A 113,076-nucleotide genomic window follows, 5' to 3' on the forward strand; every position below is an offset into this window, starting at 1 on the left:
GGTCGTAGAGGAGGCCGCCGATCTCCTGCGGGTCGCCCGACTCGCGCCAGCCGCCCTTGAGCTGCGGGCGCCAGCGCTCGAAACGGGACTCGAAGCGCTGCACCTCGCCGAACTCGCTGGCCTCGATGAGCCCTCGCAGGGTCAGGAAGTCGTTGTCCCAGCGGCGGTTCTGGAACACGGAGAGCACGAGACCGCGCTCGGCGGCCAGGGCGGCGAGCGCCCGTGCCTCTGCGGCCGTACCGGCGATGGGCTTGTCGACGACGACCGCGGTATCCGCCTCGAGGGCGGCGCGGGCGAGCGGGACATGCGTCTTGTTCGGTGTGGCGACGACCATCAGGTCGAACTCGTCGGCGCGGGCCCACAGACGGTCCGGCGATGCCTCGACGCGGACCCCGGGGAACGCGGCGCGGGCCTGCTCCTGCCGCTCCGGGCTGGAGGTGACGACCGTGTCGAGGACGAGTCCCTCGGTGGCGGCGATCAGCGGGGCGTGGAAGACGGAGCCCGCCAGGCCGTAGCCGATGAGTGCGACGCGGAGGGGAGAGCCGGTACCAGTCATGCCGTCCACTTAAGCAACGGTGTTGCCAAAGTGCAAGCGGGGCGGACAATGGAGGGGTGAACAGGAGCATGGCGGGAGTGGGAGCCAATCTGCCCGCGCTGCGCAGCCACAATGCGGCGCTCGTCCTCGACCTGCTGCGAACAGCGGGGGAGGGCGGCATCAGCAGGCTCGAGCTGGCCGAGGGCACGGGGCTCACGCCCCAGGCCGTCAGCAAGATTGTCGCCCGATTGCGTGAGGAGGGCACGGTCGGGGAGGCGGGCCAGCGTGCGTCGACCGGCGGTAAACCGCGGACAGTGCTGCGCCTGGTGCCCTCGGCGGGGTACGCGCTGGGCGTCCATCTGGACCGCGACGAGCTGACGGCGGTCCTGGTCGACCTCGCCGGCACCCGTGTCGCCTACCGGAAGGTCCCACTGGACCTCGGCGCCGGCACCGAGGCGGTCGTCACCAAGGCGGTGGCCGAGGTCGGGGTCCTGCTGGCGGACGCGGACCCGGCCGGACCCGCCGGTCCCGTCCTCGGTGCCGCGGGTCTGCGGGTGCTCGGGGTCGGCGTCGCCATGCCGGGGCCGCTCGACCACTTCAACGGCGTGACCCAGCGCGTCACCGGGTACCCGCAGTGGGAGGGCTTTCCGCTGCGTGACGTGCTCGCCGGACGTCTCGGGCTGCCCGTCGTCCTCGACAAGGACACCAACGCCGCCGCCCTCGGTATCGCTCTGCGCGGCCCCGGTGACTCCTTCGCCTACCTCCACCTCGGCACCGGGCTCGGCGCCGGACTCGTCCTGGGCGGCGTGCTCTACCGGGGCGCACGCACCGACGCGGGCGAGTTCGGCCACCAGGTGATCCAGCTCGACGGGCCGCTGTGCACCTGCGGCAGACGCGGCTGCATAGAGGTGCTCTGCCTGGAAGCGGTCGCCCGTGGCGACATCGCGGGCGCCGCCCGCGTCCTCGGCGTCGGGGCCACCAACCTCGTGGAACTCCTCGACATCGAGCGGGTCCTCCTGGGCGGCCGTGTCGTCGACGCCGCGGCGGACGAGTTCGTCCAGGGAGTGCGTGCCGTGCTCGCACCGCGCGCCGATGTCCCGGTGACGGCCGCAGCGGGGGACGGCGAGCAGATCGTCGCCGACGGCGCCGCCCAGCTCGTGCTCGCCCCGCTCTTCGGCCGGTCGGAAGCGGTCGCCGCCGTGTCCCAGGAGGGGCCGCAGGCCAATCATCCGGCGCCGGAAATACGCTGACAGGAGGGGCGTTCAGCCGCTGATCGGCCGTACCGGGCCTGCCATGCCCGTGCCGGCGGGCACACATGGCACGGTCCCGGGCCACGCCCGGGCGATCCCGGCAGTACGCGAGCAAGCAAAGGCCTGCCTCTCATGCGAACGCGCAATGCCCTCGCCCTCGGAGCCGCCGCGGCGCTGATCGCGTCCGCGGTGGTCAGCGGCTCCGCCGCCATCGCCGCCCGCGGCCCCCACCGACCGGTCTCCGCCCCGTCCGCCGCGTCCACCACGCCGGCCGGGGACCGGTCCGGCGACCGGCCCGCCGACCGTGCGCCCACCTGCGGCAAGACCTCCGACCCGGTGTTCCCGATCAAGACCCGGCTGCACGGCGGACCCGGGACCGTCCGGGCGGGCTCTGGCTTCCACCCCTGGTCGGTGGACCTCACGAACAGCACCCGCGAGACCTGTCACCGGATCCACCCGGTGCTCGTCCTCACCGCCCAGGACCGGGGACTCACCGAGGACCGCGTCACCCTCGAGTTCTACGACGAGGACGTGGACCGCTGGCGCCCGGTCGTGCTCGAGGAGACCAGCGAGGACGAGATCGTCGGCGTCTTCGACGGCTTCCAGGGATTCGTCGTACCGGCCGGCGGGACGGTCACCGTACGGACAAGGCTTTCGCTCGACGCCGGCACGCCCTCGAACACGGTCACGGTCAACGCCGCCGTCGTGCAGCGCAAGGGGGACGACGGCGACTGGGTGGGGGCGTCGGGGGACCACCGCTTCACCGTCGTGGCGGGAGAGGGGGACCGGTCCACCGAGCCCAGCCCCGCCCGGTCCAGCGCGGACCCGTCCGCCAGCGGGTCGCCGACCCCGGCAACCACGCCCGCCGGGGTGTCGCCGAGCCGTTCCGGTCAGCTCGCCACCACCGGCTCCGGACCGCTCACCCGTATCGGCATCGGGGTCGGCGGCGCGATCCTGCTGGGCGCCGGGGCCCTGGCGCTCCTCACCCGCCGCCGGCGCACCCGGCCGCACCGGCGCTGAGCCACGCCGGCAGCTCGTACCACGTCGGTGCCGAGACGGGCCGCCGACCGTGCGGGTCAAGATTCCAGACATCCTGATTAGGCTGTGCCCAGTCGCCACAGCGCAGTCGCGGCGCCCCAGCACGCACACATGCACCGGCAGGAGTCCGTCTGATGGCAGAGCGCAAGCCGATCGAATCCTGGCTCACCGACATGGACGGTGTCCTCATCCACGAGGGCGTCCCGATTCCCGGCGCCGACGCCTTCATCAAGAAGCTGCGGGAGACCGGGAAGCCGTTCCTGGTGCTCACGAACAACTCCATCTACACCGCGCGCGACCTGCACGCCCGCCTGGCCCGCATGGGTCTCGACGTGCCGGTGGAGAACATCTGGACATCGGCCCTGGCCACCGCGCAGTTCCTCGACGACCAGCGGCCGGGCGGCACCGCCTATGTCATCGGCGAGGCCGGGCTGACCACGGCGCTCCACGACATCGGCTACATCCTCACCGACCACGACCCCGACTACGTGGTGCTCGGCGAGACCCGCACCTACAGCTTCGAGTCGCTGACCAAGGCGATCCGGCTGATCAACGGCGGCGCCCGGTTCATCTGCACCAACCCCGACAACACCGGCCCCTCCGCGGAGGGGCCGCTCCCCGCGACGGGCTCGGTCGCCGCGCTGATCACCAAGGCCACCGGCAAGGACCCGTACTTCGCGGGGAAGCCCAACCCGCTGATGATGCGGACCGGACTGAACGCCATCGGCGCGCACTCCGAGACCAGCGCGATGATCGGCGACCGGATGGACACCGACGTGCTCGCGGGACTCGAGGCCGGCATGGAGACCTTCCTGGTGCTCACCGGCTCCACGACCCCTGCGCTGGTCGACCGCTACCCCTTCCGGCCGTCCAAGGTCGTCGACTCGATCGCGGACCTCGTCGACCGTATCTGAGCAGGTCAGCGACGTCGGTAGGGACCGGCGGCCGGCCCTGCGGATGCGGAAACGACCCAGACGCGTGACTCTGGCGGTATCAGGAGGTTCACGATGCGTACTGGTTCCATAGCTTTCCGTGTGGCAGGGGTGGCCGCCGTGCTGGTCATGGCGCCCGCGACCGCCGCTTTCGCCGGCAACTCCGTGAAGGCCACGGTGAACCCCGCCGCCACCCGGCCCGGCGGCGAGGTCGAGATCCGCGTCGTGGGCTGCCGGGACAGATCCGGCGTCGCCCGGTCCCACGCCTTCGTCGCGGACGCCGAACTGTCGGCGAAGGGCGGGCACGGCTGGCTGACCGGCAGGGCGAAGGTCAGAGCCGACGCCGAGCCCGGCACCTACGCCCTGCGGGTCACCTGCGACCTCCGCGACCACCGGGACGCGGGCAGCGTCCAGGTCGAGCGCCACCCGCACCGGCCGTCCCACCCGGCGCAGCCGTCGCACCCGTCCAGGCCGAGGCCGTCGCACACCGCCGGGCACGAGGAACCACCGGGCCGCCCGTCCCCGAGCGCGTCACGGCCCCACGAATCACCCGTCGCCCCCGTACGGGCCGGCGGAGGCGGCGCCGCCGTGCTCGCCGCCCCGGTCTCGACCGTCGACGCGGAGGACGCCGGGCCCAGCACCCCGCAGACCGTCATCGGCCTCGCCCTCGCGGGTGTGGCCGCCGTCGTCGTGGCCCTGCGCAGCGCCCGCCGCCGCCGGCGGACGGGCGCCGACTAGTCATGTCCGGCGCCGACCGTCCCGCGCCCTCGTCAGCCCCCGCCGCGACCCCCGGCAACGGCCGGCTCGTCACCGGAGTGGCCTGGGCGGTGCTGGTCCTCGGACTGTGGCTGTGGGGGAGCGAGGCCCCGGGCGCGCACCTCGGCAGTTCCGCGCCGACCACCGGCGACATCGCCGCGGTGGGCCGCCCGCCAGGCATACCGATGCCCGCCCCGCACCGGCCGATCGACGCCGCGGAGCCGCGCCGGGTGTCCGTTCCCGCCGTCGGCATCGCCGCGCCCGTCGTGCCTCGCGGCCTCGACGCCGCCGGAGCGGTCGACCCGCCCCCGCTGGACTCGCCGCAGACCGTGGGCTGGTACGGCGACGGCACCGAGCCCGGGGAGCCCGGCGCCGCGCTGCTCGTCGGGCACGTCGACACGGAGACGAAGCCCGCCGTGTTCTACGGGCTGAGCGCCGCCCGGCCGGGCGAGAAGGTCGAGGTGACCCGGGCCGACGGTTCTGTCGCGGAGTTCACCATCGACGACGTCAAGGTCTTCTCGCGCGACCGGTTCGACCCGCAGAAGGTCTACGGCCCGCGTCAGGAGGGCCGGGCCGAACTGCGCCTCATCACCTGCGGCGGCACCTTCGACCGTGTGGCCGGCACCTACACGGCGAACGTCGTCGTGTACGCGTATCTGACGGGCGTCTCCGCGCCCTGACGGACCGCTCCGCCCGCGGCCGGCGGCGCGTGCCGGGTGCTCGTCAGGGTATGCCGACGGCAGCGGGCGGGCTTCCGGAGCGGTGCACGGTGTGTGCCAGGATGGATCGACCGGTCCTGTCCGGGGGGACCCACAGGGCCGGACCGTACGCACTGTGCACCAAGGGGGAGTGGATGTACCGCAGTTTGGTCGGCCTGGGTGCCCGGACGGGAGCGTGCCTGGCCGCCGCGGGAGCGGTGCTGCTGACGGCGGGCTGTTCCTCCGACGGCGACGGCGGCAAGGACGACCGGCCGGTCGTCAGCCAGCAGCCCAAGGGCGACGACCCGTACTGGGTCAACCCGGACGGCAAGGCGGCCCGGCAGGTCGCCGCCTATCGCGAGAACGGCGAGAAGGAGAACGCCGCACTGATCACGAAGATCGCGGAGCAGCCGGCCGGGGAATGGATCGGCCCGGACGACCCGGAGGCGGAGGCCGAGGGCATCACCGAGGCGGCGGCGAAGGCCGACCGGGACGCCGTGCTCGTCCTCTACAACATCCCGCACCGCGACTGCGGACAGTTCTCCAAGGGCGGCGCCGCCGACGGGAACGCCTACCGGGCATGGGTCGACAGCGTCGCCAAGGGCATCGGCGACCGGCGTGCCACGGTGATCCTCGAGCCGGACGCGGTGCTGCACCTGGTGGACAGCTGCACGCCGCAGGAGTTCCACGAGGAGCGGTACGACCTGCTCAAGGGAGCCGTGGAGAGGCTGAAGCAGCAGCCGGGGACGAAGGTGTACCTGGACGCCGGCAACGCGGGCTGGTCCAACCCGGACGCGCTGTACGACCCGCTGAAGCGGGCCGGTGTGGAGCAGGCCGACGGTTTCGCGGTGAACGTCTCCAACTTCTATCCGACCGACGCCAGCAAGCAGTTCGGCAAGAAGCTCTCGGAGAAGTTCGGCGGCAAGCACTTCGTCATCGACACCAGCCGCAACGGCAACGGCCCCTACACGGAGGGCGATCCGGCGGAGAACTGGTGCAACCCGCCCGGCCGTGCGCTGGGTGAGCCCCCGACCACCAGGACGGGCGACCCGCTCGTCGACGCCTATCTGTGGGTCAAACGGCCCGGCGAGTCCGACGGCGACTGCAAGGGCGGCCCCAAGGCGGGCGACTGGTGGCCCGAGTACGCGCTCGAACTGGCCCGGAACACCAAGTAGAGGTACGGGAAGGGGTCCGGCAGCCGGGGACGCGCTGCCGGGCCCTTCCACGTGCAGGGGTCCGTTACGGGACCTCGACCCACACCGCCTCGGACGGTGTGCCGGCCTCGTCCGTCACGAAGAACATGTAGTGACCGGACGGCACGAGTGCCCTGTTCCCGGGCACCGTGATCTCCACGCCGTCCGCGGTCTTCTTCATCTCCAGCGCGATCGAGCGCTGGTCGACGTCGGTGACGTGCGTGACCGCGCTGGGCCGCATCAGCTTCGCCGTCTTCAGCGCCTTCTCGCTCTTGACCTTGAAGGTGCCCTTCTCACCGCGCTCGATCGTCTTCGGGCCGCCGGTCACCTCGGGCCTGCTGTCCCGGTAGAGGTAGGGCGGGGTGTAGATCTCGATGCGCTGCTCGAAGACGCCCGGCCGGGTGTTGGCCTTGTCGGAGAAGAGCGAGTCCGAGCCGAAGATCATGACCCGTCCGTCGGGCAGCAGCACAGAGCCGGAGTGGTAGTTGCGGCCCACGGCCGGGTCGGCGACGCGCTTGTACGTCCCGGTTTCGGGGTCGTACGTGCGTGCCTGGAGCACATTGGAGCCGCCGCGCCCCCGGTAGTCCTCCGAGCCGCCGGTGACGAGCACGGAGTCGTCGGGCAGCAGCGAGGCGCTCGGGTAGCGGGTGCCCTTGTCCAGCGAGGGTCCGTCCTTGAAGCGGGGGTTGTCGGCCTTGAGGTCGACCAGCCGGGACTTCTCGCTCGACTTCTCCGACTCGCCGACCCCGCCACCGCCGATGACCATGAACTTCTGGTCCTGGGCGGGCGGCAGCATGACCGTCGCCGAGGTCTCCATCCGGTCGGGGTCCGACAGGCCGGGAATCTTGGTGAACTTGTTGGTGTCCAGGTCCCAGACGCCCGGGTCGCGGCCCACGTCGGCCGGCCCGTAACCGGCGTTGGAGCCGGAGTAGAACAACTTGCCGTTGTCCATCAGGAAGATCGCCGGATACGTGGGGAACTTCCTGATGACCCCGGTGTACTCCCAGGTCTTCGTCTTCGGGTCGTAGATCTCGTCCTTGCCGGGAACGATCTGACCGATCTCGTCGAGGCCGGAGAGCGAGAGGACCTTGCCGTCCTCGAGGGTGGTCAGCGTGGGATACCAGCGGGCCTCGTTCATGGGGTCGACGGGGACGTACTTCTCCGCGACCGGGTCGAACTCGAAGGCCTCCTTGATGCCCTGGAAGTCCTTCTTGTCGAGGGCGAGTTTCTGGGCGATGCCGTACACGTTGCGCGCGTCGGAGCCCCCCAGTCCCTGCACCCGGTAGTTGTCCTCGGTGCCCGTCTCGTACTGCTTGCCCGACTGCTCGGCCTCGACGTAGATACGGCCGAGGCCCGCCTCGGTGCGCAGGAAGCGGCCGGTCTTCGGATCGAAGACCTTCTTCGCCTTCTCCACCAGGACCGGGTCCTTGGAGACGAACGTCTTGCCGTTCTTCTTCCCGGTGAACTTGGTACCCGCGGGCAGGGTCTTGGGCGCGTCAGGGTCCTCGTTGTGGACGATCATCAGGCCGCCGGCCTTGGTGACGTCGCCCTTGAGCTTCTCGTACCGCTTGGTGCCGCCCGCGACCAGCAGCTTGCCGTCGGGCAGCTGGGTGTGCCCGGCGCAGAACATGTCCTTGGGGGTGGGAATCTTCTTGAACTTGTTCGTCTCCGGGTCCCACAGCACCGACTCGAACTTCTTGGCGTCGAAGTTCTTCTGGTTGTTGCCGGAACCGGCGATCAGCAGCACCTTGCCGGTGTGCAGCAGCGCGGCGTGGATGCTGTTGATCCTGAACTCGGAAGGGACGTCGAGGAAGTCCCAGTGTCCGTTCGCCGCCTTGTACTCCGGCTTGTTGATCTCGTAGTCGTGGTACTGCTCCGAGCCGAAGCGCCAGATGGCGGGCCCGTTGAACCCGGCGACCACCACGATCACCGCCGCGCCGATGGATATTCGGCGGGCGCGGTTCTTGCGGTGGTTCGGCCGCGCGGGCATCGTGCTCATTTCTTACGTCCCCCAAGGGCGATCTGCATGGTCTGGTCCGTGGCCGCTTCGGGACCTGGTCGGGGGTCCGCGAAGTGGGGCCGTTGCTGCGGCACATGAGGGCCGCCGGAGCCGGGCCCGGCCTGGGGCCCGTCTCCCGCGTGTCGTCTCCTGCGCTTCTTCTTCTCCGCGGCGATGCCGTACCGCCAGGCGAAGATCGGCGCGGCCGTGATCAGCAGCGCCAGCGAAGCCCAGGTGATCATCGCCGGATGGTTGTGCCCGAACCAGAACGAAGAGGCGAGCGAGCCTCCGAAGACGGCGATGAAGAACAGGTGGATGCGGAACGTGCCGAACAGGGTGTCGGGGCTGGACGAGTCACCCTTGGGGGTCACCACGAACGAGCTCTTGCGCCGCAGTACGGCGTCCATCAGCGAGCGGGCGTAGATGGGCGCGGAGAGCGCCGACATCACCATGCCGGCGAGGCCGCCGGAGCCCTCCGGCTCGTGCGGCGACACGTTGTGCCGGCGGTTCCAGATGTACAGGCCGATCTGGAGGGCGGAGGCGTTGCCGTAGAGCATCATCCAGATGGCCGGGTCGATCTGCACACCGGAGGCGCCCATGCCCAGGAACAACGCGCAGCTCAGCGCCGCGAGGATCCAGTTGAGGGCGGACATCGGATAGAAGATGATCATCATCGTGTAGTTGAAGAGCTTGCCGGGCGGCAGGGTGCCGAAGCCCTTCCAGTACTGCTTGAGGATCGTCTCGTACGTGCCGCGGGACCAGCGCAGCTGCTGGGTGAAGAAGTCGGTCCAGGCCGTGGGGCCCTCGCCGACGGCCAGTACGTCGGGCGTGTAGACCGAGCGCCACTTGTGGCCGGTGGCCGGGTTCGTGGCACGGTGCATCTCGAAGCCGGTGGCCATGTCCTCGGTGATCGAGTCGTACAGGCCGCCGATCTGTTTGATGGCCCTGATGCGCACGGCGTTGGAGGTGCCGACGAACATCGGGGCGCCGTAGCGGTTGCCCGCCCGCTGGATCAGGGCGTGGAAGAGGAACTGCTGCGACTCGGCGGCCTTGGTGACGAAGGTGTCGTAGTTGCCGTAGACCTGCGGGCCGATGACGAAGCCGACGTCCGGGTCGCGGAAGTAGCCGAGCATCCGCTCCAGGTAGTTGGGCAGCGGGACGTGGTCGGTGTCGACGGAGGCGAAGAAGTCGTAGTCACCGCCGTGCGCCTCGAGCCAGGCGTTGTAGTTGCCGTGCTTGGTCTTCGCCCGGTGCGCGCCCTTCTCCTGGTTCCATCTGGCGACGCCCTTGCGCGAGAAGTGGTGGACACCGAGACGGGCGCAGACCTCCTTGACGGCCGGGTCGTCGCCCTCGTCGAGCAGCCAGACGTGCATCAGACCCCGGTGCCTGATCTTCACCGCCGCCTCGAGGGTCTTCGTCACCATCTCCAGGGGCTCCTTGCCCGGCACGAAGGAGGTGAGGAAGGCCACGCGGGTGCCGGACTCCGGCACCACCGGCACCGGGTCGCGTGCCACCAGCGTCGCGTGGGCGTTGGACAGCACGTTCATCGTCCGGAACAGCTCGATCAGGCCGATCGAGACGAGCATGACGATGTCGAGGACGAGCAGCAGGTCGTTGTCGAGGTTCGGGTCGCGGTCGGTCCAGTGCTGCGGCTGCATCAGCCAGGCGAACAGGCCGAGCGACAGCAGCGGCGCGGCGCCGAGGAGCAGCGCGGCACGTATCCGGTGGGGTTCCTGCGAGAGCAGCGAGCGGTACCGGACCCTGTACGGCCGGTTCGGGTCGGGCTGCGTGAGGGGGCCCGCCAGCCGGCTGTAGTGCTCGTAGTCGTAGCGCGGCAGCGCCTTTCTGGGGCGCAGCCGCGCGGTGGCGGCACGCAGGTGGGCGGGCACCCGCAGCTGTGTGGTCCGCGAAGAGTCTTCCGGCTGCCCGGTGCCGTCCGGCGTCGAGGTCATTGATCATCCCCCCGCACGCGGGGTCGGCGCGTGCTGTGGTCGGTCGTGTCACCTGGGGCCGCAGGATCCCCTGTACCTGCTGTCCCGGGCGTTCAGTGGTGGCTGGCCACCGTTCCTACAGACATGAAACGGTCACCCTTCGGTTGCATGATGCCCGTCGCGTGTTCCGACCGTGACAGGGCCCCCGCCCCTTGCTCCGCGCACCGGAAGCGGCCCCCGAAACCGCGCCCAACTGCCCAAACCGGGCTTCCAATTGGGGTGACCGGCTCCACCATAAGTTCTCGGAGCCCAGTCATGATCGCAAGGGCGAAACGGGCCGTTAACCGATCGTATGCGCGATTTGGAACCCTCTCGGGCCGGAGGTTTCCGACCGGTAGGCATTGGCTGGAAATGATCGTACGCACGGCCAAGGGGGCGCCGATGGTACGACCGAGGCCCCCTCGCCTGTGGCGAGGGGGCCTCGGTTCCGCGTGCGCCGCCAGGGACTCGAACCCCGGACCCGCTGATTAAGAGTCAGCTGCTCTAACCAACTGAGCTAGCGGCGCCTGCTGACCTGGAGAACTCTACCGGAACTCCGGTGGTGCTCCGTGCCGCCGCCCTGGCCGTCGCGAGGACGCGCCACGGCCTGTCGAATCATCCTTTTTAACCTTTGATCCGTCAAAATGCGTTATGTCCATACCGCTGGGACACTGGCGCCCGTGAAACATCGTCAGAAGATCTTGCTGAGTGCGGAGGGGACAGACATGGCTGCCGTACCGGTCTTCGAGGAGTTCGAGCCCGCCGCGGACTGCGACTGCGCGGGATGCGCGCACCGGCGCCGCACGCTCGCCGCCGGGGAACACCCCTCGGCGCAGGGCTGCCGCAGGGCGCTGGTCGTGGTCACCGCCGCCGGGGTCGTCCTGGGAGCCACGGGAACGGGGGCGACGGCGAAGAACGCCTCCCCCGCCGCCGTGCGATCGGGGGAGCGGACCGGGGAGCGGACCGTGGAACCGGGGCCGACCACCGAACAGGGCGGCACCGCGCCGCTGCACGGCCCCGCCGGCCGGCCCACCGCGGCGAAGGCACCGCTGCGCGCCAGCACCCGCGCGGAGATCATCAACCGCGCCAAGAAATGGGTCGACGCCAAGGTGCCGTACAGCATGTCGAAGTACTGGTCCGACGGATACCGCCAGGACTGCTCCGGCTATGTCTCGATGGCCTGGCACCTGGCGAAGAACGAATGGACCGGCAGCCTCGCCCAGTTCGGCGACCGGATCATGCGTGACGATCTCCAGGCCGGGGACATCCTGCTCTTCCACAATCCCGCCGACCCGACGGGCGGCTCGCACGTCACGATCTTCGGCGGCTGGACCGACTACACGCACACCTCCTACACGGCGTACGAGCAGACCAAGCCGCACACCCGCAAACAGGCCACGCCGATGGCCTACTGGAACAACTCCGCCTCCTACGTCGCCTACCGCTACAAGGGCCTCGCCACCGGCGCCGGCGGGGGACAGCGGGAGGCCGCTGCGTTCCCGGGCGTCTCCCGCTTCGGAACGGGCAAGAACAACGCGTCCGTCACGCGCCTCGGCGAGATGCTCGTGGCGCGCGGCGGCAAGCGGTTCTACCGGGTGGGGCCGAATCCGCGCTGGACGGAGGCCGACCGGCGGGCGACCCGGGCCTTCCAGCGCGCCCAGGGCTGGCGCGGCAAGGAGGCGGACGGCCTGCCGGGACCGCACACCTGGCGGCTGCTGGTGAACAAGCAGGGCAGGAACATCCCCGCCAAGAAGCCGGCGGCCAACGGCCCGAACGCCGGTAAGCCGGCCTTCCCTGGGCGCGCCCACTTCCGGCCCGGCCGCTCCAGCGCGTACGTCACCCAACTGGGCAAGCGCCTCGTCGAGCGCGGTTACGGCAAGCACTACACGTCCGGACCGAGCCCGCGCTGGCGCGAGGCGGACCGCCGCAACGTCCAGGCGTTCCAGCGCGCCCAGGGCTGGCGCGGCAAGGAGGCGGACGGCTATCCGGGGCCGGAGACCTGGAGGCGTCTCTTCTCCTAGGACCCCGGTCCCACGGCACCGGGGAGAGCACACCCGACGACACAACAGAGCGACCAGCTAAGGCGGCAGGCATGAACACCACGACGTCGGAGCCGGAGGGCACCGTGCCGTCCGAGAGCCCGCGGCGCAACTTCGTCATCGCGAGCGAGACGACGACCGAGATCCCCGTCCACCTGCTGTTCAGGGACGACACGGCCCCGCTGCGGCCCACCGTCGTGTCCCGGCGGCAGGGCACGGGCGAGCAGCCGAGGGTCGGGGACGAGCCGCCCGCCACGCACGAGCCCCAGCAACGGCAGAGCGCCGAGCCAGGCACCCTCGACCCGCGGACGCAGGTCCCGCAGAAGCCGGACCTGCGGAAGGCCGACGCGCGGAAGGCCGACACGGACAAGCCCGATCCGACGAAGCGCCGGCCCCACGAGCACCTGGACGAGCCCGATCCGCGGCAGCCGCGCCAAGACGGGTCCCGACAGCAGAAGTCAGGAGAGCGGAAGCCAGGACCGCAGCAGCCGGGACCGCGGAAGTCCTCCGCCGCGGCCCGGCAGGTGCCGTCCGTCGATCCGCAGCTCGCCGAGCGCCCCGGACCCGTACTGCCGGGCTGGACGGCGCTCGTCGCGGGCGGCTGCTCGCTCGCCGGGATCGGTGCGGTGATCTGGGGGACCGGGGCGGTGCCGGACGTGCTCGCGGCAGTGTTCGGTCTGACCCCGCCGCCTTACGCGGGCATCGGGATCTGGCTGTGGTGCCTGCTCACACTCGGGGTGATCCTGGCGCTGTTCGCGCTCGGCGGGCTCGGGCGGGGCCAGGTCGGCCGGGCGTGGGTGCTCACGCTCTGCGGCGACTACCGCGGCAGTGTGCGGCGTACCGGGCTGGTGTGGGTCAGCCCGCTGGTGCTGCGCCGGGGGATCGACGTACGGCTGCGGCACTGGCGCAGCGAACCGATGGCCGTCGTCGACGCCGAGGGAACGCCGCTGCGCGCGGTGGTGCTGGTGGTGTGGCGGGTCAAGGACACGGCGCGTGCCGCGCTCGGCGTGGCCGACCACGAGGCGTATCTGCGGGAGCAGGTGGAGGCGGTCACCGCGCGGGTCTTCTCGCAGCTGCCCGCCGACGTCTTCCTCCCGGCGGTGCCGACACTGCGCAACGCGGAGGCGGTCGGGGACCGGCTGGCGAAGACGCTGGCGGCACAGTGCGCGGCGGTCGGGGTCGAGGTCTTCTCGGCGCAGCCGGTGGCCATCGACTACGCGCCGGAGGTGGCGGCCGCGATGCAGCGCCGCCGGGTCGCGGCGATCGACGCCAAGCACCGGAACGCCGTGCTGACTTCGGTGGTGGACGCGGTCGAGGAGACGGTGGGCCGGCTGACCGCGCGTGGTCTGGTCGATCTTGACGACTACGAGCGCAAGGCGTTGGTGAAGGATCTGACCGTTGCCTTCTACACGGGTCGGGCGGGTGCTGTCGAGGCCCCGTGATTGGTCTGGACATCTCCAACTGGCGTCAATACATTGGAACTTGGTCTAGACCGGAACAAGCAATACCGCACGCGTGCAGCAAGTGCCTCGGAACTCCCCCACGTTCTACCAGGAGCCAAGCATGCGAAAGAAGATAGGCGCGGCCGCGGTCGGCCTCGTCGTGACGGGTGCGACCCTGCTCGCCACCGGCAGTGCGAGCAGCCACGGCTACACCGACTCACCGATCAGCCGGCAGAAGCTCTGCGCCAACAAGACGGTGAGCAACTGCGGTCAGATCCAGTGGGAGCCGCAGAGCGTCGAGGGCCCGAAGGGCTTCCCAGCCGCGGGTCCGGCCGACGGCAGGATCTGTGCGGGCGGCAACGGCCAGTTCGCCGAACTGGACGACCCGCGCGGCGGAGCCTGGCCCACCACCAAGGTCAGTTCGGGCCAGAACTACACCTTCCGCTGGCAGTTCACCGCCAGGCACCGCACCACCGACTTCAAGTACTTCATCACCAAGGCCGGCTGGAACCCGAGCCAGCCGCTGACCCGGGCCGCACTGGAGTCGCAGCCCTTCCTGACCATCCCCTACGGCGGTCAGCAGCCGCCGGCCACCCTGTCCCACTCCGGCAACCTTCCCCAGCGGTCGGGCCGCCATCTGATCCTGGCGGTGTGGACGGTGCACGACACGGCGAACGCCTTCTACGCCTGCTCCGACGTGCAGTTCTGACGGCAGGCCGGTCACGCCGCGGCGACCCCTTCCGCCGGGGGTCGCCGCGGTCGTGTGCCCGCCTTGCCCCGCGATGTTCATGGAAAGCGGGTGCACCTGGCAGGATCATCGGATGACCGTGAATCGATCCCTCCTCCGCCGTCCGGAGGGCCGCCCGCAGCCATGCTGATCGATCTGGAGAGAACCGAACAGCTCCCCGGCGGACTGTGCCTCGCTCACGCGCGCACTCTCATCGGACCGGTCGTCGCCCGCTGGTGCGGTGACCCCGACGCGCTGCCCGGCCGGTACGACGCCGAGTGGACGGTCGACGAGGACGTGGCCTGGCTGGCCAACACGCACCCCGCCCCCGAGCAGTCCTACCGGATCGGCCCGCGGCCGGACGGTCTGCTGCTGCGCGGCCGGCTCGACGAGGTCGCCCGTGCCGCCGCCGTCCTGGACCTGGCGGGGACCTTGATCCTGCTGGACCTGGCCGGCCCGCTGCCGGACGGGGCCCTCGGAACATGGATCGACATCCACGCGGAGCGGGAGAAGGTGGCCCTCTATCCGTACGAGCTGTGAGGAGCGCCACGTCGGCGCAAGCCGGCCCCGCGCGGCACGGGTATGCCGCACACGGAAAAGCCCTGTGGGGCATCCCGGATCACCGGAATGCCCCACAGGGTCTGGTTGTGCGCCGCCAGGGACTCGAACCCCGGACCCGCTGATTAAGAGTCAGCTGCTCTAACCAACTGAGCTAGCGGCGCCTCTTTCGTCTGCCGCTCCGCGGCTGACTCATTAATAGTACCTGGTCCGAAGGGGTGCTCCGGACCAGGTGCGAGGCAGGCGCCGCGGACGGCTCTAGATCGCGAGCGAGAGCACCACCGGGGCCGCCCGGCGGTTCAGGGTGTCGGCGGCCGAGCGCAGCCGGTGCGCGTGCTCGACCGGGAGGGACAGCGCCAGGCAGCCCACGGAGGAGCCGGCCGTCAGCGGTACGGCGGCGCACACGGTGCCCACCGCGTATTCCTGGAGGTCCAGGACGGGGACCGTCGGCGGCTGGCTGTCCAGCTTGGAGAAGAGCAGCCGCTCGCTGGTGATCGTGCGCGACGTCAGACGGGCGATCTTGTGCCGGGAGAGGTGGTCGCGGCGGCCGTTCACGTCGAGCTGGGTCAGCAGGCACTTGCCGACCGCACTGGCGTGGGCGGCGGAGCGGAAGTCCACCCACTCGTTCACCTTCGGCGTGCCGGGGCCGTCGGCGAACTGGGTGATCTTGACCTCGCCGTCGATGTAACGGCTGATGTAGACGGCGGCGCCGACCGAGTCGCGCAGCTCGGTCAGGGTGTCCTGGAGCTTGGCCGCCAGCGCCTCCTTGCGGGTGGCGCCGGAGCCCAGCAGGACCAGCGACTCGCCGATCACATAGGCGCCGTCGGCGACCTGCTCCACATACGCCTCGCGGCGGAGCATGGCCAGCAGTGGGGTGAGGTGGCCGGTCGGCAGGCCGGTCTCCCGTGCGATCTGGACGTCGGTGACCCCGCCACTGTGCTTGGAGATCGTCTCCAGGACGCGCAAGACGTATTGCACCGAGTGGAACGGCGCGGTCGGCTCGGGCTTCAGCGCCACGGTTTCCCCCTAGCAGGTTGTTACCGCAAGCTTCCCTACCACGATAGCGGCCAAGACCCGTTTGATGGGCGCCTGTTGGCGTAAATGATGAGGCGCCCCGCGTCACACGCTGGGGCGCATCACCATGGCATATGCCAGGGGCAGGCTTGACCGACGGAGTGAGAGGTCAGAGCACCGCACCGAGGAATTCGCGAGTACGTTCGTGCTCCGGATCCGAGAAGATTTTTTCCGGCGGACCCGACTCGATCACCTTCCCGGCGTCGAACATGAGCACGTCGTCCGAGATGTCACGGGCGAAATTCATCTCATGGGTCACACAGAGCATGGTGATGTCCGTGGTGCGCGCGATGTCACGCAGCAGGGCCAGCACCCCGGCGACCAGCTCGGGGTCGAGCGCCGAGGTCACCTCGTCGAGCAGCAGCACCTGCGGCCGCATGGCCAGCGCCCGGGCGATCGCCACCCGCTGCTGCTGGCCGCCGGAGAGCTGCGTCGGCTTCGCGTCGCAGCGGTCGGCCAGGCCCACCAGGTCGAGGAGCTCCTTGGCACGCACCTCCGCCTCGTCCTTGGAGAGGCCCAGCACCCGCACCGGGGCCTCCGTCAGATTCCGCAGCACGGTCATGTTGGGGAACAGGTTGAACTGCTGGAAGACCATACCGATCTTCTTGCGCGCCTCGCGGCGCTCCTTCTCGGGGGCCGGGAAGAGCCGGTTGCCGTTCACCTGGATCGTGCCCTCGTCGGGCCGCTCCAGGGTCATCAGCAGCCGCAGGATCGTGGTCTTGCCCGAGCCGGAGGGGCCGATCAGCGTGACGTGCTTGCCCGGGCGGACCGAGAAGCAGAGATCGTCGAGGACCGTGTTGTCGCCGAATCTCTTGGTGACGTTGTCGAACCGGATCAGGGTGTCGGGCGTGGTGCCGGTGAGGTCAGCGGACAAGGCGGCGCTCCAGGGTTCGTACAAGAAGAGAAGCCGGATAGGCGATGAGGACGAAGGCGATGCCGATCAGGGTCAGCGGCTCGGTGTACTGGAACGTCGACGCGCTCTCCAGCCGTGACTGCTGGAGCAGCTCCAGCACGCCGATCGCGGCGAGCAGCGGAGTGTCCTTGAGCATGGCGATGACGTAGTTGCCGAGCGCGGGCGTGATCCGGCGCACGGCCTGCGGCAGGACGACCGCGATCCAGGTGCGGTGGGCGGGCAGGCTCAGTGCCGTCGCCGCCTCCCACTGCCCGGGCGGCACCGCTTCGATGCCGGCACGGTAGACCTGCGCGGTGTACGTCGAGTAGTGCAGCCCGATCGCGATCGTGCCCGTGGTCAGGGCGGAGAACTGCACGCCCCACTCCGGCAGCACGAAGTAGAGGAAGAACAACTGCACCAGCAGCGGGGTGGTGCGGATGAACTCGGTGACGAGGTTCACCGGCCACCGGATGAAACGGGTCGGCGCCCGGAAGGCGATCGCCCAGACGAGGCCGAGGGTGAAGGAGATCAACGAGCCGAGCACCAGCACCTGCAGCGTGATCAGCACGCCGTCCCAGAAGCGCGGCATGAAGTCCGCGACCGCGGACCAGTCCCAGGTCACTTCGAAGCACCCCCCGCCACCGCGGTACCGGCGAGCTTGTCCTCGGCGCGCTCCCTGCCCGGGTCCTTGGCGAACAGGCCCCCGAGCAGACCGGGCGGCGACTCGATGCCGACGTTCCGTTTGGTCCTGCGCTCCAGAGCCTTCATGGAACGCGTCAGGGCGAAGGCGAGCACGAAGTAGATGACCAGGCTGATCGTGTAGATCTGCGCACTCTCCTGGGTGGCCAGCCGCACCAGGTAGGCGGCGAAGGAGACGTCACCCACGCCCAGCAGCGACACCAGGGCCGTGCCCTTGAGCAGCTCGATCAGCAGGTTGCAGAACGACGGAATCATCTCCGGCACCGCCTGCGGCAGCAGGATCAGCCGCAGCCGCTGCCACGGCGTGAAGCTCAGCGCGATGCCCGCCTCGCGCTGCGCGACGGCCACCGAGTTCAGCGCGCCCCGCACGATCTCGGCGCCGTACGCGCCGTACGACAGGCCGAGTGCCAGCACCGCGGCCCACATGGGGACGAGCTGCCGACCCATGAGCGGGGGCACCACGAAGAACAGCCAGAACATCAGCACCAGCGCGGAGGTGCCCCGGAAGATCTCGGTGTAGAAGCCCGCCAGGAAGCGGACGGTCCGCGAGCGGTGGGTGCGTGCCGTGCCGACGGCGAAGGCGACGACGGCCGCCAGCGCCGCGCTGTAGACCAGCAGTTGAACGGTGATCCAGATACCGGGCAGCACCCAGTTCTGCCAGAGTCCCGCTGTCATCGGCACAGCTCCTCGGCAGTGAGCGTGGTCATCTCGTTCTTGGTGAAGCCGAACGGCTTCAGGATGCGGAAGAGCTCGCCGCTCTTCTTCATCTTGTGGATCTCCACGTTGAAGGCGTCACGCAGTTCGGTGTCGGTCGGCCGGAACGCGAACCCGCCGCCGTCGATCTGCTTCTCGCCGTCGACCACGGCCGCGAACGGCTCGGTCGCCTCCGCCTTCGTGCTCTTCCTCACCACTTCGCGGGCGGTCAGCGCGGTGCCCGCGAAGACGTCCACGCGTCCGGACTCGACGGCGTTCAGCCCGGCCACCTGGTCCTGGAGGATGACGATGTCCTTCTCCGGAATGCCCGCGGCGACCGCGTAGGCGATCTCGGCGTAGCCCGTTCCGGTGGAGAATCTCGCCTTCGCCTTCACCACGTCCTCGTAGGTGCGCAGGTTCTTCGGGTTGCCCTTGCGCACGATGAACGAGTCGAGCATCTGGTACTCGGGGTCGGCGAAGATGACCTGCTCGCACCGCTCCTTGTTGATGTACATCCCTGCGGAGACCACATCGAACTGCTGCGAGTTCAGCCCGGGTATGAGCGAGGCGAAGTCGGTCGCGACCGGCTGGACACTGTCTATCCCGAGCCGCTGGAAGATGACCCGGGCCAGCTCAGGGGCCTCGCCCGTGAACTCGCCCTGCTCATCGACATAGCCGTAGGGCACCTCGCCCGCGATGCCGAGGCGCACGGTGCCCTGGGACTTCAGCCGGGCCAGCGCGTCGCCGGACGGCACGCGACTGCACCCCGCCGCACCGGCGACGGTCAGCGCGCCGGCGGCCGCCGTGCCGAGCAACAGGGCGCGTCTGCTCATCGATCCTGGTTGTCTTGTACGAGCCATGGGCGCGCGGCTACCCGTGCGTTCGCGGGGTATGCGTATGAGATGGCCGACCGATACCTGACCGTTGCCTTGAGCAAGCGAGGGGTGGAGTGCACCGCCCGTCTGCTCTTCGACAAAGCCCCGCTGACCTGCGCGGCGGTGTGGGCGGCACTGCCGCTCGCCGGAGATGTCTACCACGCGAAATACGCGCGGAATGAGATCTATGCGCTGCTGCCGGCGTTCGCCGCGCAGGAGCCGCCGCTGGAGAACCCGACGGTCACCCCCATCCCGGGTGATCTGTGCTATTTCACCTTCACGGACATGCAGTTGGGCACGGACTCCTACGGCTACGAGTCCGCCGCCGCGCACCGGGGGCGGGCGACGGTCGTGGACCTCGCGCTGTTCTACGAGCGCAACAACCTGCTGCTGAACGGGGACACCGGGTGGGTGCCGGGCATCGTGTGGGGTGAGGTTGTCGAAGGGCTCGACACGATGGCCGACGCCTGCCAGGACCTGTGGCGGACGGGCGCGGCGGGCGAGACGCTCTCCTTCCGGCGGACGTAGGGGTCACCGGCCCGGTACGCCCGACTCGTACAGCGCGTGCGCCGCGCGCAGCACCACCGCGTCCCCGTGCCGCGGACCGACCAGTTGGACGCCGATCGGCAGGCCCGCCTCGTCCGTGCCGCACGGCACCGACGCCGCGGGCTGCTGCGTCAGGTTGAAGGGGTACGTGAAGGGCGTCCACCCCGTCCAGCGATGGTGCGGTGAGCCCGCGGGGACCTCCGCGCCCGCCTCGAACGCCGTGATCGGCAGCGTCGGCGTGACCAGCAGGTCGTACGACGTGTGGAAGCGGCCCATCCGCCGGCCCAGCGCCATCCGCGTGTCGACCGCCGCCAGATAGTCGAGCGCGCTGTACCGTGCCCCGGCCGCGACGATCTCCCGGAGGCCGGGGTCGAGCAGTTCGCGCTGCTTCGTTCCGAGGTGCTGCACCAGCCGGGCCGCGCCGCTGAACCACAGGGTGTGGAAGGCCTCGACGGGGTCGGTGAAGTCGGGGTCGGTCTCCTCGACGTACGCCCCGGCCTCCGCCAGCGCGCCCACGGCCCGTCGTACCGCCGCGGCGACGGCGGGCCGTACCGCGACCTGGCCGCCGAGCGACGGGGAGTACGCGATCCGCAGGCCCTTGACGCCCTCGGCGAGGCCCGCGGCCACCGAGGAGGAGGGGCCCAGGTGGGACCAGTCGCGCCAGTCCTCGCCGGTGATCACGTCGAGCATCAGCGCCGCGTCCGCCGCGTCCCGGGTCAGCGGCCCGACGTGGGCCAGCGTCCCGAAGGGGCTCGACGGATACATCGGCACCCGCCCGTACGTCGGTTTGAGCCCGAAGACACCGCAGAAGGACGCCGGGATGCGGACGGAGCCGCCGCCGTCCGTCCCGAGCGACAGCGCGCCCGCGCCCAGCGCCACGGCCGCGGCGCTCCCGCCGCTGGAGCCGCCCGCGGTGCGCGACGGGTCCCTGGGGTTGCCGGTCACCCCGTGCCGGGGCGAGTCGGTGACGCCCTTCCAGCCGAACTCGGGGGTCGTCGTCTTGCCGAGGAACACCGCGTTGTGGGCGCGCAGCCGGGCGACCGACGGCGCGTCCTCGTCCCAGGGGCCGTCGCTGCCGATGGTCCATGAGCCGCGCAGGGTCGGGCCGCCGCGCTGCAGCAGGAGGTCCTTCACCGTGACGGGCACCCCGTCCAGCAGCCCTTCCTGCTCACCGCGTTGCCATCGCCGCGCCGACGCCTCCGCCTGGGCCACGGCCTCCTCCGCGTCGACCCGGACGAAGGCGTTGACCTGCGGTTCCGTCTCCTCGATCCGGTCCAGTGCCGCGCGGGTCGCCTCGACGGGGGAGAAGTCGCCCTTTCGGTAGCCGGCCAGCAGTCGACGTGCGGTGAGGTCAGTCAGGCGAGTCGTCATGCATGGGGACGTACCCACGTTTCTTGTCCACCACGTTCGGAAGGGGCTTTCCGGCGGACCACAGCTCGTACATGTCGACGAACTGTTCCCCGAGCCGGTCGCGCCAGCCGACCGTGTCTCCGCTCATGTGCGGCGAGACGATCAGGCCCGGCGTGTCCCACAGCGGACTGTCGGGCAGGAGCGGCTCCTGCTCGAAGACGTCCAGGGCCGCCCCGGCGATCCACCGTTTGTCGAGGGCGGCGATCAGGTCGCTCTCGACCACGAGCGGCCCGCGTCCGACGTTCACGAAGCGCGCGGAGGGCTGCATCAGGTCGAAGCGCCGGGCGTCGAACATGCCCCGGGTGTCGTCGGTGAGCGGCGCCGCGCACACCACCCAGTCCGCCCGGGCCAGCAGCGGATCGAGGTCGCGGACGCCGTGGATGCCGTCGCGGGGCGTCCGGCCGACGACGGCGGTGCGGATCCCGAGCGCCCTGAGCGTGCGGGAGATCGCCCGGCCGATGGGTCCCGCTCCGACCACCGCGGCCCGTGTCCCGGCCACCGACAGGCCCTCGCGGTGTTGCCAGCGCCGCTGCCGTTGGAGGTCCAGGGTGCCGGGCAGGTCCTTGGCCATGGCCAGGACCAGGGCGGCCACGTATTCGGCGATGGGCGCCTCGAAGATTCCGCGGGCGTTGGTCACCACGGTGTCGGATTCGGCCAGTTCCGGGCAGAGCAGCCGGTCCACGCCGGCGCTCGGGGTGTGCACCCATCGCGGCCGCGGGCCGTCGCCCGGCCAGGCACGGCGGACCGCGTCGGAGGTGAAGTCCCATACCAACAAAGCGTCTGCCGAGGGTAGTTGGTCAGCGAGAGTGTCCTCGTCCGCGTAGGCCACACGGACCTTTCCGGTCAGCCGGCCGAGCCGCGGCAAGGGGTCGGCGGCCAGTACGAGAAGTTTCGGTTCGGACATCGGGCGGAAACCGCTCCCTCACGTCTGACATGTACGGATTGACCACGCTCGCACCCGAACCTACCGTCGTCAACAAGACACCGAGGGGGCCTGCGATGGATGTCTCCTTTCTGGGTGGACCGCAGCCGCAACACGGCGTCGGTGTGGTCGCCCCGTTCGACTTCGCGCTCGACCGTGAGCTGTGGCGCTGGGTCCCCGACGACGTCTCGCTGCGTCTGACGCGCACCCCTTTCGTGCCCGTCGGGGTCTCCCTCGACCTGGCCCGTCTGGTGAGTGAGCACGAGACGCTGCGTGAGGCCGTACGGGCCCTCGGCGCTTCCGAGCCCGAGGTCATCGCGTACGCCTGCGCCTCGGGCAGTTTTGTGGGGGGCCTCGCCGGGGAACGCGCCATGTGCGAGGTGATGAACTCGGCGGGCGAGGTGCCCTCCCTCACCACCTCCGGGGCGCTGCTGCAAGCGCTGGAGGAGCTCGGCGCCTGCCGGATCGCCCTGGTCACGCCCTATACGGAGTCTGTCACCCGCTCACTGGAGGCATATCTGGGAGAAGCTGGAGTGACGGTGACGGGCTGCGCCTTTCTGGGCCTGACCCGCCACATCTGGAAGGTGCCGTACCGGGCGGTGGTCGACATGGCGAGAACGGCGGTGGTCGGAGCGGCCGACGCCTTGTTCATCAGCTGCACCAACCTGGCGACGTACGACACGATCCCGCAGCTGGAGGCCGAACTGAGGATGCCGGTGCTGTCCGCCAACCAGGTGACGATGTGGGCCGCGCTGCGCGCCATCGGCTCCCGGGCCGTCGGCCCTTACCAGACACTTCTCATGGAGCCGGAGGCACTCGCGGGGACGCTGCCGGACGCGCAGCCGGATCCCGAAGAACAGGAAGGCTGGACATGACGACGGTCGGACTTCTCTACCCGGGACACTCCGCGGAGGACGACTACCCACGGCTCGAGGTCCTGCTGGACAGCGACATCAGGCTGCCCATCGTCCACACCGACATCGGCGAGGACGCGCACCGCCTCGACGCGCTGCTGAAGATGGGCTCGCCGGAGCGGCTCGCCGCCGGTGTGGAGGCGCTGCGGCTGGAAGGGGCCGAGTCGGTGGTGTGGGCGTGCACCAGCGGAAGCTTCGTCCTCGGGTGGGAAGGCGCCCACGAGCAGGTGCGTGAGCTCGCCAAGGCGGCGGGGCTGCCCGCGTCCAGCACCTCGTTCGGCTTCGTGAACGCCGTGCGGCACCTGGGTACGCCACGGGTCGCGATCGCCGCCACCTACCCGGCGGACGTCACCGAGTACTTCGCGGCGTTTCTCGAGAAGTCCGGCGCCGTGGTCGTCTCCGGCCGGGACGCCGGCATCCTGACCGCGGAGGAGGTCGGCACCTGGGACCGCGAGCAGGTGCTCGACCTCGCCCGTTCGGCCGACCATCCGAACGCGGACGTGGTGCTGATGCCGGACACGGCCCTGCACACCGTCGCCCATCTGGCCGACCTGGAGGAAGCGCTGGGCAAGCCGGTGCTCACCGCGAACCAGGTGACCGTGTGGGAGGGACTGCGGCTGGCGGACCGGCGTGCCTGGGGCGACAAGCTGGGCCGGCTCTTCGCCCGCCCCGACTGAGCCGCGTGCCCCTTACCGTGACGGCCGGCCGGCGCTTCCCTCCAGGGGACGCCGGCCGGCCGTCGAGCGGGGCCGCCCGCCGGTCACGCGGACCGGGCGAGGGCTTCCGGGTGGACCGGATCGGCGAACGGCAGTCCGCGCCCGTACCGCTCCAGCTCGTCCAGCGCCGCGTGCGTGATACGGCCCAGCTCGTTGCCGAGGGAGCCGGCCACATGGGGGGTGAGCAGCACGTTCGGCAGGTCGTACAGCGGTGAGCCGGCCGGCAGGACCTCCGGGTCCGTCACGTCGAGGACGGCGTTCAGCCGGCCGGAGACCAGTTCGTCGGTGAGGGCGGCGGTGTCCACGAGCGAGCCCCGCGCCGTGTTCACGACGGTGGCACCGTCGGGCAGCGCCCCGAGCCGGGCACGGTCGAACAGGTGGCGGGTCTCCGGCAGCTCGGGGGCGTGCAGGGTCACCACGTCGCTGCAACGGGCGAGGGTGTCCAGATCCACCGGGCGGACGCCGAGCCGTTCCGCCTCGTCCGCCGGGAGGTACGGATCGTGCAGCAGGATCCGCAGGTCGTAGGGGCGCAGCAGCTCGACGACCCGCCGCCCGATCCGGGACGCGCCGACGACCCCGACCGTGCGGCCGTAGTTGCCGCCGGAGCCGATGACGTCGATGGGGCTCACCCAGCGGCGCTGCTCCCGGTACACGCGTGCCGTGTACAGCACCCGCTTCCCGGCGAAGAGGATCGCCGCGACCGTGTACTCGGCGACCGGCAGGGCGTTGGCCTGCGCCGCGGAGGCGACCGTGAGGCCCCGCTGCCAGCAGGCATCGGTGATGTGGTGCTTCACGGACCCCGCCGCGTGCACGACCGTACGGAGCTGTGGCATCCGCTCGAGTGCCCCGGCGGTCAGCGGTGGGCAGCCCCAGCCGGTGAAGAGGGCCTCCGCCTCCGCGAGCCGGTCCGCGACCGCCGGGTCGGCGAAGTCGCCGACCACGCATGACGGGTCGGTGTCCGCGACGGCGACGAGCCGGGCGAGTGCCGCGTCGTCGAACAGGGCCCGGCGGACCGGCAGGTCCATCGCGAGGACGGTACGGGGACGGCGGTACGGGCGGTGTACGGACCTCACTTGACGGCTCCCGCGGTCAGGCCGGAGCGCCAGTAGCGCTGGAGCGCGACGAAGGCGGCGGCGAGCGGCACGATGGACAGCAGCGATCCGGTGATGACGAACGCGTAGAACTGCGGCTCCTGCGCGAGGGTGGCGTTCCAGTTGAACAGGCCGAGGCCCACCGGATAGAGCGCGGAGTCGTTCAGCATGACCAGCGGCAGGAAGAAGTTGTTCCAGCTGCCGGTGAAGGAGAAGAGGAAGATCGTCATGAACGCGGGCGACAGCATCGGCAGTGCCACGGAGCGGAACGTGCGCAGCTCTCCGGCGCCGTCGATCCTGGCGGCCTCCAGGGTCTCGCCGGGGACGTAGCTCTCCGCGAAGACCCTCGCGAGATACACGCCGAACGGATTGACCAGGCCGGGGACGAGCACGGCCCAGTAGGTGTTCACCAGGCCGATCTCCGAGGCCATCAGGTACATGGGCAGCGAGATCACCGTGTGCGGGACGAGGATGCCCAGCAGCACCAGCCCGTAGAGCTTCTCCTTGCCCCGAAAGGTGTACTTGTCGAAGGCGTAGCCCGCGAGGAGCGAGATCAGCGTCGAGGCGAGAGCGCCGGCGACCGAGTACAGCATGCTGTTCGCGAGCCAGCGGCCGAAGATCCCGTCCTGGTACGCGAAGAGATCGGCGAGGTTGGAGAAGAGGTTGAACTCGGCGAGCCGGAATCCCGGCCGGCCGAACAGGTCGCCGTTGTCCTTGGTGGCGTTGACCAGCAGCCAGCTGAGCGGCATGAGGGTGTAGAGGGCGACGAGGGCGAGCAGCGTGTTGACGACGGTGCGCGACGCCCAGGTGCTCGTCGAGGCCGGGGAGGTGCTCGGGGCGGGCATGCTCACGCCTCCTTCCAGCGGTTGCCGAGCCGTGTGATGACGAACGAGAGCGCGGCGCCGAGCACCGCCAGGATCAGTGAGGCGGCGGCGGCCAGGCCGTAGTCGTGTTCGGTGAAGGCGGCCTGGTAGATGAACATCACCGGGCTCCAGTCCTGGGATATCGAGGAGGCCCTGGTCCGCAGCACCTCCGGCTCGTTGAAGAGCTGGATCGCGCCGACGGCGGTGAACAGCATGGTGAGCACCACGGCGGACCGGATCATCGGGAGCTTCACGGACCAGCCGGTCCGCAGCTCGCCCGCGCCGTCCACGGTGGCCGCTTCGAGGGTCTCCCTCGGCACCGCCTGAAGGGCCGCGTAGAAGATCACCATGTTGTAGCCGATCCACTGCCAGGCGGCGGCGTTGACCATCGAGAAGATCACCGCGTCCGGGCCCAGGAAGTCCCAGTCGGCCCCCAACGAGGAGAGCAGGTCGATGACCGGGCTGAGTCCGGGCGTGTAGAGGAACCCCCAGATGATCGCCGCGATCAGGCCGGGCACGGCGTGCGGCAGGAAGTAGGCGAGCTGGAAGAACTTCTTCGCCCGGGCCATCGCCGAGTCCACCAGCAGCGCGAGGAGGAGGGCGCCGCCCACCATGACGGGGATGTAGATCACGCAGTACAGGGCGACATGCAGGAAGCCACGGCGGAAACCGGGGTCGTCGAAGGCGCGCAGGTAGTTGTCGACGCCGACGAAGAGGGTCTGCGTACCGCCGAACCCCAGGCCGGACGTGGCCTGTTCACGAAAGAGGCTCATCCACACCGCGTAGCCGACGGGGGCGACGAGGGTGGCGAGGAAGAGGATGAAGAAGGGGGCGATGAAGAGCACCGGTGTGCTGCGCCGCCCGATGCCGGGCCGGGGTGTCATCGGCGGTAACTCCTTGGGACGATCGGCTCGTCGGGCCGGGCGCGAGTGCCCGGCCCGACGCGGGGACTACTTCGCGAGCTTCAGACCCCGGTCCGTGATCGCCTTCTCCGCCGCCGCCTGTCCGGCCTGGAACGCGGCCCAGAACTCGCCGCTCTTCTGCGCCTTGCCGAACTCGGCCTGCATGGTCATGGTCGTGGAGTTGTGCACGGGGCTCCAGCTCCAGCCCGTGACGATGGTGGGCACCTGCTCGCCCGCGACCGCGTAGATGTCCTGGCCGCCGAAGAACGAGGCGTCGAACGTCGACTTGGCGGTGGCGCGCAGCTTCTCCGCGGCGGGCAGGGCGCTGGACGTCCCGGCGGCGAGACGGGCCTTGACCGCCTCCTCGTCCGTGGTCGCCCACTTGATGAACTCCGCCGCGGCGGTGGCCTTCCTGCTGTCCTTGGTGATCGCGAAGGCGGAACCGCCGACGGCGCCCGTCACGGGCTCGCCCCAGTGGGGGAGCGGGGCCTCGGCCCACTTGCCCTGCTGCTTCGGGTACGTCGTCCTGATCGAGCCGGCGCTCCAGGAGGCGCCGATCAGGGCGATCGCCCTGCTGTCGGTGACGGCCTTGGTGGCCTCGGGGCTCCACGCCTTGTGGTTGAGGACGAGGTCCTGCTCGACCAGGTCCTTCCAGTAGTCGGCGACCTTCTTGGTGGCCGGGTCGGTGATGTTCACCTTCCAGGCGTCGCCGCTGGAGCCGTACCACCGGGCGCCCGCCTGCTGGGCGAGGCCGGCCCAGGTGGCGGTGTCGTCGCCCCAGAAGTCGAGGAGGCGGGCCTCGCCCTTGGAGGCGGTCTTCACCTTCTCGGCCGCCGCCTTGAACTCGTCCCACGTCTTGGGGACCTCGACGCCGTACTGCTTGAACAGGTCGGTCCGGTAGTAGAGCGTCTGGGGGGCCACGTCGTAGGGGGAGGCCCAGGTCTTGCCGCCGAGTTCGACCAGGCCGCGGACGGCCTCGGGGGAGTAGCTCTCGACGGAGTCGCCGAGCTCTGCGGAGGAGTCGCGGATCAGGCCCTGAGTGACGAGGTCCGGTACGGCCTGGTACTCGACGTTGACGACGTCGGGCGCGTTGCCCGCCTTCACCGCCTTGGAGATCTTGTCGTAGCCGCCGTTCAGCCCGGCGGGGATCTCCGCGAAGGTGACCTTGATGCCGGGGTGGCTCTTGTTGAACGCGGCGGCCATGTCCTTGGTGCCGGGCATCCAGGACCAGTAGGTGATCTCGACGGGCTTGCCGGCGGTGCCGGTGCCGGCGTCCGCCTGGGCCCCGCCGCCGTTGCCCCCGCACGCCGTGGCGAGGACCGCGAGGGACACGACGGCTGCCGCGAGGGCTATGGAGGACGTACGGGAAGTGGTGTGCATGAGCGCTGCTCCTACGGGAGGCCTGGGGGCTCGTCCGGCCCTGACCCGCCGGACAGCCCCTGAAGGGGCGGCGAGTTGCTGCACATCTTTCGGTCAGCTCCGAACAGAGTCAATAGCAAATGAACAAACGAGCAGAAACGATCGAACTCTCGATCTCTTGTGTCCGGTCGCTCAGCTCCCACCCGTCCGACCCGGCCCGGCTCAACCCAGCTCGGGGGCCTCACGCAGCTCCACGACCGGACGGCGGTCCTGGGGCAGCGGCCCGTCCAGCTCCAGGACGACGATCTCGTTGCGGCCCTGCCGCAGCAGCGGCCACGGCAGATAGAGGGTCCGCTGCGGGCCCCGCTCCCAGTAGCGCCCGAGGCAGAAGCCGTTGACCCAGACGTAGCCCTTGCGCATGCCGGGCAGCGCCAGACAGCCGTCGGCCGGCTCCGCGACGTCCAGGAACCCCCGGTGGAAGACCGGCCCTGGGCCGGAGGCCGCCGTCCCCCACGGCAGGCCGTCCGGCGTCCCGTGGCCGAGCTCCACGGCCCGCGCCGACCAGCCGTGCAGCATCTGCTGCGTGTGCAGCACCCGGGCGACCCCCTTGCGATCGCCGAGGGCCGTCCCGTAGTTGACCCTGCCCATCGACTCGACGAGCAGCTCCACCCGTGCGTGCGGCCCGCCCACGGCGACGTCGGGCAGCGACTCGGCGGCGTCCCGTTCCAGCACGCCCGCCGCCTCGCCGTCCACGAAGACGTGCGCCCGGTCGGCGAGCCCCTGCACCGAGAGCGGGTACGGGCCGCGCGGACCCGGTATCCGGCTGCCGTACAGCACCAGACCGTGGCCGATGCCCAGCTCCTCGAACGACGGCGGCTCCGCGGCCCGCACCTCGGGCCCCGCCAGCAGGTCCAGCACGTCGAAGAGGCGCACGGACTCCTCGAGCGCCACCTCGCCGGCCGGCAGCAGCGGCGCCGGCGGCTCGGGAGCGGGCAGCGGCCCGTCCGCGTACCGCTCCAGCACCTTGCGGAACGCCCAGAACTTCTCGGTCACCGCTCCCCGCTCGTCGACGGGTGCGTCGTAGTCGTACGAGGTCACGGTGGGCCGGTAGCCCGTACCGGCCGCCGGGTCCTCGGTGTTGGCGCCGGCCCAGGTGGAGAAGTTGGTGCCGCCGTGCGCCATGTAGATGTTGACCGAGGCCCCCGCGGCCAGCAGTTCCTCCAGGACACCCGCGGCGTCGGCCGGGTCGCGTACGACGTGGTCGGTGCCCCAGTGGTCGAACCAGCCGCACCAGAACTCCATGCACATCGCGGGATCGTCCGGGCGCAGCCGCGCCAGGTCCGCGAGGGCCTCCGCCGGGCGGCTGCCGAAGTTGACCGTGGCCAGGTGCCCCGGGAGGGTGCCGCCGGTCAGGAAGAAGTCGTCGGGGCCGTCGGAGGTGAACAGCGGCACGTCGATGCCACGTGCCCGCAGCCCGGTCGCCAGGTGTTCCAGGTAACCCGTGTCCGTGCCGTAGGACCCGTACTCGTTCTCGACCTGCACCATGAGCACGTTCCCGCCGCGGCCGACCTGGTGGGCGGCGACCACGGGGATCAACCGGTCGAACCAGCGGTCCACGTGCGCGAGATAGGCCGCGTCCTGGCAGCGCAGCGCCCGTACCTCCGGGTCGGCGAGCAGCCACCAGGGCAGTCCGCCGTTCTCCCACTCGGCACAGATGTACGGCGAGGGCCGGACGATCGCGTGCAGCCCGGCCTCGCGGGTCGCGTGCAGGAAGCGGTCGAGGTCGGCGATCCCGTCGAAGTCGTACACACCGGGGCGCGGTTCGTGGAGGTTCCACGGCACGTACGTCTCCACGGTGTCGAGGCCCATCGCGCGCAGCATGCGCAGCCGGTGGGGCCACTGTTCGGGCAGCACCCGGAAGTAGTGGAGCGCGCCGGACAGCAGGCGCAGGGGTCGGCCGTCGAGGGAGAAACCCTCGGTGGAAACACGGAACATGAGGGTCTCTCCGTCGGAACGTGGTGGTCGCCGGTCGATCAGACGCTGGAGGAGCGGACGTGCAGCTCGGGCAGGATCGCCAGCCGGTGCCTGGCCCTGCCCGGGTCGGCGAGGCGGCGGGCGAGCAGTTCTACAGCCGCCGCCCCGACGGCGTGCTTGGGCGGGGCGACGGCGGTGAGCGGGATGTCGGCGAGGGAGGCGACCTCGTCGTCGTAGGCCACGATGGCGACGTCACCGGGCACGTCGATGCCACGCGCCCGCAGGCGCTGGAGCACGACGATGGCGTCGTGGTCGTTGTGGATCAGCGCGGCGTCGAGCCGCCCGTCGGTGACCGCCGTGGTGAAGTCCGCGAGCAGCCTCTCCCGTTCGGCCGCCTCGCCGGCCGGCGGCGGCAGCCGGTACGGTCCGGCGCCGGGCGCGTCGAGGCCGGCCACCGCGAGCCCGCCGACGTAGCCCTCCAGTACCGGTTCGCCGTGCGGACTGTCGTCGCGGAGCATCAGGCCGATGCGCCGGCGCCCGGTGCCGGCCAGATGCTGTACGGCGAGCCGCGCGCCGTGGACGTGGTCGGTGACCACGCGCTCGGCGCCGGAGGCGTCGTCCCCGGGACGGCGCTCCACCAGCACGTGCGGCACGGCCAGTTCGGCGAGCCAGGGCTGGGCGACGGCGAAGCTGCACGGGGTGATCAGCAGCCCGTCGATGCCGTCGGCGAGCATCTGGCGCGCCTGCGCCCGTTCCTCGTCGGAGCTGTACTGGGAGATGCCGAGGACCAGCCGGACGCCGTGTTCCGCGGCCGCCTCCCGGGCGCCCTTGATGACCTCGGGGTAGTAGTAGTCGGCGGCCGGCACGATCAGTCCGAAGACCGGCTCCTCACCGCGGGGGCGGGGCCGCGGCTCGCCGGCGGCCCCTGCGCGGGTCTCCGGCAGGACGGCCCCGCCGTGCACCCGGGCGACGAGGCCGCGTTCGGCGAGGGCCTCCACGTCCCGGCGGACCGTGACGGGTGACACCTGCAACTCCTCGGCGAACTCGGTGACGCGCAGCGAGCCGTGCTCGCGCAGCCTGCGGAGTATCGCCTGATGCCTCTCTTCGGCGTGCATCTGCTCCGGTTCCCCTTCCGTCGGGCTGAGCTGCAGTGTAGCCGCCCTCTGATCGACTGTGCACGTTTCTGCTCGATCAATCAATTCGAGCAAAGAATGCGCGATTCATTGACTCGTTGTTCGAGCCTGTGGGAGAAACCGCTCACCCGAGCGTGGGCCCCGAGGCCCACGATGCCCCCCAGGCTCCGGAGGTTCCTCCGCCATGCCCTCCCACGTCCCCGCCGCCTTCCTGTCCCGCCGCGCCGTGCTGCGCGCCGCTTCGATCGCCGCCCTCGCCGCAGCCGCGGCCGGCCCGCTCGCCACGGCCGCGGCTCCGACCGCGCACGCCGCCGACGCCTACGACGCACTCCGCCTCACCTGGCGCGATCTGATTCTCGGCACCGGTTTCAGCCCCACGGCGGAACCGTACGCCTCCAAGCTCGCCGCCCTCGGCCGCACGGCCGCCGCCCTCCGCTCGGCGATGGCGCCCGCGAACGGCTCGCTCTGGCCCGAACTCCCGTACGCCGACCCGGAGCCGGACACCGACGCCGAGTCGTACACCTACTCCGGCAACCTGGGCATCAGCTTCAACCGGCTGCGCACCCTCGCCGAGGCCCACAGCAGGCCCGGCACCGGCCTGACCGGCGACGCCGGCCTGCTCGCCGACATCATCACCGGCCTCGACCACCTGCACGACGAGGCGTACCACGCCGACGGCGTCCGCTACGGCAACTGGTACAACTGGCAGATCGGCATCCCGCAGGCGCTCCTCGACGTCGACGTCCTGCTGCACGACCACCTGGGCGCCGCCCGGCTCGCCGCACACTGCGCGGCCGTCGACCGTTTCGTCCCGGACAGCGTCGTGGCCCAGTACACCGGCACCTCCACCGGGGCCAACCGTGTGGACCTGTGCCGCGTCCTCGCCCTCCGCGGGGTGATCGGCAAGAACTCGGCCAAGCTTGCCCTCGCACGCGACGCGCTCTCGCCGGTGTTCCCTTACGTCACCTCGGGCGACGGCCTCCACGCCGACGGCAGCTTCATCCAGCACACCTACGTCCCCTACGCGGGGTCGTACGGCGCCGTGATGCTCGGCGGCCTCTCCCTCATGTTCGCCCTCCTCCAGGGCTCTGCCTGGGAGATCACCGACGCCGGCCGGCAGATCGTCCTCGATTCGGTCGAGAAGGCGTACGCGCCCTTCCTCTTCAACGGGCTCGCCATGGACGGCGTGTCGGGGCGGGCCGTCAGCCGAGGCGTGCAGAAGTCGGACACCACCGCCCTCCACCAGGACGACCACCAGCGCGGCCACTCGATCATCGCCTGCATCGCGCTGCTCGCCCGCAGCGCCTCCGCCGCGGAGAAGGCCCGCTGGGACTCGATGGTCAAGGGCTGGATCGACCGCGACCACTACCGCCCGGTCCTGACCAGCCCGGCGCTCGGCGTGGCGCAGCTGTCCCGGCTGAAGGCGGTCGCCGACGGCCCGGCGGTGCCGGGCCCGGAGCCGGTCGGCCACCGTCTCTTCCCGGGCATGGACCGGGCGGTGCACCGCCGCCCCGGCTGGGCCGCCGCGCTCTCCATGGCCTCCAACCGGATCACGTACTACGAGAACGGCAACGGCGAGAACCTCCGCGCCTGGCACAGCGGCTCCGGAATGCTCTACTGGTGGGGCGACTCCTTCGCCAACGGCCAGTACTCGGACGACTTCTGGCCCACGGTCGACCCCTACCGGCTGCCGGGCACCACCGCCTCCCGCAAGCCGCTGGCGGACGGTGAAGGAGGCACCTGGGGAGCGGCCCGCCCCGATGTCCGCTGGGTCGGCGGCGCGAGCGACGGGACGTACGCGGCGGTCGGCCAGTACCTGAAGGGGCTGTCCTCCACCCTCCTCGCCAAGAAGTCGTGGTTCTTCCTCGACGACGCGGTCGTCTGCCTCGGCGCGGGCATCCACGGCAGGGACGGCACGGGCGTCGAGTCCGTCGTCGAGAACCGCAACCTCGGCGCGGACGGCGGGCACGGCTTCACCGTCGACGGCACGCCCCGGCCCACCGCGCCCGGGTGGAGCGCCACCCTGACGGGGGCCCGCTGGGCCCACCTCGCGGGTCACGCCGGCTACGTCTTCCCGGGCGGCGCCACCGTGAAGGCCCTGCGCCAGGCCCGTACCGGCGCCTGGTCGGACATCAACAAGGGTGCTGTGACGGACCCGGTCACCCGCCGCTATCTGACGCTGTGGTTCGACCACGGCACCGACCCGACGTGGGCGACGTACGCGTACGTCCTGATGCCCGGGGCGAGCGAGGCGCAGACCGCCGCACGCGCCGCCGACACGGACTGGCTCACCGTCCTCGCGAACACCGCCGACCACCAGGGAGTGCACGTCCCCTCGGTGGGCTTCACCGGCGTGAACTTCTGGTTCGGCGGCACGGTCGGCGCGCTGACCGCGAGCGCGCCGGCCTCCGTGATGATCCGCGAGAGCGGGGCCGGCACCGCGACGGTCTGTGTCTCCGGCCCGCTGCGGGACGGCGCCGCCATCGACCTGACATGGGACCGCCGCGTCTCCTCCGTGACCGCCCAGGACAGCTCCGTGCGGGTGCTCGCCACCGGCCCGTCCCTGAAGCTGCGGATCACGCCCGGCACGCTGGGCGCCGTGCACAGGGCGGTGGTCCGGACGGCCTGAGCGGGTCCGCCGCCGGCGCGGACCTCGGGGGGCGCGGGGAATAACCGGAGACGCCCTCCTGTTGGCTGTCGAGGCTACGTACGACAGACGCAGGAGGGCCCAGCGGTGAACGCAGACGCAGTGGACGAGATCCGAGGCACGGCGGCCGGGACCGCCCCCGTACCCCTGTCCGTGCTCGACCTCGTCACCGTCGGCAGCGGGCGCACCGCCACCGACGCGCTGCGCACCAGCGTGGAGCTGGCGCGGCTCGCGGAGAGCCGCGGCTACCACCGGCACTGGGTGGCGGAGCACCACTCCATGCCCGGTGTCGCGTCGTCGTCCCCGGCCGTGATCCTCGCCCACCTCGCCGCCCACACCGAGCGCATCCGGCTCGGCTCCGGCGGTGTGATGCTGCCCAACCACGCCCCGCTGGTGATCGCGGAGCAGTTCGGCACCCTCGAGGCGCTTGCCCCGGGCCGGATCGACCTCGGTCTCGGCCGGGCCCCCGGCACCGACGGCGCGACGGCGGCTGCCCTGCGCCGCACCGACCGGCTGAACGAAGGCGCGGACGACTTCCCGCAGCAGCTCGCCGAGCTGACCCGCTTCCTGGACGACGACTTCCCCGACGGGCACCCGTACGCCCGCATCCACGCCGTCCCCGGTCCCGTGCAGGCCACCTCACCCGGCGGTGTCCAGTCGCCGGCCCGCCCGCCGCTGTGGCTGCTCGGCTCCTCCGGCTTCAGCGCACGGCTCGCCGGCGTGCTCGGGCTCCCGTTCGCCTTCGCGCACCACTTCTCGGCACAGAACACCGTCCCGGCGCTGGACCTCTACCGCGAGTCCTTCCGGCCGTCCGCGGTGCTCGACGCCCCGTACGCCCTGATCGGCGTGTCCGCGCTCGCCTCCGACGACGAGAAGGAGGCCCGCCGGCAAGTCCTCACCGGCGCGCTGTCCATGGTGCGGCTGCGCACGGGCCGGCCGGGGCTGATCCCGACGCCGAAGGAGGCGGAGGCGTACGACTTCGGCCCGATGGAGCGCGACGTCGCGGAGAGCTGGCTGCGCAACGTGGTGCACGGCACGCCGGACGCCGTCCGTGCCGGACTCGACGACCTCCACAAGCGCACCGGCGCCGACGAGTTGATGATCACGGCCAACGCGCACGGCGGCGATGTCCGGCTGCGCAGCTACGAACTCATCGCCGACGCGTACGGACTTCCGACCGCGCCGGTTCCTTCCTGAGCCTTTCGGCAGTGGCTCATTAAAGAGGGCTTAAACCGCTCGTCACCCATGGTGGCGAGCGGTTTTTCGCAACGGGTGCGGGCCTCTGACACGGGCTTTCTGGCCCAAATTGGTCTAGTCCTCATTTGGTGCAGACCATTGACGTGGACTTCGGGCGACGGCTATCACTGCTTCAACTCCCGTACCACGCACCCCCCTCGGAGGCCGCACGTGCACGTCCGCAGACCCTTGCTCGCAGCGCTCACCAGCGCGGCACTCGCCGCCGGAGCGCTGGCGGCCGTCGTCGGCCCCGGTTCCGCCCAGGCCGCCGACGTGGCCCCCGCGGCCGCTTCGGCCGGTGGCGTCAAGATCGCCTACTACGACCAGTGGAGCGTGTACGGCAACGCCTTCTACCCCAAGCACCTCGACACCCGGGGCATCGCCGAGAAGCTCGACGTCATCAACTACTCGTTCGGCAACATCCACCCCACCGAACTGACCTGCTTCGAGGCCAACAAGGCCGCCGGCGACGACGCCGACCCCAACGCCGGTGACGGCGCGGGCGATTCGTACGCCGACTACCAGCGCTCGTTCTCCGCGGCCGACAGCGTGGACGGCGTGGCCGACACCTGGAACCAGCCGATCGTGGGGGTTTTCAACCAGTTCAAGGAGCTGAAGGCCAAGCACCCGCACCTGAAGATCAACATCTCGCTGGGCGGCTGGACCTACTCCAAGTACTTCCACGACGCTGCCAAGACGGACGCGAGCCGCAAGAAGTTCGTCGCCTCGTGCGTCAAGCAGTACATCGCCGGAGACCTGCCCGTCGAGGGCGGCTACGGCGGCCCCGGCACCGCCGCCGGCATCTTCGACGGCATCGACATCGACTGGGAGTACCCGGGCTCGCCCGACGGTCACCTCGGCAACCACTACGGTCCCGAGGACAAGCAGAACTTCACGCTGCTGCTGGCCGAGTTCCGCAAGCAGCTCGACGCGTACGGTGCCGCTCACGGCGGCAAGAAGTACCTGCTCACGGCCGCCCTGCCGGCCGGCCAGGACAAGATCAGGCACATCGAGACCGACAAGATCGGCGCGTACCTCGACTACGCGAACATCATGACGTACGACATGCACGGTGCCTGGGACGGCGACGGGCCCGCGTACCACCAGTCGCCGCTGTACTCCCCGGCGTCCGACCCGACCGACCCCGTCAAGCCGGGCACCCAGAAGTACTCGATCGACAACGCCATCGACGCGTGGATCGACGGCAACAGCGCCTACGGCATCGCCGGCGGGTTCCCGGCCGGCAAGCTCACGCTCGGGTACGAGTTCTACTACCGCGGCTGGAAGGGCGTCCCGACGGGCACCCGCAACGGCCTCGGCGGCAGTGCCACCGGCGCGTCGGCCGCCCGTCCCGTCAGCCAGCAGGCGGGGATCGCGCACTACAAGGAACTCGGCGGCATCGTCGACAACCCGGCGACCACCTTCTGGGACGACGAGGCGAAGGCCGCGTACTTCTACAAGGACGGCGAGTTCTTCACCGGACTCGACCGGCGGGCCGTCCAGGCACGGGCGGACTACGCGCACGAGCGTGGGCTGGCGGGGGCGATGATGTACTCGCTGCTCGGGCTGGACACCCAGGCGACCCTGTTCCACCAGATCGTGACCGCGGTCGGTTCGTCCCCGACGGACCCGCAGCCCACCCCGACGCCGACAGACCCGCAGCCCACCCCGACGCCGACGGAGCCGACGCCGACCCCGACCGAGCCGACCCCCACCCCGACGGACCCGCAGCCCGGTTGCACCGCCGCGGCCTGGACCTCCACCGCCGTCTACAACAACGGCAGCGAGGCCTCGCACAAGGGCCGTCTCTGGAAGGCCAAGTGGTGGACGCAGGGCGAGGAGCCCGGCACCACGGGCGAGTGGGGAGTCTGGCAGGACCTCGGCGCCTGCTGACCCGGACCGTCGCCCCACCACGCATCTGATCCTCCACGGCCCGGCGGCCGTGGGGGATCCCCGTGTCCTGGCCATGGCACCCACGGCCCCTGCGAGCGGCGGCGCCGACCCTCAGCCGGGCGCCGTCGCCGGCTGAGGGCAGGGTCCCGCGCCCAGCATCTCCGCGATGCGTTCCGGGCCGACCGCGCGTGAGTAGAGCCAGCCCTGGCCCGTGTCGCAGCCGATGCGGCGCAGGCGGGAGGCCTGGCCCGAGGTCTCCACACACTCCGCGGTGACGGTCAGGCCCAGCCGGTGGGCCAGTTCCACCAGGGCCTGGACGATCGTCTCGTCGGCAGGGTTGGCGTGGGCCTCGTCCTGGAAGCCGCGGACAAACGTTCCGTCGAGCTTCAGTACGGATACCGGCAGCCGGCTCAGGTACGCGAGGTTGGAGTAGCCGGTACCGAAGTCGTCGATGGCGATGTGCACGCCCATGTCGCTCAGCGCCTGGAGCGCCTGGAGCGGCCGGCCCGCCGAGCCCATCACCGCGGACTCGGTGAGTTCCAACTGCAGCAGGTGCGCGGGCAGGCCCGTCTCCGCGAGGATCTCGGCGACGTCGGCGACCAGGTCGGAGTCCCAGACCTGCCGCACGGCGACGTTGACGCTGACGAACAGCGGCGGGACGTCCGGATGGTCGAGCTGCCACTGCCTGGCCTGCCGGCACGCCGTGCGCAGCACCCACTGCCCGAGCTGCACGATCGAGCCGTCCTCCTCGGCGATCGCGACGAACCGATTCGGCGTGAGCGTGCCGAACTGCGGGTGGTTCCAGCGCACCAGCGCCTCCACACCCCGCGTCACTCCGTCGGCCATGCCCACCAGCGGCTGGTACTCGAGGGTGAACTCCCCGCGTTCCACGGCCGGACGCAGCATCGAGGAGAGCGCCTGCCGGGTCATCCGGTGCGCGTTGCGCTCCGGGTCGAAGAGTGTCCAGCGGGACTTGCCGTCCTCCTTCGCCCAGTACAGCGTCGTGTCCGCGGCCTGCATCAGGCCGGTCGCGCTCGTACCCGACACCGCCCGCTCCACCACGCCGATCGACGCGGACACCGACAGCCGCTGGCCCGCCAGGTCGAACGGCTCCTGGAGTGCCTCCAGTACGGACCTGGCGAGGTCGGCGACCTGCTCCGTGCCGGTGGAGTCCTCGACGAGGATCGCGAACTCGTCGCCGCCGAGTCTGGCGACCAGATGGCCGCCGCCCCGCGCGGCGCCGCCCGCGTCCGCGCACTCGGCCAATCGGGTGGCGACGGCGGCGAGCAGCCGGTCGCCGACGCGGTGCCCGAGGGTGTCGTTGACGGCCTTGAACCCGTCGAGGTCGAGGTAGCACAGGCCGATCCGGCCGCTGGAGCCCAGGTCATAGGGGGAGGACTCCAGCGCGGCGGTCAGCCGCTCGAAGAAGAGCGCCCGGTTGGGCAGCCGCGTCACCGGGTCGTGCATCTGGAGATGCCGCAGCCTGGCCCGCAGCTCGCGACGGTCGCTGATGTCCGCGACGGACAGCAGCACGGTGCCGCTGTCGGGGACAGGGGAGACGGTCACCTCTGCCCACAGCGCACGGCCGTCCGGGTGCTTGAGACGGCGGGTGCAGCGGAACCGCGAGCGGCGGCCACGCAGCACCTCGCGGTACGCGTGCCAGGTGCGGACGTCGGAGGCGAGGTCGATGAGATCGGCCGCGTACCGGTCGCGCAGCTCCACGGGCCGGGTGCCCAGCAGCGCGGCGAGCGCCTCGTTGGCGCTGATCACCAGGCCCTGGTGGTCGACGACTGCCATGGCCAGTTGTGCCGCGTTGAAGGCGGCCCGGTAGTCGTGCAGTTCGGACGACTTCCGGCCGAAGTTGTGACGCTCCGTGACCGAAGGTCGGATGCTTCCGGGGACTGCGACGCCCGCGGGCCCTTGTCCTTCGGAGGTTCCGCTCACCGCTCACTCCCGCAGTGCAGTTGTGTCGTACAGGGTCGTACAAATGTGGTCGGGGGACGGCCCGCCAAGGCAGTCGGCGAAGAAATCCAGCAAGAACTCGGGGAAAGTGTGCCGATCATAGAGGCAGCCGAGGCGGCCCTTCCAGCGTGACCATCATGCGACAGGGCCTCCAGAGGGAACGGCCGATCGTTTCTGCGCGGGTCCGGACCGGGCTCTGGCGACCCTTGACCGAATGTGACTTTCCGTGAGCCATCGGAGTGTCGCCGGGTCTCGGAGCGGCATCGGCCCGGTGTCAGGTCGGTCACCCGAGTGGGGCACCGGAACAGGGCGAACCATCAGAAAACATCACAAGGTGGGTGACGCAACCTGCATTCCGCAGCCGGAGGTCCACGTGGAGGGTCAGCAGTCGCCCGAGGGAACACCCGGGAGAGTGGAAAGGGTGCGGCTGCGGAGTGCCGCTGCCGCGCTCACTTCCCTCATGGCGTTCGCGGCCACCTCCCTCGTGGCCGGCCCGACCGTCGCCGACACCGTGGGCGGTCCCTGCGCACTGCCCCGGACCACGGCCCACCACTCGCTGGGCCTCGACACCTGGAACGCCGCCTACACCAGGCCGGCCACCGGCCTCGACGCGGTGATGATCTTCCTGTCGTTCCCGGACTCCGAGCCGCTGAACACCCCCCGCGAGCTCGCCGCCGACCACTTCCCCGCCACCAGCGACTTCTTCCGGCGCGCCTCGTACGGGAAGTTCTCGCTGCGCGCCGATCCGCTGACCGAGTGGCTGCCGATGCCCAAGTCCTCCGTCGCCTACGGGATACAGCGCGACTGGGAACCCGAGAAGCGCGCCGCCTATCTGCGGGACGCGATCGACGTGGCCGACCGCGAGGTCGACTTCTCCGAGTACGACATCGTCTACCTGGTCGCCGACCCCGACGCGCCCGGCGTCGACTCCGACGCGACCAAGGTCGTCAACTTCGACCGGCCGCTGAGCGCCGACGGCACGGACATCCGGCGCGTGGTCACCGTCTTCGAGCGCCATCCGCCGGACCGCAACGTGCTCGCCCACGAGACCGGCCATGTCTTCGACCTGCCCGACCTCTACCACCGGCCCGTCGACGGCAACGGCGACTGGGACACCCACGTCGGGGACTGGGACGTCATGGGCAGCCAGTTCGGACTCGCCCCCGACCTGTTCGGCTGGCACAAGTGGAAGCTGGGCTGGCTGAGCCGGCAGGAGGTGCGGTGCGTCTCCGCGGAGCGCGGCGGCGGCATCGTGACCCTCGAACCCGTCGCGGCCGCGCCCATGGGCGGCGGGAGCATCGGCACCCGGCTGGCGGTCGTCCGCACCGGGCCCGACAGCGCGCTCGCGATCGAGGCCCGCGGCGCCACCGGCAACGACACCTACACCTGCACGGAGGGTGTCCTCCTCTACCGGGTGAGGGCCGAGACGGCGTCCGGCGCCGGGCCCGTCGAGGTCGTCGACACCCATCCGGACACGGACGCGTGCTGGGAGGAGTCGGTCTACCCGCCGCTCGCGGACGCGCCGCTGGGGGTCGGTGAGACCTTCACCATGCCGGGACCGCCGGGCGGACGGGCACGGGTGGAGGTCGCGGAAAGGTCGCGGACAGGGGCGTGGACGGTGAAGATCACCACTGCCTAGCGCCGGCCTGTTCCGGACACGAAAAAGGCCCCCCGCTCTCGCGAGGGACCTTCTTCCGTCTGTGCGCCGCCAGGGACTCGAACCCCGGACCCGCTGATTAAGAGTCAGCTGCTCTAACCAACTGAGCTAGCGGCGCCTGCTGACGTCGTAGACCTTAGCATCCTGATCGGCGGGAGGAAAAATCGATACCCGCACCCCCGCGGAGGCCTTCGCGCGGACCGCCCGTACACACGCCCACAGCAGGACCTCCGGGCCCGGGAGCCAGGGCCGGCGGGTGTCCGGGGCGACCACCCAGCGCGGCTCGGAGGCGGTGTTCGCCGGGATCAGCGGCGGGACGGTGACGGCGTCGCCGGTGCCGTGGCACAGCAGCGGCGGGACGGAGTCACCCCACTCCTCCCAGTCGAGCAGCGACGGCAGCCGCTGGGCCGTGCCGGGCGCGGCGAACAACATCATCCGGCCCCGGTGCACAGCGACCGGTCCGGACCCGGGGCCCTCGGCCCACAGCCGGTCCAGCATCCGCCGGCCGAAGATCGAGGGCACGGTCACCACGTCGAACACCGAGCCGCAGGGCAGTACGGCGGGGGCGGTCGGCCGCGCCTCCCACTGGGCGAGCGCCGACCGCGGGTACGTCTCCGCCGAGGCGAGCCAGCCGGCGCCGGGGGGCGTCACGCGGGCCGCGGCGCGGTCCTCCTCGTCGGCGGCCACGTGCGTCAGCAGGGATGGGTCTCGAAGCCATGCGGTCATGCTTCATGCTTACCGGGGGTGACACTGCAATTTCACCGGGTTGGCAGAAACAAGGACAGGACGGGGCGGAGAGGAGTATCTTGCGCCGTCGGCATATGCGAGGTGATGTTGACGGGCCCCTCGCCCCCACTCCCCGTAGCGGCGGCTTCGCGCCCGTGCCCCCGCGGGCGGGCTACGTGACAGCGCCGCGCAGGAGCTCGTCGCCGAAGTCGATCATCTTGCGGGCGTAGTCCTCCGTCCAGCCCGCCCGCTCCGCGATGTCCGCGGGCGTCAGCCGGTCGAAGCGGCGGGGATCCGCCAGCTGGGCCGCCGCGACGGCCTGGAACTCGACCGCCCGGTCCGTCGCCGCCCGGAAGGCGAGTGCCAGCTCCGTCGCACGGGTCAGCAGCTCGCGAGGGTCCTCCATGGACTCCAGGTCGAAGAAGTGCTCAGGGTCGGCGGCAGCCTCCGACGGCTCGAAGAGCAGCGGGCCCGGCCGCATCCTGCGCTCGGTCGTCCGCTCCGGTTCCGCCATGTCCGTACTCCTCCTCGTCACGGCCCGCGCCCCGGACCGCCATCCATTGTCCCGCGCCGCGCAAGACCGCCTCGGGCCGATCAGGGGCGCCAATGCACCCGGTGTTCGGCCAGATGTGCCAGCACCGCGTGATTCGCCTCCCAGCCGTCCGGGAACTTCACGGTCACGCCCAGCTGGACCGGCTCCGTGGACGGGTGCTCGTCGAGCAGCTCGCCCACACCGGCGCGGCACACCACGATGCAGGCGTGCCGGTGCCGGGAAGCGAGGACGCACAGCCGGCCGGTCTCCAGGTGGAACGCCGTCGCGTCGGGCCGGCCGGACAGGGGGTGGAGTACGACGGTCACGTCGTACTCACGGCCCTGGAGGCGGTTCGCGGTGTCGACCGTGACGCCGGTGACACCCAGGTCCGCCAGTGCGGCGCGCACCGCCGCGGCCTGGTCGCGGTGGGCCGTGCCGACGGCGATCCGGTCCGCGGTGAGGGGCACCGGCTCCTCGGACCGCTCCGAGACCGCCGCGCCGCCACGGTCCAGCAGCCGGCGGACCACCAGCGCCACGGCCCGTACCGCCTCCGGATCGGTGCGCGGCGTGTGACGCGCGGGAAGCTCCAGCAGCCCCCAGCCGGAGGCGGCCGCCTCGTCGAGGACCCGGTCGGGCCCGGACCCGTCGGACGGCACACCGAAGGAGAGCCGCCGGTCCCCGTCGCCCGTGCCGCTGCGGAACGGGGTGTACGGGTAGAACGCGTCGGACACCAGCGGCGCCGCGGAGGCAGGCAGCCGCCAGGAGACCGGCAGCCGGTGCTGCGGCAGCTCCGGGTTGTGCGCGAGGAGCGTGGAGACGGCGCTCGCGGACGGGTCGTAGGAGAGCCCCGCCCACTGCTCGGCACCGACGACGGAGAACGGATCCAGCTGGCCCGGGTCGCCCACGAAGAGCGCACGCTCGAAGAGCCCGGCGACGGCGAGCAGCGCGTCGGAGCGCATCTGGTACGCCTCGTCGACGATGGCGTGCCCCCAGGGCTCGACGCCCTGCACATGCGCCCACTTGGCCGCCGTGGAGATGACGACGTCCAGCCCGGCCAGGTCGCCCGCCTTCGCCGACTTGCGGACGTTGTCCAGCTCGTCGAGGGCCTTGTCGTACGGGTCGGAGTCGTTCGAGTGCAGACGGCCGACGGGCATCCCCGGCTCCTTCTCCGCGAGCCGCAGCACCAGGTCGTCCACCTGCGCGTTGGTCTGCGCGACGACCATCAAGGGCCGGCCCGCGGCCGCCAGTTCGAGTGCCGCCCGCACCACCAGGGTGGACTTGCCGGCGCCCGGCGGGGAGTCGACGACGACACCCCTGGCAGAGCCGTGGAGGGTGTCGGTGAGGATGCCGGCGGTGGCACGCGCGGCCTCCGCGGCGGGATCGAACGGCGCCGTGGAAACCGGTGCGGCGGAATCCGGCGCCGTGGCCGAAGGGAACGGCGGGGCGGGAGGGGGTGTCACAGGAGGTCCTCCGGGGTGACGAGGTCCGGGATCTCGGCCGTGTCGGAGCGCGGCGGCCCGCCGTGCGTCCACGGCGTCTCCTCCGGATCCGGCAGCTTCGGCCCGCCCCGCTGGTCGTGCTCGAACAGGGTCCAGGCGATACGGTCCCCCTTGGCCGGCACCGACCCCTCCGCGGGGTCCTTGGCACGGCCCATCCGGTCCATGACGCGCAGCACCAGCGTGCCCTCTCCCTCGTACCGCACGAACTCGGCCGTCTGAGGTCTTCCTTCCAGCGAGCGGAACACCTTCACCCGCTCGCCGAGGTGTGGACGGTCGTCCGTGCGGACGCTCACCAGCGGGCGGGGGCTCGGCCGCTTCGACTCGGACCAGGCCATCTCCACGTCGATCACCTCCGACAGGAACGCCTCGCCCGCCAGCCGGCGGCCCGCCAGCACCAGCGGATCGTCCAGTGCCTCCTGAGCCTCCAGCTGCGCCTGCGCCGTCTCCCGCGCGGCCAGCTTCTGCGCGGCGGTCACCGCGTCGTCGCGCCGCGGCTGGGGCGGCTCACCGGCCCGGACCCGGTCGCGGTGGGCGGTGAACGACCAGCGGTCACGGGTCCAGCGGTCCTCGACGCGGGAGCCCTCCGGCAGCGCGCGCATCAGCTCGACCGTGCGCCACACGGCGGACCAGGTGGGTCGCATCTGGTCCTCGACCAGGCGCCGGATCTCGCGCTCAGCACGGTGCAGCTCGCCCAGCCGCTCGTCGGCGCTGCCGCCGTCCTCGGCCGTCGCCAGCAGCTGCCGGGCCCGGTCGTAGCGCTCCATCGCGGGCGCCAGCCGCCGGTTGTCGAAGACCGGATCGGTCGCCGGCCCCGCCGGCGGGCACAGCAGCATGCCCTCCCGGTCGCGGCCCAGCTCGGCCCGGAGCGCCGCCTCGGCGCCGGACCCGCTGTCCGGCCCGTCGCCCGCCTCGATCCAGGCGAGCAACGCGCCCAGGTGCTGGTCCTCCAGTGAGGACTGGCCGGTCGCCCAGTGTCGGTTCAGCAGATCCGTCGCGGCGAGCAGCAGGGAGGAACCCGGGACCCGGGCCCGCTCCCCGAAGTGGGTGAGCCAGCGGCCCAGCAACGGCACACGCGGCGGCGCCGGGTAGGGCGTGTCCGGGTCCTGCTCGGCCGTACGACGGAACCGCATCGAGCGCCCCAGCAGCCGCACGAACTCCACGCCCGCCCGGCTCGGCACGATCAACTGCGGTGCGTCCGCGCACAGTTCGACCTCGACGGTGACCCTCTTGCCGGTCTCCGCGTCGGTCTCCTTGCGCTCGACGTGCTCCACCTCGTCGCCGAAGCCGTCCAGATACGGCAGGACCACGTCGGCCAGCTCCGCCAGGAACGCCGAACGCAGGTCGCGGTCGCGCGGCTGGGCCACGACCAGCAGCCGCGGCTCCTTCGGGTCCGTCCCCACCAGCGCGCCGAGCGGCGCCCCGGCCTCACCGGCGGTCGTCAGCGGCACGAACACCAACGGGCGTTCGGACACCCGCCGGTGGCGGACCGTCGCCAGCGGCTGGGCCCGTCCCCTCTCGACCGCCTCCAGCCGGGCGAGGGTGGCGATCAGCGACATGCGCCGGCCTCCTGCCCCGCCGCCGCGCCCTGCTGCGCCAGGTCCGCCTCGGCCAGCGCCTCGGCCCGCAGCGCGGCCGCCCGCCGGAGCGCCGCCACCGCCGGGTCGGCCGGGTCCCCGGCCTCGCCGCGTGCCGCCGCCAGCACCTCGCCGATCGTCGTCAGCCCGCCCAGCTCACCGCGGACCGACCGGCCCAGCGTCTCCACCGCACCGGCCTGCCTGGCCCGGTCACGGCAGTGGAAGGCCAGCTCGCAGGCGGCGAGGCACTCGGGCGCGTACGCGTGCGGGACGGACTCGACCGCCGCCGTCAGCTCGTCCGCCGAACAGCCCTCGAGGTCGAAGGTGACGCCCTCGGGAAGCCCGGCCGCGATGTCCTCGACACGGGTGAGCCTGGCCAGCTGACGGCGGGTCACCGACAACTGCTTGCGCACGTCCACGGCGGACGCGGTCGGCAGGTTGGAGAAGTCCTTGGGGCAGACCAGCAGGATGCTGTGCGCGACCCGCGCGCCGTCCGTGACGGCGGCGACCCGCTCCAGCGCCAGGACGTACACCGCCGCCTGGCGGGCGGCCGCACCCACCTTCGACGCGTCCGCCGACGCGTCGACCATCGGGAACGACTTGATCTCCACGACCGTCCACCGGCCGTCGGGATGCACGACCACCGCGTCCGGCTCCAGATACGCGGGCGAGCCCGCCACCTCCAGGGCGAGCAGCGGGTGGTCGAGCAGCGTCCACGCCCCGGCGGCTGTCGCCTCGCGCAGCGCCAGCGCCGTACGCGCGGCACGCCCCTCGGGACCGGCCGCCGACAGATCCGGCACCAGGGCACCCGCCGGGTCGTCGAGGCCCAGCAGGCGCAGCAGCTCCTTGCCGCCGTCGGCCTTCACCTTCGCCTCGAAGGCGTTCCCGCGCATGAAGGCGAACTGCGACTGCCCGAACGTCCCCGGAGCACCCAGCGCGGAGGCGAGCGCCGCCTTGTCCACCCCGGCGCCGTCCAGCAGCGCCCGGCGCCGGCACCCCGGGTTGGCGGCGAGGGCCGCGAGGGCGCGGGCGTCCAGCGGATGGGGCTGCGCGGCAGGGCCCCGCAGCTCAGCGAGCCGTTGCCGGAGTGCTGTCGTCGGCGCCTGCGGAGGGGGTCCGCTGCCCAGGGATTCGCTCACCCGCGGAAGTCTCGCATCCGCCACCGACAACGGGGGAGACGGAGACCGCCGCGGTGGGGCGCGATCCGCCGGTGAACCGTTCGCGCGTGTGATCGGCCAGACGCATGGCGGGCCTGGTCAGCAGCGCCCCGGCGCACATGACGGCGGCGCCGGCGACCGCGTCGAGGAAGTAGTGGTTGGCCGTGCCCATCACCACGACCGTGGTGAGCAGCGGGTAGGCGACGGCCAGCGTCCGCACCAGCGGCGTACGGCCGTGCCGCCACAGCATCACACCGACCCACAGCGCCCAGCCGACGTGCAGGCTCGGCATCGCCGCGTACTGGTTGGTCATGCCGCCGAGCCCCCGTGGGGCGCTCGCCTCCGCGCCCCACCAGCCGTACGAGCTGTACTGCGCCATCGTGTCCACGAACCCGTGGCCGGCGTCCAGCAGCCGCGGAGGACAGGTCGGCATCAACGTGAAACCGGCCAGCCCGAGGAGCGTCGAGAGCATCAGCCAGGTGCGGGCCGCGCGGTAGTGGAGCGGGCGGCGGCGGAAGAGCCACACGAGGACGGCGGGGGTGACCAGGTAGTGGAGCGAGGCGTACGCGAAATCGGCGGGTATGCCGAGCGCGGGCATCTCCGTGAAGAGACGGTTCAGCGGATGCTCGGCGTTGAGCAGGAGTGCCTTCTCGGCCCGGAGTATCGCAAGTCCGTTGTCGACGGCAGTGGAGACATCGCCGCGGGCGAGGAGCCGGCCGGCCGAGTACGCGGCGTAGACGACGGCGATCAGCAGCAGCTCGGTCCACCAGCGAGGCCGGTGGCGAGGCGCGGTCTGCGGCATCCGGTCGGTCTCCGTCTCCGGTCGGGATCACTCGTCCGGGGAGGGGGACGCCCAGATCGTCGCGGAGGTTGCCCGAAGTTCAGGTGCGGGATGATGGAGCGACATTCGATCGTGAACTTCAGGAGAGCTCCCCATGGCACCGCGGATCCTGCTCGCCCGGCACGGCCAGACCGAATGGTCGCTGCTCGGAAGGCACACCGGCAGGACGGACATCCCCCTGCTCGAGGAGGGCCGGCGCGGAGCCAAGCTGTTGGGCGAGCGGCTCCACCGGGCGCCGTGGTCGGGGCTGGAAGAGGTCGAGATCCGCACCAGCCCCCTGATCAGGGCGAGCGAGACGTGCGCGCTGGCGGGCTTCGGGGAGCGGGCGCAGACCTGGGACCCGCTGATGGAATGGGACTACGGCGCGTACGAGGGCCTCACGCCGGCCGAGATCCAGGACCTCCAGCCCGGCTGGCTCCTGTGGAGCGACGGCGCGCCCGACGGCGAGACCCTCGCGGACGTGTCCGCGCGCGCGGACGAGGTCGTCGAATGGGCCCGCTCGGCCGACCGCGACGTGCTGGTCTTCGCCCACGGCCACATCCTGCGCTCCATCGGGGCGCGGTGGCTGGGCGAGCACATCTCCTTCGGGGCGCGCATCCGGCTGGATCCGACGAGCCTGTCGGTGCTGGGGTGGGCGTACGGGGAGCCGGCGATCGAGCGCTGGAACGACACGGGGCACCAGGAGGGATGACGGCGGGGAGCCGCCGCGCGGGCTCGTCCCCACCCCGCCCCTTCCCGAACCGGGGCTCCGCCCCCTCACCCGGCACCGCGCTCCGCGCGGTGCTTCCGGGGCTCCGCCCCTACGCCTGGCGGCCTGGGGGACCCCCGCGGGACCCCACGCCTCAATCGCCGGCGGGGCGGGAAACGTCCCCGTAGGCCAGAGCCGTCGGCAGCGCTGGAGCCGTCGGCGAGGCTGGAGTTGCCCGGCAAGGCCGCAGTGTCTCCGCCGACGGGCTGAAGTGCCGCGCAGCGGCGTTTTCGGCCCGTCCGGCGCTCGAGGACACCGCGCGACGCGCGGTACGGGTCCGGGAAGGGGCGAGTAGGGGAACGGCCCCGCTCCGTGGGGCGTCAGGCGTGGCGCGTCGCCGTCTCGCGGTGGTGGAGGAAGGTGGAGACCGACGGCGTGCGGCGGTGCGGCAGGAGGACCTCCGCCGTGTCCGCCAGCAGCGCGTGGATGCGGGACGACCGGACCTCGCCCAGCAGCTCGAGCACCTGCTCGCCCGCCGCTGCCGCCTCCTCCGGCTCGCCCGCCCGGGCCAGGTCCACGGCCAGCTCGGCGCGGTACAGCGCGAGGTTGCGGGTGAAGCGGCGGTCCTGGAGGGTCGCCGCGCGACGGGCGTGGCGGGCCGCGCGTGCCCATTCGCCCAGCGCCGACCAGCACTGGGCCTGGAGCGCCTCCAGTTCGGGCTCGGCGAAGAAGGACATCCACTCGGGGTCGGCGTCCGAGGCGCCGCGCCCGAAGTGTGCGTGTGCTCTTGCCAGCGACTGCTCGCAGCCGGCCCGGTCGCCGAGGCCCGCCCAGCCGCCCGCCTCCCGCAGCGCGAGCAGCGCCAGCAGCCGCGGGGAGGCGACGAGCCGGGCCGCCTGCTGGCCGGCCTGTGCGGTGCGTACGGCCTCACGGTGCCGGCCCGCGTCCCTGGCGAGGAACGACGTGTTGCAGAAGGCGTGCGCCTCGAGCGCCGGGTCGCCCGCCACGCGCGCGGTCGCGAGGGCCTCCGCATAGTGCGAGCGCGCGTCCTCGAGACGGCCGGAGTCGTGGGCGAGCCAGCCCACCGAGATGGCGAGTTCACCGGCGCCGGTGTGCAGCCTCTGGGCCGTCGACCTGCGGGCAGGCGTGCCCGCGTCGAGCAGGGCGTACGCGGCCCTCAGCGGCTGGGCGGCACGGCGGTACAGACCGTCGGCGCCGTGCCGGTCGTCGAGCAGCCGGATACGGCGTACGGCCTCCTCCACGGCGCTGACCTCGGCCTCGCCGACTCGCCGCGGGTCGGGCAAGGATCCGGGGCCGAGCCCCAGGGACGCGGCCGCCACCGTGGCGGAGCCGCTCGTCATGAATGCGCGACGCAGCACGTCGCTCTCCTCGTCGCTGTCGCTTTCGCTGCTGCCGAGGGGAAGCCGGCAGCAGGGGTGGTGCGGAAGGGCCGGGTCCGCGGCCCGGTCCGGCGGCGGTGACGCGGGCGCGGCCCGGTTTCCCGCGCCGCGCCCGCGCACCTGTTCCCGGGCGGTGAAGCCCAGGTCCGTCAGCGCCAGGCCGGGGAACATGTGCAGGAACACCCGCTCGTACGCGTAGTTCGGGCAGCGGATCTCCCCGGACTCGACCCGGCCGATGTAGCGCGCGTCGCAGGAGACCTGCTCGCCGATCTCGCGGGCCGCCCGTCGTACGGCCGTCGCGAACTCGCCCGGCGAGCGGTGTCCGCGCAGTGTGCGGAAAGCCAGGTTGGGTACGGGGGCAGGAACCGCCCGTGATGCCTTTGACGATGACGCCATGGCCGAGGCCTCTCTTGGTGCGGCCGTGTTCCGGCGGGGCAAGAACGTACCTGCTGTGACAGGGCCTTCACACAGGGTTTGACAACAAAAGGGACATCTCGCCGGTGTTCTGCCATGAACTGCCATCCTTTGCGGCGGCGTGCCGCCGTAGCCCTTGACGCGTACGGGCGTTGAACCGTACGGAGGCGCGTTACGTGTCTCCACTCGAGCGAGGAGGGGATCCCCTTGTTGGAGGTCGGCATGGAGACCAGCGCGACGCCCTCGACCACGGCCGGACACCGGCCGACCCCGGACGGCAGTGCTCCGCCCCTCTGCGACGTGGCGGTGCCCGGCGGGCCGGCAGCGCCGTGTGACCTGGTGACCGTTCCCGCCCGGCAGGGCCTCGAGGCGGTGGACATCCTTCGCCGCGCCGCCGCGCCCGCGGTCGGGCCGGTGCTCCACGACGGGGCCTGCGACACCCTCGGCTTCCTCGTCCCGCCGGGTACGGCCGACGCATGGGACATGCCGGGCAGCGCCTGTACACAGACCTCCGGCCGGGGCCTGCGCATCCCGGCGGGATCACCGGTCACCGGGTCCGGGTGGCTGCTGCCGCCCGGTGACGACGCGGGCACCGTCACGGACCCGGTGGTCCTGCGCGAGGCGCTGGGGGAGGCGGCCCGTCTGATCGAGGCGGCGGACAACTGCCGCTGAGGCCCCCCGGCTCCCGGCGGCGAAGGCCCGGACGCGGGGGGTCCACGGCCGGGCGATAATGGAAGCGTGGCGAAAAGCAAGCGGCGTGGGGGCGGTGGACCGGAGTCCGTCGTCGCTGCCGTGGACGGCGGACTCGCGGAGCTGATACCCGACCGGGAACGCCCGCGCGGCTGGACGCTGCTCATCGACGGTGCGCCGCAGTCGCACGTGGATCTCGACGACCCGGCGTATCTGTCCTTCGAGTACCAGCGCCGGCTGGGCCACGCCGTGGACCTCGCCGCGCCTCCCGGGCGTCCCCTCCAGGTCGTGCACCTCGGCGGCGGGGCGTTCACCCTCGCCCGGTACGTCGCCGCCACGCGCCCCCGTTCCACCCAGCAGATCGTCGAACTGGACGCGGCCCTCGTCCAACTCGTACGCGCGCACCTCCCCTTGGATCCCGGCGCGCGGATACGGGTCAGGTCGACCGACGCCCGGGCAGGTCTGGCGAAGGTGCCGGACGGCTGGGCGGACGTGGTCATCGCGGACGTGTTCAGCGGGGCGCGCACCCCCGCGCATCTGACCAGCACGGAGTTCCTCGCAGAGGTGCGCAGGGTGACGAGGTCCGGCGGCAGCTACGTCGCCAACATCGCCGACGGGCCGCCGCTCGCGCATCTGCGGGCCCAGATCGCCACCGCCTCGGCCGTCTTCCCCGAGCTCGCGCTGGCCGCGGATCCGACGGTGCTGCGCGGGCGTCGCTTCGGCAACGCCGTGCTGCTCGCCTCGGACAGGGAACTGCCGGTCGCCGAGTTCACCCGCCGCGTCGCGAGCGACCCGTTCGCCGGGCGGGTCGAACACGGGCGGGCGCTGGCCGACTTCACCGGCGGGGCGGCGCCCGTGACGGACGCGAGCGCCAAGCCGTCGCCGGTGCCGCCGCCCGCCGTGTTCCGCTGACGTCCCACGCCGACCGTGATGCTCAGCGCTCGTCGAACTGCACCATCGGAGGATGGCCGTTCCAGGTGCAGAACACCGACACCTCGTGACCGTCCTGCGTGAACGTGACGCGGATCCACGTCGGCTGCGTCCACACCTGCATCTGCCAGCCCGCCGCCGGGGTCGCCGAGACGAGCTCGGCCGCGCTGTCACCGATGTCGAAGACGACCCGGCCGCCCTTGACGTTGTAGCCCTTCACATTTCCGGCATCCGAAGGGGGCGGTGGTGAAGGCGAGTTCGGCGGGGGGTCCTTCTTCGGGGGCGAGGTGGGAGGAGGCGTCGTCGGCGGGCGCCTGCTCGGCGAGGGGGACGGGCTCGGCGGGCGCGCCGTCGACGACGCCTGCGGCTTCGCGGCCTGCGCCGTCGAGTTCTGCGCGGTGATGGGAAGAGCGCGCGGCCGGTCGTACGCGGTTCCGGCCATGACCGTGTGGACGCCCCACCACGACAGCGTCACCGCCGCGCCGGTGGACAGCGACCAGGCCATGGCATGTACAAGTCCTCGATGCATCCGGGCCATAGTGCACCACCCGTCCCCGGCTTGTCCCGAACGGGACCGGCGTACTCCGGATGGCGTACGGTGCCGCCCATGGCAAGTGTGCTCGTGGTCGAGGACGACCAGTTCGTGCGCTCCGCCCTCATCAGGCACTTGACCGAGGCCTCCCACACGGTACGGAGCGTCGGCACGGCCCTCGAGGCGCTGCGCGAGGTGGCCCATTTCCGGTTCGACGTCGTCATCCTCGACCTCGGACTGCCCGATCTGGACGGCGCGGAGGCGCTGAAGATGCTCCGCGGCATCACCGACGTACCCGTGATCATCGCGACCGCGCGGGACGACGAGGCCGAGATCGTACGGCTGCTCAACGATGGTGCCGACGACTATCTGACCAAGCCGTTCTCCGTGGAGCACCTGTCGGCCAGGATGGCGGCCGTACTGCGCCGTTCCCGGGCAGCGGGCGAGGCGCCGCCCTCGCGGGTGATCCAGGTCGGCGGCCTGTCCATCGACCCGCTGCGCCGCCAGGCCGAACTGGACGGCGACCGCCTCGACCTCACCCGCAGGGAGTTCGACCTGCTGGCGTTCCTCGCCGGCCGGCCGGGGGTGGTCGTCCCCCGCAAGGAGTTGCTGGCCGAGGTCTGGCAGCAGAGCTACGGCGACGACCAGACCATCGACGTCCATCTGAGCTGGCTGCGCCGCAAACTCGGCGAGACCGCGGCGCAGCCGCGCTACCTGCACACGCTGCGCGGAGTCGGAGTGAAGCTCGAGCCACCGAACGGACACCGGTCATGAGATGGGCGCTCGTCAAGGTCTCCCTGGCCGTCACCGTGATGGTGGTGCTCGCATTCGCACTGCCTCTCGGCATCGTCATCAAGGAGATGGCCCGCGACCGCGCCTTCTCCAACGCCGAGCGGCAGGCCGCGACGATCGGCCCCACCCTGACCGTCACCACCGAACGCCGCCCGCTGGAGCGGGCCGTCGAGTCGACCCCGGCCGGTGCGGTCGGCCGGATGGCCGTGTACATCCCGGCGTCCGGCGAACCGGGCAGCCTGCCGCTGGAGATAGGCAAGCGCCGGGCGGCGAAGAAGGACCTGGCGACCGTCGAACGGATCGGCCGCGCCTCGATCACCGAGGTGTCCGGCGGCTCCGCGCTGCTGCAACCGACGGCGATCGGGACCGGTCAGATCGCCGTCGTCGAGATCTTCGTGCCCGAGGGGGAGGTCTCCAACGGTGTGGACACCGCCTGGCTCGTCCTCGCCGGCGTCGGCATCGCGCTGATCGTCGGCTCCGTCGCGGTCGCCGACCGGCTCGGCGTACGGATGGTGCAGCCGGCGCAGCGGCTCGCGGGCGCCGCCCACGACCTGGGGGAGGGCCGACTCGGGGCCCGCGTCCCGGAAGAGGGGCCGCCAGAACTGCGTTCCGCTGCCGCCGCGTTCAACTCCATGGCCGACCAGGTCGTCCAGCTCCTGGCCAACGAGCGCGAGCTGGCCGCCGATCTCTCGCACCGGCTGCGGACCCCGCTGACCGTGCTGCGGCTGAACGCCGCGTCGCTGGGTGAGAGCACTGCCGCCGAACAGACCCGGGCGGCCGTCGCGCAGTTGGAACGCGAGGTCGACACCATCATCCGCACCGCCCGTGAGGCCAAGCCGCAGACGGCGGCGGCCGGACCCGGCGCGGGCTGCGACGTCTCGGAGGTGGTCCGCGAGCGGATGGGATTCTGGTCGGCGCTCGCGGAGGACGAGGGCCGCAAGGTCCGGCTCGCCGGAGTGGACCGGCCCGTACGCATCCCGGTCGCCCGCCCCGAACTCGCCGCCGCACTCGACGCGCTGCTCGGCAACGTCTTCCGCCACACCCCGGAGGGCACGGCCTTCTCCGTCGACGTGCACAACAGCGACGACGCGGTCATCGTGCTGGTCTCCGACGCCGGTCCGGGCATCGCCGACCCGGCGGCCGCCATGGCCCGGGGCAACAGCGGGGCCAGGGACGGCTCGACGGGTCTGGGCCTGGACATCGTGCGCAGGGTCGCGGAGTCCACGGGCGGCGACGTACGGATCGGCAGGTCCGTCCTCGGCGGCACAGAGGTACGGATCTGGATCGGCCTCGACCCCCGCGAAGCCGCCCGCGGCCGGCGCCGCAGCCGGCACCGGGGGCGGGTCCAGCGCCGTCGCAGGACCGCCCTGCGATAGCGCACGGCCGCTTCCTCGCAGCACATCATTAATCGCTTCCGATGCCTCCCTTAAGCGCGCCCTAAGAACACCGACCGCCGCCACTGATCGGCCATTTGTCCGATTCGGGGTCGCTAGCGTGCAGCGCACCACCCCCCGACTTCGTACGCAGAGGCAGGCACCCGATGGGCAGCAGTACGCACCGGCGCAGGGCGAGCGTCAGGACCAAGGCGGTCGGCGCGGTCGTCGTGACCGCTGTGATCGGCGGCGCGGCGATCGTCCTCACCGGCACCGCCCAGGCGGCGGCGGTCGGCGCCGCCTACACCAGGACCAGTACCTGGGACGGCGGTTACACCGGCCAGTACGTCATCACCAACGAGACCGGCGAGGCCCGGACGGACTGGACCCTCGAGTTCGAGCTGCCCGCCGGGACGAGGATCAGCTCCCTGTGGAACGGCGAGCACACCGTGGACGGGCAGCAGGTCACGGTGAAGCCCGCGAGCTGGAACAAGAGCCTCGCGCCGGGTGCTTCGGTCACCGTCGGCTTCGTCACCTCCGCGAGCGGAAAGGCCGCCGACCCGACGGCCTGTCTCATCGACGAGATCAAGTGCTCGGTCGACGACGGGGCCACGCCGCAGCCGAGCGGCCGGCCCACGGAGCAGCCCACGCCCGCGCCGACCGCCACCCCGACCCAGAAGCCGACGCCCACCCCCACTGCCACGGCCACCCCGACGCCGACGCCCACGCCGACCGGGACCCCGAAGCCGGGCGGCGCAGCGCGCTACGCGCCGTACATCGACACCTCGTTGTACCCGGCCTACGACATGCTCGACACGGCGGCCAAGACCGGCGTCAAGGAGTTCAACCTCGCCTTCATCACCTCCGGCGGCAGCTGCGCCCCGCTGTGGGGCGGTGTCACCGACCTGGCGAACGACAAGGTCGCCGCCCAGATCGGCGACCTGCGGGCCAAGGGCGGCGACGTCCGGGTCTCCTTCGGCGGCGCGGCCGGCCACGAGCTGGCGCTGAACTGCTCCTCCGCCGACGACCTGGCGAAGGCCTACGGCAAGGTCATCGACACCTACAAGCTCACCAAGGTCGACTTCGACATCGAGGGGGCGGCGCTGCCCGACACCGCCGCCAACTCCCGGCGCTCGCAGGCCATCGCACAACTCCAGAAGTCGCACCCCGGCCTGAACGTCTCGTTCACCCTGCCCGTCATGCCGGAGGGCCTCACCCAGCCCGGGGTGGCCCTGGTCGCCGACGCCAAGAAGAACGGGGTGCGCGTCGACGCGGTCAACATCATGGCGATGGACTACGGCCCGGCGTACAGCGGCGACATGGGCGAGTACGCGATCCAGGCGGCCACCGCCACCCAGGCGCAGATCAAGGGCGTGCTCGGGCTCTCGGACGCGGCCGCGTGGCAGGCCGTCGCCGTCACTCCGATGATCGGCGTGAACGACGTGGTGACGGAGATCTTCAAGGTCGACGACGCCACGCAGCTGGTGAAGTTCGCCGAATCGAAGAACCTGGGCTGGCTGTCGATGTGGTCCTCCACCCGCGACAAGCAGTGCGCGGGCGGGGAGAAGCCGGCGGCGGACGCGACGTGCAGCTCGATCCTTCAGGAGCCGCTGGCGTTCACGAAGGCCTTCTCCGCGTACAAGTAGCCACCCCGTCCCCCCACGGCGACGCCCCGGGCCGGCCCCACCCGCCCGGGGCTCCGCCGCGCCTCCCGCCGCCGACGGGTTCGCCCTTCCCGACCGGGCTCGGCCCGGACCCGTACCGCGCTTCGCGCGGTGTTTCGGGGGCTCTGCCCCCGGACCCCCGCGCCTCGATCGCCGGCGGGGCTTGAGTTGCCTCCGCTCGGCGGGCTGGATGCCGCGCGGCGGCATTTCCAGCCCGTCCGGCGTTTGAGGACACCACCGAAGGCGGTACGGGGTCCAGGGCTCGCCCCGGTTCGGGAAGTGGGGGTCCCCACCCCGCGGCCGCCAGGCCGTAGGGGGAGGGGAACGGCCCCGCGCAGCGGCCCCGGCCCGCCCCGCGGCCAGCGCGCCATCAGCCCTTGACGGCGCCCTGCATGATGCCGCCCACGATCTGCTTGCCGAAGACGACGAACGCGATCAGCAACGGCAGCGTCCCCAGCAGCGCCCCCGCCATGATCACCGACTGGTCGGGGATGTAGCCCTGGCCGAGGCCCGCCAGGGCCACCTGCACCGTCGGGTTGCCGCTCTGCGTCAGCGCGAGGATCGGCCAGAAGAAGTCGTTCCACGCCATCACGAACGTCAGCATCCCGAGGACGGCCATCGCCGGCCGCGCCGCCGGGAAGACGATGTGCCACACCACACGGAGGCTGCTCGCGCCGTCGACCCTGGCGGCCTCGATCAGCTCGCCGGGCAGGGCCTCCATCAGGTACTGGCGCATGAAGAACACGCCGAAGGCGCTGACCAGCGTGGGCAGGATGACGGACTGGAGCTGGTCGGTCCAGGACAGTTCGGCGATCAGCATGTACAGCGGTACGACGCTGAGCTGCGGCGGCACCATCATCGTGCCGATGACGAGCAGCAGCAGCGCGTTCTTCATCCTGAACCGCAGCTTGGCGAAGGCGAATCCGGCGAACGTGGCGAAGACCACGGTGCCCGCCGCGACCGACCCGGCGACGATCGTCGTGTTGAGCAGGGCGGTGCCCATGTTCGCGTCGGTCCAGGCGATCTCCAGATTGCGGAAGAGTCTGCTGCCGAACCAGAACGGCGGGGGAGTCTGGGCGAGCCGGGTGTTGGTGCGGGAGGCGGCGACCGCCGTCCACACCAGTGGGAAGAGGGAGCCGGCGGTGAACACGATCAGCGCGGCGTAGGCGAACTTCCCGCCGTGCAGCTGCCGCCCCGCCCGCCCTTTGCGCCCTGTCATCGTCGTCTCCGCTCCGCTCTACGCGCTCTTGCTCAGGCGGCGCGCGACCAGCCAGTTCACCGCGCCGACGACGAGCAGGATCAGGAACATCGCCCAGGCGATCGCGGAGGCCCGGCCCAGGTGCAGGTTCACCCACCCCTGCTCGTACAGATAGAGACCGAGCGTCTGGAACTGGTGGTCCGCGCCGCCCGTCGCGCCCGCCCCGCCGCTGAACAGCAGGGGCTCGCCGAACAGCTGGGTCGCGCCGATCGTGGAGACCACGCAGGTGAACAGGATCGTGTGGCGCAGGGACGGCACCGTGACGTGGATGAACTGCTGCCACGGCGAGGCCCCGTCGAGCGCGGCCGACTCGTACAGGTCCTTCGGGACGGCCTGCATCGCGGCCAGGTAGATCAGCGCGTTGTAACCCGTCCAGCGCCAGATCACGATCGTCGAGACCGCCAGTTGCGAGGTCCACTGCCCGTTCTGCCAGTCGATGTCACCGATGCCGACCAGCCCGAGCGCCCAGTTGACCATCCCGTAGTCGCGGCCGAAGAGCAGCACGAAGACAAGCGTCGCGGCGGCGACGGACGTCGCGTACGGGGTGAGGGCGGCGACCCTGAAGAACATCGAGCCGCGAAGCCGGTAGTTGAGCAGATGCGCGATGCCGAGCGCCATGAGCAGCTGCGGCACGGTCGACATCAGTCCGATGGTGACGGTGTTCCTGAGCGCGTTCCAGAAGAACTCGTCCTCGAGGAGGCGCGAGAAGTTGCGCAGTCCGACCCATTCCATGTCGGTGGGCGCGGTGAGCTCCACCCGGTGCAGTGAGGCCCAGCCGGTGTAGAGCAGCGGGAAGAGGCCGAAGGCGAGGAAGAAGACGAAGAACGGTGCGACGAAGGCGTACGGGCTCCATCTGACGTCGCGCCGGTAGCGGCGCGAGCGCCTCGCACGCCGCCGCGCAGCGGCGGCGTCCGTGCCGTCGGGGGCCGTGCCGTCAACGATGGACCCCGGCTTCCCAGGGTGTTCGAAGTGCGCGGCCGGCCTGCCGTGTGCGGGTTCCGGCACGTTATTCGTCCAGAGCGTTGTCGATCGCCTTGACCGCCGCGTCCCAGCCCTCTTCCGGGCTGCGGCCCTTCTGGTCCACCTGGAGCATGCCGATGTCGGCCAGGTTCTGCGCGATGATCAGGTCCTTGGGCCCCACGATCTGCACCGGGACGTCCTGTGCCGCCTTGGAGAAGATCTTCCCGATGGGCGCGCCCCCGAAGTAGGGGTGCGCGGCGTCGGCGACGGCGGGCAGCGAGTAGGCGGCCTCGGCGCTGGGGAAGCTGCCGCGTTCGGTGAACAGCTTCGCCTGCTGCTCGGGAGCGGTCAGCCAGGCGGCGAGCTTCGCCGCCTCGGCGGTGTTGTCGCCCGTCCTCGGCACGACCAGGAACGAGCCGCCCCAGTTGCTCGGCCGTGGCGCGGCGGCGACGTCCCACTTGCCCTTGCCGGCGGCGCCCGCCTTGTCCTGGATGTGGCCGAGCATCCAGGCGGGGCAGGAGACCGTGGCGAAGGCGCCGTTGGACATGGCCTGGTCCCAGGACGGCGTGAACTGCTGGAGCCTCGCGGTCAGTTTCTCCGTGGCGAACTCGGCGGCGAGGTTCCAGGCCTGCTTCACGGCCGGGCTGGTCTTGTAGACGATCTCGCCGTTCACGTCGTAGAAGCGCTTCTCGTTGCTGCCGGTGACGGCTGCCATCACGCCCGAGGCGGAGTCGACGAACGACGTCCCCTCGGGCGCCCGGGCCTTGTACTTCCTGCCCGTCTTCAGGTACTTGTTCCAGTCCCCGGCCCACAGCCGGCCGACCTCCTCACGGTCGGTAGGCAGCCCGGCCTTCTCGAAGAGGTCCTTGCGGTAGCAGATGCCCTGGGGGCCGATGTCGGTGCCGAGCCCGACCGTCTTCCCGTCCTTGGTGGTGGCCTGCGCCCATTTCCAGTCGAGGAACGAATCCTTGCTGACGCCCTCGGTCCTGCCCAGGTCGACGAGCCGGTCCGCCTGGGTGGCGGTGACCTCAGCGATGTTGTTGACCTCGACGGCCTGGATGTCGGCGAGACCGCTGCCGGTGCTGAGGTGCGTGAGCAGTTGCGGGTAGTAGTTCTCGTTCCGCTGGATCGAGGTCTGCTTGATCCTGATGTCAGGGTGGAGCTTCATGTACTCCTCGTACAGCCCCGCCTCCTTGAGACCGAAGGCACCGAAGACGCCCACGGTGATGGTGGTCTTCCCTTTACCGCCACCGCCGTCGTAGGCGCTGTCGCCCGGCTCTTCGCTGTCCTTCGCGCAGCCTGCGAGGAGCCCGGCGCCCAGCGCGACGACGACCGCGAGGATTGCGGTCCTGCGCATGACGACCTCCTTCGGGGAGTGCCGCCACCCCCGGGTCCTGACGTGCCGCCCGCGGCCGTACTTGTGTGGGACCCGTACTTTTAGCACGCCGGCCGCGACCCTGGCACGGGCGGTGGCCTGCGGCTTTGCCGACTGGACGCCAGGAGAGGGCTGGGAGCGCTCCCATAGGTGATCGGCCGTGTTCGTCGTCCGATGGGGGAGGTCTCAAGGCGCCGCGGCACGTTATGTTCTCCGCCTGGGCAGCCTGGGGAGGCGGACACGATGTCTCGGACCATCCGTACGGGGAACGGGGGGCGGGCCACCGGTCTGCCCACCCTCGAGGAGGTCGCAGCGCGGGCGGGGGTCGGACGCGGGACGGTCTCCCGGGTGATCAACGGCTCGCCGCGCGTCAGTGAGGAGACCCGCGCGCTGGTCGAGGCGGCCGTCGCCGAACTGGGCTACGTCCCCAACCGGGCGGCCCGGGCGCTCGCGGGCAACCGTACGGACGCCATCGCGCTCGTCGTCCCGGAGCCGGAGGACCGTTTCTTCGCGGAGCCGTACTTCTCCGAGATGGTGCGCGGCGTCGGAGCCGCCCTCGCCGACACCGAGATGCAGCTGCTGCTGACGCTGGCGGGCAACGACCGCGAGCGCAAGACGCTCGCGCAGTACCTCGCCGCCCACCGGGTCGACGGCGTGCTGCTGGTCTCGATGCACGCGGGCGACCCGCTGCCGGACCTGCTGGAGCAGCTCTCCATCCCGGTGGTGATCAGCGGCCGCCGCGCGGCGGACGAGACGCTGGCGGCGGTCGACTCCGACAACTTCGAGGGCGCGCGGGCGGCCGTCGCCCACCTGACCGCCCGGGGGCGGCGCACCGTCGCGACGATCACCGGCCCCCTGGACGTGTACGGCGCCCAGCGCCGCCTGGACGGCTACCGCTCCGGTGTCGCCGGCGCGGGTCTGGACGCCGATCCCCGGCTGACGGCCGTGGCCGACTTCACCGAGCAGGGCGGCCGCCTCGCCATGCGCAAACTGCTCGAGGACCGCCCTGACCTCGACGCGGTCTTCGCCGCCTCCGACGTGATGGCTTCGGGCGCCCGGCACGTGCTGCGCGAGTCGGGCCGCCGCATCCCGGACGACGTGGCCCTCGTCGGCTTCGACGACTCGGCGGTGGCCCGGCACATGGACCCGGCGCTCACCAGCGTGCGCCAGCCGACGGAGGAGATGGGACGCACGATGGCCCGGGTCCTGCTCGAGGAGATCGCCGGCCCGTCACCGGAGCGGCCCCAGATCGTGCTGCCCACGGAACTGGTGGTGCGGGACTCGTCGTGACGGGCGGACCGGCCCCCTCGGGCCTGTCCTCTTCGGCCGACGACCTCCTCGGCCGGCGGCCGACGTCTCAGCCCCTCTCGCGGAGGTACGCCTCCAACTCGGCGGCCCCGGTCAGCATCGCGCGCCCGCGGGCGGCCAGCCGGCCGTGCCAGTCGCGCAGCGCGGCCTCCAGCGGCTCCAGCCCGCCGGCGGCCCGCACCTGGGCGATCAGCGGGGCGATCTGCTCCAGCAGGTAGCCGCCCCGCCTGAGTTGGTGGGCCAGCCGGGCGTCCCGCACGTCGGCCTCGTCGTAAACGCGGTAGCCGGTCAGCGGGTCGCGACGCGGGCGCACCAGCCCGGCGCGCTCCCATTTGCGCAGCGTCGCGGGCCGGATGCCGAGCTTCCCCGCCAGCGGCCCGATGAACGTGCCGCCGGTCCCGGAAGCCGCGGTCGGCCCTGACACCGCGGTCGAACCAGCACCAGGCCCGGGCACCCCACCGGTCCCGAACGCCGAGGCGGGTTCGGCTGCCGCACCGCGCCTGGGCCCCGCATCTCGTTCGGACGCCGTCGGCTCCAGGTCGCGGAGGGCGCTCTCCACTGCCTGGAGGGTCCGGCGGTCGTCGAGGAGCTGGGCGTGGCTCTCGTCGATGAGGCGGAACGCCTCCTCGGCCGCGCCTTCGTTCACCGCCCGCATGATCGCCGTCGCCTTCCGGTGGCCGTGGCCCGGCGCCAGGGCGAGGAACGCGCGCAGGGCCCCCGCGTGCAGCGACGTGTAGGTCCGGTAGCCGTGGGGTGTGCGCCCGGCGGCAGGGAGAATGCCGGCCTCCTCGTAGTTCCTGATCGCCTGCGTCGACAGACCGTGCACGCGCGCCAGGTCGACCGGCCTGAGCCGCTCACCGTTTTGAAGGTTTCTCCCCATCATCCTGCCGATTTCGCGGAAAAGTCTCAAACGAGGGTTCAACGATAGCGTTGAAGGCATGGCTACCGACATCCAGGACACCACCCATGCCGTCGAGGCCGCCGCCGTCATGAGGCTGCTCCCGGCCAAGCCCCGGCTGCTCGCCCTGGGCGAGCCCACCCACGGTGAGGACAATCTGCTCGACCTGCGCAACGAGCTCTTCCGGCAGTTCGTCGAGCAGGAGGGCTACCGGACGATCGTGATCGAGAGCGACTGCATGAGCGGCCTGGTCGTGGACGACTACGTCACCTCGGGCACCGGCACCCTCGACGAGGTCATGGAGCGCGGATTCAGCCACGACTGGGGCGCCTTTGCGGCCAACCGCGAGCTCGTGCGCTGGATGCGCGCCTACAACGTCCGCGTCGACAACGACGGCCGGCCCGCGTCCGAGCGGCTGCGCTTCGCCGGCTTCGACGGCCCGCTGGAGATCACCCACGCCGCGAGCCCCCGGCAGGCCCTCACCGCACTTCACGGCTGCCTCGCGGCCCAGGTGGACGCGGACCTGCTTCCCTGTACCGCGGAAACGCTCGATCGCCTGCTCGGCGCCGACGACCGGTGGACCGATCCCGCCGCGATGATGGACCCGTCCTCCTCCGTGGGGCGGTCGGCCGAGGCCGGGGAGCTGCGGCTGATCGCCGACGATCTGGTGGCGCTGCTCGACGCGCAGACGCCGCACCTGATCACGGCGACTTCGGGGGACGACCGGTACCGGGCACAGTTGCACGGACGCACCGCGGTCGGCCTGCTGCGCTACCACCACTGGATGGCCGACACCTCACCTGGCCGCATGACCCGGCTGGTCGGCGTGCGGGACCAGATGATGGCCGACAATTTGCTCGCCGTCGCCGCTCGGGGTCCGGCATTCGTCCATGCCCACAACTCCCATCTCCAGCGGGAGAAGAGCACGATGCGGATGGGCGGGACGCCGCTGGAGTGGTGGAGCGCCGGCGCGCTGGTGAGCGCCCGGCTCGGTGAGGCGTACGCCTTCGTGGCCACGGCCCTCGGCACGATCCGGCACCGGGGAGTCGACACCCCGCCGCCCGACACCGTCGAAGGACTCCTGTACGCGCTCCCGGAGGACCGCTGCGTCATCGAGGCCGCGCGGCTGGCCACCGCCCTTGCCGACACGCGGCCCGCGCCCCGCGTGTCCCCCTGGTTCGGCTACGCCCCGCTCGACCCGGCGCACCTGGCCGGCAGCGACGGCATCGTCTTCGTCAAGGACGTCCCGCAGAGCTAGTGCTTCCGGTGTTCCGTCGTCGGCCGCGCCCACCGGCGGGGCGCACCGGAGTGCAGGCGGGCGCCCCCGGTCAGCCGACGAGGGACTCGGGGCCGAAACGGCCCCAGGCCACGAAGACGGCCAGGGCGAGATGGACCAGGTCGGCCACCAGCAGCTTGGTCTCGTGACGCCGGAGGCGGGTGACCGCCGCACCCACCATGATCAGCGCCAGGCCGACGGCGGCGAGCGGGACCAGGACCGGCGCGATGTCGAGCACGGCGGGCAGGATCAGACCCACCGCGCCGAGGACCTCGAGGGCTCCGATCTCCGAGCCGGCGTCCGGCTTCCGCAACGACACCGAGCACCGGCTCCGAGCGGTCGCCGGTAAACCGGGTGCGCCGGCGGATCAGCTCCCGGCACACTGCCCGGATGAGCTCAGACGCCCTGAAGACAGCGCGGGAACGGGCCCTCCGGCATGTGGCGGAGCTCTCGTCCGGTCAGCCCCTGGACCCGGCACTGCGGGTGACTCTCAACTTCCACCCGGACCGTACGGTGCAGGGCAGGCCCATCCTGGAAGCGCTGTCGGAGTCCGGCGTCTACCTCTCGCAGTTCGTCACCGGGACGAGCAACGGGGGCCTGACCGCCTTTCCCGGCGGTGACCGGTGGCGGTGGGAGAGCCGGATCTTCGGTGGCGCGTACGACGAGGCGGCTGCCCGGGAGCGGCCCGTCTACGGGGCGCTGAACTTCCGCCGCAAGCCGGTCGGCGCGGCGCCGCGGTTCGGCTCCGCCCACTTCCGCCTTGCGGCGCACACACCGGCGCGGACCACGTTCTGCTACCCGGACAGTTTTCTCGAACCCTCGGACTTCGGGGTCGTGGACCGCATGGGGCTCATCGAGCTCGCCCTCGCCGACCGCCAGGACGCTCTGGACGACTACGTCGAGGCGCAGGTGCACGGGCCGGTCCGGCTGGACCGCGATGTGGAGGCGCTGGTCCTCGACCCCTGCTACCGGGGGACGGGCGTCGAGGAGGCCGCCCGGCGTCTGCCGTGCCCGGTGGAGTGGCATCCCGGCTTCCGTCTCACGGTCGGAGAACTTCGTCGGCATCCGGCCTACCGGGGCCAGGAGTACGTCGACCTGGGCGCACGGATCGCCGTGGGCGGCCGGCTCGATCCGCGCATCGTCGGAGACGCCGTACGCACCGGCCGTCATGACCCGCAGGCGGTCAAGAAGGTGTGGCACTGCCTCGCCCGCTTCGGGGCGCCCCCACAGGCTGCCGGTGAATCCGTGCCTTCGTCGCAGGGCGAGGAAGCCGTGCTCGACGGCCTGCGCTGAGCGGTTCGGCCCCGGGTACGACAAGGGCCCCGGTCCGAAGACCGGGGCCCTTGATCGATCAGGGTGAGTAACGGGACTCGAACCCGCGACATCCTGGACCACAACCAGGTGCTCTACCAGCTGAGCTATACCCACCACGACCGGTCTTTCTCCCGACCGGCCGAGAAAAAGTGTACAGGGTCCGAGCGGGTGCTCGCGCCAGGGTTTCGCGCCGGTGGGGGCGCCCGTCGTTCCGGTGGCGACCGCCCGTCGTTACTGCGCGGGCAGCACGTACTTGGCCGCGATGGTCTTCGCCGTCTCCGAGTCCGGGCCGGGCTGCGGGACGAAGACCGCCTCGCGGTAGTAGCGGAGCTCGGCGATGGACTCGCGGATGTCGGCCAGTGCCCGGTGGTTGCCGCTCTTCTCGGGGCTGTTGAAGTACGCCCGCGGGTACCAGCGGCGGGCCAGTTCCTTGATCGAGGAGACGTCGACGATCCGGTAGTGGAGAAAGGCCTCCAGCGTCGGCATGTCGCGCAGCAGGAAGCCGCGGTCGGTGCCGACCGAGTTGCCGCACAGCGGGGCCTTGCCGGGCTCCTTGACGTGCTCGCGGATGTAGGAGAGGACCTGCTCCTCCGCGTCCGCGAGGGTCTTTCCGTCCGCCAGGACGTCGAGGAGACCCGAGGCGGTGTGCATCCGGCGCACCACTTCCGGCATCGTCTCGAGCGCCGCGTCCGGCGGGCGGATCACGATGTCCACCCCTTCACCGAGTACGTTCAGTTCCGAGTCGGTGACCAGTGCGGCCACCTCGATGAGTGCGTCGTCCGTCAGCGAGAGCCCGGTCATCTCGCAGTCGATCCACACCATGCGATCGTTCATGCGCCCTACCTTACGGGGGCCGATGCGCTGCGTTACCGGCCTGGGGAAAGCTGGCTGCCCCGCGGGGGCCGCCGTCGGACCCGGTGCCCGGACGGCGTCCGGCCCGGTCGGGACGGCACCCTGTGGGGCACCGTCCCGACCGGGCCGGGGTCGCACTGTCCGCGGACGCCGCTCTACGGCACGCTCCGCTGGCCCGGCAGGCTCGGCCGGCCGTGACCCGCCGCATACGCCTCCGGAGCCGGTTTGCCCAGCTCGGCGCCGGCGGACGCCATGGCGGAGGGCCCGCCGGGTCCCGCCTGGGGGCGTCTGGCGCCCGGTCCCGCCTGGGCGGGGACGACGCTCTCCAGGATCGACGTCCGGTCAGGGTCGCTCTGCGGACGACGGGCCCGGTAGGCGGCCCGGTAGGCCGCCGGGGAGGACCCCAGCTGCCGCCGGAAGTGGCCGCGCAGCGCCACCGGGGACCGGAAGCCGCAGCGGCCGGCGACCTCGTCGACCGAGTAGTCGGAGGTCTCGAGCAGTCGCTGGGCCTGCAATACGCGCTGTGTGATCAGCCACTGGAGCGGGGCGGACCCCGTCAGCGAGCGGAACCGGCGGTCGAACGTGCGCCTGCTCATGTAGGCACGCGCGGCCAGCGTCTCCACGTCGAACTGCTCGTGGAGGTGCTCCAGCGCCCAGGACACGACCTCGGCCAGCGGGTCCGAGCCGATTTCCTCTGGTAAAGACCTGTCGAGATAGCGCTCCTGACCGCCGGTGCGGCGGGGTGGGACGACGAGCCTGCGGGCGAGCGCTCCGGCCGCCTCCGTGCCATGGTCGGTGCGCACTATGTGGAGGCAGAGGTCGATTCCGGCCGCCGTTCCCGCGGACGTGAGCACATCGCCGTCGTCGACGAACAGCTCACGCGGATCCACGTGCACGGACGGGTAGCGCTTCGCCAGGGTCGGCGCGTACATCCAGTGGGTGGTGGCGGGGCGCCCGTCGAGCAGGCCGGCCGCGGCCAGGACGAACGCCCCGGTGCACAGGCCGACGATGCGGGCGCCCTCCTCGTGTGCCCGGCGCAGCGCGTCGAGCGCCTCGGGCGGTGGCGGCGAGGTGATCGAGCGCCAGGCCGGCACCACGACGGTGCCCGCTCTGCTGATCGCCTCGAGGCCGTACGGCGTGGTCAGTTCCAGGCCGCCGGTGGTCCTCAGCGGTCCGTCCTCGCCACCGCACACGAGCAGGCGGTAGCGGGGTACTCCGGCGTCCTGACGGTCAATTCCGAACACCGAGAGCGGGATGGAACTTTCGAATATAGGGCCGCCGCTGAACAGCAGCACGGCGACGACTTCCCGGCGCCGGCGCCCGGACAGCTTCCGTGCCGTCTCCGGCGCGGCGGAGTCCTGACTCATGACGCTAAACCCCCCTCGAAGTACGCGTCTCCCCGTTCGTTTCGGGCCTTTCGCTCCTGCACGTTTCCCCTCGGTTCTGCACGAGTCCCCCGGCCTTCGATACTCATGATCGAATCTACTGCGTCCCGTGGCGCCGGCGTGACAAGTTCGGGATGCCCCGCTATGTCGACATGGCAACTTGGCGCGATGCATTCGATCACGAAGCGTTCCACTCGGGGGGCCCGCAGGGAAGTGCGCATCGCAGGCATGGCCCGTCCCCGTAGGGTGCCGGAGGGGCCTTCAGCCCTTTCTTCCCTGGTGACAAGGGGGTTGGCAGGCTGTTTCGGCAAGGATCGGCCTGCGTAGTGAAGTTGGCTGAAAACATACGGGTGCGGGCGTGTAAAACCGTCAGCCGCCCGGTGCGCCTCTCGACCCGTGCCGCGCGCCGCGCCGCGCCCCAGGGACGGTACCGGAGTGCCGGCCTCCGGCCGGCCGCGCGACCTCGGCGGCGCGACCACGTGCGGCCATCCGTTCCGAGTGGCGCAGCAGCACCCGGCACGCCGCCGTCACCGCCGCGAGCCCGAGCGCCGCGGCGGCCGCGCCGCCGACGGAGGTGCCGTAGGTGACGAGCACGACGGGGACGAGCAGGCAGCTGAACGCACCCCAGCGGACGACGTCGCCGGCGGGGCTCGCGGAGCTCGCCGGGGCGTTTGGCCGGGAGGGGGCGGGCGGGGTGCTGGGGACCGGTCCGGACACGGGGGCGGCGGGGCGGCGGCGGGACGGGGTGCCGGGGGAGCGGTGGGGGCCGGGCGGTCGTGCTGGCACAGAGGCTCCTGGGGGCGGCGGGGTGACCCACTGGCCAACGAGGACCGTGGTCGCCGGTCACCCGGTGGCGCGCAGACGGCTGTAGTGGCCAAGCGGCATTGCGATCCTGGGCGCGCTCGGGCATGCTCCCTGGAACGTCGCGCATGGGGGCAGCAGGCCCTGGGCAGGAGAGGAGTGTCGCCGTACCCTTGGGGTATGGGGCGGGGAAGATGATTCCCGGACACAGCTCCACCGCCCCTCCAGCCGACGCGCTTTCCTCAATCGATCACTCCGAAGAGGACCTCCCTCGCCGAGACACCGATGGCCGGTCACGAAATCCCCGAACCCGCGGACCGCAAGCAGGTAGCCGATCCTCTGTCGGACCTGCGGGCGGCTGAAGAAGCACGCCATTCATGCGATCCCGCCTTCCGGCACGGAGTCGTCGTCGGTTTCGACGGATCGACGTCCAGTGAGCGAGCGCTCGCCTACGCCATCGGCATGGCGAGGCGGACCGGGTCCGGTCTGATCATCGTCCATGTCGCCAACCGGCTGCCGACGACGGTCTGGGCCGGCTGCGAGCCGCCCGTCTTCGTCGATGTGCCCGATCACCGCACCGAGGTACTGGGCCTGGAGCTGGCCTGCGCGGACTACCTCGCCGAGGTCCCGTGGATCCTGGTCGAGCGCGGCGGCGACATCTGTCACGAGCTGGAAGAGGTCGGCCGCGAGTATTCGGCGGACGCGATCGTGGTCGGCTCCACGCACGGCATCGTCGGCCGGCTCTTCGGATCGGTCGCGGGGCGGCTCGCGAAGCGCGCGCAGCGCCCGGTCGTCGTGATTCCCTGAACCGGACGTCCGGAGCCGGGCCCGATCCGGATCTCCTCGACCGGGTCTGCTGAACGTCTCCCCGGATCACCGGCCCCACGGCCCGATTTCCCTGTCGTCCCGGTGGTCCGTTTCTTCCTCCCTCGTCACCGCCTGTCGGGTGAAGCTCCGTCAACTCCCTGACGTGCCAGGCATGTACGGAAATCTACCCATGCGTAACAGGTGGATTGTGCGCTTGTGAAGGGTAGATATCCGGTCGCTGGGATTGCAGCACATGGCGCAGCACAACTGCACAGGACAGGAAGGGAGCCCGCCGTGGACAACGGAGTCTCTGCGGGAACTGGTTCTACTTCGACTCTCGGCAACCTCGCCCTCGGGCTGACGCTGCTGGCCTTCGGTGTAGGCAACACCGGAGTGATCGACAACGTCTCCGCCGCCGATGCCGCCGCGCTCGCGACGTGGGTCGGCGGAGTGGCGCTCTTCGTCGTCGGCCTGCTCGAGTTCCGCGCGGGCAACGGTGGTTCGGGAACCGCCTTCGCCGGTCTCGGTGCCTTCTGGTTCACCTGGGGGACCGCCGTGGGAGGCGAGACGTCGGCCGAGGCGGCGGGCCTGTTCATGCTGCTGTGGGCGCTGCTCGCCCTGACGCTGACCGCCGCCGCCTCCGGCAGCGGTGTGCTCGGCCAAGGGGTGTACGGGCTGCTGACCCTCGCGCTGCTGCTGGGTGGCATAGCCGCCTTCGCGGGCAACGAGGGCCTGGCCAAGGCCGGCGGCTGGGTCGGCGCGGTCGCGGGCCTGGTGGCCTGGTACGGCGCGACGGCCGCGCTCGCCAAGTGGCCGACGTTCACGGGGCGCGCTGCCGGCCGGCGGGTGACGGCCACCGGCTGAGGCCCACGGGCCTCACGGCAGCTCCACGGGCGGCGCTCCGGGTCGCGCCCGCCCGATGAAAAGGGAACGCCCCCTGTGTGCACGGTGGCACACACAGGGGGCGTTCCTCATGAAGCGGTCCCGCGGTCGTCGCCTACTCGACGGTGACGGACTTGGCGAGGTTACGCGGCTTGTCGATGTCCCGGCCCAGGGCCAGCGCCGTGTGGTAGGCGAGGAGCTGGAGCGGGATGCCCATCAGGATCGGGTCCAGCTCGTCCTCGTTCTTCGGCACCACGATGGTGTGGTCGGCCTTCTCCTGCTCGCGGTGGGCGACGGCGAGGATGCGGCCGCTGCGCGCCTTGATCTCCTCGAGCGCGGCCCGGTTCTTCTCCAGCAGCTCGTCGTCCGGCACGATCGCCACGGTGGGCAGCGCGGGCTCGATGAGCGCGAGGGGGCCGTGCTTGAGCTCGGAGGCCGGGTAGGCCTCGGCGTGGATGTAGGAGATCTCCTTGAGCTTCAGGGAGGCCTCGAGCGCCACCGGGTAGCCGCGCACCCGGCCGATGAACATCATCGACTTGGCGTCCGCGTACTGCTCGGCCAGCTTCTTGATCTCGTCCTCGGACTCGAGGATCTCGCTGATCTGTGCGGGAAGCTTGCGCAGGCCCTCGATGATCCGCTTGCCCTCGGCGACGGACAGGTCGCGGATGCGGCCCAGGTGCAGGGCGAGCAGGGCGAAGGCGACGACCGTGTTGGTGAAGCACTTCGTGGAGACGACGCACACCTCGGGGCCGGCGTGGACGTACGTGCCGCCGTCGGCCTCACGGGCGATGGCGGAGCCGACGACGTTGACCACGCCGAGGACGCGGGCGCCCTTGCGCTTGAGCTCCTGGACGGCCGCGAGGACGTCGTAGGTCTCGCCGGACTGGGAGACCGCGATGTACAGGGTGTCGGGGTCCACGACCGGGTTGCGGTAGCGGAATTCGGAGGCCGGCTCGGCGTCGGCGGGGATACGGGCGAGGGACTCGATGAGTCCGGCGCCGATCAGGCCCGCGTGGTAGGAGGTGCCGCAGCCGAGGATCTTCACGCGGCGGATGCCGCGCGCCTCACGGGCGTCCAGGTTCAGGCCGCCCAGGTGCACGGTGTTGAACCGGTCGTCGATCCGGCCGCGCAGGACACGGTCGACCGCGTCGGGCTGCTCGGAGATCTCCTTGTGCATGTACGTGTCGTGGCCGCCCATGTCGTAGGAGGCGGCCTCCCACTCGACGGTCTCCGGGGTGGCGGTGGTGGACGCGCCCGTGGTCGTGTAGGTGCGGAAGTCGTCGGCCTTCAGGGTGGCCATCTCGCCGTCGTCGAGGGTGACGATCTGGCGGGTGTGGGCGACCAGGGCGGCGACGTCGGAGGCGACGAACATCTCCTTCTCGCCGATGCCGAGGACGACGGGGGAGCCGTTGCGGGCCACCACGATGCGGTCGGCGAAGTCGGCGTGCATCACGGCGATGCCGTAGGTGCCCTCGATCACCTTGAGGGCCTCGCGGACCTTCTCCTCCAGGGTGGTGGCCTGGGAGCGGGCGATCAGGTGGGTGATGACCTCGGTGTCGGTCTCGGAGGCGAAGACGACTCCGTCCGCCTCCAGCTTGACCCGCAGCTCGGCGGCGTTGTCCACGATGCCGTTGTGGACGACGGCGACGTTGTTCTCCGGGTCCAGGTGCGGGTGGGAGTTGATGTCGCTGGGGGCGCCGTGGGTGGCCCAGCGGGTGTGGGCGATGCCGGTGGTGCCGGCGAAGCGCTTGGGGACGCGGGCCTCGAGGTCACGCACCCGGCCCTTGGCCTTGACCATCTTCAGCCCGGGGGACTTGGGGCTGCTGATGACCACGCCCGCGGAGTCGTAGCCGCGGTACTCCAGCCGCTGCAGACCTTCCAGCAGCAGCGGAGCAACGTCACGCTTGCCGATGTATCCGACAATTCCACACATAAAGTTTCTGCCCCTCCATAGATCAGAAGTGTGCCCGGCCCCGGTGGGGCTGCTCAGCCGTAGACCATGCGGCGCAGCTGGCGGAGCGAGAGCTCCGGCGGCGCCACGGCGCGGTGCGGCAGTTCGGCCGCGATCCGCTCGAAGATCTCGGTGTTCACCGCGCCGCCGGACTTCAGTTCGCGATGGCGGCGGCGGACGAACTCCTCGGTCGTCTCGTCGAAGTACGCCAGTACATCGAGCACCACCCGGGCGGCTTCACCGCGCTGGAGCGCGGTGCTGCGCACCAGGTGGTCGATGAGGTCGTCGTGCGACAGGCGCACAGACGGGCGAGGTTCGAGCACCCGTAGATATTGGAGCGTGGGCGCTGCTCTTCGCAAGAATCCTGCCCGATTCCGGGCAGGAGATAGCTCACATCTGTCCGTGGACGGTCCGCTCCGCGGTGCCGCACCGCCCCCGGGCGGCGAATCGGCGTCCAGCGCCGCCGCGATCGGCGCGAGCGGGCCCGTCCGGACGATTTCCGCCGACGGACGATTTCCGCGTCCGTGGCAGGCGTAAGTGGTCTACACCTTGACCGCAGTTGAGGCGCACGGTACGCATGGTGATCGAGCGGTTGCTCTGCGCACAGACGAAAACCCCGTCGAAGGGACCCAGCCTGTGAGTCAGCCCAGACCGATTCCCCGTCTCCTCGGTTCACTGTTGCTTGTCACGGCCGCCGCCCTCTCCGGCGCCGTCGCCTCGGGCCCGGCGGCGGCCTCCGGCGCCGACAGCGCCGCCACCGTCCGGCCGCTCGGCCAGATCGTCCCCGCACCCGCCTCCGCCGAGCCGGGAGGCGCCCCCTACACCCTGACCGCAGGTACGACGATCCGCACCGACGCCTCACCCGAGGCGCACGCCGTCGCGGAGCGCCTCGCCGAGGTGCTGCGCCCGTCGACCGGGTACGCCCTGCCGATCACCACCCGGCCCGCGGCCAGGTCGATCAGCCTGCGGCTCAGCGCCGGGGAGAGCGCCCTGGGCGACGAGGGCTACCGCCTGAGGTCCGCCCACGGCGGGCTCACCATCACCGCGCACCGGCCCGCCGGCCTCTTCCACGGTGTGCAGACGCTGCGTCAGCTGCTGCCCGCCGCGATCGAGGCGGACTCTCCCCGCGGCGGCCCGTGGCAGGTCGCGGGCGGCACGATCACCGACGTCCCGCGCTACGCACACCGGGGCGCGATGCTCGACGTCTCGCGGCACTTCCTCACCGTCGAGCAGGTCAAGCGCTACATCGACCATCTCGCCCTCTACAAGATCAACACGCTCCATCTCCATCTCTCCGACGACCAGGGCTGGCGCATCGCGATCGACTCGTGGCCGCGGCTGGCCACGTACGGCGGCTCCACCCAGGTCGGCGGCGGGCCCGGCGGTCACTACACCAAGGCCCAGTACAACGAGATCGTCCGGTACGCCTCCTCCCGCTATCTGGAGGTCGTGCCGGAGATCGACATGCCGGGGCACACCAACGCCGCCCTGGCCTCGTACGCCGAGCTCAACTGCGACGGCGTGGCCCCGCCGCTCTACACGGGCACGGCCGTCGGCTTCAGCTCGCTGTGCGTGCGCAAGGAGCTGACGTACGACTTCGTGGACGACGTGATCCGGGAGGTGGCCGCGCTCACGCCGGGGAGGTATATCCACATCGGCGGGGACGAGGCGCACTCCACCAGCCACGAGGACTACGTGGCGTTCATGAACAGGGTGCAGCCGATCGTCGCCAAGTACGGCAAGACCGTCATCGGCTGGCACCAGTTGACCGGCGCGAGCCCGCAGAAGGGCGCCCTGGCGCAGTACTGGGGCCTCGACGGCACGAGCCAGGCCGAGAAGGCGCGGGTCGCGGAGGCCGCGAAGAACGGCACCGGACTGATCCTCTCGCCGGCCGACCGGGTCTACCTCGACATGAAGTACGACAAGAACACCGAACTGGGCCTCGCCTGGGCCGGTTACGTCGAGGTGCGCAGGTCCTACGACTGGGACCCGGGCACCTACCTGCCGGGCGCGCCCGCGAGTGCCGTCCGTGGCGTCGAGGCGCCTCTGTGGACGGAGACCGTCTCCACCGACGCGCACATCGACAAGATGGCGTTCCCGCGTCTGCCCGGTGTCGCGGAGCTGGGCTGGTCACCGGCGTCCACGCACGACTGGGACACCTACAAGGTGCGGCTCGCGGCGCAGGGGCCGCGGCTGTCGGCGCTCGGCATCGACTTCTACCGCTCGCCGCAGGTGCCATGGCCGGCGCGGTGAGCGTCGGGTGAGGAACCGGCGCCCGGCGGGAGGGACCGTATCCCGCCGGGCACCGGCCGTTTCTCGGCCGCCGGCCCGCTCCTGAGGTTCCGAGGAAGGCCTAGGAGGCGAACCGTGCGATCGGGTTCGTCAGCGTGCCGACGAACTGGAGCGCGGCCGACGGGTCGGCCAGGTCCACCATCTGCCGGTTGTTGCGCAGCTGGAGCCGGTTCAGGCAGGACAGCGCGAACTCGTCCGCGAACATGTCGTACTGCGCGAACTTGTCCGCCAGCTCCGGCACCGACCGCTGGTAGGCGCGGACGCACTCGGCGACCGTGCGCCAGAAGTCGTCCTCGCAGAGCACCTCCTCCTCGGCGAGTGTCGCGCCGAGGAAGCGGAAGAAGCAGTCGAAGACGTCCGTGAAGATCGAGAGGATCTTCGTCTCCTCCGGCACCTCCACCCGGATCCGGTCGACGGACGGCGGCAGCACCGCGTCCGGGTCCATCACCGCGATCTCCTCCGCGATGTCCTTGAAGATCGCCCGCCGGACCGTGCCGTTCTCGCCGAGCGCCAGGATGACGTTCTCGCCGTGCGGCATGAAGACCAGGTCGTAGGCGTAGAAGCTGTGCAGCACCGGCAGCAGATAGGCGTCCAGGTAGCCGCGCAGCCACTCGGTGGGAGCCAGGCCCGACTCGGCGATCAGTGCGCCCGCGAACGACGCGCCCTCGTGGTCGACGTGCAGCAGGGACGCCATGGTGGCGAGCCGCTCGCCGTCCTCCAGGGATGCCACCGGGCTCTCGCGCCACAGGGCGGCGAGCATCTTGCGGTAGGGGGAGTACCGGTCGGTCGCGGCCTCGTACTCGAGGTGGCGGTAGCCCACGGCCGCACGCTCGCGGATGATCGAGAAGCGGGCGGCCTTCAGCACGTCGTCGCCGTCGATCAGCCCGGCCAGCCAGTCGTTGATGGCCGGCGTCGCCTCCATGTACGCGGCGGAGAGGCCGCGCATGAAGCCCATGTTGAGGACGGACAGGGCCGTCTTCACATAGTGCTTGGCCGGGGCGTCGGTGTTGAAGAACGTCCGGATGGACTGCTGCGCCAGGTAGCGGTCGTCGCCCTCGCCCAGGTACACCAGCCGCTGCTGGGCGATCTCGGCGGCGAAGGTCACGGACAGCTTGTTCCACCACTGCCAGGGGTGGGCCGGGATGAGCAGGTGGTCGGCGAGATCGAGGCCCTGGTCCGCGAGGGTCTTGGCGAAGCGGTCCACGGTGTCGTCGCCGAGCTCGGCCCGGATGAAGGTCTCGTAGTCGATGCCCGCGCCGGCGGTGAACGCGGCGCGGTCGCGGCGGGCCGCCAGCCACACCAGCCGGAGGGGGTTCGCGGCCTCCGGGGCGTAGGCGTGGTACTCGTCGATGCCGAAGCCGAGCCGGCCGTTGTTGGCGACGAAGCAGGGGTGGCCCTCCGTCATGCCGGTCTCGATCGCCTGGAAGTCCGCCTTGGCCAGCTCGGCGGCCGCGACCCGCGGTTTCGTCGACTTGTACGCCGTGCCGGAGAGGGTGGAGGAGATCTCCTCCAGGTACACGGGCAGGATCTCGTCACTGAGCCCGAGGGAGCCCCGCATCTCGATGACGAACTCGAGCGCGTCCAGCGGCAGCCGCGCGCCGTCGCGGTGGCGGCTGATCGACTCGGCGGCCACCTGCCAGTGGTCGAGGGCGAAGCGTCGGGCGGTGAAGCGGTACTCGGTCGCGCCGTCGTCCGCGACCAGGCGGTAGGCGCCGTCGCCGAGGTGCTCGGGGGTCAGCAGCCGCTCGTGGGTGAACTCGGCGAGGGCCTTGCGGACGAGGAGCCTGTTGGCGTGCGCCCAGCGGTCCGGCGTGAGGTGGGCCACAGGGTTCATCGGGTCACCCCCGTGGCCGCCTCGAACTGCTCGCGGGTGCAGAAGCTCAGCAGAGCCTCTTTCTCGGGCTTCACTATCTTCTCGGCGGCGACGAAGCCGACGGCCTCGTTGAGCCGGTGCACGGCCGAGTTGCCGACGTCCGGCTCGACGACGACCCGCCTGGTCGCCGGATCGGCGAACAGCTCCCGCATCACGGCGGTGATCACGGCGAGGGTGAAGCCGTGCACGGGCCGGTCGGTCGGCGCGACGAGGAAGTGCATGCCGACGTCGCCGGGCTCCGGGTCGTACAGGCCGACGAGCTCCACGTACCGCGGGTCGTAGCTCTCCATCAGGAACGCGGGCTCGCCGTCGTGGAGGCCTATGAACGCGTGGTGGTGCTCGTGCGCCGCTATGCGCATGTACTCGCGCTCGACGTCCTGGAGTTTCGCGTCCTGCATCATCCAGAACGCGGCCTTCGGGTGGGTGACCCAGCTGTGCAGCAGCTCGGCGTCCGCCAGGGGGTCGAGAGGCCGGACGGTGAGGGAACCGACGGCGGTGGTGGTGCTCATACAGCGAACTCCTGGAACGCGATGGACTTCTCTACGGCGTAGTACTCGCTGCCCAGCAGCTCGCCGATGATGTAGGCGTTTCGGTAGGCGCCCATGCCCAGGTCGGGCGAGGTGATCGAGTGGGTGTGCACGCCCGCGTTCTGCAGGAAGATCTCCCGGCCGGCCGTGTCGATGGAGTAGTTGCGGGCGACGTCGAAGCGGCCGTGGCCGTCGAACCGGATCCGGTCGGCGACGGGCTCCAGGAAGGCGGGGGTGACGTACCGGTAGCCGGTGGCCAGGATCAGGCCCTCGGTGTGCAGCTCGTAGTCCTTGCCCTGCTCCTCCTGGCGGAGCCCCAGCGTGTAGGTGCCGTCCTCGTACGAGGCGGTCCGCAGCGCCGAGTTCGTCAGCAGCCGGGTGGGGACCGGGCCCTTCAGGTTCTTCTGGTAGAGCAGGTCGAAGATCGCGTCGATCAGCTCCGAGTCGATGCCCTTGAACAGGCCCTTCTGCTGGGACTCGAGTCTGTAGCGGGTCTCCTCCGGCAGCGCGTGGAAGTAGTCGATGTACTCCGGGGAGGTCATCTCCAGCGTCAGCTTGGTGTACTCCAGCGGGAAGAAGCGCGGGGAGCGGGTCACCCAGTTGAGCCGGTAGCCGTGCACGTCGATCTCGGACAGCAGGTCGTAGTAGATCTCCGCCGCGCTCTGGCCGCTGCCGACGAGGGTGATCGACTCCTTCTTCTGCAGCGCCTCCTTGTGGTCCAGGTAGCGCGAGTTGTGCAGCATGTCCCCGCCGAGGCCCTGGCAGGCCTCGGGGATGTACGGCGGGGTGCCGGTGCCGAGGACGAGACGGCGGGCCGTGAATGCGTCGTCGGCGGTGCGCACCACGTACACCTCGCCCTCTTCGTCGTACGACACAGAGGTGACGGTGGTGTTGAAGCGGATGCTGCTCAGCCGGGCGGCGGCCCACCGGCAGTAGTCGTTGTACTCGGTCCGCAGCGGGTAGAAGTTCTCCCGGATGTAGAACGAGTACAGCCTGCCCTTGTCCTTGAGGTAGTTCAGGAACGAGTAGGGCGAGGTCGGGTCGGCGAGGGTGACCAGGTCCGACATGAAGGGCGTCTGGAGATGGGCGCCTTCCAGGAACATCCCCGAGTGCCATTCGAAGTCCGGCTTGGACTCCAGGAACAGGCCGTTCAGCTCGTCGATCGGCTCGGTCAGGCAGGCGAGACCGAGGTTGAACGGACCCAGTCCGATACCGATGAAATCAAGAGGCGTGGACAAGGTTCTCTCCAAGGAACTGCTCGGCGTGGCCGGCGATCAGGTCGAGGACGGCGGCAATGTCTTCGGTCGTCGTCTCGGGATTGAGCAGGGTGAACTTCAGGTACTGGCGCCCGCCGACCTTGGTGCCGGCGACCACGGCCTCGCCCGACGCGAACAGCGCCTTGCGGGCGTACAGGTTGGCCCGGTCGATCAGGGCGGGGTCCGTGACGGACCGCGGGATGTAGCGGTAGACCAGGGTGGACAGCTGCGGCCGCACGACCACGTCGTAGCGCGGGTCGGCGGCGAGCAGCTCCCAGCCGGCGGCGGCGAGGTCGCACACCTCGTCGAAGAGCTGCCCCACACCGTCGGCGCCCATCACCCGCAGCGTCATCCACAGCTTGAGCGCGTCGAAGCGCCGGGTCGTCTGCAGGGACTTGTCGACCTGGTTCGGTATGCGCTCTTCCACGGTGCGGCGCGGGTTGAGGTAGTCGGCGTGGTAGGTGGCGTGGCGCAGCGTGGCCGCGTCCCGCACCAGTACCGCCGACGAACTCACCGGCTGGAAGAACGACTTGTGGTAGTCGACGGTGACGGAGTCGGCGTGCTCGATGCCGTCGAGGAGGTGGCGGCGGGTGGGCGAGGCCAGCAGTCCGCAGCCGTAGGCGGCGTCGACGTGCATCCAGGTCTCGTACAGCCCCGCGAGCTCGGCGATCTCCGGCAGCGGGTCGATGGAGCCGAAGTCCGTGGTGCCCGCGGTCGCGACGACGGCCATGGGGACGAGGCCCTCGGCGCGGCAGCGCTCCAGCTCCGCGGCGAGCGCCACTGTCTGCATCCGCTTGTCGCGGTCCACGGGGATCGAGACGACGGCCTCGGGGCCGAGCCCGAGGAGGGTGGCGGACTTCTGGACGCTGAAGTGGCTGCACTCGGAGCTGAAGATGCGCAGTTTCGCCAGGTCGGTGGTCTTGGCCTCCTGGCGGGCCAGCAGCAGGGCCTGGAGGTTGGACTGGGTGCCGCCGCTGGTGAACACGCCGTCCGCGGCGGGGCCGAGACCGATCCGCTGCGTGGTCCAGTCGATCAGGCGCCGCTCGATGAGGGTGCCGCCGGCGCTCTGGTCCCAGGTGTCCAGGGAGGAGTTGACCGCGGAGAGGACCGCCTCGCCGAGCACGGCCGGGATGACGACCGGGCAGTTGAGGTGGGCGAGGTAGCGGGGGGAGTGGAAGTAGACGGCGTCCCGGAGGTACACGTCCTCCAGCTCGTCCAGGGCGGCGGAGGCGTCTTTGAGCGGCCGGTCGAGGTCGATCGCGGAGACGACCGGGGCGAGCTGGTCGGGGGTGACTCCGGTGAACGGCCGTCGGGTCGTGGCGAGTCGGTTCGCCACCCGCTCGACTCCTTCGGTCACGGAGCGCCGGTAATGCTCCGCCGTCATGTCATTGAGCAGGTGCGAGCGCATGCAATGTCCTCCCGTGGCGGGGACCTGGTCGCGCCTCAGGGGACAGGAAGAGGGGGCGAGGGCGACGCCTAAGTAAGGTAAGCCTAACCTAACTCAGACACCAGAAGTCCCTCGCCCCCCTCGGGGCACAACCGTTATGTCGGTGATCACACAATGACCGTCCAGCTACGGTCAGTTGGGGCAGGCGCGGTTCACTCGACCTCTTCGGCCGGTTCCTCGCGGAGCCCGTCCTCGCTCACGCCGCGCTTCCAGTAGCCGACGAAGGTGACCTTCCGGCGGTCGAACTCGCGGTCGTTCACCAGATGGCGCCGCAGCGCCTTGATGCTGCCGGACTCGCCCGCGATCCAGGCGTAGCCGACGCCATCGGGCAACTCGGCGGCGGCGACGGCCTCCACGGCCGACGGCGCGCCCTCGTCCCGGACGAGCCAGGTGATGTCGGCGTCCGCGTCGGTCTTGAGCGGCAGCCGGTCACCGGCCTGCGGCACCTCCAGCCAGACCTTGGCCTTCCGGCCGGCGGGCAGCCACTCCAGGATCGCCGAGGCGGCGGGCAGCGCCGTCTCGTCCGCCCAGATCAGCACCCAGTCGGTGTCCTCGGGCGGCCGGCAGCGCACGCCGGTGTTGTCGGCGACCGCGGGGCCGAGCACCATCACCTTGTGACCGGGCTCTGCTGCCAGCGCCCAGCGACAGGCCGGGCCGCCGTCCTCGTGCACGGCGAAGTCGATGTCCACCTCGCCGTCCTCGACGCGCTGCTCCCGCACCGTGTACGAGCGCATCACGGCCCGTACGTCGTCGGGCAGCGCACGCCACGCGGCGAAGATGGCGGCTCCGTCGCCCGCGTCGACGGGGACGACCGGGGCCGGCTGGCCCGGGTGCGGAAGGAACAGCGACAGGGACTGGTCGCGGCCGCCGGCCACGAAGTCCCGCAGGCCGTCCTCCACCTGCCCGGTGAAGGTGACCCGGACGAGCGACGGGCCGAGCCGCCTTGTCCGCGCAACCTGCAGGTCGAAGAAACGGAACGGGGCGATCTCGGCCTCGGTCGTCATCGTCAGGAGACCTTCTTCGCGTTCTCGATGGCCTTCGCGAGGTCCTCGAGGATCGGCGCGCACTTGTCGTAGGAGTAGATCGGCTCGGTGACACGCGGCACGACCTGACCGGCCTTCACCGCGGGGAGACCGGCCCAGGTGGGCTTGGCCTTCAGGGTGTCGGGCTGCAGGGTGCCGGTGCGGTTGTCCAGCATGATGATGTCGGCCCCGTACTTGGCGGCGTTCTCCCAGCTGAGCTCCTCGAAGAAGCCCTGGGCGTTCGGCTCGGGCTCGACGAACTTCACGCCGAGCTCCTGGAAGTAGAGCGTGTCCGCCGACATCTTCGGGACGGAGACGTAGAAGAGGTCCTGGCTGCCGGAGCCGATGAGGACCTTCAGGTTCGGCTTGGCCTTGGCGGCCTGGCGCAGCCGCTCCGCGGCCTTCTCGAAGCGGGCCTTGGCATCGGTGACCTTCTTGGCCTTCATGTCGGCGCCCAGGGACTCCGCGAGGTCCGCGCGGCGCTGGAGGGCGCCCGGCATGTTGATCTGGGCGGCCCACAGGGCGACGCTCGGGGCCAGCTTGAGGATCTTGTCCTTGGACTGGTCCGGCACGTACCAGAGGGCGTCCTTCTCCCACATGTCCGTCACCAGCAGCTCCGGCGCGAGCGCCGCGTACTTCTCGACGTTGAACTCGCCCCAGACGTTGCCCAGGATCTCGAGCTTGGTGATGTCCATGTCGCCGGCCTGGACGTCGGCCTTGCCGTCGGCGGTCTTGGTCGGGCCGAACACGCCGGTGACCTCGACCCCGTAGTCGAACAGGGCGGCGGCGGTGCCGGTGAAGGCGACGATGTTCTTCGGGGCGGCCTTCGACTCGGACTTCTGGCCGCGGTCGTCGGTGAAGGACCAAGGGCCGGACTTCGGGGCGGCCTTGTCGGAGTCGCCCTTCTTGCCCTTCGTCTCCTGGCCGCACGCGGCGAGCGCCACGCCGAGCCCGAGGGCGCCGCCGGCGGAGAGCAGGCCGCGTCGAGTGAGATGGGAAGCTCGGGCGTTGGGCATGGTGGTGTCCGCTTTCGTACGTGCCGAATAGGCCACTGGCAGGTTTCGAAGGTAGGTTAGCCTAACCTCAGAAGTTGTCCAGGGCCGGTCGGGCACCCGGGGCGCGAGCGCGGCGTGACCTTGAACACGCGGCGGCGCGCGGCCCCGTCAGGGTGCCGCGCGCCGCGATGAGCCCCAGGTCAGCCGGTGAGGCCCAACTCCCTTGCGATCAGCATCCGCTGGACCTCGCTCGTGCCCTCGCCGATCTCCAGGATCTTCGAGTCGCGCCACATGCGGGCCACCGGATACTCGTTCATGAAGCCGTAGCCGCCGTGGATCTGGGTCGCCTCACGGGCGTTGTCCACCGCGACCGTCGACGAGTACAGCTTGGCGACGGCAGCCTCCTTCTTGAACGGCTCGCCGTGCACCAGCCTCGACGCAGCGTCCCGCCAGCCGACGCGCGCCATATGGGCCTTCATCTCCATGTCCGCGATCTTGAACTGGATGGCCTGGTTCGACCCGATCGGCCTGCCGAAAGCGTGCCGCTCCTGCGCGTACTTCACGGACTCGTCCACACAGCCCTGCGCGAGGCCGGTCGCCAGCGCCGAGATGGCGATACGGCCCTCGTCGAGGATGCGCAGGAACTGCGCGTACCCGCGGCCTTCTTCGCCGAGCAGGTTGGCGACCGGGACACGGACGTCGGCGAAGGACAGCTCGCGGGTGTCGGAGGCGTTCCACCCGACCTTGGAGTAGGGGGCGGCCACCGTGAATCCCGGTGTGCCGGAGGGGACGATGATCGCGGAGATCTCCGGGCGCCCGTCCTCCTTACGGCCCGTCACCGCGGTGACGGTGACCAGACCGGTGATGTCGGTGCCCGAGTTGGTGATGAAGCACTTGGAGCCGTTGATGACCCACTCGTCGCCGTCCCGTACGGCGGTGGTCCTGGTGCCGCCGGCGTCGGAACCGCCGTCCGGCTCCGTCAGGCCGAAGGCGCCCAGCAGCTCACCGGAGCACAGCCGCGGCAGCCACTGCCGCTTCTGCTCCTCGGTGCCGAAGAGATGGATCGGCATCGCGCCCAGCGAGACGCCCGCCTCCAGGGTGATGGCCACGGAGGAGTCGACGCGGGCCAGCTCCTCCAGGGCGATTCCGAGCGCCAGATAGTCGCCGCCCATGCCCCCGTACTCCTCGGGGAAGGGCAGCCCGAACAGGCCCATACGGCCCATCTCACGGACGATCTCGTACGGGAACTCGTGCCGCTCGTAGAAGTCGCCGATCTTCGGGGCTATCACGTCGTGGGCGAACTGCTCGACCGTGCGGCGGAGTTCCTCGTGCTCGGCTGACAGCCGGTGGTCCAGGGACATCAGGGGGTCACTCCTTGTGGGAGAGGGCGCGGACGGTACGGGAAGGGCTGGGGCGGCCCAGCTGTTCGGCCATCCACACGCTCGTGGCGGTGAGCCGGCCGAGATCGACCCCGGTTTCGATGCCGAGGCCGTGAAGCATCCACACGAGGTCCTCGGTGGCGAGGTTTCCGGTCGCGCTCTTCGCGTACGGGCAGCCGCCGAGGCCGCCCGCGGACGAGTCGACGACGCTGACGCCGTGCTGGAGCGCCGCGAAGGTGTTGGCGAGAGCCTGGCCGTACGTGTCGTGGAAGTGCACGGCGAGCCGGTCGGCCGGGACCCCGGCTGCGGCCAGCTCGGTGAGCAGGGCCGCCACATGGCCGGGTGTGGCGACACCGATCGTGTCGCCGAGGCTCAGCTCGTCGCAGCCCATGTCGGCCAGCCTGCGGCAGACGCGGACGACCTGCGTGAGGGGCACGGGACCCTCCCACGGGTCGCCGAAGCACATGCTCAGATAGCCGCGCACCCGCAGGCCGTGCTCCACGGCCCTGGTCACGACCGGCTCGAACATGGCGAGCGCCTCGTCGACCGTGCGGTTGAGATTGGCCTTGGCGAACGACTCCGTGGCGCTGGCGAACACGGCGACCTCGCGGGCGCCGAGGCCGAGCGCCCGGTCCAGGCCCCGGTCGTTGGGGACCAGGACCGGCAGCCGCACGCCGGCCAGGGAGCGCACCAGCGGGAACAGCTTCTCCGCGTCGGCCAGTTGGGGCACCCACTTGGGGTGGACGAAGCTCGTCGCCTCGACGGTGGTCAGCCCCGATCCGGCGAGGCGGCGGATGAACTCCGCCTTGACCTCCGTCGGCACCACCGACTTCTCGTTCTGCAGGCCGTCGCGGGGACCGACCTCATGGATGCGTACACGGTCGGGAAGTCCCTGGCCGTGGACGGTCATCGGCAGTCCTTCGGTGCCGGTCATGCGGTGACCTCCCCGCCGGTCGTGCCGGTCGTGCCGCTTCCTGCGGCCTCTCCGGTCTCTTCAGGGGTGACCACGGCGAGCACCTGGTCCATGGCGACGGTCGAGCCCGCGGTCACATCGAGCTCCGTGACGGTCCCCGCGTGCGGGGCGGAGATCACGTGCTCCATCTTCATGGCCTCGACCACGAGCAGGCTCTGCCCGGCGGCCACCACGTCACCCACGGCGACCTTGACGACGGTGACGGTGCCCGGCATCGGCGCCGCGAGGGTGTCCACCCCCGAACGGGCGGCGCCGCTCAGGGACGCCTCGACGGGGTCGTGGTCCATGACGTGCCAGGAGTCGCCCTCCCGGCCGAGCCAGTCGCCCGCCCGGTGGAAGGTGTGCGTGACGCCGTGCATCTCCACGGAGACCGTGTGCGCCTCCACCCGGGGCGTCGCCTGCCGGCGGACGGCGTGGTCGACCGGGTCCGAGCCGGGCACGCGCAACGGGAAGGCGAGCGGGGCCGGTTCGCCGCCCATCCGCCAGCCGGTCGGCACGGAGAACGGGTCGGTCCAGCCGGCGCCGTCCGGGCGCGGCGCCAGCGCGGCGGCGCGGACCGCCGCCGCGGCCTCGTACACCTCGTCCGGCACGCCGGCCGGGACCAGGCCCTCCGCCTCGCGCTCCACCAGGCCGGTGTCCATCTCGCCGGAGACGACCGCCGGGTGGGCCAGCAGCCGGCGCAGGAAGCCGGCGTTCGTCGGGACGCCCAGCGTCACCGTGTCGGCCAGGGCGGCACGCAGCTTGCGCAGGGCGGTGGGGCGGTCGGGGCCGTACGCGATGACCTTCGAGAGCATCGGGTCGTACAGGCTGCCGACCTCCGAGCCTTCGCTGAGGCCCGAGTCGGTGCGCACCCCCTCGCCCTGCGGCTCCTGGAGCCTCAGGACCGTGCCGCCGGAGGGAAGGAAGCCCCGGGAGGGGTCCTCGGCGCAGATCCGGGCCTCGATCGCGTGGCCCGTGAGGGTGATGTCGTCCTGCGTGAACGTCAGCCGTTCGCCGGCCGCGACCCGTAGCTGCCACTCCACCAGGTCCAGTCCCGTGATCAGCTCGGTGACCGGGTGCTCGACCTGGAGACGGGTGTTCATCTCCATGAAGTAGTACTGAGAGGGGTCCGTGCCCGGCACGATGAACTCCACCGTGCCCGCCCCGCGGTAGCCGCAGGAGCGGGCGGCCTGCACGGCCGCCTCACCCATCGCGGCCCGCGTCGCCTCGTCCAGCAGGACGGACGGCGCCTCCTCGATGATCTTCTGGTGGCGGCGCTGGAGCGAGCACTCGCGCTCGCCGAGGTGGACGACATTGCCGTGGCCGTCGGCCAGCACCTGGATCTCGATGTGCCGCGGACGGTCGATCCAGCGCTCGACGAGCAGCGTGTCGTCGCCGAAGGAGGCACGTGCCTCGCGCCGGGCCGCCGCGATCTCGTCCATCAGGGCGGACTCCACGCGGGTGAGGCGCATGCCCTTGCCGCCGCCGCCCGCCGAGGGCTTGAGCAGCACCGGCATGCCGATCTCGCGTGCGGCGGCGGCCAGTTCCTCGTCGCTCAGCCCGCTGCCGGACGATCCGGGCACGACCGGGACACCGGCCGCCCGCACCGTCTCCTTGGCGCGGATCTTGTCCCCCATGAGGGAGATCGCGGACGGCGGCGGTCCGATGAAGACCAGCCCCGCCTCCGCGCAGGCCTCGGCGAAGCCCGCGTTCTCCGCGAGGAAGCCGTAGCCCGGGTGCACGGCCTGCGCGCCGGTACGGGTCGCGGCGTCGAGCAGCCTCTCGATGGAGAGATAGCTCTCGGCGGCCGGCGCCGGGCCGATGCGGACGGCCGTGTCGGCCTCGCGCACATGGCGCGCCCCGGCGTCGGCGTCGCTGAAGACGGCCACGGAGCGCACGCCGAGGGACCGCAGGGTGCGGATGACCCGTACGGCGATCTCGCCCCTGTTGGCCACCAGAACGGTGTCGAACATCGTCATCGTGGAAGGTCCCTCACATCCGGAAGACGCCGAAGCCGGCGTCTCCCAACGGGGCGTTGGCACAGGCGGTCAGAGCGAGCCCCAGCACCTGCCGGGTCTCCATCGGGTCGATCACGCCGTCGTCCCAGAGGCGGGCCGTCGCGTAGTAGGCGTTGCCCTGCTGTTCGTACTGGGCGCGGATCGGATCCTTGAAGGTCTCTTCCTCCTCGGCGGACCACTCCTCGCCGCGGCCCTCGAGCTGGTCCCGCTTGACGGTGGCCAGCACGGACGCGGCCTGCTCGCCGCCCATGACCGAGATCTTGGCGTTGGGCCACATCCACAGGAAGCGGGGGCTGTACGCCCGGCCGCACATCGAGTAGTTGCCCGCGCCGTACGAACCGCCGACGACCACGGTCATCTTCGGCACCCTGGTGCAGGCCACCGCGGTGACCATCTTGGCGCCGTGCTTGGCGATGCCGCCCGCCTCGTAGTCCTTGCCGACCATGAAGCCGGAGATGTTCTGCAGGAAGAGGAGCGGGATGCCGCGCTGGTCGCAGAGCTCGATGAAGTGCGCGCCCTTCTGGGCGGACTCGGCGAACAGGATGCCGTTGTTGGCGACGATGCCGACCGGATGACCGTGGATCCGGGCGAAGCCGGTGACCAGCGTCTGGCCGAACTCGGCCTTGAACTCCTGGAAGCGGGAGGCGTCCACGACGCGGGCGATGATCTCGCGGGCGTCGTAGGGCGTGCGGGAGTCGACCGGCACCGCCCCGTACAGCCCCGCCGGGTCGACCTTCGGCTCCTCCGCGGGCTCGACCTGCCAGGGCAGCGGGCCGCGCGCGGGGAGCGTCGCCACGATGTTCCTGACGATCCGCAGCGCGTGCGCGTCGTCCTCGGCGAGGTGGTCGGTCACGCCGGAGACGCGGGAGTGGACCTCGCCGCCGCCGAGCTCCTCCGCGGTGACGACCTCGCCGGTCGCGGCCTTCACCAGTGGCGGACCGCCCAGGAAGATGGTGCCCTGGTTGCGGACGATCACGGCCTCGTCGCTCATCGCCGGGACGTACGCGCCGCCCGCCGTGCACGAGCCCAGCACCGCCGCGATCTGCGGGATCCCCGCGCCGGACATCCGGGCCTGGTTGTAGAAGATCCGCCCGAAGTGGTCGCGGTCGGGGAACACCTCGTCCTGCATCGGCAGGAACGCGCCGCCCGAGTCCACCAGATAGACACAGGGGAGGCGGTTCTCCAGCGCCACCTCCTGCGCCCGCAGGTGCTTCTTCACCGTCATCGGGTAGTACGTCCCGCCCTTGACGGTGGCGTCGTTGGCGACGACCACGACCTCACGGCCGCTGACCCTGCCGATCCCGGCGATCACGCCGGCGGCCGGGGCCTGCCCCCCGTACATCCCCTCGGCCGCGAGCGGGGCCAGCTCGAGGAACGGCGACCCCGGGTCGAGCAGGTTGTCGACCCGCTCCCGGGGCAGCAGCTTGCCGCGCGCCGTGTGGCGGGCGCGCGCCTTCTCGCCGCCGCCGAGGCGGGCAGCCGCGAGACGGGACCGCAGACCGTCGGCGAGCTCCTGGTGTGCCGCCTCATTGGCCTGCCAGGCCTCGGAGGCCGGGTCCGCGGCGCTCGCCAGCACTGGTGCCTGCTGCATTGATCGAGCTCCCTTGCTCGGTTAATGAGCGTTAACGTGTTGCGTCCAGGTTAACGACCGCTAACCGCCCTGTCTAGAATGAATGTTCATGAGCACCAGGACCGCGGCCCCGACCCGCCGTGAGCAGATCCTCAAGGAGGCCGCCCGCCTCTTCGCAGAGCGCGGCTTCCACGGCGTGGGCGTCGACGAGATAGGAGCCGCGGTCGGCATCAGCGGCCCTGGTCTGTACCGCCACTTCGCAGGCAAGGACGCCATGCTGGCGGAGCTGCTGGTCGGCATCAGTGAGCGCCTCCTGGACGGGGGGCGGCTGCGGGTCGAGGAGGCGGGCACCGGGCCGGAGTCGGTGCTCGCGTCCCTCATCGACGGTCACATCGACTTCGCCCTCGACGACCGCCCCCTGATCACCCTGCACGACCGGGAGCTGGACCGCCTCCGGGACAGTGACCGCAAACTGGTTCGCCAGCTCCAGCGCCAGTACGTGGAGCTGTGGGTGACCGTGGTCCGTGAGCTCCACCCCGAGGTCGCGGAGTCCGAGGCGCGGGCGGCGGTGCACGCGGTCTTCGGCCTGCTGAATTCCACCCCGCACCTGGGGGCGAACGGCGGCGGCCCTCTGGGCCGCGCGGCGACGGAGGACCTGCTGCGCCGTCTGGCACACGGGGCCCTGGCCTCGCTCGCGGGCTGACGGGCGCACCGGCGGCGGTGGACCGGCAGGGTGTGGGGCGCACCGGGGTGCGGCGGGCCACGCGGGGTGGGGGCGCACCGGCGCACGGCACGCCGCAGGTCGTGGGGCACGTCCCAGCGGGCAATACGGTCGACACGCTCCGCTCACCCCACGGCACAATGGGTCCATGCCGATACCCAGCCGTGCCGCTCTCGTCGACCACCTCGTCCGCTCACGTATCGCCGGAGACGTCGCCACTCCGCGCGACAACAACCTCTCCCACTACCGCAAGCTCGCCAACGGTGACCGGCACTACTGGCTCGGCCTCGAACTCGGGGACCGCTGGAGCGACGAGCAGGACGTGCTCGCCGTCATGGCGGAGCGGTGCGGTGTCAGCGACGACCCCGGACACCGGCAGGGACAGGACACCATCGACCCCGAGCTGACCGTCGACGCGCTCGAACGCATGGCCGCGCGGCTGCGCAAGGCGGCCGACGCGAAGGAGCGGGTGCTGTTCGCGACCGGGCACCCCGGCGGGCTGCTGGACGTGCACCGCGCCACGGCCGCCGCGCTGCGCGCGGCCGGCTGCGAGATCGTGCGGATCCCGGGCGGTCTGATCGCCGACGAGGGCATGGTCTTCCAGTTCGCCGACGTCGCCATGCTCGAGCGGGGCGCGACCCTGTGGCACACCCACTCGCCGGCCCCGATGGCCGCGATCCTGGACGCCATGGCGCACGAGGGCAGGCCGCTGCCCGACCTCGTCGTGGCCGACCACGGCTGGGCCGGCTGCGCGGGCCAGCGCGGGCTGGACTCCATCGGATACGCGGACTGCAACGACCCGGCGCTGTTCATCGGCGAGGCGGAGGGCACGCTCCAGGTGACCGTCCCCCTCGACGACCACGTCACCGACCCGCGTTTCTACGACCCGATGACGGCATACCTGCTCGACGCGGCGGGCCTCACCCACGAGCTGTGACACCGGCGGCGGCCCCCTGCGGCCCCCGCCGGCATCACGTCCTGGACATCGCCGCGGCCCCCACCGCGGCCACCCCCACCGCGACCCCCGCCGGGGTCAGCGGCGCCAGAGGCCCCGCACCACGCAGTACGTCCCACCGAGCAGCAGCAGGGAGAGCGAGCCCCGCAGGCCCAGCGCCAGGACGTACCGCCATCCGGTCCCGAGGTCGATCAGCCGCTCGCGCAGGATCAGGAACAGCACCACCGAGCCGACGATCAGTACTGCGCCGCCGGCGGTCCACATCGCCCGGGCACCGGGCGACGCCGTCGCCCAGGCCGCGGTGCCGGCCGCGTCGTTCGCCGACTCATCGGCGTACGACGGTTCCTCCTCGGCCTGCGGCACCGCACTCACTGATCCCTTCGGACACCGGCCCGGCGGCCCGGGCAGCGTGGTCCCGGGGGTTGGTCCAGCCCCCGGGGATCCGGACGGGCGCTTGTGGCGTCCTAGGATCTGCATCCAGGCTCGCAGCCGCAGGCACGCCATCGCTCAGACCACAGGACGACCTTTGCACTACGACTTGAGGCCGCCGGTGCGTGTGCTCGTCGTCGACGACGAGGAACTGGTACGCACCGCGCTGCAACGGCTCCTCGACTCGGCCGACGCCGTCACCGTCGCCGCCACCTGCGACGGCCCCGACGCCCTCGAAACGGCCCGGCGACTCGCCCCCGACGTGGTCCTGCTGGACATCGACATGCCCGGAGCCTCCGGCCTCGACGTACTGCGCGGCGTGCGGGCACTGCCCGCCCCGCCCGTGGTGGCCATGCTCACCGCCCTCGACCGCGCCGACCACGTCGAGCGCGCCCTGCGGGACGGCGCGTCCGGGTTCCTGCTCAAGACCACGGAACCACGCCTGTTCGTGGACGCGGTGCGCCTCCTCGCCGCCGGCGGGGTGATCTGCACACCGCCCGGCAGTGCCGCCGTACTGGCCCGGTTCACGGCCGGTCCCCCCGCCCCCGCTCCGCCCCGGGCGTCCGACGACCTCGCCGGCCTCACCACGCGTGAGCGTGAGGTCCTCACCCTGATCGCGGCAGGACTGTCCAACACCGACATCGCCACACACCTCGGCATGGGGGTGACCACGGTCAAGACACACATCGGCTCGCTGAAGCGGAAGCTCGCCGTCAGCAGCCGGGTCGGCCTCGCCGCGGTCGTCCACCGCGCCACGGGCGGGCAGGGACCGGGATGAGCGCCCGGTACTGGGCCGGTCAAGCCCTCGTCGTCGCCGCCGCGGTCGCGGAGGCACTGGCCACCCGGGTCTGGCTGGAGGACTGGATGGCCGTCGGCGCGCTCGCCGCAGCGGGCCTGCTCGTCCTGCGTGGGCGCTTCCCCCGTACGGTCTTCGCCCTCACGCTGCCGACGCTCGCCACCGGCGTGCTGTGGCTGCCCGCCATGTGCGCGCTGCACGCGCTGGCCGCGTCCCAGCGCGGCCGCGGCGAGGTGGTCGCCGCCTCGGCCGCCGTCGCCGTCGTGGCGTTCGTGCCCTGGCGGGACCTGGACGGATACGCCTGGTCGCTGCCGGAGACCACCCTCGGCGTCCTGCTCGCCGGGCTGCTCGCCGTCGCCCCCGCCGCGCTCGGCCTGCTCGGTCGCGCCCGCGCCGAGCTCGCCGCCCGCCTCGCCGAACTGGCGCTCTCCCGCGAACGTGAGCGCCGGTACGCCGCCGAACAGGCCGCACTGCGGGAACGCGAACGGCTGGCCAGGGACGTCCACGACACGGCGGCCCACCACCTGAGCCTGATCAGCCTGCGCTGCAGCGGGCTCGCCGCGGCCGCCGACTCGGCCCCGTACCGGGAGGAGGCCGCCGCCCTGGGGGAGCTCAGCCGTCGCGCCGCGGCCGACCTGCGACGGGCCATCCGCCACGACGGCCCGGGCCTCGCGCAGCTCCCGGAGCTCCTGGATGCGGCGCGCGACCTCGTCGAGGCGGTGCACCTGGACGCCGGCGACTGCCCTCCGGCGGTCGAGCACGCCGCCTACCGCATCGTCCAGGAGGGCCTGACCAACATCCGCCGCCACGCTCCTGGCGCCGCCGCCCGGGTGACGGTGCGCCGCAGCGGGCACTCCCTGCTCGTCGCCGTCCACAACGACCCGCCGCAGGGCCCCTGCCCGCCCCCCGACCTCGGCGGCCACGGCCTCTCCGGCCTGCGCACCCGCACGGCGGCCCTCGGCGGCACCCTCACGGCCGGTCCGACCCCGGCCGGCGGCTTCGCCCTGGCCGCGACACTGCCGGTGCCTACGGCGGCCGGTCCCGGGGCGGAGCTGCCGGTGCACGGAGGGAAGTAGTCAACTGGGGAGTCGGTTTCACACGGTTGGTGGACTTCCTGCGACTTCACCCGTGGCATACACTCAGAGATATATACGTTCGGCTGTATGGAAGATCCTTATGCCGTCGAGATCGAACCCGAGGTCAGGCTGTGGCTCGCCAACCTTCCGGACCGCGAGTACCTCATCGTCGAGCACATCGTCGTGCGCCTCGCCTGCAACGCGACGACGCTCGGTGAGCCGTACTCCCGGCATCTGGGCGGCCGCGTGCGCGAGTTGCGCTTCGACCTTGGGCACAATCGTGACGCCGTACGGCTGTCTTACTGGCTTGCGCCAGGGCGTCGGATCGTCCTGCTGACCGTGTTTCGCAAGAACCGGCAGCGGGAGGACGCCGAAGTCGCCCGCGCCCGGCGTGCTCAGGCCGTATGTCAGGCCGAACACGAACCGGCACACGAGGAATTCACCCGCGTCATCACGGAGGGACGGTCTCGATGACAAGCCACGCACGATGGAAGCTTGCCCGCGACAAGGAGATCGCCAGGGGCATCAGCGAGAGCCCCGAGATTGCAAGGCGGCGCGAGGAGATCCGCCTGGCATTCGATCTCGGGCAGGCCGTCTACGACCGGCGGACCGAGCTCGGGATCTCCCAGACCGAGCTCGCCAAGCGCGCCGAGATGACCCAGCCCCAGGTCTCCAAGCTGGAGCTCGGCGGCACCATGCCCACCCTGCCGCTGCTCGCCCGACTCGCCCGCGCGCTCGACGCGACGCTCAGTCTGGAGCTCGACGGTGACACGTCGAAGGTGGTGTTCGCGGCGCACGCCCCGGCCGCCTGACCGCCGGCCGGGGCGCGCGCCGTGCGCGGTCAGCGCGGGACGCGGACCACGCCCTCCTGGATGACCGAGATCGCCAGCTGCCCGTCCTGGGTGTAGATACGGGCCTGGCCCAGGCCCCGGCCGCCGGAGGCGGACGGCGACTGCTGGTCGTACAGGAGCCATTCGTCCGCGCGGAACGGCCGGTGGAACCACATCGCGTGGTCGAGTGACGCTCCCACGACGTCCCCGACCGCCCAGCCGCCCCGCCCGTGGGCGAGCAGGACCGAGTCGAGCAGCGTCATGTCGGAGACGTACGTCGCGAGGCAGACGTGCAGCAGCGAGTCGTCGGCGAGCTTGCCGTTCGCGCGGAACCAGACCTGGGAGCGCGGCTCGCGCGGTCGCCCCGCCGTGGCGTACGGCGGCTCGTCCACGTAACGCAGGTCGACCGCCGCCCGCGCCTCGAGGAGCCGGTCCACCACGCCGGGGTCGACGAAGCGGTCCGCGTAACGCGGCAGCATCTCGGCGGCCGTCGGCAGCGATTCCGGGTCCGGCGCGTCAGGCATCTCCGCCTGGTGCTCCAGGCCCTCCTCGGGCGTCTGGAACGACGCGGAGAGGTGGAAGATCGGCTGGCCGTGCTGGACCGCGACCACCCGTCGGGTCGTGAACGACCGTCCGTCGCGGATGCGGTCGACCGTGTAGACGATCGGGGCGCCCGGGTCGCCCATGCGCAGGAAGTACGAGTGCAGCGAGTGCGCCGTGCGGTCCGCCGGGGCCGTCCGGCCCGCGGCGACCAGCGCCTGCGCGGCGACCTGCCCGCCGAAGACGCGCGGGACCACGGCCGAACGGGAGCTTCCCCGGAAGATGTTCTGCTCGATCTGCTCCAGGTCGAGCAGATCGAGCAGTTCGTCGAGCGCCTGGTTCACTTCAGGGAACCTACAGGCCCATCGACTTGGCGATGATGGACTTCATGACCTCGCTGGTGCCGCCGTAGATGCGGTTGACGCGGTTGTCGGCGTACAGACGGGCGATCGGGTACTCGTTCATGTAGCCGTAGCCGCCGTGGAGCTGGAGGCAGCGGTCGATGACGCGGTGGGCGACCTCGGTGCAGAACAGCTTCGCGGAAGCGGCCTCGGCGGCGGTCAGCTCGCCGGCGTCCAGCGCTTCCAGCGCGCGGTCGGCGACGGCTTCCGCGGCGTCCACCTCGGCCTGGCAGGCGGCCAGCTCGAACTTGGTGTTCTGGAACGAGGCGACCGGCTTGCCGAAGACCGTACGGTCGGTCACGTACTGCTGGGCGAACCGGATGGCGGCCTTGGCCTGGGCGTACGCGCCGAACGCGATGCCCCAGCGCTCGGACGGCAGGTTCTGGCCGAGGTAGTAGAAGCCCTTGTTCTCCTCGCCGAGCAGGTCCTCGACCGGGACCTTGACGTCGACGAAGGCCAGCTCGGCGGTGTCGGAGGTGCGCAGGCCCAGCTTGTCCAGCTTGCGGCCGACGGAGTAGCCCTCTGCCTTGGTGTCCACGGCGAACAGGGAGATGCCGAAGCGGCGGTCGTCCTCGCGCGGGGCGGACGTGCGGGCGCAGACGATCACACGGTCGGCGTGCACACCGCCGGTGATGAAGGTCTTGGCGCCGTTGAGGACGTAGTGCGTGCCGTCCTCGGAGAGCTTGGCGGTGGTCTTCATGCCCGCGACGTCGGAGCCGGTGCCCGGCTCGGTCATCGCCAGCGCCCACATCTCTTCGCCGGTGACGAACTTCGTCAGGTAGCGCTTCTTCTGCTCGTCGGTGGCGAGCAGCTTGATGTAGGGGAGGGCGAGCAGCACGTGCACACCGGAGCCGCCGAACTGGACGCCCGCGCGGGCGGTCTCCTCGTAGAGGACGGCCTCGAACTTGTGCGTGTCCAGGCCCGCGCCGCCGAACTCCTCGGGCACGTTGATGCCGAAGATGCCCAGCTCGCCGAGCTTGTAGTAGAAGTCGCGCGGCGCCTGGCCGGCAGCGAACCACTCGTCGTAGACGGGGACGACCTCGGCCTCGATGAAGGCGCGGATGGTGTCCCGGAACGCCTCGTGGTCCTCGTTGAATACGGTCCGGCGCACGGACGCCTCCTCGGTGACGGTGACTGTGTGGGCACGCTGCACATGGCTAAGCGCTTGCTCAGCCTAAGTTACCGGGGGGTTGTTGAAAGTGTCCATAGTGATGCTGAGCACGTACCGGCGTGACGACGCCCCCGCCGCAAGGGCGGGGGCGTTGCCGTGTCGGGCTGTGCGCGCGGGCTGCGGGCGCTCTCAGCAGGCGATTCCCTGCGAGCGCAACCACTCGCACTGCGTCTCGCCGGACGTCTTGCCGCCGTCGTAGGCGCGGGGGTCCTTGTACGCGGGGCCGACCGGCTCGTTGTCCTCGAACACGCCGTCTCCGTCGACGTCCCCGCCGTCGGGGTCGATCGTGCCGCCGGGGTTACGGCAGTTCTGGCGGTCGGCCGGGTCCGTGGTGCACTGCTTCTTCGCCGCGGCCTCCTCCGCCGCTGCGCTCTGGGCCGTGGCCTGGGTCGCCAGGGCCTTCCCCAGCGGGGCGTTCCCGACCTGCAAGGAGACCTTGGGGAGGTCGGCCGGCGGCCGGGGTGCGGAGGTCTCGGACCCGCAGGCCGAAAGCGTCGAGAGCAGGCAGGTTGCCAGAAGGGCGGTGCCGGCGAGGGTGCCGGTCCTGCGGCGGGTTATGTGCATGGGCCCACGCTCCGACCGATGAGTGATTTGTCCGTTTGTGCGACGAACGCTACGGCGGTTCCCCCGGCCGGTCAACGTTTCGGGTCTGCCCCTCCCGCTGCCCGGAGCGCTTCAGATCCGTGACGAACGCCGGCCAGGGCCCCGCGCGGGAAACGGGTTGACCTTTACGTAACGTCAACTTCTACCGTCCACGCATGGAGTGGTCGATCCAGGACATCACGCGGCGCGCCGGTACGACGAGCCGGACGCTGCGGCACTACGGCGAACTCGGGCTGCTCGAGCCGAGCCGGGTCGGAATCAACGGCTACCGCTACTACGGCCAGGACGAGCTCGTGCGCCTGCAGCGGATCCTGCTGCTGCGCCGACTCGGGCTCTCTCTGCCGGCGATCGCCGAGGTGCTCGCGGGGCAGCAGGAGACCGCCGCCGCCCTGCGGACGCACCTGGAGTTGCTGGAACAGGAGCGCGAGCGCATCGGCCGGCAGATCGCCGCGGTGCGGACCACTCTCGACAAGACGACGAGAGGAGTGCAGCTCATGCCCGAGGAAGTGCTGGACGGCTTCGACCACACGCAGTACGAGCAGGAGGTCACCGAGCGCTGGGGCCGTGAGGCCTATGTGAACGGCGACCGCTGGTGGCGTTCGCTCACGGACGAGGAGAAGCGGGACTTCAAGGAGCGCCAGGAGGCGATCTCGCGGGACTTCGTCGCCGCCTTCGAATCCGGGAAGACCGCGGAGGACGACGAGGTGCGGGACATCGCCCGGCGCCACTGCGAGTGGCTGTCCGGACCGGTGCCGGTCAGCCGCTCGTACGTCATCGGTCTGGGCGAACTCTATGTCGCCGACCCCCGGTTCACCGCGCTGTACGACCAGCACGCCGAGGGAGCCGCCGTGTTCATCCGCGACGCTCTCAAGGTCTACGCGGAGCGGCATCTGACCGATTGAGGAACGGTGCCCGACGGACGTCACCAGCAGCACCTGGCACGCGGCCTGAGCCGGGGACAGAGGTGGGATCAGCCAGGCAGGGCAGGCGGCGGGCCTGGTTGGGGGTCCTCCGCGTCGTAGGCCGAGAGCGCCGCCTGGCGGTGGTCGAGGAGTTCGGCGAGGTCCTCCGGGGACAGGTGCTCGCGTGCCAGTTTCACCCTGGCGCGGCCTTCCAGGGCCGCCCAGGCGTGCCGGGCGCGCTTGTTGGCACGGCAGCGGACGTCGCTGCGGAGGAAGCCCGCCCCGGCCGCGAAGCCGGCGGAGGCCAGGGCGAGCAGGGCGGCGGGGATGCGGGCGTCGGCCGTGGCCAGGCCGGCGGCTCCGGCGGTGCCGGCGAGGAGGGCGGCCGGGAAGCCCAGGGCGATATGGGCCTTGGTCCAGAACTCGGCCCGGCGGTGGGCGAGTCCCTTCTGGTGCGCCGCCTCGTCCCGTAACCGCTCGACCTCGGCGCGCAGGCGGCGCGCCGGCCCGTCCGGGTCCGCGACCCTGGTTCCGTCAGCAGGAGTGACCATGCGGGAATTCCAACACACCTGAGGAGCAAGGGGATCGGTGCGTGGCGACAGCTTTCGGCCGCGCCGGTCGTGGGCTTGTCACGGAACCGTGGACGTCGGACCACCTACCCCTGGCGCAGCGCGAACCACAGCTCCATCCGGACGTCCACGTCGTCCAGGTCGGCGTCCAGCAGAGTCGCGCAGCGGCCGATGCGCTGGCGGACGGTGTTGCGGTGGATGTCCATGGCGGCGGCGGTGCGGTCCCAACTGCCGTGCAGGGAGAGCCACGTCCGCAGCGTTTCGACGAGCGCGGGGGAGTCGGCGAGCGGGGCCAGACGCGCGCGGGCCTCGTCGGGGGTGAGCGGGCCGGACTCGCGGTGGCGCACCAGAGGCTTGCCCGTCGTGAGCGCACGGCGTACGGCGCGTGCCGCGTGCGTGTCGGCGACGGCGAGGTCCCGCGCCTCGGCCGGGGCGCTGACTCCGAGCGTCCAGCCCGGCTGGGCCGCGACGGCCGTGCTCGCGGGCAGCAGCAGCCGTACCGTCGTGCCGTCGGGCGTCTCGACCAGGGAGGTGCCCAGCGTCGCCGCCAGCGCGGCAGCCGCGAACGGGGTCCCGTCGCCGCCCTGGGCGTGGACCACCGTCCAGGGGCCCGGGTCCAGCGAGCGCGCCACCTCGGCCGGGGCCTCACCGAGGAGCAGCCGGACAAGGGCCGCGTCGCGTACCGCGGAATCCGCCCCTCGTCGCGGGGCCGTGAGCAGCGAGAGCAGGACGACGGCCACCCCGGCGATCGGGTGGTTCCCCGGCTCGTGGTGCTCGGACGCGACTCCGAGCGTGAGGCCGTCGCCGTCGCCGCCGCCGAGCGCGTACGCGGCGAGCCGCAGTCCCCCGCCGTCCCCGCTCGCCGTCGCCGGTCCGCCCGGGCGCGGTCCCACGACTCCCGCCAGATCCGCGAGCGCACGGCTCGCCGCCTCGGGGATCGGCCGGCCCGCCGCCGCCGACTCCGTACCGTCCGGAGCGAACAGCACCGCGCGTCCGCCGAGCCGCGAGGCCAGCGCGCCGAGCACCGCCGGGACAGGGGCCGGCCGGGCCGCCGCCGTCGCCAGCGACTGCTGTGCCTCGGTCACCCGCCGCAATTCCTGGAGGCGGGCCTGGGCCATCAGTCGCCACAGCGCCCGGGCAACCGCCGTGAACGGCGTCTGCGGCGGCACCTCGACCAGCGGCAGGCCGTGGCGTGTGCACGCCTCGACGAGCTCCGCGGGGACGGTGTCGTACACCGGAGCCACGCCGAAGCCGAGTGCCGCCGCGCCCGCCTCGACCACGCGTTCCACATACCGCGACGGGTCGCTGAGCTGCACGCCCGCCGTCATCAGCAGTTCACCGCCGAGGAGGTACGGATAGGGGTCCGCCATCTCGGAGGTGTGCACCCAGTGGAGGGCGGCGTCCTCGGGGCCCGCGAGCAGTCGCAGACCGAGGTCCCGGCGGGCGAGCAGGGCGGCGAGCGGGACGGCCGGCGCCGGGGGCGTGGATGCGGGCTCCTGAGCGGACATGGCGGTGGACCCTTCGTACATCCATCGTGGGAACGATGGATGAAACGTACACTTCAGCGTCGCTTTCCGGCCACCTACTGTCATGCCATCCAGCGGCAGCGGGTACGGGCGGATGTCCCCGCGATCGGCCCTGGCACTTTCCCCGCACGACACGCCACTGAGGTGAGCAGAGGAGGGCCCATGGCCGTCGACTACGCAGTCATCGTCCTGTACCTGGCCAGCATGCTGGCGATGGGCTGGTGGGGCATGCGCCGCGCCAAGTCCAAGAGCGAGTTCCTGGTCGCGGGCCGCCGCCTCGGCCCCTGGATGTACTCGGGCACCATGGCCGCGATCGTGCTCGGCGGCGCGTCGACCATCGGCGGCGTCGGACTCGGCTACAAGTACGGACTCTCGGGCGCCTGGATGGTCTTCACCATCGGCCTCGGCCTTCTCGCCCTGTCCGTCTTCTTCTCCGCGCGGATCGCCCGGCTCAAGGTCTACACCGTCTCCGAGATGCTCGACCTGCGCTACGGCGGCAAGGCCGGCGTGATCTCGGGCGTCGTCATGTGGGCGTACACCCTGATGCTGGCCGTCACCTCGACCATCGCCTACGCCACGATCTTCGACGTCCTCTTCGACCTGCCCCGGACCGCCGCGATCGTCCTCGGCGGCACGATCGTCGTCGCCTACTCGACCCTCGGCGGCATGTGGTCCATCACGATCACCGACATGGTGCAGTTCGTGGTGAAGACCATCGGTGTGCTGCTTCTGCTCCTGCCCATCGCCGTCGTCAAGGCGGGCGGCTTCGCCGAGATGAAGGCGGCGCTGCCGACCGCGTACTTCGAGCCCCTCGGCATCGGCGGCGAGACGATCTTCACGTACGTCCTGATCTACACCTTCGGCATGCTCATCGGCCAGGACATCTGGCAGCGGGTCTTCACCGCCCGCACCGACAAGGTCGCCAAGTGGGGCGGCACCGTCGCCGGTACGTACTGCCTCGCCTACGCCCTCGCCGGCGCCGTCATCGGCACGGCCGCCAAGGTGATGTACCCGAAGCTGCCCAGCGCGGACGACGCCTTCGCCACCATCGTCAAGGACGAGCTGCCGATGGGGGTCCGGGGCCTGGTGCTGGCCGCCGCGCTCGCCGCCGTCATGTCCACCTCCTCCGGCGCGCTCATCGCCTGCGCCACCGTCGCCAACAACGACATCTGGTCCCGGCTGCGCGGCCTCACCGCCAAGGCGGAGGGTGGGCACGACGAGGTCAAGGGCAACCGCGCCTTCATCCTGATCATGGGCGTCGGAGTCATCCTCATCGCCATCGCCCTCAACGACGTCGTCCAGGCCCTCACCGTCGCCTACAACCTGCTCGTCGGCGGCCTGCTGGTGCCCATCCTCGGCGGCCTGCTGTGGAAGCGCGGCACCGTGCAGGGCGCGCTCGCCGCGGTGACCGTCGGCGGTCTCTCGGTCATCGGCCTCATGGCGGCGTACGGCATCCTTGCCAACCAGCCCGTCTACTACGGCCTGCTCGCCTCTCTCGCCGCGTACGTGGCCGTCAGCCTGGCCACCCGGCCCACCGACCCGGCCGTGCTCGCCAACTGGCGTGAGCGGCTGGCCGGCCGGGGCGGCGACGAGGCCGAGCCGGAGGCCCCGCCCGCCGAGACCGCGCCGGTCCACAGTTAAAGTCGTACAAACGCCCTGAAACGGCTTAATGCGCAACGAAGCGCAAGAAGGAAGGCATGTCACATGAGCAGCAACGAGCAGCCGCGCGGCCCCGTCGACTCCTCCCGCATCCCGCGGTACGCCGGACCCGCCACGTTCGCCCGGCTGCCCCGGCTCGACGAGGTCGGCCGTGCCGACGTCGCCGTGGTCGGCGTCCCCTTCGACTCCGGGGTCTCCTACCGGCCCGGTGCGCGCTTCGGCGGCAACGCCATCCGCGAGGCGTCGAGGCTCCTGCGCCCGTACAACCCGGCCCAGGACGCCTCGCCCTTCGCGCTCGCCCAGGTCGCGGACGCGGGTGACATCGCGGCCAACCCGTTCAACATCAACGAGGCCGTCGACACCATCGAGGCCGCCGCCGACGACCTGCTCGGAACCGGCGCCCGGATGATGACGCTCGGCGGCGACCACACCATCGCGCTGCCGCTGCTGCGTTCCGTCGCCAAGAAGCACGGTCCGGTCGCGCTGCTCCACTTCGACGCGCACCTCGACACCTGGGACACCTACTTCGGCGCCGAGTACACCCACGGCACCCCGTTCCGCCGCGCCGTCGAGGAGGGCATCCTCGACACCTCCGCCCTGTCCCACGTCGGCACCCGCGGCCCGCTGTACGGCAAGCAGGACCTCACCGACGACGAGAAGATGGGCTTCGGCATCGTCACCTCCGCCGACGTCTACCGCCGGGGCGCCGACGAGGTCGCCGACCAGCTGCGGCAGCGCATCGGGGACCGCCCGCTGTACATCTCCATCGACATCGACTGCCTCGACCCGGCGCACGCACCCGGCACCGGCACCCCCGAGGCCGGCGGCATGACCTCCCGCGAACTCCTCGAGATCCTGCGCGGGCTCGCGTCCTGCAACCTCGTCTCCGCCGACGTCGTCGAGGTGGCGCCGGCCTACGACCACGCCGAGATCACCTCCGTCGCCGCGTCGCACACCGCGTACGAGCTGACCACGATCATGTCCCGGCAGATCGCCGACGCGAGGAAGACGCAGTGACCCACGACCACGACCTGGTGCTGCGCCCCACCGCGGCCCAGACCGAGGCTGCGCTGAACCCGCCGGCCGGCCGCAACGGCGGCGACCTCGTCGTCGAGACCCTCTCCGGGCTCGGCGCGACGACGGTCTTCGGCCTGCCCGGCCAGCACGCACTCGGCATGTTCGACGCGCTGCGCCGCTCGTCCCTGCGGTACGTCGGCCTGCGCGTGGAGAACAACGCGGGCTTCGCCGCCGACGCGTACGGCCGCGTCACCGGCGAGGCGGCACCGCTGCTGCTGTCGACCGGCCCCGGTGCGCTGATGTCCCTGGCCGCGCTCCAGGAGGCGGCCGCGGCGTCGGCGCCCGTGCTGGCGATCGGCAGCCAGGTGCCCTCCGCCGGGCTCGGCGGCGGCCGCCACGGTTATCTGCACGAACTGCGTGACCAGCAGGCGTCGTTCCGGGACATCGTCAAGTCCGTGCACGTGGTGCGCACGGCCTCCCAGATCCCGTCGGCGATCGCGGCCGCCTGGGAGTCGGCGCTGACCGCTCCGCACGGACCCGTGTGGGTCGAGATCCCGCAGGACGTCCTCCTCGCCGGAACCACCCTCCCGGTCGTCACCGCCATGGACGCCACACCCGACGACGTCGTGCCGCGGCCCGAACTGACGGCTGTCGCCGCCGACCTGCTGTCGAACGCCGCCCGGCCGGCGATCATCGCCGGCGGCGGAGTCGTACGCTCCGACGCCTCCGGCAAGCTGCTCGCGCTCGCCGAGAAGCTCGACGCGCCGGTCGTCACCACCTTCGGCGGCAAGGGCGCCTTCCCCTGGGAGCACCCGCTCTCCCTCCAGTCCTGGCTGGAGGACCGTCACACCACCGACTTCCTGGAGTCGGCGGACGTGCTGCTCGTCGTCGGCTCCGGCCTCGGCGAACTCTCCTCGAACTACCACACGTTCGCGCCGCGCGGCCGGGTGATCCAGATCGAGGCCGACCTCGGCAAGCTGGAGTCCAACCACCCGGCGCTCGGCATCCACGCGGACGCGCGCCTCGCGCTGTCCGCCCTGCTGGAGACGGTCTCCGAACGCGAGGACCCCTCGGCCGCCACGTCCGTGCGGGACGTCCTCGCGGCGGTCCGGGCCCGGATCGACTCCCAGGAACTCACCCTGGAGCAGCGGACCCTCGCCTCCGTGCGTGAGGCGCTGCCCGACGAGTCGCCCAGCTTCTGGGACATGACGATCCTGGCCTACTGGGCCTGGTCGGCCTTCGACGCCCGCAAGCCCAACACGATGCACTCGGCCCAGGGCGCCGGCGGCCTCGGCTACGGCTTCCCCGCCGCCCTCGGCGCGGCCGCCGCCGACCCGTCCCGGCCCGTCCTCGCCGTGTCCGGCGACGGCGGCGCGATGTACTCCGTCGCGGAACTCGCCACCGCCCGCCAGTACGGCCTGCCGGTCACGTGGCTGATCGTCGACGACGGCGGCTACGGCATCCTGCGCGAGTACATGACGGACGCGTTCGGCGAGGCCACCGCGACCGAGCTGGCCCGCCCGGACTTCGTGGCGCTGGCGGAGTCCTTCGGCGTCCCCGCCGTCCGCACGAGCCCGGAGTCCCTGTCGGAGGACTTGGCGAAGGCCTTCGCCAGGCCGGGCCCGTCGGTCGTCGTCCTCCCGGCACTGCTGCGCATGTTCGCCCCGACGCACCTGTGACGGCCGGGGCCCCGGGCGGGTGACGGCCGCGCCGGAGGCGCCGGTGTCGTCCGCGCGCCTGCGGCGGCTACGAGGCCGCGGCGATGGCGCCTGTGACGGCCGTCGCCGCCGGCGCACCGGGGGCGCCGGCGACCTGGAGGCCGGCGACCCGGAGGCTGTGGCGCTGGGGGCCGTGGCGGTGGCGGCAGGGCGGCGGGATCGGGTCAGGCCGGTGCGACGAAGCCCGACTCGTAGGCGGCGATGACCGCTTGCGTCCTGTCCCTCGCGCCCAGTTTGGCCAGCACCGCGCTGACATGGGTCTTCACGGTCTCCGTGCCGACGAACAACTGCGCCGCGATCTCCGCGTTGGAGAGCCCGCGCGCCATCAGCCGCAGGACGGCCGCCTCACGCTCGGTGAGCGCGGCCCGCTCCATTGCCGTGCGCGCCGCCGAGTTGCCGTACTCGGCGGCCAGCGACCGTACGGCTGCGGGGAACAGCAGCGACTCTCCCTCGGCGACCAGCCGCACCGCGTGCACGATCTCCGCCGGGCGTGCCCGCTTGAGCAGAAAACCGTCGGCGCCCGCGCGCAGCGCCTCGTACACGTACTCGTCGTTCTCGAAGGTCGTGACCACCAGGATCTTCGGTGGGTCGTCGACCGTGCGCAGCACGGCACGGGTCGCCTCGATGCCGTCCATCAACGGCATCCGCACGTCCATCGCCACCACGTCCGGCCGCAGTTGCCGCACCAGCGGGATCACCGCGGCCCCGTCGGCGGCCTCGCCGGCCACCTGGATGTCCGGCTGGGCCTCCAGCACGGCACGAAGCCCCGCCCGTACGAGAGGTTCGTCGTCGACAAGCAGCACGGTGATCGGCACCCGTTCAGCGTAGGCCGTCGAGCGGTAGCCCCACCTTCACCCTCCAACTGCCCTCGTGCGGACCGCTCGTGGCCTTTCCGCCGAGCAGCGCCGCGCGCTCCCGTATACCGCGCAGTCCACTGCCGCGAGCGGCGGGAGTGACCGGGCCGGTCAGCGCGTTGACGACCTCCAGGTCGAGCCGGCCCTCGGCGACGGCGATCCGAACCCGCGTCGGCACCGGGCCCGCGTGCCGCAGCACGTTCGTCAACGCTTCCTGGACTATGCGGTACCCCTCCCGGGACACCGGCCCCGGTACGAGCGTCAGCGGACCCGTCACCTCGGCCCGCACCTCCGCGCCCGACGCACGCGCCGACTCCAGCAACCGGTCGGCGTCCGCGAGTGTGGGGCGGCTGCCGACCGGCTGCCCCGATTCGCGGAGCACGTCCAGCACACGCTCCAGGTCGTCCAGCGCCGCGCGGCCCGTCTCCTCGATCGCCGCCAGCGCCCGCTCGGTGAACTCCTTGTCCCCTGTGGCCCGCGCCGCGCCCGCCTGCACCACGGCCACGGTCAGCGCGTGGCCGATCGAGTCGTGCAACTCCCGGGCGATGCGGTTCCGCTCCAGCAACTGTTCGGTGCGCTCCTCCAGCGCCGTGAGCCGCTCCGACGCGGAGGCGCCGAGCAGGCGCACGGCGATGGCTGTGGTCAGCTCTCCGAGCCCGACGACCGCGACGAGCAGGACCGCGGCCGGCAGAGGCACCAGCAGCGCGTACCACCAATGGCCGTGGTCGGGCAGCGGCACGAGTGAGCCGGAATCGGGCCGGCCACCGCCGGCGAGCAGAGCCAGGTCGACCGACATGCCGAGCAGGTGCACCGTCAGCCTGCCCGTGAGCAGACCGAGACCGAGACGTATCTCCAGCCACAGAGCCGTCCTCCAACGGTCGGACCAGGTGGTCGAGGAGGTGACGGCGATACCGGAAGTGTCGTCCTTGTATCCGTACGGAGTCAGCAGGAGGCGGGCCTGCAACCCTTCGACGAGCCGCATCGCCGGGACGAGCCCGAGCAGACCGAGCGCCAGCACAGGCACGTACAACCGCGTCGTGTCGATGAACAGCCACACGCCCATGACGACCGTGCCGATGAGCAGGTGCAGCCAGCGGGTGTAGGTGACACGGCGGGTGATCCTGCGGGTCAGCGGGCGCAGAAAGCGGAGCACGTGGAGCATTCCGTCATCGTGCCAGCGGCACCGGCCGCGACGGCTCCCCCTCACGGGGGAGGCGGTCTCCTCCGGCGGGGGAGGCAGCCGGCCCGGCCCGGCGGCGAGGCTGATGTCATGACCAGCATCGACGTCTCACAACTCACGAAGGAGTACGGCGGCAGGCGCGCCGTGGACGGGCTCACGTTCAGTGTCCGTCCCGGCAAGGTCACCGGCTTCCTCGGCCCGAACGGTGCCGGGAAGTCGACGACCATGCGCCTCGTCCTCGGCCTGGACCGGCCCACGTCGGGCACGGCCACCATCGGCGGACGCCCGTACGCGGAGATCGACGAACCGCTGCGCCAGGTGGGCGCCCTGCTCGACGCGCAGGCAGCGATGGGCTCCCGCACGGGCCGGGACCATCTGCGCATCCTCGCCGCGGCGGCGCGGATACCCGAGCGGCGCGTGGACGACGTGCTGGAACAGGCGGGCATCGCGAGTGCCGCGGGCCGGCGGATCAGGACGTACTCGCTCGGCATGCGCCAGCGGCTCGGCATAGCGGCGGCCCTGCTCGGCGACCCGGCGGTGCTGATGCTCGACGAGCCGTCGAACGGGCTGGACCCCGAGGGCATCATCTGGATCCGGCAGCTCGTGCGGGAGCTGGCCGCCGAGGGCAGGGCCGTCCTTGTCTCCAGCCATCTGATGAGCGAGACGGCCTCGTTCGCCGACCACTTGGTGGTGCTCGGCAGGGGCCGGCTGCTCGCCGACACCGGTATGCGGGAGTTCATCGACGCATGGACGACACCACGGGTCCGGCTGCGCACCACCGACGGGGACCGGCTGCGTGCAGTCCTCCGAGGCAGGGGCCTTCACCCGGCAGAGAGTGAAGACGGCCGGTGGACCGTCGAGGGTGCCCGGGTCGAGGACATCGGGCCGCTCGCCGCCGAGGAAGGCATTCCGATTCTCGAACTGGCCGGCGAGGAGCCCTCGCTGGAGCACGCGTACCTCGCTCTCACGGCCGACGAGGCCGAGTACACGACCGCCCGGCCCGCCACTGCTGCCCAGGAGGCCTGACCATGTCGTCCGTCGTCCCCGCACTGCACTCCGAGTGGCTGAAGATCCGGTCCGTGCGCTCCCAGTGCCTCACGCTCGCCGCCGTCTTCGTGGCCACGACCGGCTTCTCGGTCCTGATGTGCGCGACAGTCGGCGCCGAAGAGGTCGCCGAAGGAGGGTTCGACCCCGTCCGCGCCTCGTTCTTCGGCCTCAACTTCGGCCAGATAGCGGCGATCTGCTTCGGCTCGATCGCCGTCGCCGGCGAGTACCGGGCCGGAGCCATCCGCGTCTCGCTGGCCGCCGTCCCCCGCCGGCGCGTGTTCTTCGCGGCCAAGCTCACGGTCGTGGGCCTGCTGGCACTCGCCGTCGGTCTGGTCACCAGCACGACGTGTTTCGTCCTGGGACAGGCGGCCCTGGGCGACCGGGGCGTGAGCATAGGCTCGCCCGGCGCGTTGCGGGCCGTGGTGGGATGCGGGCTCTACCTGGCGCTGATCACTCTGTTCGCAGCCGGACTCGCGGCGGCGCTGCGCAGCGCGCCGGCGGTCATGGGCATTCTGATCCCGTTCCTGCTGATGCTCTCGTTCGTGCTCGGGGACGTTTCGCAGGGGGGCAGCTGGGTCGACTTCCTCCCGGACCGCGCGGGCCAGCAGATCCTGCTCCAGCAGCCGGACGGCCCACTGAACCCATGGACGGGGACGGGAGTCCTGGTGCTCTGGGTGGCGGCGGCGCTGTGGGTGGGCGGCCGGCGGCTTACTCGACGGGACGCCTGAGGCCGGTCGCGGCGGCCGCACCCGCCCACCCGGCCGCCGGAGGGACCGGGGACCGTCAGTGTCTGGACAGCCCGCCCGGCACTGACGGTCCGCCCGGGGCACTGACGAGCCGTCCCTCACCGCGCGCAGGCTGTGTGTGGTGGCTGCGTACGTGACCACCCGCCGCTTCCCGCCGCAGCGGCGGAACGCCCCTCACGTGCCACTGCTGGTGGTCGTGTCCGCGAACGAATGGTGCTCGTGGGCGACGACCCAGCGTCCCTTCTCCTTACGCAGCCCGACCGTCAGCCGCAGGCGGTTCTCGGGATGCTCCGCCAGCTCCTTGGGCGTGCCGCAGCGCAGCAGCGCGTACGCGAAGGCGGCGTCCCCGCCGGCGGTGACGTCGAGCGACACGATCTCGAACGAGGCACCCTGTGCCTGCCACTCGAAGAACGGCGGCCATGTCTCGCGGTAGGCGTCGAGACCCCGGACACCGTCATGCGGCGGCGGCACGTCGAACATCACGATGTCGTCCGCGTGGTCCGCCAGCACTTCCGGCAGGTCACCTCGGTGAACGGCTTCGGCCCACCGCTCGATCAGGCTCCGGATCTCTGCTTCGTCATCGGCCATGACGGTTCACTCCTTGTGCCTGGTGTACGGACCTGCACCAGGACAGACTCCCGAACAAGGCCCGATTCATCGGCCCCCGCGCGGCACGGCGCACCTCACGAGCCACGGCGCGCGGGCCGCCCGTCAGCCTTGGGACCCGTCATCCTTGTGACCCGTCAGCCCTGGGGAGGGCCGGCCTCCGCCAGCACCTTCCGCAGCCCGGCTATGCCCGCCCGCCACGCAGGACCGGCATCGGTCTCGTCCCAGAGCTCCATCAGCTCCGAGGGCTTCTTGAGCGTCCGGTCAAGTGCCTCGACCGCGAGCATCCGCAGGTCGGCGGGCAGCTCGGGGACGGGCTCGTCCGGGCCGTAGGGCGTGGTCACCGCCTCCCCGCCGGGACACTGCGCGGCGACCAGCGCCGCGGCGGCCACCGCTTCGACCGCCTCGTCGCTGTCCAGGTAATCGTCGGTCCCGACGACGCGCAGCAGCGCCTCGCGCAAGATGCCAGGACGCTCGCTCTCGGCCGCGTCGTCCAGCGTGCCGGAGAAGTCCGCCGCTGTGTCGTTGTCGAAGTGCCCGATGTCCCAGGTGCCCATGGTGTCCCCCGTCGTGCCGTCGGCCGGTTGTCCGGCCGGTGGTCCTGTCCGTCCTCCGACAGGCCGTCCGTCTGTTGATGACGTCTCGGCCGTCCGCTCTTGGTGACGCACCGACATCGTGGCAGGGGCCACTGACAATCGGCCCCGGCGCACTGTCTGCGCGTATTGCTCACGCCCACCGGCATGCGTGACAGGTGCCGTGCCGGCTCACCAGTCCCGCCATTCGCCCGCGATGTCGTCACCGTCCATCCCGTTGCGGCCGGCCAGTGCGGCGACGTCCACGCCGCGCTCGGCAAGGACGGCGTCGATGTACTCGCACAGATCCTCACGCTCGATCGTGCAGTAGGCGCCGTGCTCGGCGTCGACGGCGTTCAGGGCGAGGACGCCCCGCCGCACCGCCGCGAGCACCTCCTCGTCGCCGGCCGCGCTGTCGAGACCGGCCACTTCCGCCTCGTAGGCGCCGAGGGCGGCGTCCGTCGCGGCGAGCAACTGTGGGGTGTAGGGCGTGCCCGTGTCGGCGTACTGCGCTGCTTCCGCCCGCCAAGCGGCCGAGGGCCTGATCGTCATGCCCGGACGGTAGCGCCCGCCACCGACACCCGCCTGCCGGTGCCCTCAGCCCTGGGACTCGACGTCGGGCGGCGTACCCCGTGTCCACGCCACACGCAGGGCGGTCGCCGAGATGCGCCAGCCGGCCGGGGTTCTGACGAGCTCGGACTCCGTGTGACCGGCGGAGACGAAGACCTCCTCGGAGCCGTCCGCCAGGACATGCGTGCTGAGCTGGGCGCCGCGGGCCGTGGCGCGGTCGCCGTCGAGCGCGATGACCGTGTTGCTCCCCAGGTGCACGGTCCTCTCGAAGAGGGCCATCGCCCGCCGGACGGTCGCCAGCAGGGCGTCCCGCCCGCGGACCGTGCCGACGGGCAGCTCGGCGGTGACGTCCTCGGTGTGGAAGGCGCGGGCCCACTCCTCGTCGAGCGGCCCCTCGTCCAGGGACCGCAGATACCGGTCCAGCAGATCCGCGATCTCGGCCCGGTCGGCCAGGGCGCGCAGCTCGCGCCGCATCTGTTCGATGTCGATGTCGGTGTCCATGCCGGCGAGCCTGTTACGTCAAGCGCGCTTGAGGTCAAGCGCCGGTCCTAGGACCCTGGACCGGTCTTTGGCGCCGACGGGTCGCGGAGGGATGAAATCCGCGGGCCGCCGCGTTGGTGCCTTCCGGAAGATCAGGCCCGCGATCGGATCCGAGGATCAGGTCGGGCGGGCCCGCAGCGGTATCGACGGGGAGGCATCACGTGGCGGCGGCACCAGCAGCGCAGGGGTGGGCACGGCGGTTGTCCGGGTACGCATGGCGTTACCGGCTCAACGTCGTACTCGCTCTCGGCTCGTCGCTGGGCGGCATGGCCGTCATGGCGCTCGTACCGCTGATCATCAAGGTCGTCATCGACGATGTGATCACGGCGCAGACACGCTCGCTGCACACCTGGACCGGGCTGCTGATCGCCGCCGCCCTCGCCGTGTACGTGATGACGTACATCCGGCGCTACTACGGCGGGCGGCTCGCCCTCGATGTGCAGCACGACCTGCGCACCGACATGTACGGGACGATCACCCGGCTCGACGGGCGGCGGCAGGACGAGCTGTCCACCGGGCAGGTCGTCGGGCGGGCCACCAGCGACCTGCAGCTGATCCAGGGGCTGCTCTTCATGCTCCCGATGACCATCGGGAACTTCGTCCTGTTCGGCATCTCCCTCGTCGTCATGGCGTGGCTGTCCCTGCCGCTGACCCTGATCGCGCTCGCCGTCGCGCCGGCCCTGTGGGTCATCGCCAAGCGCAGCCGCACCCGGCTGCACCCGGCCACCTGGTACGCGCAGAGCCAGGCCGCGGCCGTCGCCGGGGTGGTCGACGGGGCGGTCAGCGGTGTGCGCGTCGTGAAGGGCTTCGGGCAGGAGGAGCAGGAGACGCAGAAGCTGCGCGAGGTGAGCAGGAAGCTCTTCGCGGGGCGGATGCGCACCATCCGGCTGAACTCGAAGTACACGCCCGCGCTGCAGTCCGTCCCGGCCCTCGGACAGGTCGCGATGCTGGCGCTGGGCGGCTGGCTGGCCACGAAGGGCGACATCACGCTCGGTACGTTCGTCGCCTTCTCCGCCTATCTCGCGCAGCTCGTCGGCCCGGTGCGGATGCTGGCCATGGTGCTGACCGTCGCCCAGCAGGCCAGGGCCGGTGTGGAGCGGGTCTTCGACCTGATCGACACGCAGCCGGGCATCAAGGACGGCACGAAGGAACTGCCGGCCGACGCCCCGGCCACCGTCGAGTTCGACGACGTGAGCTTCGAGTACGCGGAGGGCAAGCCGGTCCTCGACGGGTTCTCGCTGGAGATCGCCGCCGGCGAGACCGTGGCGGTCGTCGGCGCCTCCGGCAGTGGCAAGTCCACCGTCTCGCTGCTGCTTCCCCGCTTCTACGACGCCACCCGCGGCGCCGTACTGGTCGGCGGCCACGATGTGCGTGAGCTGACGTTCGACTCGCTGCGGGCGGCCATCGGCCTCGTACCGGAGGACAGCTTCCTCTTCTCGGACAGCGTCCGGGCCAACATCGCGTACGGGCACCCGGAAGCCACCCAGGAGGAGATCGAGAAGGCGGCCCGCGCCGCCCAGGCCGACCGTTTCATCGCCGAGCTCCCCGAGGGCTACGACACCAAGGTCGGCGAGCACGGCCTCACCCTCTCCGGCGGCCAGCGCCAGCGCATCGCGCTCGCCCGCGCCATCCTCACCGATCCCCGGCTGCTGCTCCTCGACGACGCCACCTCGGCCGTCGACGCCCGTGTCGAGCACGAGATCCACGAAGCGCTCAAGCACGTCATGGCCGGGCGTACGACGCTGCTGATCGCCCACCGCCGCTCCACCCTGAACCTCGCCGATCGCATCGCCGTGCTCGACGGCGGCCGGCTCGCCGACATCGGCACGCACCAGGAGCTGGAGCAGCGCTGCGCGCTGTACCGGCGGCTGCTGACCGACCCGGACGAGCTGGGCGGCGTCTCGCCCGGCCACATCGTCCGGCAGGCCGCCCCCGAACCGGCCGAGGACCGGACCGTACGCGACGAGCTCGACGCCGAGTTCGACGTGGAGCGCGGCATCACGCCACGGCTGTGGGCGCGGGACGAGAACGCGGAGGAGGCGAAGGAGGAGCCGGGCGCGACGCCCGAGCTGCTGGCCCAGGTCGAGGCGCTGCCCCCGGCCACCGACACCCCCGACATCGACGAGGCGCGGGCCACCCGCCCGGAGCCGGCCGGCGCGACCGCCGGCGAGGGCGGCAGGCTGCGGGCCGTGCTGAGCGGGTTCGGCCTGCCGCTGCTGGTCAGCCTCGGGCTGGTCGCCGTCGACGCCGGCATGGGCCTGCTGCTGCCGATCCTGATCCGGCACGGCATCGACGAGGGTGTGGAGCAGGTGGCGCTCGGCGCCGTGTGGGCGGCCTCCCTGCTCGCGCTGGCGACCGTGCTGGTGCAGTGGGCGGCGCAGATCGGCGAGACCCGGATGACGGGCCGCACCGGTGAGCGGGTGCTGTACTCGCTCCGCCTGAAGATCTTCGCGCAGCTCCAGCGGCTCGGTCTCGACTACTACGAGCGTGAGCTGACCGGCCGCATCATGACGCGGATGACGACGGACGTGGACGCGCTGTCCACGTTCCTGCAGACGGGCCTGGTCACCGCCTTCGTCTCGGTCGTCACCTTCTTCGGGATCATGGTCGCCCTCGTCGTCATCGACGTGGAACTCGCCCTGGTGGTCTTCGCGACGTTGCCCGTCCTGATCGTCGGCACGTACTTCTTCCGCAAGCAGAGCGTCAAGGCGTACGAGCTCGCCCGTGAACGCATCAGCGTCGTCAACGCCGACCTCCAGGAGTCCGTCTCGGGTCTGCGGATCGTGCAGGCGTTCCGCCGGGAGCGCACCGGCCGGGAGAGCTTCGCGGCCCGCAGCGACAGCTACCGCCAGGCCCGGGTGCGCGGCCAGTGGCTGATCTCGATCTACTTCCCGTTCGTGCAGCTGCTGGCGTCGGTGGCCACTGCCGCCGTCCTGATCGTGGGCGCGGGCCGGATCGAGGCGGGCACCCTGACGACGGGCGCGCTGGTCGCCTACCTGCTCTACATCGATCTGTTCTTCGCGCCCGTGCAGCAGCTCTCGCAGGTCTTCGACGGCTACCAGCAGGCGGCCGTGTCACTGCGCCGCGTGCAGGAACTGCTGAGTGAGCCGGCCTCGACGCTCACGCCGGCCGAGCCGCACCCGGTGCGGGCACTGCGCGGCGACATCGGCTTCGAGGACGTGTCGTTCGCCTACGGGGACGAGGAGGAGGCCCTCACCGGCGTCGATCTGCGCATTCCGGCCGGGCAGACCGTCGCCTTCGTGGGCGAGACGGGCGCCGGAAAGTCGACGCTGGTCAAGCTCGTGGCCCGGTTCTACGACCCGACGAGCGGCCGTGTCACCGTCGACGGCAAGGACGTGCGCGAGCTGGACCTGACCGCGTACCGGCACCGTCTCGGCGTCGTCCCGCAGGAGGCGTACCTCTTCTCCGGCACCGTCCGTGACGCCATCGCCTACGGCCGCCCCGGTGCCAGCGACGCCGAGGTGGAGGCGGCCGCACGGGCGGTCGGCGCGCACGACATGATCGCCACGCTCGACGGCGGCTACCTCCACGAGGTCTCGGAGCGGGGCCGCAACCTCTCCGCGGGACAGCGCCAGCTGATCGCCCTGGCCCGCGCCGAACTCGTCGACCCGGACGTGCTGTTGCTCGACGAGGCGACGGCCGCGCTGGACCTGGCGACGGAGGCGCAGGTGAACCAGGCGACGGACCGGTTGACCGGCCGGCGTACGACCCTTGTCGTCGCCCACCGGCTCACCACCGCCGCCCGCGCGGACCGCGTGGTCGTGATGGACCACGGCCGTGTCGCGGAGGACGGCACCCACGACGAACTGCTCGCCCTGGACGGACGCTACGCCGCCCTGTGGCGCACGTTCGTCGGCGAGGGCACGGAGGACATAGGGGAGGACGAGCCCGCGACGGTGTGACGCCACGGGCCCGGCCGGAGTCGGTGCGCCCGCGGGTCCGGCCGGCCCGCGGGCGTCGCCCGGTCCGGCCCGTCCGCGCGCCCGGCCAGTCACCGCCCGGTCCCGGTCCGCGCGTTCCCCCGCTTCACCGGCATGAGCGGCAGGAGCGTCAGCACCGCCGTTCGACCGCCGGAGCGGCAGCCACCGTCGGGCACCCGGCGGTAACAGGCGGTAGCGGCCTGTAACGGGCGCAACCGATCCCCGGCCCCGCGCGTCGTACGCAAGTACGGAGCGGTGGCAGTGGGGAGTAAACGTGTTCGGTGGGGCGGGGAGCAGGGGCAGGGGACGGCCGGGCCGCGTCACAGGGCGGGTGCTCGCCGTGGTCGCGGCGGTCGCGGCGTTCACCGTCGCCGACCCGGGCGTCCAGCAGGCCGACGCGGCGGCGCCCTGCCCGGGCCGGCTGGCGAAGACCGTCACCTTCTCGACCGGTGAACTGCGCGTCTACGAACGCGGCGACTACGCCTGCGCCGTGACCGTCGCCAAGCGCCCCGGCGTCCGCCGGTCCATGTCGGTCTCCCTCCAGCCCCGGGGCGGGCGTGCGGACACGGACAGCGGGATGTTCACCCGGCAGGCCGGGCCCGTCACCGTGCACGCCCTCAACCGCTGCGTACGCGCCACCGGTTCGGTCTCAGGGACCTCGCGTTCCACCAGGTGGATTCTGTGCTGATGCGCCGGTAAGGCTCAACCGGGTCTGGCGGGGCCCGTGTTGACACCGCTAGGTTCACCGCGACCGCTTGATCTCAAGGGGAGATCTCAGGGGAGGGTGAATGCGCAAGGCGCTCAGATGGCTGCTGTCGCTCGTGGTGCTCATAGGCACCGTCAGCGCGGCCGGCGTGACGGCTGGTGCGGCCACCGCCGCAGAGCCGGCGACCGGCACGGACATCAAGGACCGGATTCTCTCGGTCCCGGGAATGAGTCTCATCGAGGAGAAGCCGTACCCGGGTTACCGTTTCTTCGTCCTCAACTACACACAGCCGGTCGACCACCGGCACCCGTGGCGCGGCACGTTCAAGCAGCGGATCACCTTGCTGCACAAGGACACCAACCGCCCCACCGTCTTCTTCACCTCCGGCTACAACGTCTCCACGACGCCGCGCCGCAGCGAGCCGACGGCGATCATCGACGGTAACCAGGTCTCCCTGGAGTACCGCTTCTTCACGCCGTCGCGTCCCGCGCCCGCCGACTGGTCCAAGCTGGACATCTGGCAGGCCGCGAGCGACCAGCACCGGGTGTTCAAGGCGCTGAAGAAGATCTACGACAGGAACTGGCTCTCCACGGGCGGTTCCAAGGGCGGCATGACCGCCACCTACTACGAGCGTCACTACCCGGACGACATGGACGGTGTCGTCGCGTACGTCGCGCCCAACGACGTCGTGAACAACGAGGACCGGGCGTACGACCGGTTCCTCGAGAACGTCGGTACGAAGGAGTGCCGCGACAAGCTGAACGCGGTCCAGCGCGAGGCCCTGGTGCGCCGGGAGCCGCTCGAGGCGATCTACGAGAAGTACGCCGCGGGCGGCGGCTACACGTTCGACACCGTCGGCAGCCTGGACAAGGCGTACGAGGCCGTCGTCCTCGACTTCGTGTGGGCGTTCTGGCAGTACAGCCACGTGTCCGACTGCGAGGCGATCCCGGCCGCGGCCACCGCGTCCGACCAGGAGATCTTCGACACCGTCGACGCCATCTCCGGTTTCTCCTTCTACGCCGACCAGGTGCTCGCCACCTACACGCCGTACTACTACCAGGCGGGCACCGAGCTCGGTTCCCCCGACATCACGCAGCCGCACCTGAACGGCCTGAGCCGCTACGGCTACCAGCCGCCGCGGAACTTCGTGCCGCGTGACATCTCCATGCGTTTCAAGCCGTGGGTGATGAAGGACGTCGACACCTGGGTACGGCACAACGCCGACCGGATGATGTTCGTCTACGGCGAGAACGACCCGTGGGGCGCCGAGCCGTTCCGGGTCGGCAAGGGGACCCGCGACAGCCACGTCTACACCGCGCCGGGCGCCAACCATGGCGCGAACGTCGCCGGTCTGGTGGCGGACGAGCGGGCAAAGGCCACGGCCGCGATCCTGCGCTGGGCGGGCGTCGCCCCGGCCGCGGTCCAGGAGGACCCGGCGAAGGCCAGGCCGCTGGCGAAGGCCGACGCGAAGCTCGACAAGCGCGACCTGGAGCGCGAGCCGATGCTGCGCCCGTAACCGGGCAGCGGCGCAGGGGCCGTGTCCGCAGCTTTCTCCGGCTGCGGGCACGGCCCCTTCACTTGCGGTCGGCGGCTACC

General features: G+C 71.4%; 101 protein-coding genes, 4 tRNA genes and 1 pseudogene (2 of these 106 running past the window's edge). 44 read left to right on the plus strand and 62 right to left on the minus strand.

The window, feature by feature from the left end; all coding sequences use genetic code 11:
- Positions 1-556, minus strand: the 5' portion of a protein-coding gene (locus ACIPJI_RS00765) for a Gfo/Idh/MocA family oxidoreductase (RefSeq protein WP_402243736.1). The gene continues 536 nt to the left of window position 1, outside the view; 556 of the gene's 1,092 nt are visible here — the first part of the coding sequence; the start codon lies at positions 554-556; its stop codon lies beyond the left edge, outside the window.
- Between the two features lie 68 nt (positions 557-624).
- On the opposite strand from ACIPJI_RS00765, the gene ACIPJI_RS00770 reads away from it, so the two are divergent.
- The 6 genes from ACIPJI_RS00770 (at position 625) to ACIPJI_RS00795 (ending at position 6,384) form a co-directional block, all read left to right on the plus strand.
- Positions 625-1,785 carry an ROK family transcriptional regulator gene (locus tag ACIPJI_RS00770; protein WP_356622057.1) on the plus strand — a complete coding sequence of 387 codons (1,161 nt, stop codon included), beginning with the start codon at positions 625-627 and terminating at the stop codon, positions 1,783-1,785.
- 132 nt (positions 1,786-1,917) lie between these two features.
- On the plus strand, positions 1,918-2,805 hold the full coding sequence (locus tag ACIPJI_RS00775) for a hypothetical protein (protein ID WP_402243737.1): 888 nt from the start codon (positions 1,918-1,920) through the stop codon (positions 2,803-2,805).
- A gap of 152 nt (positions 2,806-2,957) precedes the next feature.
- A complete protein-coding gene (locus tag ACIPJI_RS00780) occupies positions 2,958-3,737 on the plus strand; it encodes an HAD-IIA family hydrolase (protein WP_159691710.1) in 780 nt (259 codons plus the stop codon).
- Positions 3,738-3,830: 93 nt separating this feature from the next.
- Positions 3,831-4,493: a hypothetical protein gene (locus ACIPJI_RS00785; protein WP_402243738.1), complete on the plus strand. Its 663-nt coding sequence runs from the start codon at positions 3,831-3,833 to the stop codon at positions 4,491-4,493.
- Positions 4,494-4,495: 2 nt separating this feature from the next.
- Entirely contained in the window at positions 4,496-5,191 is a 696-nt protein-coding gene (locus ACIPJI_RS00790) for a class F sortase (protein ID WP_356621954.1), read from the plus strand.
- A gap of 173 nt (positions 5,192-5,364) precedes the next feature.
- The gene (locus tag ACIPJI_RS00795; RefSeq protein ID WP_307706598.1) at positions 5,365-6,384 is read left to right on the plus strand and encodes a glycoside hydrolase family 6 protein; all 1,020 of its coding nucleotides are present in this window, start codon (positions 5,365-5,367) and stop codon (positions 6,382-6,384) included.
- 64 nt (positions 6,385-6,448) lie between these two features.
- Here the strand turns inward: ACIPJI_RS00795 and ACIPJI_RS00800 are convergent, their stop codons facing one another.
- The 3 genes from ACIPJI_RS00800 to ACIPJI_RS00810 form a co-directional block, all read right to left on the minus strand.
- Positions 6,449-8,401, minus strand: coding sequence for a galactose oxidase-like domain-containing protein (locus tag ACIPJI_RS00800; RefSeq protein ID WP_402243739.1), 1,953 nt, complete (start codon positions 8,399-8,401; stop codon positions 6,449-6,451).
- A complete protein-coding gene (locus tag ACIPJI_RS00805; protein ID WP_402243740.1) occupies positions 8,398-10,353 on the minus strand; it encodes a glycosyltransferase in 1,956 nt (651 codons plus the stop codon). Before ACIPJI_RS00805 ends, ACIPJI_RS00800 begins: the two co-directional genes overlap by 4 nt.
- A gap of 471 nt (positions 10,354-10,824) precedes the next feature.
- Positions 10,825-10,898, minus strand: a tRNA-Lys gene (locus ACIPJI_RS00810).
- 198 nt (positions 10,899-11,096) lie between these two features.
- Here ACIPJI_RS00810 and ACIPJI_RS00815 point away from each other — a divergent pair.
- From ACIPJI_RS00815 to ACIPJI_RS00830, 4 genes are all read left to right on the plus strand, one after another.
- A complete protein-coding gene (locus ACIPJI_RS00815; RefSeq protein WP_402243741.1) occupies positions 11,097-12,392 on the plus strand; it encodes a peptidoglycan-binding protein in 1,296 nt (431 codons plus the stop codon).
- Between the two features lie 71 nt (positions 12,393-12,463).
- On the plus strand, positions 12,464-13,852 hold the full coding sequence (locus ACIPJI_RS00820) for an SPFH domain-containing protein (RefSeq protein WP_402243743.1): 1,389 nt from the start codon (positions 12,464-12,466) through the stop codon (positions 13,850-13,852).
- Between the two features lie 121 nt (positions 13,853-13,973).
- Positions 13,974-14,561, plus strand: a complete 588-nt coding sequence (locus ACIPJI_RS00825; protein WP_356623110.1) for a lytic polysaccharide monooxygenase — start codon at positions 13,974-13,976, stop codon at positions 14,559-14,561.
- Between the two features lie 162 nt (positions 14,562-14,723).
- The gene (locus tag ACIPJI_RS00830; protein WP_307706593.1) at positions 14,724-15,119 is read left to right on the plus strand and encodes a hypothetical protein; all 396 of its coding nucleotides are present in this window, start codon (positions 14,724-14,726) and stop codon (positions 15,117-15,119) included.
- 108 nt (positions 15,120-15,227) lie between these two features.
- Here the strand turns inward: ACIPJI_RS00830 and ACIPJI_RS00835 are convergent.
- The 6 genes from ACIPJI_RS00835 to ehuB form a co-directional block, all read right to left on the minus strand.
- Positions 15,228-15,301 (minus strand) — tRNA-Lys (locus ACIPJI_RS00835).
- A 94-nt stretch (positions 15,302-15,395) separates the two neighbouring features.
- Entirely contained in the window at positions 15,396-16,154 is a 759-nt protein-coding gene (locus tag ACIPJI_RS00840; RefSeq protein WP_356623109.1) for an IclR family transcriptional regulator C-terminal domain-containing protein, read from the minus strand.
- A 166-nt stretch (positions 16,155-16,320) separates the two neighbouring features.
- Positions 16,321-17,085, minus strand: a complete 765-nt coding sequence (locus ACIPJI_RS00845; RefSeq protein WP_402243744.1) for an amino acid ABC transporter ATP-binding protein — start codon at positions 17,083-17,085, stop codon at positions 16,321-16,323.
- Positions 17,075-17,725, minus strand: a complete 651-nt coding sequence (gene ehuD / locus ACIPJI_RS00850; RefSeq protein WP_307706592.1) for an ectoine/hydroxyectoine ABC transporter permease subunit EhuD — start codon at positions 17,723-17,725, stop codon at positions 17,075-17,077. The genes ACIPJI_RS00845 and ehuD overlap by 11 nt, the downstream gene beginning before the upstream one ends.
- Positions 17,722-18,477: an ectoine/hydroxyectoine ABC transporter permease subunit EhuC gene (gene ehuC, locus ACIPJI_RS00855; protein ID WP_356623106.1), complete on the minus strand. Its 756-nt coding sequence runs from the start codon at positions 18,475-18,477 to the stop codon at positions 17,722-17,724. Before ehuC ends, ehuD begins: the two co-directional genes overlap by 4 nt.
- Complete coding sequence (gene ehuB, locus ACIPJI_RS00860) at positions 18,474-19,328, minus strand: ectoine/hydroxyectoine ABC transporter substrate-binding protein EhuB (protein ID WP_159691736.1); 855 nt, start codon at positions 19,326-19,328, stop codon at positions 18,474-18,476. The genes ehuC and ehuB overlap by 4 nt, the downstream gene beginning before the upstream one ends.
- A 69-nt stretch (positions 19,329-19,397) precedes the next feature.
- Here ehuB and ACIPJI_RS00865 point away from each other — a divergent pair, with 69 nt between their 5' ends.
- Entirely contained in the window at positions 19,398-19,898 is a 501-nt protein-coding gene (locus ACIPJI_RS00865) for a DUF3830 family protein (protein WP_402243745.1), read from the plus strand.
- 3 nt (positions 19,899-19,901) lie between these two features.
- Here the strand turns inward: ACIPJI_RS00865 and ACIPJI_RS00870 are convergent, their stop codons facing one another.
- Together ACIPJI_RS00870 and ACIPJI_RS00875 are read right to left on the minus strand one after the other, a co-directional pair.
- On the minus strand, positions 19,902-21,287 hold the full coding sequence (locus tag ACIPJI_RS00870; RefSeq protein ID WP_402243747.1) for an amidase: 1,386 nt from the start codon (positions 21,285-21,287) through the stop codon (positions 19,902-19,904).
- Positions 21,268-22,230, minus strand: a complete 963-nt coding sequence (locus ACIPJI_RS00875; RefSeq protein ID WP_307706588.1) for a D-2-hydroxyacid dehydrogenase — start codon at positions 22,228-22,230, stop codon at positions 21,268-21,270. The genes ACIPJI_RS00870 and ACIPJI_RS00875 overlap by 20 nt, the downstream gene beginning before the upstream one ends.
- A gap of 95 nt (positions 22,231-22,325) precedes the next feature.
- Between ACIPJI_RS00875 and ACIPJI_RS00880 the strand changes: the two genes are divergently transcribed.
- A complete protein-coding gene (locus ACIPJI_RS00880) occupies positions 22,326-23,123 on the plus strand; it encodes a decarboxylase (protein WP_402243748.1) in 798 nt (265 codons plus the stop codon).
- Positions 23,120-23,839, plus strand: a complete 720-nt coding sequence (locus tag ACIPJI_RS00885; protein ID WP_307706586.1) for a decarboxylase — start codon at positions 23,120-23,122, stop codon at positions 23,837-23,839. Before ACIPJI_RS00880 ends, ACIPJI_RS00885 begins: the two co-directional genes overlap by 4 nt.
- 83 nt (positions 23,840-23,922) lie before the next feature.
- Here the strand turns inward: ACIPJI_RS00885 and ACIPJI_RS00890 are convergent, their stop codons facing one another.
- The 6 genes from ACIPJI_RS00890 to ACIPJI_RS00915 all read right to left on the minus strand — a co-directional run bounded on the left by ACIPJI_RS00890 (position 23,923) and on the right by ACIPJI_RS00915 (position 31,182).
- Entirely contained in the window at positions 23,923-24,903 is a 981-nt protein-coding gene (locus ACIPJI_RS00890; protein WP_402243749.1) for a hydroxyacid dehydrogenase, read from the minus strand.
- Positions 24,904-24,947: 44 nt separating this feature from the next.
- Positions 24,948-25,814 (minus strand): carbohydrate ABC transporter permease, encoded by an 867-nt coding sequence (locus tag ACIPJI_RS00895; protein WP_307706584.1) that lies wholly within the window; start codon positions 25,812-25,814, stop codon positions 24,948-24,950.
- A 2-nt stretch (positions 25,815-25,816) separates the two neighbouring features.
- The gene (locus tag ACIPJI_RS00900) at positions 25,817-26,716 is read right to left on the minus strand and encodes a carbohydrate ABC transporter permease (RefSeq protein ID WP_402243750.1); all 900 of its coding nucleotides are present in this window, start codon (positions 26,714-26,716) and stop codon (positions 25,817-25,819) included.
- 66 nt (positions 26,717-26,782) lie between these two features.
- Positions 26,783-28,114, minus strand: a complete 1,332-nt coding sequence (locus tag ACIPJI_RS00905) for an ABC transporter substrate-binding protein (protein WP_402243751.1) — start codon at positions 28,112-28,114, stop codon at positions 26,783-26,785.
- A 201-nt stretch (positions 28,115-28,315) separates the two neighbouring features.
- Positions 28,316-30,088 (minus strand): beta-galactosidase family protein, encoded by a 1,773-nt coding sequence (locus tag ACIPJI_RS00910; protein ID WP_402243752.1) that lies wholly within the window; start codon positions 30,086-30,088, stop codon positions 28,316-28,318.
- A 38-nt stretch (positions 30,089-30,126) separates the two neighbouring features.
- Positions 30,127-31,182: a substrate-binding domain-containing protein gene (locus ACIPJI_RS00915; RefSeq protein WP_402243753.1), complete on the minus strand. Its 1,056-nt coding sequence runs from the start codon at positions 31,180-31,182 to the stop codon at positions 30,127-30,129.
- A 202-nt stretch (positions 31,183-31,384) separates the two neighbouring features.
- On the opposite strand from ACIPJI_RS00915, the gene ACIPJI_RS00920 reads away from it, so the two are divergent.
- From ACIPJI_RS00920 to ACIPJI_RS00930, 3 genes are all read left to right on the plus strand, one after another.
- Positions 31,385-33,829: a polysaccharide lyase 8 family protein gene (locus tag ACIPJI_RS00920; protein ID WP_356623093.1), complete on the plus strand. Its 2,445-nt coding sequence runs from the start codon at positions 31,385-31,387 to the stop codon at positions 33,827-33,829.
- A gap of 105 nt (positions 33,830-33,934) precedes the next feature.
- Positions 33,935-35,044, plus strand: coding sequence for an LLM class flavin-dependent oxidoreductase (locus ACIPJI_RS00925; RefSeq protein ID WP_402243755.1), 1,110 nt, complete (start codon positions 33,935-33,937; stop codon positions 35,042-35,044).
- Positions 35,045-35,254: 210 nt separating this feature from the next.
- Positions 35,255-36,976, plus strand: a complete 1,722-nt coding sequence (locus tag ACIPJI_RS00930; RefSeq protein WP_402243757.1) for a glycosyl hydrolase family 18 protein — start codon at positions 35,255-35,257, stop codon at positions 36,974-36,976.
- A gap of 111 nt (positions 36,977-37,087) precedes the next feature.
- Here ACIPJI_RS00930 and ACIPJI_RS00935 read toward each other — a convergent pair whose 3' ends face one another.
- Entirely contained in the window at positions 37,088-38,920 is a 1,833-nt protein-coding gene (locus tag ACIPJI_RS00935; RefSeq protein ID WP_356623089.1) for an EAL domain-containing protein, read from the minus strand.
- 478 nt (positions 38,921-39,398) lie between these two features.
- Between ACIPJI_RS00935 and ACIPJI_RS00940 the strand changes: the two genes are divergently transcribed.
- Entirely contained in the window at positions 39,399-40,577 is a 1,179-nt protein-coding gene (locus ACIPJI_RS00940) for a M6 family metalloprotease domain-containing protein (protein WP_356623087.1), read from the plus strand.
- Positions 40,578-40,639: 62 nt separating this feature from the next.
- Here the strand turns inward: ACIPJI_RS00940 and ACIPJI_RS00945 are convergent.
- From ACIPJI_RS00945 to ACIPJI_RS00975, 7 genes are all read right to left on the minus strand, one after another.
- Positions 40,640-40,713 (minus strand) — tRNA-Lys (locus ACIPJI_RS00945).
- Complete coding sequence (locus ACIPJI_RS00950) at positions 40,704-41,321, minus strand: bifunctional DNA primase/polymerase (protein ID WP_307706575.1); 618 nt, start codon at positions 41,319-41,321, stop codon at positions 40,704-40,706. The genes ACIPJI_RS00945 and ACIPJI_RS00950 overlap by 10 nt, the downstream gene beginning before the upstream one ends.
- A gap of 172 nt (positions 41,322-41,493) precedes the next feature.
- On the minus strand, positions 41,494-41,835 hold the full coding sequence (locus tag ACIPJI_RS00955) for a hypothetical protein (RefSeq protein ID WP_307706574.1): 342 nt from the start codon (positions 41,833-41,835) through the stop codon (positions 41,494-41,496).
- 80 nt (positions 41,836-41,915) lie between these two features.
- Positions 41,916-43,199: an AAA domain-containing protein gene (locus ACIPJI_RS00960; protein ID WP_356623122.1), complete on the minus strand. Its 1,284-nt coding sequence runs from the start codon at positions 43,197-43,199 to the stop codon at positions 41,916-41,918.
- Positions 43,200-43,309: 110 nt separating this feature from the next.
- Complete coding sequence (locus tag ACIPJI_RS00965; RefSeq protein ID WP_402243758.1) at positions 43,310-44,908, minus strand: hypothetical protein; 1,599 nt, start codon at positions 44,906-44,908, stop codon at positions 43,310-43,312.
- Positions 44,899-46,065 carry a hypothetical protein gene (locus ACIPJI_RS00970; protein ID WP_402243759.1) on the minus strand — a complete coding sequence of 389 codons (1,167 nt, stop codon included), beginning with the start codon at positions 46,063-46,065 and terminating at the stop codon, positions 44,899-44,901. The genes ACIPJI_RS00965 and ACIPJI_RS00970 overlap by 10 nt, the downstream gene beginning before the upstream one ends.
- Positions 45,995-46,885: a phosphatase PAP2 family protein gene (locus tag ACIPJI_RS00975; protein WP_402243761.1), complete on the minus strand. Its 891-nt coding sequence runs from the start codon at positions 46,883-46,885 to the stop codon at positions 45,995-45,997. Before ACIPJI_RS00975 ends, ACIPJI_RS00970 begins: the two co-directional genes overlap by 71 nt.
- Before the next feature lie 133 nt (positions 46,886-47,018).
- Between ACIPJI_RS00975 and ACIPJI_RS00980 the strand changes: the two genes are divergently transcribed.
- Positions 47,019-47,615 (plus strand): histidine phosphatase family protein, encoded by a 597-nt coding sequence (locus ACIPJI_RS00980; RefSeq protein WP_159691764.1) that lies wholly within the window; start codon positions 47,019-47,021, stop codon positions 47,613-47,615.
- A 377-nt stretch (positions 47,616-47,992) separates the two neighbouring features.
- On the opposite strand, the gene ACIPJI_RS00985 is transcribed toward ACIPJI_RS00980, so the two are convergent.
- On the minus strand, positions 47,993-49,408 hold the full coding sequence (locus ACIPJI_RS00985) for a tetratricopeptide repeat protein (RefSeq protein WP_402243763.1): 1,416 nt from the start codon (positions 49,406-49,408) through the stop codon (positions 47,993-47,995).
- Positions 49,409-49,648: 240 nt separating this feature from the next.
- Between ACIPJI_RS00985 and ACIPJI_RS00990 the strand changes: the two genes are divergently transcribed.
- On the plus strand, positions 49,649-50,098 hold the full coding sequence (locus tag ACIPJI_RS00990; protein WP_307706569.1) for a hypothetical protein: 450 nt from the start codon (positions 49,649-49,651) through the stop codon (positions 50,096-50,098).
- 66 nt (positions 50,099-50,164) lie between these two features.
- Complete coding sequence (locus tag ACIPJI_RS00995) at positions 50,165-51,028, plus strand: fused MFS/spermidine synthase (protein ID WP_356623082.1); 864 nt, start codon at positions 50,165-50,167, stop codon at positions 51,026-51,028.
- A gap of 22 nt (positions 51,029-51,050) precedes the next feature.
- Here the strand turns inward: ACIPJI_RS00995 and ACIPJI_RS01000 are convergent, their stop codons facing one another.
- On the minus strand, positions 51,051-51,584 hold the full coding sequence (locus ACIPJI_RS01000) for a hypothetical protein (protein WP_402243765.1): 534 nt from the start codon (positions 51,582-51,584) through the stop codon (positions 51,051-51,053).
- 69 nt (positions 51,585-51,653) lie between these two features.
- On the opposite strand from ACIPJI_RS01000, the gene ACIPJI_RS01005 reads away from it, so the two are divergent.
- From ACIPJI_RS01005 to ACIPJI_RS01015, 3 genes are all read left to right on the plus strand, one after another.
- Positions 51,654-52,352: a response regulator transcription factor gene (locus ACIPJI_RS01005; RefSeq protein ID WP_307706566.1), complete on the plus strand. Its 699-nt coding sequence runs from the start codon at positions 51,654-51,656 to the stop codon at positions 52,350-52,352.
- The gene (locus ACIPJI_RS01010) at positions 52,349-53,746 is read left to right on the plus strand and encodes a sensor histidine kinase (protein WP_402243766.1); all 1,398 of its coding nucleotides are present in this window, start codon (positions 52,349-52,351) and stop codon (positions 53,744-53,746) included. The genes ACIPJI_RS01005 and ACIPJI_RS01010 overlap by 4 nt, the downstream gene beginning before the upstream one ends.
- A gap of 164 nt (positions 53,747-53,910) precedes the next feature.
- On the plus strand, positions 53,911-55,389 hold the full coding sequence (locus tag ACIPJI_RS01015) for a cellulose binding domain-containing protein (protein ID WP_402243768.1): 1,479 nt from the start codon (positions 53,911-53,913) through the stop codon (positions 55,387-55,389).
- Positions 55,390-55,777: 388 nt separating this feature from the next.
- Here the strand turns inward: ACIPJI_RS01015 and ACIPJI_RS01020 are convergent, their stop codons facing one another.
- The 3 genes from ACIPJI_RS01020 to ACIPJI_RS01030 all read right to left on the minus strand — a co-directional run bounded on the left by ACIPJI_RS01020 (position 55,778) and on the right by ACIPJI_RS01030 (position 58,982).
- Positions 55,778-56,626: a carbohydrate ABC transporter permease gene (locus tag ACIPJI_RS01020; RefSeq protein ID WP_307706563.1), complete on the minus strand. Its 849-nt coding sequence runs from the start codon at positions 56,624-56,626 to the stop codon at positions 55,778-55,780.
- A gap of 18 nt (positions 56,627-56,644) precedes the next feature.
- Positions 56,645-57,607 (minus strand): sugar ABC transporter permease, encoded by a 963-nt coding sequence (locus ACIPJI_RS01025; RefSeq protein WP_356623121.1) that lies wholly within the window; start codon positions 57,605-57,607, stop codon positions 56,645-56,647.
- 64 nt (positions 57,608-57,671) lie between these two features.
- Complete coding sequence (locus ACIPJI_RS01030) at positions 57,672-58,982, minus strand: extracellular solute-binding protein (protein ID WP_402243769.1); 1,311 nt, start codon at positions 58,980-58,982, stop codon at positions 57,672-57,674.
- A gap of 261 nt (positions 58,983-59,243) precedes the next feature.
- On the opposite strand from ACIPJI_RS01030, the gene ACIPJI_RS01035 reads away from it, so the two are divergent.
- Complete coding sequence (locus tag ACIPJI_RS01035) at positions 59,244-60,290, plus strand: LacI family DNA-binding transcriptional regulator (protein ID WP_307706561.1); 1,047 nt, start codon at positions 59,244-59,246, stop codon at positions 60,288-60,290.
- Positions 60,291-60,357: 67 nt separating this feature from the next.
- Here the strand turns inward: ACIPJI_RS01035 and ACIPJI_RS01040 are convergent, their stop codons facing one another.
- Complete coding sequence (locus ACIPJI_RS01040) at positions 60,358-61,188, minus strand: TioE family transcriptional regulator (RefSeq protein WP_402244705.1); 831 nt, start codon at positions 61,186-61,188, stop codon at positions 60,358-60,360.
- Positions 61,189-61,246: 58 nt separating this feature from the next.
- Between ACIPJI_RS01040 and ACIPJI_RS01045 the strand changes: the two genes are divergently transcribed.
- A complete protein-coding gene (locus tag ACIPJI_RS01045; protein WP_356623074.1) occupies positions 61,247-62,464 on the plus strand; it encodes an erythromycin esterase family protein in 1,218 nt (405 codons plus the stop codon).
- A gap of 70 nt (positions 62,465-62,534) precedes the next feature.
- Here the strand turns inward: ACIPJI_RS01045 and ACIPJI_RS01050 are convergent.
- Positions 62,535-62,768: pseudogene (locus ACIPJI_RS01050) on the minus strand (DoxX family protein); the annotation flags it as partial.
- A gap of 104 nt (positions 62,769-62,872) precedes the next feature.
- Here ACIPJI_RS01050 and ACIPJI_RS01055 point away from each other — a divergent pair.
- Complete coding sequence (locus ACIPJI_RS01055) at positions 62,873-63,775, plus strand: DUF3626 domain-containing protein (protein ID WP_356623071.1); 903 nt, start codon at positions 62,873-62,875, stop codon at positions 63,773-63,775.
- 62 nt (positions 63,776-63,837) lie between these two features.
- Here ACIPJI_RS01055 and ACIPJI_RS01060 read toward each other — a convergent pair.
- The 4 genes from ACIPJI_RS01060 to ACIPJI_RS01075 form a co-directional block, all read right to left on the minus strand.
- A tRNA-His gene (locus ACIPJI_RS01060) sits at positions 63,838-63,910 on the minus strand.
- Positions 63,911-64,027: 117 nt separating this feature from the next.
- A complete protein-coding gene (gene orn, locus ACIPJI_RS01065) occupies positions 64,028-64,630 on the minus strand; it encodes an oligoribonuclease (protein ID WP_402243770.1) in 603 nt (200 codons plus the stop codon).
- A 173-nt stretch (positions 64,631-64,803) separates the two neighbouring features.
- The gene (locus ACIPJI_RS01070; RefSeq protein WP_307706556.1) at positions 64,804-66,015 is read right to left on the minus strand and encodes a helix-turn-helix domain-containing protein; all 1,212 of its coding nucleotides are present in this window, start codon (positions 66,013-66,015) and stop codon (positions 64,804-64,806) included.
- A gap of 387 nt (positions 66,016-66,402) precedes the next feature.
- Positions 66,403-66,819 (minus strand): hypothetical protein, encoded by a 417-nt coding sequence (locus tag ACIPJI_RS01075; protein ID WP_402243771.1) that lies wholly within the window; start codon positions 66,817-66,819, stop codon positions 66,403-66,405.
- Positions 66,820-67,119: 300 nt separating this feature from the next.
- On the opposite strand from ACIPJI_RS01075, the gene ACIPJI_RS01080 reads away from it, so the two are divergent.
- Complete coding sequence (locus ACIPJI_RS01080; RefSeq protein ID WP_005317245.1) at positions 67,120-67,641, plus strand: universal stress protein; 522 nt, start codon at positions 67,120-67,122, stop codon at positions 67,639-67,641.
- Positions 67,642-67,935: 294 nt separating this feature from the next.
- Positions 67,936-68,505: an acetate uptake transporter gene (locus ACIPJI_RS01085; RefSeq protein ID WP_037774602.1), complete on the plus strand. Its 570-nt coding sequence runs from the start codon at positions 67,936-67,938 to the stop codon at positions 68,503-68,505.
- 133 nt (positions 68,506-68,638) lie between these two features.
- On the opposite strand, the gene glmS is transcribed toward ACIPJI_RS01085, so the two are convergent.
- Positions 68,639-70,456, minus strand: a complete 1,818-nt coding sequence (gene glmS, locus ACIPJI_RS01090) for a glutamine--fructose-6-phosphate transaminase (isomerizing) (RefSeq protein ID WP_307706553.1) — start codon at positions 70,454-70,456, stop codon at positions 68,639-68,641.
- A 53-nt stretch (positions 70,457-70,509) separates the two neighbouring features.
- Positions 70,510-70,776 (minus strand): hypothetical protein, encoded by a 267-nt coding sequence (locus ACIPJI_RS01095; RefSeq protein WP_005317253.1) that lies wholly within the window; start codon positions 70,774-70,776, stop codon positions 70,510-70,512.
- Positions 70,777-71,110: 334 nt separating this feature from the next.
- Between ACIPJI_RS01095 and ACIPJI_RS01100 the strand changes: the two genes are divergently transcribed.
- Positions 71,111-72,727, plus strand: a complete 1,617-nt coding sequence (locus ACIPJI_RS01100; RefSeq protein WP_402243772.1) for a beta-N-acetylhexosaminidase — start codon at positions 71,111-71,113, stop codon at positions 72,725-72,727.
- Between the two features lie 100 nt (positions 72,728-72,827).
- On the opposite strand, the gene ACIPJI_RS01105 is transcribed toward ACIPJI_RS01100, so the two are convergent.
- From ACIPJI_RS01105 to ACIPJI_RS01150, 10 genes are all read right to left on the minus strand, one after another.
- The gene (locus ACIPJI_RS01105) at positions 72,828-74,600 is read right to left on the minus strand and encodes an IucA/IucC family siderophore biosynthesis protein (RefSeq protein WP_356623061.1); all 1,773 of its coding nucleotides are present in this window, start codon (positions 74,598-74,600) and stop codon (positions 72,828-72,830) included.
- Complete coding sequence (locus tag ACIPJI_RS01110; protein WP_307706550.1) at positions 74,597-75,148, minus strand: GNAT family N-acetyltransferase; 552 nt, start codon at positions 75,146-75,148, stop codon at positions 74,597-74,599. The genes ACIPJI_RS01105 and ACIPJI_RS01110 overlap by 4 nt, the downstream gene beginning before the upstream one ends.
- Positions 75,145-76,404 carry a lysine N(6)-hydroxylase/L-ornithine N(5)-oxygenase family protein gene (locus ACIPJI_RS01115; protein ID WP_356623059.1) on the minus strand — a complete coding sequence of 420 codons (1,260 nt, stop codon included), beginning with the start codon at positions 76,402-76,404 and terminating at the stop codon, positions 75,145-75,147. The genes ACIPJI_RS01110 and ACIPJI_RS01115 overlap by 4 nt, the downstream gene beginning before the upstream one ends.
- Positions 76,388-77,830, minus strand: coding sequence for a pyridoxal phosphate-dependent decarboxylase family protein (locus ACIPJI_RS01120; protein ID WP_402243774.1), 1,443 nt, complete (start codon positions 77,828-77,830; stop codon positions 76,388-76,390). Before ACIPJI_RS01120 ends, ACIPJI_RS01115 begins: the two co-directional genes overlap by 17 nt.
- Before the next feature lie 191 nt (positions 77,831-78,021).
- Positions 78,022-78,873 (minus strand): siderophore-interacting protein, encoded by an 852-nt coding sequence (locus tag ACIPJI_RS01125; RefSeq protein WP_402243775.1) that lies wholly within the window; start codon positions 78,871-78,873, stop codon positions 78,022-78,024.
- A 2-nt stretch (positions 78,874-78,875) separates the two neighbouring features.
- Positions 78,876-79,907, minus strand: coding sequence for an ABC transporter substrate-binding protein (locus ACIPJI_RS01130; protein WP_402243777.1), 1,032 nt, complete (start codon positions 79,905-79,907; stop codon positions 78,876-78,878).
- Between the two features lie 179 nt (positions 79,908-80,086).
- Positions 80,087-81,247: an acyl-CoA dehydrogenase family protein gene (locus ACIPJI_RS01135; protein WP_307706545.1), complete on the minus strand. Its 1,161-nt coding sequence runs from the start codon at positions 81,245-81,247 to the stop codon at positions 80,087-80,089.
- Between the two features lie 7 nt (positions 81,248-81,254).
- Positions 81,255-82,199 carry a hydroxymethylglutaryl-CoA lyase gene (locus tag ACIPJI_RS01140; RefSeq protein ID WP_307706544.1) on the minus strand — a complete coding sequence of 315 codons (945 nt, stop codon included), beginning with the start codon at positions 82,197-82,199 and terminating at the stop codon, positions 81,255-81,257.
- Entirely contained in the window at positions 82,196-84,196 is a 2,001-nt protein-coding gene (locus ACIPJI_RS01145; RefSeq protein ID WP_402243779.1) for an acetyl-CoA carboxylase biotin carboxylase subunit, read from the minus strand. Before ACIPJI_RS01145 ends, ACIPJI_RS01140 begins: the two co-directional genes overlap by 4 nt.
- A 13-nt stretch (positions 84,197-84,209) precedes the next feature.
- Positions 84,210-85,826: a carboxyl transferase domain-containing protein gene (locus tag ACIPJI_RS01150; protein ID WP_402243780.1), complete on the minus strand. Its 1,617-nt coding sequence runs from the start codon at positions 85,824-85,826 to the stop codon at positions 84,210-84,212.
- 88 nt (positions 85,827-85,914) lie between these two features.
- Here ACIPJI_RS01150 and ACIPJI_RS01155 point away from each other — a divergent pair, with 88 nt between their 5' ends.
- Together ACIPJI_RS01155 and ACIPJI_RS01160 are read left to right on the plus strand one after the other, a co-directional pair.
- Positions 85,915-86,508, plus strand: coding sequence for a TetR/AcrR family transcriptional regulator (locus tag ACIPJI_RS01155; RefSeq protein WP_037774606.1), 594 nt, complete (start codon positions 85,915-85,917; stop codon positions 86,506-86,508).
- A 166-nt stretch (positions 86,509-86,674) separates the two neighbouring features.
- Positions 86,675-87,463: a phosphatase gene (locus ACIPJI_RS01160; RefSeq protein WP_189467656.1), complete on the plus strand. Its 789-nt coding sequence runs from the start codon at positions 86,675-86,677 to the stop codon at positions 87,461-87,463.
- A gap of 96 nt (positions 87,464-87,559) precedes the next feature.
- On the opposite strand, the gene ACIPJI_RS01165 is transcribed toward ACIPJI_RS01160, so the two are convergent.
- Positions 87,560-87,853: a hypothetical protein gene (locus ACIPJI_RS01165; protein ID WP_356623049.1), complete on the minus strand. Its 294-nt coding sequence runs from the start codon at positions 87,851-87,853 to the stop codon at positions 87,560-87,562.
- 154 nt (positions 87,854-88,007) lie between these two features.
- Between ACIPJI_RS01165 and ACIPJI_RS01170 the strand changes: the two genes are divergently transcribed.
- The 4 genes from ACIPJI_RS01170 to ACIPJI_RS01185 all read left to right on the plus strand — a co-directional run bounded on the left by ACIPJI_RS01170 (position 88,008) and on the right by ACIPJI_RS01185 (position 90,594).
- Complete coding sequence (locus tag ACIPJI_RS01170) at positions 88,008-88,688, plus strand: response regulator (protein ID WP_402243781.1); 681 nt, start codon at positions 88,008-88,010, stop codon at positions 88,686-88,688.
- The gene (locus ACIPJI_RS01175; RefSeq protein ID WP_356623046.1) at positions 88,685-89,782 is read left to right on the plus strand and encodes a histidine kinase; all 1,098 of its coding nucleotides are present in this window, start codon (positions 88,685-88,687) and stop codon (positions 89,780-89,782) included. The genes ACIPJI_RS01170 and ACIPJI_RS01175 overlap by 4 nt, the downstream gene beginning before the upstream one ends.
- An 87-nt stretch (positions 89,783-89,869) precedes the next feature.
- Positions 89,870-90,256, plus strand: coding sequence for a type II toxin-antitoxin system RelE/ParE family toxin (locus ACIPJI_RS01180; protein ID WP_402243783.1), 387 nt, complete (start codon positions 89,870-89,872; stop codon positions 90,254-90,256).
- On the plus strand, positions 90,253-90,594 hold the full coding sequence (locus tag ACIPJI_RS01185; RefSeq protein WP_402243784.1) for a helix-turn-helix domain-containing protein: 342 nt from the start codon (positions 90,253-90,255) through the stop codon (positions 90,592-90,594). Before ACIPJI_RS01180 ends, ACIPJI_RS01185 begins: the two co-directional genes overlap by 4 nt.
- 29 nt (positions 90,595-90,623) lie before the next feature.
- Here the strand turns inward: ACIPJI_RS01185 and tesB are convergent, their stop codons facing one another.
- The 3 genes from tesB to ACIPJI_RS01200 form a co-directional block, all read right to left on the minus strand.
- Positions 90,624-91,496: an acyl-CoA thioesterase II gene (gene tesB, locus ACIPJI_RS01190; protein WP_307706536.1), complete on the minus strand. Its 873-nt coding sequence runs from the start codon at positions 91,494-91,496 to the stop codon at positions 90,624-90,626.
- Positions 91,497-91,506: 10 nt separating this feature from the next.
- The gene (locus ACIPJI_RS01195) at positions 91,507-92,664 is read right to left on the minus strand and encodes an acyl-CoA dehydrogenase family protein (RefSeq protein WP_307706535.1); all 1,158 of its coding nucleotides are present in this window, start codon (positions 92,662-92,664) and stop codon (positions 91,507-91,509) included.
- Positions 92,665-92,853: 189 nt separating this feature from the next.
- Positions 92,854-93,288 (minus strand): hypothetical protein, encoded by a 435-nt coding sequence (locus ACIPJI_RS01200; RefSeq protein WP_402243786.1) that lies wholly within the window; start codon positions 93,286-93,288, stop codon positions 92,854-92,856.
- Positions 93,289-93,482: 194 nt separating this feature from the next.
- On the opposite strand from ACIPJI_RS01200, the gene ACIPJI_RS01205 reads away from it, so the two are divergent.
- A complete protein-coding gene (locus ACIPJI_RS01205) occupies positions 93,483-94,229 on the plus strand; it encodes a TipAS antibiotic-recognition domain-containing protein (RefSeq protein WP_402243787.1) in 747 nt (248 codons plus the stop codon).
- A 68-nt stretch (positions 94,230-94,297) separates the two neighbouring features.
- Here ACIPJI_RS01205 and ACIPJI_RS01210 read toward each other — a convergent pair whose 3' ends face one another.
- On the minus strand, positions 94,298-94,780 hold the full coding sequence (locus ACIPJI_RS01210) for a hypothetical protein (RefSeq protein ID WP_356623039.1): 483 nt from the start codon (positions 94,778-94,780) through the stop codon (positions 94,298-94,300).
- Positions 94,781-94,884: 104 nt separating this feature from the next.
- Positions 94,885-96,306 carry a PucR family transcriptional regulator gene (locus ACIPJI_RS01215; protein ID WP_356623038.1) on the minus strand — a complete coding sequence of 474 codons (1,422 nt, stop codon included), beginning with the start codon at positions 96,304-96,306 and terminating at the stop codon, positions 94,885-94,887.
- 180 nt (positions 96,307-96,486) lie between these two features.
- Between ACIPJI_RS01215 and ACIPJI_RS01220 the strand changes: the two genes are divergently transcribed.
- The 3 genes from ACIPJI_RS01220 (at position 96,487) to ACIPJI_RS01230 (ending at position 100,679) form a co-directional block, all read left to right on the plus strand.
- On the plus strand, positions 96,487-97,965 hold the full coding sequence (locus ACIPJI_RS01220; protein ID WP_402243789.1) for a sodium:solute symporter: 1,479 nt from the start codon (positions 96,487-96,489) through the stop codon (positions 97,963-97,965).
- Positions 97,966-98,028: 63 nt separating this feature from the next.
- On the plus strand, positions 98,029-99,000 hold the full coding sequence (gene speB, locus ACIPJI_RS01225; protein ID WP_356623035.1) for an agmatinase: 972 nt from the start codon (positions 98,029-98,031) through the stop codon (positions 98,998-99,000).
- Complete coding sequence (locus ACIPJI_RS01230) at positions 98,997-100,679, plus strand: thiamine pyrophosphate-binding protein (protein WP_402243791.1); 1,683 nt, start codon at positions 98,997-98,999, stop codon at positions 100,677-100,679. The genes speB and ACIPJI_RS01230 overlap by 4 nt, the downstream gene beginning before the upstream one ends.
- A 203-nt stretch (positions 100,680-100,882) precedes the next feature.
- Here ACIPJI_RS01230 and ACIPJI_RS01235 read toward each other — a convergent pair whose 3' ends face one another.
- Both ACIPJI_RS01235 and ACIPJI_RS01240 read right to left on the minus strand, forming a co-directional pair.
- Positions 100,883-101,533 carry a response regulator transcription factor gene (locus ACIPJI_RS01235; protein WP_307706528.1) on the minus strand — a complete coding sequence of 217 codons (651 nt, stop codon included), beginning with the start codon at positions 101,531-101,533 and terminating at the stop codon, positions 100,883-100,885.
- A 4-nt stretch (positions 101,534-101,537) separates the two neighbouring features.
- On the minus strand, positions 101,538-102,734 hold the full coding sequence (locus ACIPJI_RS01240) for a sensor histidine kinase (RefSeq protein ID WP_402243792.1): 1,197 nt from the start codon (positions 102,732-102,734) through the stop codon (positions 101,538-101,540).
- Between the two features lie 108 nt (positions 102,735-102,842).
- Between ACIPJI_RS01240 and ACIPJI_RS01245 the strand changes: the two genes are divergently transcribed.
- Together ACIPJI_RS01245 and ACIPJI_RS01250 are read left to right on the plus strand one after the other, a co-directional pair.
- Positions 102,843-103,778 carry an ABC transporter ATP-binding protein gene (locus ACIPJI_RS01245; protein ID WP_402243794.1) on the plus strand — a complete coding sequence of 312 codons (936 nt, stop codon included), beginning with the start codon at positions 102,843-102,845 and terminating at the stop codon, positions 103,776-103,778.
- Between the two features lie 2 nt (positions 103,779-103,780).
- The gene (locus tag ACIPJI_RS01250) at positions 103,781-104,527 is read left to right on the plus strand and encodes an ABC transporter permease (protein ID WP_402243795.1); all 747 of its coding nucleotides are present in this window, start codon (positions 103,781-103,783) and stop codon (positions 104,525-104,527) included.
- A 192-nt stretch (positions 104,528-104,719) separates the two neighbouring features.
- On the opposite strand, the gene ACIPJI_RS01255 is transcribed toward ACIPJI_RS01250, so the two are convergent.
- The 4 genes from ACIPJI_RS01255 to ACIPJI_RS01270 form a co-directional block, all read right to left on the minus strand.
- Positions 104,720-105,133 (minus strand): YybH family protein, encoded by a 414-nt coding sequence (locus ACIPJI_RS01255; protein ID WP_402243796.1) that lies wholly within the window; start codon positions 105,131-105,133, stop codon positions 104,720-104,722.
- Positions 105,134-105,288: 155 nt separating this feature from the next.
- A complete protein-coding gene (locus tag ACIPJI_RS01260; RefSeq protein WP_402243798.1) occupies positions 105,289-105,708 on the minus strand; it encodes a DUF4259 domain-containing protein in 420 nt (139 codons plus the stop codon).
- Between the two features lie 207 nt (positions 105,709-105,915).
- Complete coding sequence (locus ACIPJI_RS01265; protein ID WP_402243800.1) at positions 105,916-106,275, minus strand: hypothetical protein; 360 nt, start codon at positions 106,273-106,275, stop codon at positions 105,916-105,918.
- Positions 106,276-106,320: 45 nt separating this feature from the next.
- Positions 106,321-106,794: a nuclear transport factor 2 family protein gene (locus tag ACIPJI_RS01270; protein WP_402243801.1), complete on the minus strand. Its 474-nt coding sequence runs from the start codon at positions 106,792-106,794 to the stop codon at positions 106,321-106,323.
- A 200-nt stretch (positions 106,795-106,994) separates the two neighbouring features.
- Between ACIPJI_RS01270 and ACIPJI_RS01275 the strand changes: the two genes are divergently transcribed.
- The 3 genes from ACIPJI_RS01275 (at position 106,995) to ACIPJI_RS01285 (ending at position 112,996) form a co-directional block, all read left to right on the plus strand.
- Positions 106,995-110,756 (plus strand): ABC transporter ATP-binding protein, encoded by a 3,762-nt coding sequence (locus ACIPJI_RS01275; protein WP_402243802.1) that lies wholly within the window; start codon positions 106,995-106,997, stop codon positions 110,754-110,756.
- Between the two features lie 349 nt (positions 110,757-111,105).
- The gene (locus ACIPJI_RS01280) at positions 111,106-111,462 is read left to right on the plus strand and encodes a hypothetical protein (RefSeq protein ID WP_402244707.1); all 357 of its coding nucleotides are present in this window, start codon (positions 111,106-111,108) and stop codon (positions 111,460-111,462) included.
- Between the two features lie 100 nt (positions 111,463-111,562).
- The gene (locus tag ACIPJI_RS01285) at positions 111,563-112,996 is read left to right on the plus strand and encodes a S28 family serine protease (protein WP_402243804.1); all 1,434 of its coding nucleotides are present in this window, start codon (positions 111,563-111,565) and stop codon (positions 112,994-112,996) included.
- 75 nt (positions 112,997-113,071) lie between these two features.
- On the opposite strand, the gene ACIPJI_RS01290 is transcribed toward ACIPJI_RS01285, so the two are convergent.
- Positions 113,072-113,076, minus strand: the final stretch of a protein-coding gene (locus ACIPJI_RS01290) for a glycoside hydrolase family 3 protein (protein WP_307706516.1). 1,822 nt of this gene lie beyond the right edge of the window; the window shows 5 of its 1,827 coding nt (coding positions 1,823-1,827); its start codon lies off the right edge, out of view — the gene reads right to left on this strand; its stop codon occupies positions 113,072-113,074.

The sequence above is a fragment of the Streptomyces sp. NPDC086835 genome (assembly GCF_044745705.1).
In the GTDB taxonomy this organism is placed as follows: domain Bacteria; phylum Actinomycetota; class Actinomycetes; order Streptomycetales; family Streptomycetaceae; genus Streptomyces.

Coding starts and splice junctions, on each gene's coding strand:
- ACIPJI_RS00770 (WP_356622057.1), top strand. CDS start 625: ATGGCGGGAGTGGGAGCCAATCTGCCCGCGCTGCGCAGCCACAATGCG.
- ACIPJI_RS00775 (WP_402243737.1), top strand. CDS start 1,918: ATGCGAACGCGCAATGCCCTCGCCCTCGGAGCCGCCGCGGCGCTGATC.
- ACIPJI_RS00780 (WP_159691710.1), top strand. CDS start 2,958: ATGGCAGAGCGCAAGCCGATCGAATCCTGGCTCACCGACATGGACGGT.
- ACIPJI_RS00785 (WP_402243738.1), top strand. CDS start 3,831: ATGCGTACTGGTTCCATAGCTTTCCGTGTGGCAGGGGTGGCCGCCGTG.
- ACIPJI_RS00790 (WP_356621954.1), top strand. CDS start 4,496: ATGTCCGGCGCCGACCGTCCCGCGCCCTCGTCAGCCCCCGCCGCGACC.
- ACIPJI_RS00795 (WP_307706598.1), top strand. CDS start 5,365: ATGTACCGCAGTTTGGTCGGCCTGGGTGCCCGGACGGGAGCGTGCCTG.
- ACIPJI_RS00800 (WP_402243739.1), bottom strand. CDS start 8,401: ATGAGCACGATGCCCGCGCGGCCGAACCACCGCAAGAACCGCGCCCGC.
- ACIPJI_RS00805 (WP_402243740.1), bottom strand. CDS start 10,353: ATGACCTCGACGCCGGACGGCACCGGGCAGCCGGAAGACTCTTCGCGG.
- ACIPJI_RS00815 (WP_402243741.1), top strand. CDS start 11,097: ATGGCTGCCGTACCGGTCTTCGAGGAGTTCGAGCCCGCCGCGGACTGC.
- ACIPJI_RS00820 (WP_402243743.1), top strand. CDS start 12,464: ATGAACACCACGACGTCGGAGCCGGAGGGCACCGTGCCGTCCGAGAGC.
- ACIPJI_RS00825 (WP_356623110.1), top strand. CDS start 13,974: ATGCGAAAGAAGATAGGCGCGGCCGCGGTCGGCCTCGTCGTGACGGGT.
- ACIPJI_RS00830 (WP_307706593.1), top strand. CDS start 14,724: ATGCTGATCGATCTGGAGAGAACCGAACAGCTCCCCGGCGGACTGTGC.
- ehuC (WP_356623106.1), bottom strand. CDS start 18,477: ATGACAGCGGGACTCTGGCAGAACTGGGTGCTGCCCGGTATCTGGATC.
- ehuB (WP_159691736.1), bottom strand. CDS start 19,328: ATGAGCAGACGCGCCCTGTTGCTCGGCACGGCGGCCGCCGGCGCGCTG.
- ACIPJI_RS00865 (WP_402243745.1), top strand. CDS start 19,398: ATGGCCGACCGATACCTGACCGTTGCCTTGAGCAAGCGAGGGGTGGAG.
- ACIPJI_RS00870 (WP_402243747.1), bottom strand. CDS start 21,287: ATGACGACTCGCCTGACTGACCTCACCGCACGTCGACTGCTGGCCGGC.
- ACIPJI_RS00875 (WP_307706588.1), bottom strand. CDS start 22,230: ATGTCCGAACCGAAACTTCTCGTACTGGCCGCCGACCCCTTGCCGCGG.
- ACIPJI_RS00880 (WP_402243748.1), top strand. CDS start 22,326: ATGGATGTCTCCTTTCTGGGTGGACCGCAGCCGCAACACGGCGTCGGT.
- ACIPJI_RS00885 (WP_307706586.1), top strand. CDS start 23,120: ATGACGACGGTCGGACTTCTCTACCCGGGACACTCCGCGGAGGACGAC.
- ACIPJI_RS00890 (WP_402243749.1), bottom strand. CDS start 24,903: ATGGACCTGCCGGTCCGCCGGGCCCTGTTCGACGACGCGGCACTCGCC.
- ACIPJI_RS00895 (WP_307706584.1), bottom strand. CDS start 25,814: ATGCCCGCCCCGAGCACCTCCCCGGCCTCGACGAGCACCTGGGCGTCG.
- ACIPJI_RS00900 (WP_402243750.1), bottom strand. CDS start 26,716: ATGACACCCCGGCCCGGCATCGGGCGGCGCAGCACACCGGTGCTCTTC.
- ACIPJI_RS00905 (WP_402243751.1), bottom strand. CDS start 28,114: ATGCACACCACTTCCCGTACGTCCTCCATAGCCCTCGCGGCAGCCGTC.
- ACIPJI_RS00910 (WP_402243752.1), bottom strand. CDS start 30,088: ATGTTCCGTGTTTCCACCGAGGGTTTCTCCCTCGACGGCCGACCCCTG.
- ACIPJI_RS00915 (WP_402243753.1), bottom strand. CDS start 31,182: ATGCACGCCGAAGAGAGGCATCAGGCGATACTCCGCAGGCTGCGCGAG.
- ACIPJI_RS00920 (WP_356623093.1), top strand. CDS start 31,385: ATGCCCTCCCACGTCCCCGCCGCCTTCCTGTCCCGCCGCGCCGTGCTG.
- ACIPJI_RS00940 (WP_356623087.1), top strand. CDS start 39,399: ATGGCGTTCGCGGCCACCTCCCTCGTGGCCGGCCCGACCGTCGCCGAC.
- ACIPJI_RS00950 (WP_307706575.1), bottom strand. CDS start 41,321: ATGACCGCATGGCTTCGAGACCCATCCCTGCTGACGCACGTGGCCGCC.
- ACIPJI_RS00955 (WP_307706574.1), bottom strand. CDS start 41,835: ATGGCGGAACCGGAGCGGACGACCGAGCGCAGGATGCGGCCGGGCCCG.
- ACIPJI_RS00965 (WP_402243758.1), bottom strand. CDS start 44,908: ATGTCGCTGATCGCCACCCTCGCCCGGCTGGAGGCGGTCGAGAGGGGA.
- ACIPJI_RS00975 (WP_402243761.1), bottom strand. CDS start 46,885: ATGCCGCAGACCGCGCCTCGCCACCGGCCTCGCTGGTGGACCGAGCTG.
- ACIPJI_RS00980 (WP_159691764.1), top strand. CDS start 47,019: ATGGCACCGCGGATCCTGCTCGCCCGGCACGGCCAGACCGAATGGTCG.
- ACIPJI_RS00985 (WP_402243763.1), bottom strand. CDS start 49,408: ATGGCGTCATCGTCAAAGGCATCACGGGCGGTTCCTGCCCCCGTACCC.
- ACIPJI_RS00990 (WP_307706569.1), top strand. CDS start 49,649: ATGGAGACCAGCGCGACGCCCTCGACCACGGCCGGACACCGGCCGACC.
- ACIPJI_RS01000 (WP_402243765.1), bottom strand. CDS start 51,584: ATGGCCCGGATGCATCGAGGACTTGTACATGCCATGGCCTGGTCGCTG.
- ACIPJI_RS01005 (WP_307706566.1), top strand. CDS start 51,654: ATGGCAAGTGTGCTCGTGGTCGAGGACGACCAGTTCGTGCGCTCCGCC.
- ACIPJI_RS01010 (WP_402243766.1), top strand. CDS start 52,349: ATGAGATGGGCGCTCGTCAAGGTCTCCCTGGCCGTCACCGTGATGGTG.
- ACIPJI_RS01015 (WP_402243768.1), top strand. CDS start 53,911: ATGGGCAGCAGTACGCACCGGCGCAGGGCGAGCGTCAGGACCAAGGCG.
- ACIPJI_RS01020 (WP_307706563.1), bottom strand. CDS start 56,626: ATGACAGGGCGCAAAGGGCGGGCGGGGCGGCAGCTGCACGGCGGGAAG.
- ACIPJI_RS01030 (WP_402243769.1), bottom strand. CDS start 58,982: ATGCGCAGGACCGCAATCCTCGCGGTCGTCGTCGCGCTGGGCGCCGGG.
- ACIPJI_RS01035 (WP_307706561.1), top strand. CDS start 59,244: ATGTCTCGGACCATCCGTACGGGGAACGGGGGGCGGGCCACCGGTCTG.
- ACIPJI_RS01040 (WP_402244705.1), bottom strand. CDS start 61,188: ATGGGGAGAAACCTTCAAAACGGTGAGCGGCTCAGGCCGGTCGACCTG.
- ACIPJI_RS01045 (WP_356623074.1), top strand. CDS start 61,247: ATGGCTACCGACATCCAGGACACCACCCATGCCGTCGAGGCCGCCGCC.
- ACIPJI_RS01055 (WP_356623071.1), top strand. CDS start 62,873: ATGAGCTCAGACGCCCTGAAGACAGCGCGGGAACGGGCCCTCCGGCAT.
- orn (WP_402243770.1), bottom strand. CDS start 64,630: ATGAACGATCGCATGGTGTGGATCGACTGCGAGATGACCGGGCTCTCG.
- ACIPJI_RS01070 (WP_307706556.1), bottom strand. CDS start 66,015: ATGAGTCAGGACTCCGCCGCGCCGGAGACGGCACGGAAGCTGTCCGGG.
- ACIPJI_RS01080 (WP_005317245.1), top strand. CDS start 67,120: ATGGCCGGTCACGAAATCCCCGAACCCGCGGACCGCAAGCAGGTAGCC.
- glmS (WP_307706553.1), bottom strand. CDS start 70,456: ATGTGTGGAATTGTCGGATACATCGGCAAGCGTGACGTTGCTCCGCTG.
- ACIPJI_RS01105 (WP_356623061.1), bottom strand. CDS start 74,600: ATGAACCCTGTGGCCCACCTCACGCCGGACCGCTGGGCGCACGCCAAC.
- ACIPJI_RS01110 (WP_307706550.1), bottom strand. CDS start 75,148: ATGAGCACCACCACCGCCGTCGGTTCCCTCACCGTCCGGCCTCTCGAC.
- ACIPJI_RS01120 (WP_402243774.1), bottom strand. CDS start 77,830: ATGCGCTCGCACCTGCTCAATGACATGACGGCGGAGCATTACCGGCGC.
- ACIPJI_RS01125 (WP_402243775.1), bottom strand. CDS start 78,873: ATGACGACCGAGGCCGAGATCGCCCCGTTCCGTTTCTTCGACCTGCAG.
- ACIPJI_RS01130 (WP_402243777.1), bottom strand. CDS start 79,907: ATGCCCAACGCCCGAGCTTCCCATCTCACTCGACGCGGCCTGCTCTCC.
- ACIPJI_RS01135 (WP_307706545.1), bottom strand. CDS start 81,247: ATGTCCCTGGACCACCGGCTGTCAGCCGAGCACGAGGAACTCCGCCGC.
- ACIPJI_RS01140 (WP_307706544.1), bottom strand. CDS start 82,199: ATGACCGGCACCGAAGGACTGCCGATGACCGTCCACGGCCAGGGACTT.
- ACIPJI_RS01145 (WP_402243779.1), bottom strand. CDS start 84,196: ATGACGATGTTCGACACCGTTCTGGTGGCCAACAGGGGCGAGATCGCC.
- ACIPJI_RS01150 (WP_402243780.1), bottom strand. CDS start 85,826: ATGCAGCAGGCACCAGTGCTGGCGAGCGCCGCGGACCCGGCCTCCGAG.
- ACIPJI_RS01155 (WP_037774606.1), top strand. CDS start 85,915: ATGAGCACCAGGACCGCGGCCCCGACCCGCCGTGAGCAGATCCTCAAG.
- ACIPJI_RS01160 (WP_189467656.1), top strand. CDS start 86,675: ATGCCGATACCCAGCCGTGCCGCTCTCGTCGACCACCTCGTCCGCTCA.
- ACIPJI_RS01175 (WP_356623046.1), top strand. CDS start 88,685: ATGAGCGCCCGGTACTGGGCCGGTCAAGCCCTCGTCGTCGCCGCCGCG.
- ACIPJI_RS01180 (WP_402243783.1), top strand. CDS start 89,870: ATGGAAGATCCTTATGCCGTCGAGATCGAACCCGAGGTCAGGCTGTGG.
- ACIPJI_RS01185 (WP_402243784.1), top strand. CDS start 90,253: ATGACAAGCCACGCACGATGGAAGCTTGCCCGCGACAAGGAGATCGCC.
- ACIPJI_RS01200 (WP_402243786.1), bottom strand. CDS start 93,288: ATGCACATAACCCGCCGCAGGACCGGCACCCTCGCCGGCACCGCCCTT.
- ACIPJI_RS01205 (WP_402243787.1), top strand. CDS start 93,483: ATGGAGTGGTCGATCCAGGACATCACGCGGCGCGCCGGTACGACGAGC.
- ACIPJI_RS01210 (WP_356623039.1), bottom strand. CDS start 94,780: ATGGTCACTCCTGCTGACGGAACCAGGGTCGCGGACCCGGACGGGCCG.
- ACIPJI_RS01215 (WP_356623038.1), bottom strand. CDS start 96,306: ATGTCCGCTCAGGAGCCCGCATCCACGCCCCCGGCGCCGGCCGTCCCG.
- ACIPJI_RS01220 (WP_402243789.1), top strand. CDS start 96,487: ATGGCCGTCGACTACGCAGTCATCGTCCTGTACCTGGCCAGCATGCTG.
- speB (WP_356623035.1), top strand. CDS start 98,029: ATGAGCAGCAACGAGCAGCCGCGCGGCCCCGTCGACTCCTCCCGCATC.
- ACIPJI_RS01240 (WP_402243792.1), bottom strand. CDS start 102,734: ATGCTCCACGTGCTCCGCTTTCTGCGCCCGCTGACCCGCAGGATCACC.
- ACIPJI_RS01245 (WP_402243794.1), top strand. CDS start 102,843: ATGACCAGCATCGACGTCTCACAACTCACGAAGGAGTACGGCGGCAGG.
- ACIPJI_RS01250 (WP_402243795.1), top strand. CDS start 103,781: ATGTCGTCCGTCGTCCCCGCACTGCACTCCGAGTGGCTGAAGATCCGG.
- ACIPJI_RS01255 (WP_402243796.1), bottom strand. CDS start 105,133: ATGGCCGATGACGAAGCAGAGATCCGGAGCCTGATCGAGCGGTGGGCC.
- ACIPJI_RS01260 (WP_402243798.1), bottom strand. CDS start 105,708: ATGGGCACCTGGGACATCGGGCACTTCGACAACGACACAGCGGCGGAC.
- ACIPJI_RS01265 (WP_402243800.1), bottom strand. CDS start 106,275: ATGACGATCAGGCCCTCGGCCGCTTGGCGGGCGGAAGCAGCGCAGTAC.
- ACIPJI_RS01270 (WP_402243801.1), bottom strand. CDS start 106,794: ATGGACACCGACATCGACATCGAACAGATGCGGCGCGAGCTGCGCGCC.
- ACIPJI_RS01285 (WP_402243804.1), top strand. CDS start 111,563: ATGCGCAAGGCGCTCAGATGGCTGCTGTCGCTCGTGGTGCTCATAGGC.